This is a genomic window from Endozoicomonas sp. GU-1, assembly GCF_027366395.1.
Lineage (GTDB): Bacteria > Pseudomonadota > Gammaproteobacteria > Pseudomonadales > Endozoicomonadaceae > Endozoicomonas.
Genome location: NZ_CP114771.1, coordinates 5,476,892 through 5,592,234, shown reverse-complemented (window position 1 = coordinate 5,592,234; position 115,343 = coordinate 5,476,892). Strand labels below are relative to the sequence as shown.

Here is a 115,343-nt window from a genome sequence, read left to right as displayed (position 1 = left end):
ATGAACAGGAGCCTATCGACCTGTCAGATATTGAGATTGACCTGGTATTCGAAGTGGGGCGGCAGCAGTTCACCGCACAGGAAGTCCAGTCTCTTCAGCCTGGCCATGTGTTTGAGCTGGATCGTCCCATCGAACAACCGGTTAAGGTTCGTGCCGGCGGCAAATTGATTGCCGAGTGCCAGCTGGTGCAAATAAATAATCGACTGGGTGCACGTATTACCAGAATTGTCGACTGACTGACCACCTAAACAATAACGTCTCTTGTTCATACTCTGAGACTGGAAAAGGCGACTATGGAAAGCGGCGCAATTACTCTCACCAGTCCATTTTATCTGATGATCCCACTGGCGCTGATGGCGCTGGTGCCCTTTCTTGCGGTGATGGGTACATCCTTCCTGAAACTGGTGGTGGTATTTTCCATTCTCAGAAACGCTACCGGTCTGCAGCAGATTCCTCCCAATATTGCCATGAATGCCCTGGCCATTATCCTGACGCTTTACATCATGGCACCGGTAGGTTTTGAGGCATGGGATATCGCGCAAGAGGAGAACATCAGCTTTCAGGGTGAAGACAGTAGAGAGCTGATGAATAACATCGAACTGCTGATAGCCCCCTATCGGGACTTCCTGAAAAAAAATACCACGGAGCGGGAAAGAAACTTCTTTCTGAAAACCGCAAGAATATTGTGGCCAAAGGCGTACCAGGCACAACTGAGCGCAGATGACCTGGTGGTTCTGATGCCGTCCTACTGTATCACGGAACTGACCAAGGCGTTCGAGATTGGCTTTCTGCTCTATTTGCCGTTTATCGTTATTGACCTGATCGTCTCTAACATCCTTCTCGCCATGGGTATGATGATGGTGTCACCCATGACCATATCCCTGCCCTTCAAGCTCTTGCTGTTCGTACTGCTGGATGGCTGGACCCGGCTAATCCACGGACTGGTGCTAAGTTATGCATGACCCGCATATACTGACACTCACAGCCCAGGCACTCTGGCTGACACTGTTACTGTCCATGCCTCCTATCATCGCGGCATCGGCGGTTGGCCTGCTGATCAGTTTGATTCAGGCACTGACCCAGATTCAGGAACAGACACTGCCATTTGCCTTCAAACTGGTCGCGGTCATTATCAGTATCTTCCTGACATCCCGCTGGATGGGCATCGAGGTCTATAACTTCTCAGTGGCCGTGATGGATATGTTCGAAAGGCTCTGACCATGATCCTGCCCATTGATGATCTGAAAGAGTGGTTTTACATCCTGTCAATGGGGATGCCTCGCATCGTTGCCATGTTTACCGTTCTGCCCATGCTGCACAAACGGAACCTTGGTGGGTCCATGATTCGCAACGGCATCTGCATGAGCCTGGTACTGTTCATGCACCCCATGCTGTCTGAGACCAAACCCGACGAAACACTGACAATCTACGACACCGGTGGCATCGTGATCAAAGAAGTGTTTATCGGTGCCATCATGGGTTTCGTCCTGGCGATCCCATTCTGGGCAATGGAAGCTGCCGGTTTTTTTATTGATAACCAGCGGGGTGCTTCCATGGCCAGTACCCTCAACCCGTTTTCCGGCGCAGAAACCTCCCCGATGGGCATCCTGTTCAGCCAGGCCTTTATTGCCATGATCATGACCAGTGGGCTGTTTCTATTGATGCTGGAAAGCATGATGCTCACCTATCAGGTCTGGCCGGTTTTCAGCTACTTCCCAAATATCAATCAGGACGCGGTGACGTTTTTCCTTGGCCAGTTTGACCTGATTATCAAACTGGCCATGTGGCTCTCTGCGCCGGTCATCATCTGCATGTTCATCACCGAATTCGGCATTGCCCTGATCAGCCGGGCGGCTCCCCAGCTGAACGTGTTCATCCTGGCCATGCCTATTAAGTCTGGTGTTGCCCTTGCTATTCTGGTGGTTTACATGGGAACCATTCTGGAATTATCCCAAAAGCACATGATGGGAATCCCCGAGATGTTTGAATCGTTGGGAGTGATCTGGAAATGAGTGCAGAAAAAACCGAACAGCCCACCCCCAAAAAACTCCGTGATGCACGGCAAAAAGGCCAGGTCGCCAAAAGTAAGGAAGTGTCCGGCACCTTTAACCTTATCGCGGTACTGGCAACGCTCTGGTACATGAGTGACACCTTTATTGACAAGATCAAGCAGATGGTGGTGTTTCCCACGTTGAGCTATAACGAACCCTTTGAAGTCTCTTTCAAAATTGTTACCCACGGTATTCTTGGTTTAACCATGGACCTGCTGATTCCGCTGGTTGCGGTCTCCATGTTTTCCGCCATTATCGGCAACGTCATGCAGTTTGGCCTGCTGTTTGCGCCTGAAGGCATTAAACCGGATATTAGCAAAATCAGCCCGGTTGGCGGGTTGAAAAAGATTTTCGCCATGAAAAACCTGATGGAGTTTTTCAAGTCGGTGATCAAAATCCTGTTTCTGTCATTTGTTGTGTATTACGTCATTTACAGCAGTGTGGGCGACATGGTTGACATGCCCTATTGCGGCACTTCATGCATATTACCGGTCGCTGCCCATCTGATAAAAAAGCTGCTGCTCTACGCCATGGTTGCTTTCGTGATTATTGCCGTCCTCGACTATATGTTTGAGCGCTACAACTTTATGAAACAGAACCGGATGAGCAAGGATGAGGTCAAACGGGAGCATAAAGAGAGTGAAGGCAGCCCGGAGATCAAAGGTAAGCGGAAGGAAATTCATCAGGAAATACTCAACCAGGCGGAAAACACCGGCAAATCAGACGTGGTTATTAAAAACCCGACCCATCTGGCCATTGGTTTGCAGTACCGCCAGGGTAAGACGCCACTGCCTATTGTCACGGTAAAAGGTCGTGGTGGTCATGCCCGGTTTATTATCAAAATTGCTGAAAAAGAAGGCATTCCTGTTCTTGAAAACGTACCACTGGCGCATGCCCTGTTTCATTTAAACATTGCCGATTTTATTCCCGGCGAGCTGATTGAGCCCGTTGCCGAAGTATTCCGCTGGGTACAGGAAATTAAAGAGCAGGAAAATGAGGGTGAGTCGCCCGGCGAGTAGCTGACCGAATGAAATCGTATTTTATCCTATCCCCTCCCGTATCAAGACTTTGATCAGCAGTTCGACAACCTCCCACTGCCTGTTCTGTGCTGCCAACATCAGGGCAGTGACGCCATTGTCGGTACTGGCATTGAGCTCAGCGCCCTTGTCGAGCAACAGCCTGACAGTCTCCACGTGTCCATTCCGGGATGCAAACATCAGGGCAGTGGCACCATTTCCCATGCGGATATTGACCTTGACGCCACTGTCGATCAACAGCCCGGCAACATCCCGATAGCCTCTCTCGCATGCCGACATCAAGGCAGTAAAACCGTCGTTCCTGGCAACATTGACCTCAGTGCCGATGTTGATCAGCAGCTCGACGACCTGACGACGCCCGTGCAGGCACCCCAACATAAGGGCTGTGGTACCATTTTTTAACACAACATCGACCTCAGCCCCCCTGTCGATCAACAGCCTGACAATCTCCTCGTGTCCATTCTGAGATGCAAACATCAGGGCAGTGAGGCCAGTGTGCATAACGGTATTGACGTCAGCGCCCCGGTCAATCAGCAACCTGGCAACCTCCCGGTGTCCTTTCTCGCAGGCAAACATCAGGGCAGTGGAACCATCATCCATGGCAACATCGATCTCAGAGTTGTTATCAACCAGCAGCCGGGCAACCTTCAGGTGCCCATTCCGGGATGCCAACATCAGAGAAGTAAAACCGTCGGACATACAGACATTGACAGACGCGCCCTTGTCGATCAGCAACCTGACAATATCACTGTGGCCGCTCCGGGCCGCAATCATCAGGGCTGTTAAGCCATCGTCGTTACTGGCGTTGACTTCGGCACCACTGCTGATCAGCAGTTCAGTGGTGCCCAACAGCCCTTTCATGACTGCCAACATCAAGGCATTGATGCCATCAGTCATCCTGGCATTGACCTCAGCTCCCCTGACAATCAACAGCCTGGCGACCTCCCGCTGCCCGTTCTCCGATGCCGACATCAGGGCAGTCAAGCCATTGTCAGTTACGGCATCGACCTCAGCGCCTCTTTCGATCAACAACTCCGCGACCTCACTCCACCCGCTCTCTGCTGCCAACATCAAAGCAGTGGAACCATCTGTCATAGTGGCATTGACATCAGCACCATTGCCGATCAACAGCACGCCGACATCCCGGTGTCCACTCTGGGATGCCGACATCAGGGCAGTCAAGCCATTATCCACCCTGGCACTGACATCTGCACCTTTGTGGATCAGCAGCGCGGCGACCTCCTGCTGTCCGCGCCAGGATGCTGACATCAGGACAGTCAAACCATTGTCCATACTGTCGTTGACCTCAGCACCGCTGTTGACCAGCAGTTTAACGATCTCCCAATGTTCGTTCCTGGCTGCAAATATCACGGCACTGGCACCATCATCCATCCTGGCTTTAACATCAGCGAACTTGCTGATCAGCAGCCGGGCAATCTCCAGATGCCCATTCCGGGATGCCAACATCAGGGCAGTCAAGCCATCTTCACTGACAGCATTGACATCAGCATCGTGGTCAATCAGCAGTTCAGCGACCTCACGCTTCCCATACATGGATGCCGACATCAGGACAGTCAAGCCATTGTCTGCACAGGCATTGACGTCTGCGCCGTTGCCAATCAGCAGCCTGGCAACCTTACGGTACCCGTTATTGGCTGCCAGCTTCAGGGCTGTTGAGCCATCATCCATAACGGCATTGACCTCGGAACCATTGTCGATCAGCAACTCAGCGGTCTCGCAATGCCCGTTTCCGGATGCCAACATCAGGGCTGTGGAGCCATTTTCCATAACGGCATTAACCTTAGCCCCCCTATTGATCATTAGCCTGGCAGCCTCCACGTGCCCGTTATCGGATGCCGACATCAGGGCTGTCCAGCCATTGAGATTGTCGGCATTGCTCCGGCAGACATGGAGGTCAGCTCCCCTGTCCATCAGCAGTACGATGATCTCCCGGTGCCCCCTGCTGGCTGCCAGCATCAGGGCAGTGGTGCCTTTGTTGGAAACGGCATTGATGTCAGCGCTGTTGTTGATCAGCAGGTTGGCGATCTCCCGGCACCCGATCAGGGATGCCGACATCAGGGCTGTGATGCCTTTGTCCGTAACGGCATTGACGTCAGCACCGCTGCCGATCAGCAGCCTTGCAATCTCAAGGTGCCCGTTCTGGGATGCCCATATCAGGGCGGTTAAGTCATGCTCCATAGGAACATTAACATTAACCCCCTGGAGCAACCGGGAACGAATCAAAGACTGATCCCCACGAATACAGGCGTAAAAAAATATCGGATCAGGGAAGTGTTCGTCCCGGTAATATTCACCGGTATGCTCATTGACCAGAGGCATCGGATTATTCTGACAAGCCGCGCACTTACGGGTACCGGCCAGTTCTTTGGCAAAATCCCTGGAAACACGATCCAGATCAAAGCGGTGTCCGCACCGGGTATTTACGAACACGGGTACTGCGTCACGGCCATGAAAAGCCCCATGTCCAGTGGAACCAGAAACCTCATCCGACGACCCGGAGACCTCCATGGGAACGGAGGATGAATAATCGGAAGTGACATCCATTGAGCAAACACCCGCATGTGTCAATCAGTGACAGGGTTAGATGAACAATAAACAAAAAAATTCAATGCAATAACAACTGTTTAAAGGCGTTGGGAACACAGGCTGGCTTGCTGCTGCCTCAGTCTTCCTTCCTGGCCAGGGCAGCGCTCAGGGCTTGCAGGCAGGCGATATTATTGCTCCCTGCAGCGATGGACAGTGCGGTAGCACCATCCGTAGTCCGGGCGTTGAGATCTGCCCCTGCCGCAATCAGGGCTTGCAGGCAGTCGATGTTATTGGTCTCGGCAGCGACCATCAGTGGAGTACTCCCATCATCCGTGCAGGCAATGTTGGGATCCGCCCCGGCTGAGATCAGGGCTTGCAGGCAGGCGGTGTTATTGCTCTGGACAGCGACGTAAAGTGGGGTGGCACCATCATCCGTACAGGCAATGTTGGGATCCGCCCCGGCAATGAGCAGGACTAGCAGGCAGTTGATGTTATTGTGCTGGGCAGCAATGTACACCGGGGTAGCACCATCTAAATTTCGGCCGGTGTTAAGCTTTGCCCCGGCAGTGATCAGGGCTCTCAGACAGGCGAGGTGATTGTCCTGGGCAGCGATGAACAGCGGGGTGGAGCCTGAATTCAAGGCGGCGTTGAAATCTGCCCCGGCAGTGATCAGGGCTTGCAGGCAGGTGATGTTATTTTTCTGGACAGCAATGAACAGCGGGGTGGCACCCGAAGTCCGGGCGGCATTGAGATCCGCCCCGGCAAGGATCAGGGCTTGCAGGCAGGAGATATGATTGTTCTCGGCCGCGATAAACAGCGGAGTGGTATTATTCGAAGTCCGGGCGGCGTTGAGATCAGCCCCGGCAGAGATCAGGGCTTGCAGGCAGGCAATGTAATTATTCTGGGCCGCGGTGAATAGCGCGGTGGCACCCGAAGTCATGGCGGCATTGAGCTTTGCCCCTGCAACGATCAGGGCTCTCAGGCAGGCGACGCTATTCTGCTGGGTAGCAATCAGCAACGGGGTGATACCATCCGAAGTTCTGGCGACATCAAGCTCTGCCCCGGCAGTGAGCAGAGCTTGCAGGCAGGCGATGTGATTCTTCTGGGCAGCGATGAACAGCGGGGTAACACCTGTATTCAGGGCAGCGTTGAGCTTCGCCCCGGCAGTGATCAGGGCTTGCAGGCAGGCGAGGCTATTGTTCTGGGCAGCAATGTACAGCGGGGTGGCACCCTCCGGACCCTGAGTGGCATTGAGTTTCGCCCCGGCAGCGATCAGGAGACGCAGGCAAGCGGTGCTATTGTGACAGGCAGCGATGAACAGTGGTGTGACACCCGAAGCCAAGGTGGCATTGAGATCCGCCCCGGCATCCAACAGGACTTGCAGGCAGGCGGTGTTATCGTTCTGGGCAGCGATTAACAGAGGGGTGGCACCATCTGCAGACCGGACCGTGTTGGGATCTGCCCCGGCAGCCATCAAGGCTTGCAGGCAGTCGGCGTTATTGTTCTGGGCAGCGACGATCATTAGATCAACCTGCTGCCCAGTAACTGCAGACCTGAACGTTTTCCGGGCCGTGCCAGGGTCCAACCTCAAAAGCGCGGTTAATTTCTCGACATCACCAGTACGACAGGCTTGCAGTGGTAGGGCTTCGCAGAAGGGTGAGTCCTCATAAACACAGGCACCGGCCTCCCGTACCAGCGGTAACACTGCCTGGCGACAAATGCAACAGGTCCCTTGCCCGTATCCGGAACCGAGCCATCTCGAAATACAGTCCAGATCAAACCTGTGCCCGCATTTGGTTTTGACGACAACGGGTACCACACTACGGCCATGGAAATCCTCTTTGCAAATGGAACACTCATCATCACTGAATGACCCTGAAGTATCAGTGGATACAGGATAAGAGTAACAGCCAACGGCATTCATAAGACAGTCGTATTGGTAAATGGTGGAAAAAGCCTGGGGAAAAAGAATAAACAATAATTCAATATAAATAGCTGTTGCTGGTAAAGAAAAATTCAGAGAGCTTTTTTACGACGAAAGTATTATAAATTTAATGACCGGAATGATCAGAAACAAACGACGTTGATCTGTCATGGTAAGATTCAAGCTGTTATTTCCCAGATTATTAATCCGATGTCGTTTATTATCTGAACAGACGAGTGGCCCTTCTGAGCGTGATGAAAATATTCAGTGAAGAGTCAGGCATTAAAGCTGGTGTGCTTTCAGCCATTTGCTGGAGTGGCACCGGACGTCCCAATAATGCCACTGTAAAAATCAGTGAGCACCTGTCTGGTTTCCTCCATCGGATATAATGTTTGCGGGTCCGATGCGATGATGGGTGACAGCAGCTGATGCGTTTCTTTATCAAAGTACCGTCCCGGCCTGCAACTCTCTGTCCAGTAAACTTGATCCGAGAGAGTGCCTGAACCAAATCGACGGTTATCCTTATCAATATACTGCACAATATCACTCAGAAAACGCAGGGTCATGATGGTATCCGGAATCAACTTTGACTCTACCCAATAGCAGATACTCAGTTGCTGTGTCAGATCTGCTCCCCATGTAACAGGGCATGTCTTCAGCTTACTTTCCTGATCAGATAACGCATAATGGATCAACCGCCGGGAAACAAAACTATAGTTCTCATTCCATCTACGGGGGTGCGTTGCCAGCAGAAATGATAAAACGGACAACCCTTCATATTTCATTGAATAGCCACACGCCAACTGGTCATCCAGTGCTTGTATGTAGTTGTTGTAGCTGCCGAAGCGATGGCTGTTGCGGTTTATCCGATCCGTAAATGACACCATCAAATGACTGACTCTTTCCATGGTTCCGGTATTGCGGGTATGTATTGCGTCAAGCCAGATTTCCCTCACCAGACGGAAAAAGACCGGATAATCCAGGTACGCGTTGCGACTGATTACCGGAAAATCTGCCGGCAGATTTCTAATCAGGGCCTGATACTTTGGGGCACTCTCTTTGAAAGCACGTCGAAAGTCATCATCAGAATAATCCTTGAAGTCCCCGGGATCAAAACATCCCCAAAAATCAGGGTGAACCTTTGGATGAAGCCCCTCGTATTGATCGTCAGGACTGTTGCAAACCTGCATGGCAGACCTGAAATCACACAAAATATCAACACCTCTGCCAACTTTCAAAACTGGCCACCCATAGCGGATATAGATTGCTGACTCCTTCAGTGACTCTGGCCACTGGCTGACCATCTCAGCTACTTTTTGCCGGTCTGGCCACGCAGCGGAGAAATGTTGGTTAAATTCGCAGTCCACACGTTTTTTAAGTGACTGGGCGAAATTCATAACCTGACCTGCCAGACGGAGCTTGGCATTAGTGCCGGGAGTGTTGTCGACTGCCGCATCAAGGCTGTTCAGTGTGGAGGTTATATCAACACGTCTGTCAGTCAGCTCCTGAAGAATGCGATCTACCGTCAGTGGTTCGGTTGACCGTTGCTGCAATGTTTTTTCTGCGGCGCAGATATCCTGGTCAGAATACCCCTGATACTTCAATTGCAGACGCTCAGATAATGCAAGGGTGGCGTGCCGTGCGTCGAAGCTGGCTACGTCTGCAGAACAGGCGACTAGCTGATCTGGCGGCAACGATAATTGATTTGCTGTGGCAACAGGTTGTGAAGTGGATGGTAATGGTGACCAGTTGGGATACGTCATAAATAAACACCAGGTAATTAAACTTTTGGTTTACGTTCAGGACTGCCAGGAGTGAACGTTATCTTTGGCAGCTCAGACGTTTTCAGGCCTATATCACGTTCCCCCAGTGAAGTCTGCCTCACTGATAAAAATTCTTTCTGTCGTTTATCAAAAATTTTATTACTGCTAAGACTACGCCTCAGATTGACGTGGGATTTAAATTTAGTCACCACACTCATCATGCCCTTTGTCAGCGGGCTTTTATGTTTTTCTGCCAGAAAAATCTGGTCAAAAATACTTCTCACGGATGGTGATTCAGTTATCCACCATATCCGTGAAGTCTCCAGCACTTCAGCAAACTCTTTCAGCAGTTTTTTTTCCTTCATTGTCAGAGGCTCAATTATTTATGAAGTGGCCCAATGACTCCTGAACCCCCATCTGAGAAGGTTCAGGCCGCCCCGGGAGATTCCTTGCGGTTAACCCGGATATTTCACTGCCCACAGTCAGGCTCCAACAAAGTCAAAAAACTCCTGTAAATTAGCGGGCAAGATGCCTGATGGTCGGCGTAATACCCCGAGCTCTTCATTAAACAACGAAATGTATGCCGTGATTTGCAGAACCGGTAGCTTAAAAACCAGCTGGTTCAGTTCTTCAACCGATTTTGGTTCGGGTATGGGACCCTCATGACCCTCACGATATTTTTCCCAGAAGTAATAGACCGCAAGCCGGAACACCCGGTTATCTTCAAACACGTCACCGAAAGCTTTGTTATCCTCCAATAGTTTGGCACCATAACTGAGCAGCAGAACCAACCGTGATAATTTGTCGGTCTCCCGTAAACTGTAATCACCATTGCTCTTGGAGGTAAAACTGGGACGAACCCGAAATAAATTCGGGTCCGCCCCAAGTTTCAGTAACAGCAAAACGGTTTCCAGAGAACCGAAATTCAGGGCATAAAATAACGGTGGCTCATCGCAGCTATCGATCTGGTCCAGGTTAAACCCCTGACCAATCAGTTCGACAATTTTGTCATTCGACCCATTGTCAATCCATCTGTAGATATCGTCTCTCTCCTCGAATGGATCCTCAGGATATCGATACCACCAAATTATCTGTCCAGTGTCGCTTGCATTTCCCGAAGCATCACGTCTTACTGATTCCGAATGTTCTGAGCATTCAACGTTTCGCTCTCTCAAAGTGCTACCGGCAAACTGCTGCTGGTACTGCTGAGTGCTCAACAGAGAACTAACCGCAGCCTCACTTGGCGATGTTTCAGAGGTTTCTGATAGCGACCGGGGGAGATCTGGCCTGACAGCCAAGTGGTTATTGATCATGCTTGAATACTCTGAATTGGCCAGCGTTTGTTTTGTGCGACATTTTCGACAATATTAATAACCGAAAAGTTCTTGAAAACAATTCCGGGACTTGACTACCTTTCGGCTACCGACACGACTTTCCATAATATTTTCTGGCAATCACATCTCTACCTGCAGAAACCGGAATTACTGGCTATCTTATGTTCATATGGTTAGCTACTTAACTGGTTTGTCAGGAGGTTCAAGTGTCCAGAGTCATTCAATTATGTCTTATTGGCATGATTGCCATCTTCGTCACTGTCCAGTCATGCCTTGGTGGGGCAGAAACCAACGACAAAAGCAAACCGGTCCTTGCAGAAATAACTTCACCAATGCCGCACGGGGATTCGTCGCTATCTGAAGCAGATAAAGAAGAGCTTAAATCTACTGTCCTTGAGATGGTTCGAAACCTGAACACGTTTGACTTTGACGAATTCGCCAGTTTCTTTGCTGCAGACGCATTAAAACTGTTGAAGCATCAGGTGCAACGCTATCACTCAAGTCATTTGTTTCAAATTATTTTTCCTGAAGGACGGGCAAAAGCCAATGAACTGAGTCCAGAGGATTTTTATGTGCGAATTATTTCCAAATCAAAATTTAATGTGGGTATTTCCCGGGCCTACGAAATTCATGTGCCCCCCGGGTTTCGTATGCAGGCAGATGATGATGGAGAGATTGTAACCGTACTAACTATCTTCCCGGAGTCATACTCCGGCTATCAGACCAGAAGCGAAGTGTTCACCTTCAGGAAAGCGGGGAACCAATGGGTTCCGGAGATTCCGGACTTTATTCTCAGCGACTTTAAATATGACCTGACCCGAAACTTTGCCAGCCCGCGCACGTTCTACCCGCTCTATCCGGTCATGGATACTTTCAATATTATGATGGGTTCCTTCAAGCCTTCGAGTTAACCCGGAAGACGAGATTCACGGAAATATTGTTCCCCGTCTCTGTAATCGCAATTCCTTCCGTGTGGCCTCGGGCAAAGGCAAAACTCTCGGATCACGTCCATTGAGATGTTTCCCAATAGCACGTAAGCTGGCACCTTTGAGCGACAGCGGTGTGGTTTTCGGGTTTATCTTATATTTACGGATAACCTTCCTGACCAAATTTCTGGTCAGCTTTTTATCCGCACGAGCGCCACACCTGAGCAGTTCAAAGGCAATATCAACCCGCTTTTTCCAGGCAGCTAACTCAAGGGGGGCTATCCTGTCGCCATCGACGCTATTAACATCCGCATGATAATCCAACAGCAAGTTCACACTCCTTAAACCTCCGGTGTGCACCGCAATAGCCAGAGGGGTGGTCAAGCCGGTTGACTTGCCATTAACGTCCGCACCGGACTCCAGCAACAGCTTCGCGATCTTGATATCCCCCAATCTCACCGCTTTGTATAGTGGCGTTTCGTAGCCCGAGCTTCTGCTATTAGTGTCTGCCCCATGCTGCAGAAGTAGCTTTACGGCATTGATATGCCTATGGTAGACAGCCCAAAACAACGGGGTGTAGCGCCCCTTGGTCTTGGCGTCAGGATTCGCACCGTGTTTTAGCAATACCTTCATGACCTTAATACTGATAGGCTTTTCTTTAAGGATAGAGTTCAACGGCGTTTTGACACCGACGGCATGATCGTCAGGGTTTGCCCCATGCTCCAGCAGCAATTCCAGAATCTTGATACGACGATGGTTCACAGCCGTTTTCAACGGGGAATCCTGATATTTCAAATAGTATTGTTTGCGAATGTTCACGCCCTTATGCAGTAGCCGTTCAACTTCATTGCGGCGTCCGGATCTGACAGCCATGACCAGGTCCAGCTTGTCCCGAACCGTAATTTTACGTTTCCCATGTACGGTCAGTGTCTGGTAATGGGGACTGGTCTCTTGTTGTTTGCTGGCCTGGTCAACAGTGCCGGAGAGGGGGGATTGGCTTGCCGGTGGTTCAATCCTGAGTGCTGGCGTATTGCTGATACTGTTCATGATGTCTGCTCTTCATCAGGGACATCATTAAAATATAGGGCTTACGCATTGATCTGATACACCATTTGCATGAAAACTGTATATAGGATCTGTTGACGTTTAGTTACGAGCTGAGTAACAAAACGTCAACAGTCTCCCGGGAAAAGTGATGACTGCCAGAACAAACTTTAGCCAGAAGAACGATCACTGTGGCCCGGAACCGGTTCAATCACCAGGCTGCCTTCGCGGATATCAAATTGAATCTGCCCATCAGCATTATGTCTGGTAAGTGATTCGATGGTGGCCGCCAGTTCCGGTGTTTTGACCAACGAGATCAATGGCATCCCGGCCAGCTCTTTCAGCAATGCTTTCTGAAAGCTGTCCACGATCATGGTTTTGAACAATGCCACTTCCAGGTCAATCCGGGCTTCCATAAACGCTATATCAGTAAAATAAATGGCCTCATCTTCCCTGGAATATCTCAGCTGGGTGAAGCCGGTAATCTGCACCGGCAGTTTTTCCGTAACCATCCCCCCAAAGATATCCGCATCCACCTTGCCATCGATATGGAACATCAGGGGCTTGCCATCCCCCTGAAGAAAAATCTGCGGCGTGTCCAGATAGAGCTGCACCGTCATCATCGGCAGCATATCCAGATGGCGAATCTGTGGTGACAGAAAGCCTTTATCCACCAGCTGCTGAAACTGCTGCTGGCTGTAAACCTCCCGGTCATTTCCTGCACAGCCCCCCAGGAGAATAACTGCCAGAGCGCAGAAAACGTTAGCGAGCCAGAATCTGGTTGGCCCTGGCAACCGCCTGCCCCCGGTTGGAAGCCAGTGCATCTGCCCAACGGGTGGTTTCCGGCAACCGGAAGCGGGTAAGACATGATTCAACATAATGCACCGCCGTGTTCAACGATATTCTATGGCCAATACTGATGTACAGTGGGCGGGTTGCGCTTCGGGTGCGCAGCACACTGCCAATCACTTCATTATTATCCCGCAGTTCAACCCTGGCCCCTTTCTGCTCTGGCAGGGTATCACTGTTTCCACACAGTCGGCTCTTGGCAACCCCAATGGCGGGCAGCCCGGTGAGCACACCAACGTGACAGGCAACGCCAAAGCGCCGTGGATGAGCCACTCCCTGACCATCACACAGCAACAGATCAGGCGTTATCCGCAACTGGCCAAGTGCTGCCAGAATCGCCGGGCATTCCCTGAACGACAGCAACCCGGGAATATAGGGCATCCGGGTCGGTACTTTAGCAATGGTGTAATCCAGCAGTTGCAGAGAGGGAAAAGCCAGAACCGCAACGGCAGCACGGGTTACCCGCCCGTTATCCTCAAAGCCCACATCAACACCGGCAACACGGGTAATTTCAGGCAGGTCATCCCGTTGGATCACCTGACTGGCCAGTGTCGTTTGCATGGATATGGCTTCGGCCAATGACAGGTCCCAGCGCAGGTCAGCAAACTCAGACACTCAACCCATTCCTTAACGGAAGACGAAGGGTCACTTCAAGACCCGGGTGGGCATTGCGGGCAGCAATGGAGCCGTTATGTTGCGATACTGCGGTACTTGCAATCGCCATGCCAAGACCCGTTCCATCATTTTCCTTACCCCGGGTTTCATCTACCCGGAAGAAGGGTTCAAACAGATCGCCAAGGGTCTCTTCAGGCACCCCCGGCCCATAATCACGAATACGAATCAGCGCCACATCGTTCTCACGAAACAGCCGTACCTCAACTTCCGAACCTTCCGGAGTGAAACGGATCGCATTCCTGATGATGTTTTCCACCGCACTGGAAAGAAACTCTCGTACAGCCACCAGCTCAATTTTAGCGGTCTCTTTCAATACCACGGCCTTGTCACGGGCCTGGGCTTCAAAGTTGCCATCGTCCACCAGCTTTTTCAGCATACCTTCGAGAGCCAGTTTCTCGCAGACCATGTTGGCCATATTTTGCTGAATACGGGAAAAGTGGATGATCTGTCCGATCAACTGATCCAGGCGTTCTATCTCCCGCTCGATGCGCGCATGCTCTGCCTCGGCATCCGGCGTTTTTCGTCTGGCCAGCGCCAGAGAGATCTGCAACCGGGTTAACGGCGACCTTAACTCATGGGAGACATCCCGCAGCAACCGTTCTTTACTGAACACCAGAGACCCGACCTGCTCCGCCATATGGTCAAAATCCCTGGCCAACTCACCCAGTTCATCCCGGCGTCCGGCAACCTTGCCGCCCACCCGGGCACTCAGGTCGCCACGGGCCAGCTTTCTGGAGGCCCGCTGCAAGTTCCGAATCGGCCCCACCAGGTAGCGGGCCAGAACCACACAGAGAAAGAAGCTGACACCCAACGCCAGAATAATAAGATGCCACTGACGTGCAATAACCTGCTGCACCCGCCAGTGCACCAGCATTGGCATCTCCTTGGTGAGGTACAGTTCGTAGGGGGCATCATTCAGGGTAATGCGCTGTGGGCCGACCACCACCACCCCTCGGCGAAAGGTAATGGTCGGATCGCTGAGATTCCGGGTTTTATTGTAGGCAGAAATCAACTCTTCAGAGATCGACGCACTGCCCAGAATATTGCCCTCGGTATCGAACAGGTAGTAACCACTGCCGGGGAACCGGGGAATGGGTAAATGCACGGAAGTACGGGAGAGCAGCTCCATTTTACGGGCCGCTATTTCCAGCTCACGAAACAGCGCCCGCCGCTCGGACAGAAAGTCCGAAGGATCGACGGTGATGGCAAAGGCCAGAAACAGCGTCACCAGCATGGCAATCATGGTCAGCCAGAACCACAGAAAAATCTTCCAGAAGACACTGTGCCATGGCCAGACCACCAGCCCGGGGATTTTAACTCGCACTGGCAACCCCATCAGCCCGGAAGAATATAAAAGTAACCAGACCCACGCACGGTTTTGATCCTTGGATTGCCGTCAGGCCGGGTACCAATCTTTTTGCGCACATTACTCACATGCATATCAATGGCCCGGTCATACAGTGTCAACTTACGGTTAAGGGCGATCTGGGTCAGGTCATCCCGGGAGATCAGTTCACCGGCCTTTTCAATCAGCGATTTCAGCACCAGAAATTCAGTGGCCGTCAACTCCAGTGGTTCGCCGGCAATGGCGGCCTCACGGTTGGCCAGGTTCAGGGCAATATCATCAATCTGCAGGGTTCGACTGGTCCCTTCCGGAATCAATGGTGTACGGCCACGGCGCAGAATGGCCTTGATTCTGGCCACCAGCTCACGATGGTTGTAGGGCTTGGGCAAATAATCATCCGCGCCAATTTCCAGACCGATAATCCGATCCACATCATCGCCACGGGCAGTCAGCATCAGAACCGGGATGTCCGACTGCTGGCGTATCTGCTTCAGGGCATCAAAACCGTTCAGCTTCGGCAAGGTGACATCCAGCAGCACCAGGTCATGCATCCCGGACAGAGCGGCATCAACCCCGGCTTCACCATCATGAACCGCAGAGATCGTAAACCCTTCTGTGGCCAGATATTCCACCAGCAATTCACAGAGCTCGATATCATCATCAATCAGCAACAGCCTGGCACTGGTTTTGCCTGTACTTATAGAGTGACTCATAGCATGTGCTCCATAAAAAAATACCCCGCCTTGGGGGAAAGCGGGGTTAAAGGTACAGCTCGTAAAGTAACTGATGGTACGGCCAGTCTGCCCCCGCCCGGGTTTTCTGGCTGCCTCTGCTCATTGATTTAATTAAGAGGCTTGCCCAAAGCGCGGGACATCATATCATTCATCAAACAGGAATGCTTAGTTAAACAGCGGCAAGACAACACATCAACCCCAAACAGTAACGACTTTGATCACTGTTTCTGAATCTCGAATTCAGTGTATTGACTTGCATCTCAATCGGGTCAATAGATCCGGTAAAAGCAGTGTAAAGCCCTGGCTTATTCCATTTTAAACAGTAAAGGATTCGCCAATAGTGGTTTTCCACATGGCTCTGAATGGATGAACCTCATACTATCCGTCACAGTACATAACCCTGTATACTCTCCGGCGCTTTGCACGGGGCATTTCCCGCCAAAGACGCCCTTCCCCTGAAGTCATACAGGGTAATACTTAAGACCGCCAATACCTTCTCCCCTAACAGGTTATGACGTTTGCAAAAACAAATAAGTGGTAGGTATTTTGCTGAATGCAAACAGTACGGAGCTGTCAATGATCGCTAACATCACTGATCGTAAACTCGGAAAATGGCTTCCGATAGGCGCTTTAGCCACCTCTATTTTCCTTCTGGCCGGTTGCTCGGAGGAGCAGCAGCCGCAACATCAAATGCCGCCACCCGGTGTATCGGTTGTCAGTGTAATCGATCAGGAAGTCGGCGACTATTATGAATACATTGGCCGTTCAGAAGCGATCAATGAGGTAGACATCCGTGCTCGTGTAGAAGGCTTTCTGGTCAAAAGAAACTTTACCGAAGGAGGTATGGTTGAACAGGGCCAGCTGCTTTACGAAATTGACCGGGCACCATTTGCAGCCGCCCTCAAAGGTGCCGAGGCTCAGCTGGCAAGCAGCAAAGCTTCCCTTATTAACGCCCGGAAAAACCTTGAGCGTAGCCGGGATCTGGTAAAACGGGGGGCGATCAGTCAGGCTGACTACGATAATAAAACCAGCTCGGAAGCTCAGGCAGTGGCTGCGGTGGAAGCTGCAGAAGCCAGTCTGGAAACAGCCCGGCTGAATCTTGGCTACACGCAAATTTCCGCACCCTTCACGGGGGAAATTGGCAAATCAACCTACAGTGTTGGCAATCTGGTGGGACCCACCAGCCAGCCTCTGGCGACGCTGACCAGCATGGATCCAATCTATGTTACTTTTCAGGTGGATGAACGACAGCTGATCAGCCATCTGGCGGAACACCCCGGAGCCAGAACGGCGCAGGAAGCCAGCGTTGAGGCCGAAGAAAAAGGCAGGTTCAAGCTCTCTCTCAGACTGCCCAATGGCACTGAATACGACCAGCCAGGCACCTTCAGTTTTGCCGACACCCAGATCGATGAAACCATGGGTACCCTGACCCTGCGAGCCACCTTCCCGAACCCTCAGGGTATTATTCTGCCGGGCCTCTACGTCACGCTGCAGGCAGAAAGCCATCAGAAAACGCCCATGCCCCTGATTCCTCAGGCCGCCGTTCAGCAGGATCAGTCCGGCTATTTTGTCCTGGTTGTCACGCCGGAAAATATCGTTGAAACCCGACAGGTGGAAGTCGGTCGTCGTATCAATGCCATGTGGGCAGTCACCTCCGGCCTTAAGCAAGGTGAACAGATTGTCGTTCAGGGCCTGCAGAAAGTGCGCCCGGGCGGCACCGTATCGCCAACCCTGGTTAATGTAGACCCAACCACCGGTACGCTTTCATCCCCCGCTTCCGCCAAGCCACAGGAGCAGGATATCTGAGATGATCAGCCAGTTTTTTATTAACCGGCCCAAGTTCGCATTCGTCATCTCGATTGTGATCACCATGGTCGGTCTGATCTCGCTGACAACACTGCCAGTGAGTATGTTCCCGGAAATCACGCCGCCCCAGGTAACCATCAACGCCACCTACCCGGGTGCCGATGCAGAAACCCTGGAGTCTGCGGTTATGCGCCCCATTGAAGAGCAGGTAAACGGGGTTGAAGGGATGATTTATATGGACTCCAAAGCCTACAATAATGGCAGTGTGTCCATCACCGTCACCTTTGATTCCGGCACCGACCAGGACATCGCCATGGTCAACGTGCAGAACCGGGTAGCCGCTGCCGAACCGGGTTTGCCTGAACAGGTGCGCCGACTGGGCATTAATGTACGAAAACAGTCGTCCAATATGCTGCTCGGGGTTAACCTGGTGTCGGAATCCGGCAAGTTTGATCAGGTCTATCTGAGCAACTACGCCAGTAACTATCTGATAGACCCAATGACCCGTATCAATGGCGTAGCGCAGGCCCAGGTGATGGGTGCCATGACCTACAGTATGCGCGTCTGGCTGAACCCCAGCCGGATGGCGGCACTGGGTGTCACCACTTCCGACGTCAGTCTTGCCATTAATGAGCAGAATGCCATTGTTCCCGCCGGACAACTGGGACAATCCCCCCAATCAGCCGGATCAACAATTTACCTATACGATTCGCACCCGGGAACAGCTGGAATCCCCTGATGCTTTTAGCAATATCATTATCCGGGCAAACCCGGATGGCTCTTTGTCCGCATTAAAGATATTGCCAAAGTGGAACTTGGTTCCCAGAACTACGAGGGTGATGCACGGCTGAACAAACAACCCACGGCATTCCTGGTGGTTTACCAGCAACCGGATGCCAATGCCATGGACGTGGCCAAAAGCGTAAAAGCCAAGATGGAAGAGCTGAAGAAGAACTTCCCCGCAGGCATGGACTATACCATCAAGTTTGACACCACAGAGTTTATTTCCGAGTCCATCAATGAGGTGGTCAAAACACTGTTTGAAGCGGTACTTCTGGTTATCCTGGTGGTCTTCCTGTTCCTGCAGAACTGGCGCGCAACGCTGATTCCCGCCATCGCTATCCCGGTGTCGTTGATTGGTACCTTTGCGGTCATGCAGGTACTGGGGTTCTCCATCAATACCATCAGCCTGTTTGGCCTGGTGCTGGCCATCGGTGTGGTGGTGGACGATGCCATTGTCGTGATTGAAAACGTTGAACGACTGATCACCAAAGAAGGCATGGCACCGAAAGAGGCCACCCGTCAGGCGATGAAAGAGGTATCCGGCCCCATTGTTGCCACCACCATGGTACTGCTGGCGGTTTTTGTACCCGTGGCATTTATGCCGGGCATTACCGGAGGCCTTTATACCCAGTTTGCCGTGACCATTTCTGTCGCGGTACTGATCTCCTCGGTCAATGCGCTCACCTTAAGCCCCGCACTGTGCTCAGTGTTACTGAAAAAAGGCAGTCTTGACCAGATTGTCTGGCTGAAGCCAGTAGACACCCTGATTCACAAATTGACCGGGGGTTACCAGGGCTGGGTAAAACTTTTATTGCGCCGTTCCATTCTGGGCGTTGGTCTTCTGGCGGTGATGCTGGGCAGTACCGGCTTTATGTTTACCACCACACCCGGCGGCTTCGTCCCCGGTGAAGACCAGGGCTTCTTTGCGGTCAACATTCAGCTTCCGGATGCGGCTTCTCTGAATCGCACCCAGGAATTAATGGGGGAGATCACCGACCAGATTCGCTCTGAAAAAGGGGTGGATAGCGTTATCACCATTTCCGGCTTTAGTATCTTCAGTGGTTCCAGCAGTAATGCGGCCATGGCCATTGTCGTACTGGATGACTGGTCAGAGAGACAGAGCCCTGAGCTGCACCAGGATGCCATTTTGCAAAGAACCCAGGCGAAACTGTGGTCGCTGCAAGAAGCACAGGTCATGGCTTTTGCCTTCCCCCCCATTCCGGGTCTTGGGTCATCCGGTGGCTTTGACTTCCGGCTGCAAGACACCATGGGACGCTCATCCCAAGAGCTAAGCCAGGTCATGAATGGCCTGATTTACCAGGCCAACCAGCAGCCGGAACTGGCCCGGGTGTTCTCAACCTGGCAGGCCAATGTGCCGCAATACCTGCTGGAAGTGGATCGTCAGAAAGCCAAGGCCCAGGATGTATCGTTATCTGAGATTTTCATGACGCTGCAAACCCAGCTGGGCTCACTGTACGTGAATAACTTCACCCTGTTTGGCCAGAACTATCAGGTCAACCTGCAGGCTGAAAGTGCTGACCGGGCGGGACCGGCTGACCTCAGCAAGTTCTATGTCCGTAACAGTCAGGGACAAATGGTGCCATTGACCACGGTTGCTTCCCTGAAACCCGTGCTGGGCCCCAGCAGTATCGGTCATTACAACCTGTATCAATCCGCCAGCATCAGTGGTCAGGCTGCTCCGGGCTACAGCTCCGGTGACGCCATTGCGGCAATGGCCCGTCTGGCTGAGAACCTTCCCCAGGGCTATACCTACTCCTGGTCAGGTCAGTCTTTACAAGAAATCGAAGCAGGCAACCTGGCACCCATCCTGTTTGCGCTGTGCTTCCTGTTTGCCTACCTGTTCCTGGTCGCCCAGTACGAAAGCTGGACCATGCCACTGGCCATCATCAGTGCCGTACCCATTGCTACCTTTGGTGCCTTTGTAGGGATCAATATCATGCGACAGTGGAATCCGGTGCTGGCCAATGACATCTATGCCCAGATCGGGATGGTGCTGTTAATTGGTATCGCGGCAAAAACGGCAATTCTGATCGTGGAATTTGCCATGGTTCAACGTCGGGAAGGCAACAGTATTTTTGACTCAGCCATTAATGCCGCAGGCCTGCGTTTCCGTGCTGTACTGATGACGGCACTGTCTTTTATCCTCGGGGTAATGCCGCTGGTGCTTGCCACTGGCGCTGGTGCCGCCAGCCGACAGATCATCGGTATCACGGTGAGCTCCGGGATGTTGGCGGCCACTATCTTTGGCACTCTGCTGATTCCAGTGTTTTATTTACTGTTGCAAAGGGTGCGTGAGCATTTTGATCCTGACAAGGCAAATAGTTAATTGAATCAGGAGGATGCTGTGTACAATCTCCGTTCACCGGGAGGGTGATTGGCACAGTGTTCAGCGGTTAGAGTTGACGACTTTCAACTACGCTTCAAGACGAACGAAGTCTGGCAGTCTATGACGGAGCCCATCAATTACATTGAAACCATATTCCAGATCGCTGGCTTATTAACTGGTTATTCATAACGGTATTTATAAAGCACTACTGTTATGAGGCATCAGTGGATCGGCCAGCTCATCAACCGTCACGTTCAATGAGTTTTTCGGAATGGCTCCGGGCTTGATGGTTGCTGTGCCATCCTCTCTAATTAGCCATTGCTGCCCACCAGCCCTGACCGACAGAGGTCTGTGCAATGCCTCGGCCATCAATGTCAGTGGATGTCTGTCGGGCAGCGCACTGCCTGGCAACCAGTCCTCCAGAGTAAAGTTTGACCAGCATTCAGGCCCGTAGCAACTGCCTGCTAATTGCGCCCGTTGAACCTCCTCCTGGACAAGCGCAGGTGCCACCTTTGGATCATCATTGGCAGCACGAGAGGAATCATCATCACCGCCAGCCTCCCATTGCTCACAGTCTGCCAGTCTGGAAATACGATGCCTGTCTATATCCTCCCCGGTTTTTTCCAGTGTCATTTTCAACGGGTTTACCTGCCTTTTCAGTTCACCCCAGCCTCTTGCAATTGTGACAGATTGAAGGTGTCCATTTGCGATTGATCTTGTCGATGTTGTACAGGTTTTTTTCGACCTTTTGGCAACTTGTTGTTTCTTTTCAAAAACTGGAACCGTTCACTCCAGATGCTTTTAATCTCATCAAAAGCGGCTTCAATCTCACTAACCAGCCCTACCTCTATCCCGACACGCTCATGCAAAGATGCCAGCTCATCCAGAAATTCCCTGTCCAGCCCATCAGTACGAAGAATTAATCCCGACAAGGTGCTCAGCGCATCATTGACATTATCAAGCCAACCACAAATCTTCGTTATATCAGTAACGTCCTGCATGGCCTTTTTGAATTCCATACCCAAAGTGGGCGACGGCGTCAAACCTGCTCGTATTAACTGCCCATAGGAATAAATAAAGGACGTATGAGTGATAATCCGGTCAAATTCTTTATTCATTTTTCTATCAAGCATATCAGCAAGAGCGAAATAAGACTCAGCCTTAACCATAGGCGTACTCTCGGGATCATCAACCACTGATTGAATCATTGCCTTGACCTCAGCCATTGGTCGATCAGCAATAAACGCCTTTACCGCATCCTGCACCCCCTGTGGCAAAGGTGTTTCCCGTGGTGGGGTTGGTGAGTCTTGTCGGGCTGTCGACTGAGCTGCGGGTACAGGTGCTTTTGGCTGCACCGGTTTCCGGTAACCATAGCCCCTGGTCATTTTTCGTTTAAGCTTCCCCCTGATCTCCGATTTTTTCCTGGCTTTCTCAGATTCTTCTTCACTGATCAGACTGTTTATTTGCATGGCGGATTCTTCTGCTTTCAGGGCATGCATCAGTAAAATATCTCTGCAGGGCCCTTCTATGAATCGTTGAAAACAGTCATCAAGATTTGCACACTCAGCTTTAGACAGGGAAAACGTCTGCTTAAATTTTTCCATCGCGTCTTTAAACGACTTTTTGGTTGTTTCGATATGTATAAGTTTTTGATTGTCAATGTCTGACAAGTTGATGCAAACCAGGCACGCTAATGCCTTCGATGCAAGATAAAACAACCATTCGATATCGTCCAGTTCAGCATTTATGCCATCAATTTTGCCATCAATCAGGTTGCTAAACTTGCTTAACAGCCTGAGTGCTGTGGCAAATTCGCCAATACACAGTGAAGCACTGATCATTTGTATCACTTGGGGAATTTCATAGCACTCGAACAGGTCTGGGTCTTTTTTGTCCGACGCTGAATTTAACCAATTGCTGAAACCTTTAACAGCAGAAGCTGATCCTCGCTTCAGGTCTGCTTTTTCTTTCAAATGTGGATAGTGATTGACAGCATCATCCAGAGTTCTTATCAGAGACAAACCGACAGTGTCACTGACTCTGGAGATCAGGTCAATATACTGATTATGCTTTTCCACATTCTTGCTAAGCAGACTATCAGGATTGATCGGGATCTGGCTATTCAAATCGGCTAGACTGTCACAGACATTCAGAAGCTCCATGGATTGAGACATGAAGACCTGCCAGTGCTGTGACAAACGATCACCATTGAGAGCATTCGACTGAAACAGCTGGACCAATTCATTGATGTTTTGTCCATACTTATTTGCGAGACGTTCGATTTGGTTTACGTCTGGCTCATCACCACAACGCAATGACGACACAAAGTGTAAATCTAACACTGTTTTGGATACAGGTTTGAAACGTCTGTGGCACAGAGCGAAGTATTCTTGTTTCAAAAGAAACAACTGATCTCTAAGCAATTCACGATTTTCTTTTGCCAATGTTCGGTCACTCGATTTTCTACCAACCTTTTTTCTTTCATTCGTCACCATTTCCTCAAAAAGAGCAACATCCTCTCGAAAATGCTCCATAATCTCGAGATCTTTCATTGACTTAGGTGTAAAGCCAGCAAAGTCATAGGAAAACTCCATATTTCGGAAGGTATTGACACAAAAACGAAGTAATTCTTCAAAACTTTTTACTTTGGGTAATTCTTTATGACGGACAACCTTTCTCTTAGGCAGTTTTTTACCACACTTTTTTTCAACAGGGTCTTCCACCGGTATTTTTTTTCTGCTTTCAATAACATTCGGACCGACGGAGTCAATGGTCTTGCTGGCATTATTGTCTTTGGCTGCTGCCGGGAATTGCTTTTCAAAAGTAACCACGCCAGGTACACTGCCAGCAGAAGGCTTTGTATTTTCCATAACCATTACCTTTTATAATCGCGAATATTTCTTAATATTGACAACGTAAAGCCTTTTTTGTTCCCTATCTATGCAACCTGACCCGGGCCAGATCAAAAATGAGGCGTTATCACGGAGAAAATATAAGGACTTAAGTAGCTGGCCATATGGAATCATATATTTCTGGCTACTTATGTATGAGGCGTCAGTGGATTGGCCAGTTCATCAACCGTCAGGTTCAGCGAATTTTTCGGAATGGCTGCAGGCTTGATGGTTGCTGTGCCATCTTCGCCAATTAACCATTGCTGCCCACCAGCCCTGACCGACAGAGGTCTGTGCAATGCCTCGGCGATCAGTGTCAGTGGATGCCTTTCGGGCAGTGCACTGTCTGGCAACCAGTCCTCCAGGGTAAATTTTGACCAGTATTCAGGCCCGTAGTAACTGTCTGCTAATTGCGCCCGTTGCTGCTGACTGACAAGCGCAGAAGGCACCTCTGGGTCATCATTGGCAGCGCGTGAGGAATCATCATCACCGCCAGCCTCCCATTGCTCACAGTCTGCCAGTCTGGAAATACGATGCCTGTCTAAATCCTCCCCGGTTTTTTCCAGTGTTATTTTCAACGGGTTTACCTGCCTTGTCAGTTTACCCCAGATCTCTAGCAATTTTGGCAGATCGAAGGTGGCCATTTGCGATTGATCTTGCCGATCGTGTACAGGTCTTCTTCGACCTTTTGGCAGCTTGTTGTTTCTTTTCAAAAACTGGAACCGGTCACTCCAGATGCTTTTTAACTCATCAAAAGTGGCTTCAATCTCACTAACCAGCCCAACCTCTGCCCTGAGACGCTCATGCAAAGATGCCAGCTCATCCAGAAATTCCCTGTCCAGCCCATCAGTACGAAGAATTAATCCCGACAAGGTGCTCAGCACATCATTGACACTATCAAGCCAACCACAAATCTTCGTTATCTCAGTAACGTCCTGAATGGCCTTTTTGAATGCCACACCCAAAGCGGGCGACGGCATCACACCTGCTCGTATTAACTGCCCATAGGAATAAATGAAGGACGTTTGAGAGATAATCCGGTTGAATTCTCTATTCATTTTTCTGTCAAGCATATCAGCAAGAGCGAAATAAGACTCAGCCTTAACCACAGGCGTACTCTCGGGATCATCAACCACTGATTGAATCATTGCCGTGACCTCAGCCATTGGTCGATCAGCAATAAACGCTCTTACCGCATCCTGCACCCCCTGTGGCAAAGATGTTGCCCTTGGCGGGGTTGGTGAATCTGGCCGGGCTGGCGACTGGGCGGCGGGTACAGGTGCTTTTAACTCCGCCGGTTTCCGGTAACCATAGCCCCTGGCCATTTTTCGTTTCAGCTTCCCCCTGATCTCCCGTTTTTCCCTGGTTTTCCCAGATTCTTCTCCACTGATCAAACGGTTTATTTGCCTGGCAGATTCTTGTCCCCTCAGGGCGTGCATCAATAAAACGTCTCTGCAGGGTCCTTCTACGAATCTTTGAAAACACTCATCGAGTTCTGAGCACTCAGCTGCAGACAGGGAAAACATCTGCTCAGCCTTTTGCATTACCTCTTTTAACAACTTTTTGATGGTTTCGATATTTTTAAGTTCATCATTGCCAATGTCTGGCAATTTGATGCAAACCAGGCACGATAACGCCTTCGAGGCGAGATAAAACAACCATTCGGCATCGTCCAGCTCAGCATTTATGCCATCAATTTTGCCATCAATCAGTTTGATGAACTCGCTTAACAGCTTGCGCGCTGAGACAAATTCGCCAATACACAGTGAAGCACTGATCATTTGTATCACTTGGGGAATTTTATAACACTTGAACAGGTCTGAATGGTTTGATGCTGAATTTAACCATTTGCTCAATCCTGTAACATCAGAACCTAACCCACGATGCAGGTCATTTTTGTCCTCTAGCTGTGCATAGTGATTAACAGCATCGTCCAGGATTATGATCAGAGACAAACTGACAGTTGTACAGAGACGGGATGCTGAGTCGGGAAACCCTTTAAATGTTTCCTGATGATGTTTCGAGAGTTGTTGATGCAAACTGGTCAGATCGGCACAGACATTCAGACACTCCATGGATTGTGACATAAAGACCTGCCAGTGCTGTGCCAGACGATCACTACAGACAGCGTGCCAGTATAACTCCATGTCAAGATCACCGACGCATTGGCAATACTTACTGGTGAGACGTTTGATTAGTTGGTGCATGTCTGGCTCATCACCAAGACGCAATGACGATACCATCTGTAACACTAACACTATCCCGGATACAGGCTTGTAGCGTTCGGAGCACAAAACAAAGTACTCATATTTCAAATTAAACAGCTGCTCTCTGAGGCATTCATAGCTTTGTCTTGCGCTTGTTCGGTCACCGCCCATTTTACGCAGCTTCTGTCTTTCATCGCTCACCATCTTGTCAAAACGAGCAACATCCGCTCGAAAAGACTCCATCATCTTGAGATCTTCCGTTGACTTTGGTGTAAAGCCTGCAAGATCGTAGGAAAACTCCTTATGTTTGAGATTCTCACGGTAAAAAGACATTAATTCCGAATAACTTTTTACCGTGGATGGTTCTTCATCGAAGTTAACTTTTCTTTCAGTCAGGCTTTTCTCCGGTATTTTTTTAGCAGAGTATTCCACCGGAGCATTTTTTCTGCTTTTAACAGTATTCGAACTGCTGGGTATCCCGGCCAAAGAACCGCCAGAGTCAATGCGCTTGCTGGCATGATTGGCTATGGCTGCTGCCGGTAATTGATTTTTACCACTTACCACGCCAGGTACACTGACAACAGAAGGCTGTACACTTTCCATAACCAATACCCCTTTAGAATCGCGGATATCTCTCAATACGGACAACATAAAGCCTTTTTTGTTCCATCTCTGTGCAACCTGACCCGGGCCAGATCGACAACGAGCAGTTATGCACGCCTCAAATCACTGAGAAAAATAAGGGCTTAATTAACCTCCCGGTGACGGCCTTTGTTATCGGCTTTTTTATCAATTGAGAAAAGCAGCCTGTCCCTGTGCACTATCACGTCATACAATGGACCTCATAATAACGTGTATGGAGTTCAACGATGACCACTGCTTATGAGCATCTGGTGAGCCGATTCCAGCAGATGTATCACCTTTCCCATCTGGGAGCTATCGCTGGCTGGGACCAGGCCGCCATGATGCCTGTCGGCGGCAATCAGGCCCGTGGTGCAGCGCTGGCGGAATTGAACACCCTTCTGCATCAGCTGCTGACGGCACCGGAAGTGGCAGCCTGGCTGCAAGAAGCACAGGCTCAGGAAACCAACCCGGACACCATCCGCTCCATTAGAGAAATGGCGGTTGAATGGCAACAGGCCAGTGCCATTCCTGATGATCTGGTGAAAGCCAAAACCATTGCATCCACAAACTGTGAACATGCCTGGCGCAGCCAGCGGCCTGCAAATGACTGGCCGGGTTTTGCCAGGAATCTGCAAGAGGTGGTTAACCTCTCCCGCCAGGAAGCGGCTGTTCGGGCAGAAAAAAACCATGTTTCCCCTTACAACGCCCTGTTGGAGCTTTATGAACCCGGCGTCAATACCCGGGAGCTTGACCAGCTGTTTGGTGACCTGAAAACCTGGCTGCCTGGCTATATTCAGGATGCCCTGGATCGCCAGTCTTCGGTGAGCATCATTCAGCCTGAAGGCCCCTTCCCGATCGACAGGCAAAAGGCGCTGGGACTGGAGGTGATGCAGCTGCTCGGCTTTGATTTTGACCATGGCCGACTGGACGTAAGTACTCACCCATTTTGTGGTGGTGTCAGCGAAGATGTCCGGATGACTACCCGCTACAAAGAAGATAACTTTGTGGAAGCACTGATGGGCATCATCCATGAAACCGGCCATGCCCGCTACCAGCAAAATCTGCCGGAACAGAACCGTGAACTCCCCATTGCCCTCCCCCGCTCCATGGGCATCCATGAAGGACAGAGCCTGTTCTTTGAAATGCAGCTGGGTCGCAGCAGCGAATTCCTGTCGCTGATCCAGCCGTTGATCGTCAAACACCTCTGCGCTGGCACGTCACAGTCGGCCATGGCACTGGATAATCTGGAAAAAATCTACAAACGGGTTCGTCCGGGCTTTATCCGGGTTGATGCGGATGAGATCACCTACCCGGCTCATATTATTTTGCGCTATGAAATCGAGCGAGACCTGATTGAAGGGAACATCGAGGTGGGTGATATCCCCGAACTCTGGCAGCAGAAAATGCAGGATTACCTGGGTCTGGATGTAGCCGGTGATCACAAGAATGGCTGCATGCAGGATATTCACTGGCCCATGGGTTCGTTCGGCTACTTCCCGAGCTACACCCTCGGAGCCATGGTCGCAGCCCAGCTGTTTGCCGCCCGGAAAAAAACCATGCCGGATATTGCAGAGCTGATTCAACAGGGTAACCTTTCACCCATTTTTGACTGGCTGAAAAACAACATCTGGTCACAGGGACGAAAGTATTCCACGGCAGAACTGATGACCAGGGCGACCGGCGAGCCATTAACAGCCAGTCATTTCCAACAACACCTGAAAGAAAGGTATCTTGGCTGACAGGCCCTGATAAATAGCATTTTCATCAATAGCACGCCCGGGTTAACTATGATGAAATCGACTGAATCTCTCCATTATTATCCTCGAGGTTAACCTGATGCGGGGCATCAAAACGACACATGTCCGCCATATATTTCAGGGGCTGGCAGCACTGATTATCATCATAACGGGGATCAAGCTGGGCAGCACACTGGTTATTCCCCTGCTGCTTTCTGCCCTGCTTGCCTTGCTGGCCAATCCTGTGGTTGACTTGCTGGCGCGGTTCAGGGTCCCCCGAATCGTCGGAATCCTGTTCACCTTAACGGCCTTTGTCATCTTCGCCCTGTTATTCCTGGGTAATGTTGCCAGCACGGTTCAGGAGTTTACCGCTGCACTGCCCGGGTATCGTGAACAGCTGACTGAGTCGTTTAACAGGACTCAGGCCTTTTTAGCACAGAAAAATATCCGTGTTGACCTGAAAACCTTTATGGACTCCTTTGACCCATCGGCGCTTGTCAGTCTGCTGACCAATATGATTGGCAAACTCGGCAGCACCATGAGTTTTGCCCTGCTGATTTTAATCGCCGCCATCTTCATGCTGCTGGAAGCTCCGCTGCTGCCGGGCAAGCTGCGCTTGGCACTGTCATCCCCGGACCATGAGTTACAGAGCATGCGTCGTTTTCTCCACTCATTTAACCGTTATGTGGCCCTGAAAACGCTGATCAGTATGATCACTGGCCTGTTGGTTGGCACCATGCTCTGGGCGAAAGGGGTGAACTTTTATGTGCTCTGGGGGCTGGTCGCTTTTCTGTTTAACTTCATCCCTAATGTCGGCTCCATCGTGGCGGCTATTCCCGGCATTCTGCTGACACTGCTGCAGTTTGGCTATGGCGATGCCATGCTGGTTCTGGCGGGCTACCTGGCGATCAACGTGTTTATCGGTAATATCATTGAGCCTAACGTTATGGGACAAGGGCTGGGATTGTCGCCCCTGGTCGTCTTTCTGTCGTTGATCTTCTGGGGCTGGCTGTTAGGGCCTGTAGGGATGATTCTCTCCGTTCCACTGACCATGTTTATTAAAATCATGATGGAATCTTCCAGACAGTGGCGGAACATGGCTATTCTGTTAGGACCTGACGACAGTGCAGAGCAACACCAACAGAAGAACAGCTGATTAATAGGTAAAAGGGAGCCGGTGATGGTTGATAAACCTGACGTTGATCTGAAAAAAAATGACCCGGATAACAATCCATGGATCGACTGGGCAGAAAAGATCCGGGCCATTGCCCAGAACGGGCTCACCTTCTCCAGAGGTGAATTTGACCTTGAGCGATATCACCAATTACAGGCTATTGCCCATGATATGACCGCACTGCTGACCGGAGCCCCCACAGCAAAAGTGAACGACTACTTTCTGCCGGATCATGGTTATGCCACTCCGAAGATTGACCTCCGTGGCGGCGTATTCCTCGATAATAAAATACTGCTGGTCAAAGAGCGGTCTGATGGGCGCTGGGCGCTGCCCGGAGGCTGGGGCGATGTGTGCGAACCTCCCGCTTATGGGGTCGAGCGGGAAATTGTGGAAGAGTCCGGCTATACCGCCAGGGCATTAAAGCTGGTCGCTGTTCGGGATACCCAGCGACACCCCTACCGCCCACGAAGCCCTTATCATATCTACAAATTGATTTTTCTCTGCGAATTGACCGGTGGAGCCCCAAAAGAGAATATTGAAATTTCCGATATTGGCTTTTTTGATATTGACGATCTGCCGGAGCTTTCCGGGGGAAGAACCTTGCCGGAAGATATCCAATTATTACTGGAGCACAAAAATAAACGGGAATTGCCCACCGTTTTTGACTGAAACGATGGGCACAATCCACAGAGAATATTAAGCCGTACCACCCACGGTAATTTCATCAATCTTCAACGTCGGCTGACCAACACCCACCGGAACAGACTGACCATCCTTACCACAGACCCCGACACCGGGGTCCAGTTCCAGGTCATTGCCGACCATGGACACCTTGTTCATCACATCAGGGCCATTACCGATCAGGGTGGCGCCCTTGACTGGCACGGTCTTTTTGCCATTTTCGATCAACCAGGCCTCACTGGTGGAGAACACAAACTTACCGGAGGTAATATCCACCTGACCACCGCCCATGTTTTCCACATAGATGCCTTTTTTAACGGTACTGATAATCTCCTCCGGGTCATGCTTGCCAGCCAGCATATAGGTATTGGTCATCCTTGGCATGGGCAGGTGGGAATACGACTCACGTCGTCCATTTCCGGTTGGTGCAACACCCATTAAACGAGCGTTCAGCTTATCCTGCATATAGCCTTTGAGAATGCCATTTTCAATCAGGACGGTGCTTTCTGTGGGTACGCCCTCATCGTCCATATTCATGGAACCACGACGACCGCCCAGCGTACCGTCATCAACAATGGTACAGTGTGGAGAAGCAACCCGTTCGCCAATCCGGCCAGCATAGGCAGACGACCCTTTACGGTTAAAGTCGCCTTCCAGTCCATGGCCTACCGCTTCGTGCAGCAGCACACCGGACCAGCCAGCGCTTAATACCACCGGCATGGTGCCTGCCGGAGCGGCTACTGCTTCAAGGTTGGTCATTGCCTGACGCACGGCCTTGCGGGCATACTCAAGGCCGGTGTCGTTGAGCAGGAACTGAAGGTAGTCACCCCGACCGCCGCCTCCGGCCGACCCGCGCTCAATACGCCCCTCTTTTTCAGCAATAACACTGACATTCAAACGAACCAACGGGCGAATATCCGCTGCCAGCGTGCCATCGGAGGCGGCTACCAGCACCACCTCATGGACACCGGCCAGACTCACCGTCACCTGCTTGACACTGGGGTCGGCCTTGCGGGCTTCCTGGTCCAGCTTTTTCAGCAGATCAACTTTATCTTCACTGGTTAAAGAATCCAGAGGGTTGGCGGTTCCGTAGAGCGACAGTGGCTGGCTGCGCTGCCATGCCTGAACCTGCTGCTGCTGGCCGACCCGGGCAATACTTCGGGCGGCACCGGCAGCCTGTTCCAGTGCCGGGAGGATAATTTCATTGGAGTAGGCAAAACCGGTTTTCTCGCCACTCATGGCGCGAACACCGACCCCGCTGTCGACATTGAAACTGCCTTCCTTAACGATGCCATCTTCCAGCACCCAGGACTCATGGCGCATGGATTGGAAATAGAGGTCAGCGGCATCCACATTGTGCCCCAGAATGTTGTCCAGAATCCTGCTGAGTTCACTGTCGCCGATATTGGCTGGAGTCAGCAGTTGGTCGCGGGCTGTTGTAATAATATCGGTCATAGATTTTGTCACCACTTTTGTTACCGCTTTGGTCAGCAGCACGTTTTGTCAGCAGCGTGGCTTCACACTGGTTTATTCTTATTGCAAGCCTACTCCCTGAGAACGGGCTAACTCAAGGGAAGTTTACAATTTCTCATAATGCATTTTGTTCAGTTTACCGGCTTCCATGGCCTCCCTGAACCACGGATACCTCTGCCTTTCTACACCGCATACCATCAGCCTTTTCCGGGAGGCTGCCCAATGTGAGTATAAACTGAATAGTCGCCCAGATTCGCAACCAAGCTTATTTCACCCCATGCGGGCAACATCACCTGCATAAATGGCTCGATCAGTTATTGGCCTGCTGATTTAAGGGTTCCAACGGTATTTCAGGTTCCGCTTGTTGCCGTGCCTCGTCCCGACGATGATAGTATTGGCTGAGAGCGCATAGACCAATGCCTGCAACGATGGTGACAGCGGTACCCAGGCTGACACCCACGACAACCCAGGGACTGATGGTTCCAGCCAATGGTGCAGGCATGACGGGCGGTGCCATTGCCGCCGTTGCCAATGGTGTTGTGGGAGTGATCGTGGCATTGATTGACGTTGATGGTACTGTGCTGTTATGAATAGTTAGGCTGCTCCCGGTCCCTATTGTCACGTTTGTCTTTGGCGGCTGAGTCGATGATCCGGGGGTAGTGTTCGTGGCATTGTTGGTCGTTGATGGTGCTGTGCTGTTATCAGTTGTTGGGCTGGTCCCGATCCTGGTTGTCACGGTTGTCTTTGGCGGCTGAGTCGATGATCCGGGGGTAGTGTTCGTGGCATTGCTGGACGATGATGGCGCTGCGTTGGTAGTAGTTACATTGATCGTTTCCGTTCCGGTGGGTCGTGCCGTGGTTGTCAGATTTTGTCTGTGCCTCGAAGTGTTTGTGTTGTCGATTTTCGTATCATTCCGATCCTCGGCACTTCCTGCTATAGGCCGGGCCGCAGCCCCCGCCAGCCGATCCATCGCCATCAGGGTGACGGTTGCCATAGCCGGACCTGATACACGGTTTGTTGTGCCCGAAGCGGTTACCGGCTTGCCCGGCTTTTCATCTTCCTGTTTTTTATCAGTGACCTTTTGCGAAGGGTCTTTTGACACATTTTCTGAACCGATGGTTGACTCTTTACCCGGCTTTCCCGACTTTCCCGAAACAGCCATATCATCCAACCTATTCGCCAGAGAAACGTAAGAACAGATGGTTCCTATCGCATCGCCCACTGCACTGGCATTGGGTACCCAGCAGGAAAGTGCCTTGCTGGCCAGCCCAACCCCCTGGACGACATTATCCGCCAGGCTTGTTTTGTCGTTTTTATGGTCAGCAGACACAGTACTGGCAACCGGGGCCGTTGGCTGGCTGATGTGTCGTTGATGTTCAGGAACATAATTTGGAGAGAGAGATCTGAAGAAGGTGGTAACTCCTGACTGGACGGCAACGGCAAACTTTCCTAATGTGCCAGTGGGGTTGGTTTTTGCTGGTTCGTTAAGGTGGGAATTGCCGGGAGCCCCTGACAAAGGTACATAAGTTGAAGAAAATGGCTGCACAATTTACTCCATAATAGATGTTGTCTCGGTTATACATTGAGAGTGCCATTGTCGTATGAGTAAAATACAAAGGCATACACTGGGAGCCTAGATGGCTTTTTGTCGTTATTTCAGTTTTGGTAAGATTGCTTTGGACTACATAAGGCCATAAGCAATTTCTTTTGCCGTGAAAAACATCCCGCTTTATTCGATTGTTCTCACTTTTTGCGGCGGCTTGTTCAACGTTGGGCTCTGTTATGTACAAACCCTGAACAAGAACGGGGCAAATAAAGCAACACGCACAGTACACTACCAAGTTTACATTTATGACTTGAATTCAGGTAAGCCTCCCGAACACAACTTCAGGAAATAGTTTTCCTCCTACCTTGATCACATCGGATCAGAATTTTTTAGAGACCAGTCACTGGGGCCAGAATAGCATGCCCTGAAACAGACTGATGTAGATATTGGTCATCACGCCAAGATCCGTTTCGTTCAATTTACCGACTTCCATGGCCTCCCTGAACCACGAATACCTCTCCCTTTCTACACCGCATACCATCAGCCTTTTCCGGGGGGCTGCCCAATGACGTGAGTATAAACTGAATAGTCGTCCAGATTCGCTACAAAGATTATTTCACCCCATGCGGGCAGCATCACCTGCATAAATGGCTCGATCAGTTATTGGCCTGCTGATTTAAGGGTTTCAACGGTATTTCAGGGTCCGCTTGTTGCCGTGCCTCGTCCCGACGATGATAGTATTGACTGAGAGCGTATAGACCAACACCTCCAGCGATCGTGACAATAATGACAGCGGTACTCAGGCTGAAACCCAGGACAGACCAGGGACTGTCCCAGTGACTGAAGGTTCCAGCCGATGGTGTTGCGGTAGCGTTCGTGGCATTGATGGACGGTAACGGCATTGAGGTGTTGTTTCCTGTCATGGTTGTACCAGGCAACACAGTAGTTGCGTTGGACGTTGATGCGTCGCTAGTGGTCGTGGATATGTTGGCCGTTTCCGAAGTTGGACCTGAGCTGTGCCCTACTGTTGTATTCTGGGCCGCAGCCCCCGCCAGCCGATCCATCGCCATCAGGGTGACGGTTGCCATGGCCGGACCTGATACACGGTTTGTTGTGCCCAAAGCGGTTACCGGCTTGCCCGGCTTTTCATTTTCCTGTTTTTTATCAGTGACCTTTTGCGAAGGGTCTTTTGACACATTTTCTGAACCGATGGTTGACTCTTTACCCGACTTTCCCGACTTTCCCGAAACAGCCATATCATCCAGCCTATTCACCAGGAAAATGGAAGAACAGATGGTTCCTATCGCATCGCCCACTGCACTGGCATTGGGTACCCAGCAGGACAGTGCCTTGCTGGCCAGCCCAACCCCCTGGACGACATTATCCGCCAGGCTTGTTTTGTCGTTTTTATGGTCAGCAGGCACAGTGCTGGCAACCGGGGCCGTTGGCTGGCTGATGTGTCGTTGATGTTCAGGAACATAATTTGGAGAGAGAGATCTGAAGAAGGTGGAAACTCCTGACTGGACGGCAACGGCAAACTTTCCTAATGTGCCGGTGGGGTTGGTGTTTGCTGGTTCGTTAAGGTGGGAATTGCCGGGAGCCCCTGACAGAGGTACATAAGTTGAAGAAAATGGCTGCACAATTTACTCCATAGATTCTCGGTTAGACATTGAGAGTGCCATTGCCGTATAGGTGCGAGACAAAGACCTAGGATTAGCAAGCCTGTAGCCTAGATGGCTTTTTGTGGTTATTTCAGTTTTGGTAAGATTGCTTTGGACTATATAAGGCCATCAGCAATTTCTTTTGCCGTGAAAAATATTCCGCTTTATTCGATTGTTCTCACTTTTTACGTCGGATTGTTCAACGTTGAGCGCTACTATGTACAAACCCTGAACAAGAACGGGGCAAATTAAAGCAACACGCAAAATACACTGTGAAGTTTACATTTATCTAACGCGAGCATACTATCAAACCCGAACGTTTACTTCTGAGTTATCAGCCTCCCGAACACAACTTCAGGAAATAATTTTCCTCCTGCCTTGATCACATCGGATCAGAATTTTTTAGAGACCGGTCACTATGCTGACATCCATACAAATCACCAGACGGGCAGCTGCCATTGCCCTGGCATCACTCCTTCTTGGAGGGTGCGGTCAAGAAGACGTTGCTCAAACCAAAACTGTCGTTATTCAACCTGCCCTGACAGAAGTGGTCAGCAGCAGTATCAATGATGAACTCAGTTTTAATGGTGTGGTCCGTGCCGCTGAACGAGCCAACCTTGCCTTTCGTGTAGGTGGACTGATCACCGACATCCGGGTAAAAGAAGGTGATTACATCAAGCAGGGAGATCTGCTGGCCAAACTGGATGCCCGGGATGCCAAAACAGCACTTGCATCGGCGGAACTTGAGCTGCAAAGTGCAGAGGATGACTATAATCGCGCCAAAGCGATTTTTGACAAAAGCCGGGCGATTTCCAAAAGTGACCTGGACGCCATCACCACCCGATTCAATCTGGTCCGGAACCGTGTCGATGAAGCAAAACGACAGTATGAGTACACCGAGCTGAGAGCACCTTTTGACGGCATCATCGGTCGTAAACTGGTGGACAACCATATCCAGATCCAGGCCAATGCGCCAGTGCTGGTACTGCATGACCTGAGTGACCTGGAAGTCGTGATTAACCTTCCCTATCAGATGATGCTTTCCGAACATAATCAGGCGACAGTCAATGCGGAATTATCCGCTGTACCCGGTCAGTTATTCCCACTGGCTTTACGCACCTGGGCAACAGAAGCGGACCCTGTCTCCCAGACTTACCCGGTGGTATTCGGATTTGATGACCTCAAGGGCTTCCGCGTTCTGCCAGGCATGGCTGTTAAAGTCACTGCGTCCAGCACCCGGGCGGAAGGCGCTCTGGCAACCATCACCGTTCCGCTGACGGCAGTGGTTCCGGACAATCAGGGCGGCCAGTTTGTCTGGGTGGTTGGCAGTGACAACCGGGTGAAAAAACGCTTTGTCAAAGTGGGCAACCTGAATAACAACCGTATCGAGATCAGACAACACCTGTCCAACGGTGAACGGGTCATTATCGCCGGTGTTTCCAGCCTTAAAGAGGGCATGGAAGTTCGCCCATATACCGATAGTCCTGGTGAAAAAGCCACGAAAGGCTCTGGCAACACTGATGGCTCTCTTATCAGAAAAGCTGATGGCCCTTTTATCAGAAACGCTGATGGCTCTCTTATCAGAAAAGCTGATGGCTCCACCCAGAAAAGTTCTGGAGTCTGATGCATGGATATTGCACGCTACACCATCGCAAAACGCACCAGTGTCTGGGTGATTATCGCCCTGACCCTGATCGGCGGTTATATCAGCTACCTGAAACTGGGTCGCTTTGAAGATCCTGAATTCGTTATTCGTCAGGCGGTCATTAATACGCCTTATAATGGTGCCACCGCCCAGGAAGTAGCCGATGAAGTCACGGACCTGATCGAAGGTGCGGTTCAGTCCCTGCAGGAGCTCAAGGAAGTAAAATCCGTCTCCAAACAGGGCATGTCCGAAGTGACCGTTGAAATCCAGCTGGAATTTGCCAAAAGCTCCGGGGATTTACAGCAGGTCTGGGACAAACTGCGGCGGAAAATCAGTGATGTTCAACGGCAACTGCCGCCCGGTGCCGGCCCATCCATCGTTAATGATGATTTCGCCGATGTTTATGCCCTCTTCTTTGCCGTAACCGGTGAAGGGTTCAGTGACCGGCAACTGCAGGATTACGTTGACACCCTGCGTCGTGAGCTGGTACTGGTGCCGGGCGTCGCCAAAACAGCCACGCTGGCCGAACAACAGGAAACCATTTTCGTCGAAATATCCAGTGAACGGATGGCCAGCTACGGCCTGTCGGCAGAGAAAGTCCTTCAGGTACTGCAAAAACAGAACCTGGTGGCCGTTGCTGGCAGTCTTGCCACTGATACCATGCGCATTCCAGTGATCCCCTCCGCCAGCGTACACTCCTTTACTGATCTGAAAAATCTGCAGGTCGGCGTTGGTGCAAACAACGCCGTACTCCGCCTGGGCGATATTGCCGATGTGACCCGGGGACACCGGGAACCGGCCTCCATGCTGATGCGCTATAACGGCGAACGGGCCATTGGCTTTGGTATCTCCAATGTTACCGGTGGCAACGTGGTGGATATGGGGGACGCGGTCAAGGCACGGATTGCTGAACTGGAAAACCAGCGACCACTGGGCATCGAGCTGCATGTGATTTCCATGCAATCCGATTCGGTGCGTGCGTCAGTGGCCAACTTTATCGATAACCTGATTGCCGCTGTTGCCATTGTTTTTGTCGTGCTGCTGCTGTTTATGGGGGTTCGCTCCGGCATCATTATCGGTTTTGTCTTACTGCTTACCGTCGCCGGTACGCTGTGCATCATGCTGATTGAAGATATCGCCATGCAGCGTATCTCCCTGGGAGCCCTGATTATCGCGCTGGGCATGCTGGTGGATAACGCCATTGTGGTGACCGACGGTATTCTGGTACGACTGCAGAACAACCCTCAGGAAGACCGCAAGGCCCTGGCTTCCGAGATTGTCAAATCGACCCAGTGGCCATTGCTGGGCGGCACCGTTGTGGGCATCTGTGCCTTCAGTGCCATTGGTCTGTCACCGTCGGATATGGGGGAATACGCCGGTTCACTGTTCTGGGTAATCCTCTACTCCATGCTGCTCAGCTGGGTATTTGCGGTCACAGTCACCCCAATGCTCTGCCATGACTTTATGAAAGTGAATGCCAGCAAGACGGCCCCTAAGCCGGGTCGAATGATCACGGCCTATAAAGCACTGCTGGTATGGGTAATTAACCATCGTCTGGTAAGTTCAGTACTGCTACTGGCCACACTGGCAGTAACCATCTGGGGAGTACAGTTTGTGCCTCCCGGCTTTATGCCTGATTCACAGCGCCCACAGTTTGTGGCGGACGTCTATCTGCCACAGGGTTCCGATATCAAGCGTACCGAAGCAGTGGTTGCTGATATCGAGCAGGATGTAAAGGCTAAAGAAGGCATAAGCAATATCACCAGCTTTATTGGCGGCGGCGGACTGCGCTTTATGCTGACCTATTCGCCAGAGGCGCGGAACCCAAGCTACGGTCAGCTGCTGATTGATATTGATGATTACACCCGAATTGCGCCGTTATTGAGCGAACTGCAAAAAGAACTGGACAGCAAATACCCCGATGCATCGATAAAAGTCTGGAAGTTTATGCTGGGCCGCGGTGGTGGCAAGAAAATCGAAGCCGGTTTCCAGGGTCCGGACAGTCAGGTGTTGCGTCAACTGGCTGAGCAGGCCAAAGCAATCATGCTGAATGAACCTGACCTGATTGCGATTCAGGACGACTGGCGCCAGCAGGTACCTGTCCTGCGTCCGGTATACGCCGCTGAAGAAGCGCAACGTTTCGGCCTGACCACACCGGAGATCAACCAGGCCATTGCCCAGACACTTACTGGCCGAAACGTCGGAGTGTACCGTGAGGGTAATGAGCTGATTCCTATTGTGGTCCGCTCTCCAGAGGATGAACGCAATCATCAACGGGCTATCGAAAATACCGAAGTGTTCAGTCAGGTGGCGCAGCGCTTTATTCCGGTGAGTCAGTTGATCGATTCAGTCGATGTCGTCTATCAGGATGCCATCTTGCGTCGTATCGACCGCGTACCTACCATTCTTGTACAGGGTGACCCGGCACCCGGTATCCTGACGGCGGATGCATTCAACAATATCCGCAGCAAAATCGAAGCGATTGAACTGCCTCCCGGCTATCAGCTGACCTGGTATGGCGAATACAAAGCCTCAAGGGACGCCAATGCAGGACTGGTCATTTCCGCGCCTTATGGTTTTGCCGCCATGATCCTGTCGGTCATCTTTATGTTCAACGCCCTGCGCCAGCCCCTGGTCATCTGGCTGACCGCACCGCTGGCACTGGTGGGCGTCACTATCGGGCTGGTAATCTTCCAGACGCCTTTCGAATTTATGGCGATACTGGGCTTTTTAAGCCTGATCGGCATGATGGTAAAGAATGCGATTGTTCTGGTGGACCAGGCGGATGTGGAAATCAAAGGTGGGAAACCGGCGTATCATGCCATTATTGATGCCGCCCTCAGCCGTGCCCGTCCGGTGTTGCTGGGTGCCCTGACCACCATACTGGGCGTGGCTCCGCTATTGGTTGACCCATTCTTCAAAAGCATGGCAGTGACCATTATGTTTGGTCTGCTGTTTGCCACCATTCTGACCCTGGTGGTTATCCCACTGTTTTATGCCATCTTCTTCAAAGTGACTGTTGAAACGGCATAAAACGGATAACAATATTCGCTCCTGCCGGGAGCGAATATTTTTTCAACTTGCGCTGAAGATTGGCGCGTTATTTGGTTATCGTCGCCTTTTCTCAAGATACAAATTTTCATACTCATCGCGGTCGTTGGAAAACACGACAGATATCGGATTCTGCAGGTCTTTTTTTGCGTTTTTAGCGCTTGGTTATTGGATCTTTTTGGCGTTTACACGGTCTGAGTAACCAACCCAAACACGCAAGGGGTACTTTAGATGAACCGTGTTTCGTCCATTGCAGCAGTCATACCCACTGCCCCCCCCAAACTGCCCGATCTGCCACGGTGATCTCTACCGACCTGAAAATCCCGAGTTTGCGGGCAGGTACGTCGCCACAGCCAGGCCCTGCGGGCATAAATTCCACTTTAAATGCCTTGATCGCTGGAGAAAGGATCATCTTGAGTGCCCTTACGGGCGCAGGGCCATTGAGGATATGGTGTTGGAAAACCGGACCTTGCCCAGGGGCTGGCAGCAGCAGATGACCAATGCGGCAAAACAAGGCGATATCGGGATCATCCGGGTTCTGCTGAACCTGGGTGCGGACGTGGATGCGGGCCAGAGCCCGGGTAAAACACCACTGGCTCTGGCCGCTACCAATAAGCACCTCGATGCTGCCCTGCTACTGGCCGACCGGGGGGGGGGCCGACCCGGTCGGTCTGAAACAACTGGGGCGTTTGTACCGGTTTGGTGGCGAGGGCGTTCCGGTCGATCTGCGCAAAGCGGAGTGCTGGTTCATTAGGGCGGCCGTGCTGGGGGATGCTTCAGCCATGTGCCACCTGGCTCACCTGTATCATCTTGGTGGCGAGGGCTTTGGGGTAGATCTGCGTAAAGCGGAGTACTGGTACCGGGAGGCGGCTGGGAGGGGGGTTGTTGCGGCCATGAGCAATCTGGGTTACCTGTATCAGTATGGTGGCGAGGGCTTTGAGGCAGATCCGGACCGGGGAACGTTCCTGTTATTCAAGGCGGCCGGGCTGGGGAGTGTTGGAGCCATGTACAACCTTGCCAACCTGTATCACCATGGTGGCGTGGGCTTCAAGATAGATCTGCGCAAAGCGGAGCACTGGTATCTGTACGCGATCAAGCGGAGGTGCTCTGCGGCTATGAGCAATTTGGGTCTCCTGTATCTGCGCGGTGGCAAAGACTTTCCGGCAAATCCGCACAAGGGAAAACGCCTGTTGCTCAAGGCGGCCGGGCTGGGTAATGCTGTCGCCATGTACTGCCTGGGCCAACTGTATGAGTATGGTAGAACGGACTTTCCGACAGATCCCGGCAAAGCGCAGAGCTGGTACCAGAAGGCGGCTGAATTGGGGAATGCCCGGGCCATGAAAAAACTGGAAGAACTCTCTAAACCGCAACCCGCTAAAAAACGCGGGTTTGATGAAGCCTTTCCTGATGAACCCGGCCACGCCCATCCATAGGAGCCATGAATCCGGTAACCAATGCTGGCCTGTTAAAGTTCAGGTCTACTTAAACGACAATAAATTTGTATCTCTATACTTCCTGCATCGATAAAATTGTGTACGTTATAACTGTATGACAACTTTTTTCTGATATTTTGACTTGTTCTGTAATTCAATAAATCTATAAAGCTGTTTTTTGATATTTTCAGAACCTGTTACGGGATATTTTTGAGATCAACACAGTCAGAGTAGCAATCCCAAAAACGTAAGGGAGCTACCTGGCGTGAACAGCGTACCCTCCAGTACAGCAGTTGTTGTACCCACCGAACCCCCAACCTGCCCGGTCTGCCATGATGACCTCTACTCACCCAAAAATCGGAAGTTTGTGGGCAGGCACGTCGCCATTGCCAGACCCTGCGGGCATAAGTTTCACTTTAAGTGCCTTTCCCGTTGGACAAAAGACCACGTGACCTGCCCTTACGAGCGGGAAGTCATTAAAAATATGGTGGTGAAAAACCTGCCCCTGCCCCGGGGCTGGGAGAACCAGATGGTCAACGCGGCAGTGGAGGGTGATATCAAGATCATCCAGGCCCTGCTGCAACGGGGAGCAAAGGTGGATGCGGGCCGAACTGCGGGTATAACCCCCCTGGCCCTGGCCGTTGCCAATAAGCATCTCGATGCGGCCCTGCTGCTGGCCGGAAGGGGAGGTTCGGACCCGATCGGTCTGAGCAACCTGGGAAGGCTGTTCCATGATGGTGGTGAGGGCATTCCGGTAGATCTGCACAAAGCGGAGCATTGGTATCTCAAGGCGGCTGAGTTTGGGGATATTGAAGCCATGTGGCATCTGGGCTACCTGTATCAGTTTGGTGGCGAGGGCTTGTCGATAGATCTGCATAAAGCCGTGAGCTGGTACTCTAAGGCGGCTGAGCTGGGGGATATTGAAGCCATGTGCAGCCTGGGCATCGTGTATGAAAATGGTGGCGAGGGCTTTCCAGCCGATCCGCACAAAGCCGAAAGCTGGTACCTTAAGTCGGCTGAGCTGGGGGATACTACAGCCATGAATAACCTGGCCTGCCTGTATCAAGACGGTGGCAAGGACTTCGCGGTAGATCTGGGCAAATCGGAGCACTGGTACCTGAAGGCGGTTGGATTGGGGGATGTCTGCGCCATGAATAACCTGGCCCTACTGTATCTGGATGGCGGCGAGGGCTTACCGGCAGATCATCAGGATCAGGGAAAGTCCCGGTTGTTCAAGGCGGCTGAGTTGGGGGGTGTTGGAGCCATGACCAACCTGGGGTGCCAGTATTTCCACGGTGAGGATGGCTTTGAGAAAGATCTGCACCAGGCGAAATCCTGGTGGCTCAAGGCGGGTGAGCTGGGATATGTTGAAGCGATGCATCACCTGGGTTACCTGTATCTGCATGGTGGCGAGAACTTTCCGGCAGATCTGCATCAGGCGAAAATCTGGTTGCTCAAGGTGGTTGAGCTGGGAAAAGATCCAGCCAATATAGCTTCAGCCATGTACATGCTGGGTCGCCTATATCATTTTGGTGGCGCGGGCTTTGAGGTAGCTCTGCATGAAGCGGAGCGATGGTACCTGAAGGCGGCCGGGCTGGGGGATGTTTTAGCCATGTACAACCTGGGTCGCCTATATCAGTTTGGTGGCGAGGGCTTGAAGATAGATCTGCGTGAAGCGGAGCGCTGGTACCTGAAAGCCATTGAGCTGGGGTCTCCTCTGGCCATGAGTGGCCTGGGTCACCTGTATCTGCGTGGTGGCGAAAAATTTCCGGAACATAAGTGCAAGGGAAAACGCCTGTTGCTCAAGGCTGCTCAATTGAGGAGAGACCTGGCCATCAAAAAACGGGAAAAAGCCTCTAAACCGCAACCCGCTAAAAAACGCGGGCTTGATGAAGCCTTTCCTGATGAAACCGGCCGCGCCCACACAGTGGGCGAATCCACGGCAGCAGACAGTAACGGGTATAAAACGATGGTAGAGCAGACTTCCCGATAGATCCGCCAAATGCCCATGGCAGGTGACAATATTTTGCGTCCCCCGGGAGACTGTCCAGAGTTATTTCCGGGTTATCCCGGGATCATCAAAGGAGCCATGAATCCGGTAACCAATGCTGGTCTGTTAAAGTTCAGGTCAATTTAAACGACAATGAATTTATATCTATATACCTACTGCATCGATAAAATTGTCTATGTTATAACTTTATAACCACTTTTTTCGGATGTTTTGCCCTGTTCTGTAATTCATGAAATCTATAAAGCTGTTTTTTGATATTTTCAGAACCTGTTACGGGATATTTTTGAGATCAACACAGTCAGAGTAGCAATCCCAAAAAGTAAGGGAGTTACCTGGCATGAACAGCATTCCCTCCAGTGCAGCAGTTGTTGTACCCACCGAGCCTCCAATCTGCCCGATCTGCCATGATGGCCTCTACTCATCCACTAATCGGAAGTTTGTGGGCAGGCGTGTCGCTATTGCCAGGCCCTGCGGGCATAAGTTTCACTTTAAGTGCCTTTCCCGCTGGACCAAAGACCATCTGACCTGCCCTTACGGGCGGGAAGTCATTAACAATATGGTGGTGAAAAACCTGCCCCTGCCACGGGGCTGGCGGCGTCAAATGGTCAACGCGGCAAAGGAGGGTGATCTCAAGATCATCCAGGCCCTGCTGCAACGGGGGGCGAAGGTGGATGCGGGCCGGACTTCAGGAAAAACCCCACTGGCCTGGGCCGCTGCCAATAAGCACCTCGATGCTGCCCTGCTGCTGATCAGAAGGGGCGGATCCGACCCGATCGGTCTGAACAACATGGGGAGGCTTTTCCGCGATGGTGGTGAGGGCATTCCGGTAGATCTGCACAAAGCGGAGCACTGGTACATCAAGGCGGCTGAGTTGGGGGATATTGCCGCCATGTGGCATCTGGGTCACCTGTATCAGCATGGTGGCAAGGGCTTTCCGGTAGATCTGCACAAAGCCGAGAGCTGGTACCTTAAGGCGGCTGAGCTGGGGGATATTGCAGCCATGAGCAGCCTGGGCTCCGTCTTTGCAAAGGGTGGCGAGGGCTTTCCAGCCGATCTGCACAAAGCCGAGAGCTGGTACCTTAAAGCGGCTGAGCTGTGGGATATTACAGCCATGAATAACCTGGGCTGCCTGTATCATAATGGTGGCAAGGACTTCGCGGTAGATCTGCGCAAAGCGGAGCACTGGTACCGTGAGGCGGCTGGATTGGGGGATGCCTGCGCCATGACTAACCTGGCCGTACTGTATCTGGATGGCGGCGAGGGCTTACCGGCAGATCATCAGGATCAGGCAAAGTTCCTGTTGTTCAAGGCGGCTGGAATGGGGGATGTTGGAGCCATGACCTGTCTGGGCTGGCAGTATTTCAAGGGTAACAATGGCTTTGAGAAAGATCTGCACCAGGCGAAATCCTGGTGGCTCAAGATGGTTGAGCTGGGAGATGCTCACGCCATGTATAACCTGGGTTACCTGTATCTGCATGGTGGCGAGAGCTTTCCGGCAGATCTGCACCAGGCAAAAATCTGGTTGCTCAAGGCGGTTGAGCTGGGGGAAGAGCCAGACATTATAACTTCAGCCATGAACCATCTGGGCTACCTTCATAACTATGCTGACCAGGACTTTGGGTTAGATCTGCGTGAAGCGGAGCGTTTGTTCCTGAAAGCCATTGAGCTGGGGTCTCCTCTGGCCATGAGTAAACTGGGTAAACTGTATCTGGGTGGTGGCAAGAACTTTCCGGCAGACCGGTACAAGGGAGAACGCCTGTTGCTCAAGGCGGCTGAGCTAGGAAATGCGCCAGCCATGAACACCCTCGGCGACCGTTATGTGCTTGGTGACCTGGGCTTTGAGGCAGATCCGCACAAAGCAAAACATTTTTTCCTCAAGGCCGCTGAGCTGGGATATGTTTCAGCCATGACCAACCTGGGCTGGTTATATCTGTATGGTCGCAAACACTTTCAGGTGGATCTGCAACAGGCGAAGTTCTGGTTGCTCAAGGCGGCTGACCTGGGTAACGCCTGGGCCATGTTCCACCTGAGTCATCTGTATGAGCATGGTGGGGCGGACTTCCCGGTAGATCTGGACCAGGCGAAGGCCTGGTTGCTCAAGGCGGCTGAGTCGGGGAATGACCTGGCCATCAAAAAACTGGAAAAAGTCGCTAAACCACAACCCGCTAAAAAACGCGGGTTTGATGAAGCCTTTCCTGATGAACCCGGCCGCGCCCACCCAGAGGACGAATCCAAGGCAGCAGACTGTAAGGGGCATAAAACGAAGGCTTCCCGATAGATCCGCAAATGCCCATGGCACGTGACAATATTTTGCGCCCCCGGGAGTGAAAAAAAGGTTCAGCAAAATATGTTTCTACTTTCTGCATCCATAAAAGTGTGTGCGATATAACCGTATAACCGCCTTCTTTCCGGATATTTTGATCTGTTCTGGAATTCAGGAAATCCACAAAGCTGTTTTTTTGATATTTTCAGAACCTGTTACGGGATATTTTTGAGATCAACACAGTCAGAGTAGCAATCCCAAAAATGTAAGGGAGTTACCTGGCATGAACAGCATTCCCTCCAGTGCAGCAGTTGTTGTACCCACCGAGCCTCCAATCTGCCCGATCTGCCATGATGGCCTCTACTCATCCACCAATCGGAAGTTTGTGGGCAGGCGCGTCGCTATTGCCAGGCCCTGCGGGCATAAGTTTCACTTTAAGTGCCTTTCCAGCTGGACCAAAGACCATCTGACCTGCCCTTACGGGCGGAAAGTCATTAAAAAAATGGTGGTGAAAAACCTGCCCCTGCCCCGGGGCTGGCGGCGTCAGATGGTCAACGCGGCAAAGGAGGGTGATATCAAGATCATCCAGGCCCTGCTGCAACGGGGGGTGAAAGTGGATGCGGGCCGAGCTGCGGGTAAAACTCCCCTGGCCATGGCCGTTGACAATAAGCACCTCGATGCCGCCCTGCTGCTGGCCAGAAGGAGCCGATCCGACCCGATCGGTCTGAGAAACCTGGGGGGATCTTTTCCAGGATGGTGATGAGGGCATTCCGGTAGATCTGCACAAAGCGGAGCATTGGTATCTCAAGGCGGCTGAGTTGGGGGATATTGACGCCATGTGGAATCTGGGCTACCTGTATCAGTTTGGTGGCGAGGGCTTTTCGATAGATCTGCACAAAGCCGAAAGCTGGTACCTCAAGGCGGCTGAGCTGGGGGATATTGCAGCCATGTGCAGCCTGGGCATCGTCTATGCAGATGGTGGCGAGGGTTTTCCAGTCGATCTGCACAAAGCCGAAAGCTGGTACCTTAAGGCGGCTGGGCTGGGGGATACTGTAGCCATGAATAACCTGGCCTACCGGTATCAGCATGGTGGCAAGGACTTCGCGGTGGATCTGCTTAAAGCGGAACACTGGTACCTGGAGGCAGCTGCATTGGGGGATGCCTGCGCCATGAATAACCTGGCCCTACTGTATCTGGATGGCGGCGAGGGCTTACCGGCAGATCATCAGGATCAGGGAAAGTTCCTGTTGTTCAAGGCGGCTGGGTTGGGGGATGTTGGAGCCATGAGCAGCCTGGGCTACCTGTATTACCAGGGTGAACAAGGCTTTGAGGAAGATCTGCACCAGGCGAAATCCTGGTGGCTCAAGGCGGCTGAGCTGGAACATGTCAGAGCCATGTATCACCTGGGTTACCTGTATCTGTATGGTGGTGAGAGCTTTCCGGCAGATCTGCACCAGGCGAAAACCTGGTTGCTCAAGGTGGTTGAGCTGGGGGAAGGTCCAGCCATTATAGCTTCAGCCACGTACCTGCTGGGCTACCTCCATCACTATGCTGACGAGGGCTTTGGGGTAGATCTGCGTGAAGCTGAACGATGGTACCTGAAAGCGGCCAGGCTGGGTGATGATTCCGCCATGAACAAGCTGGGCAGCCTTTATCTATATGGTGACGAGGGCTTTGAGATAGATCTGGACCAGGCAATCTTCTGGTTGCTCAAGGCGACTGAGCGGGGTAATGCTTCAGCCATGAACAAACTGGGCACACTGTATGAGATCGGTAGAGAGGGCTTTGGGGTAAATCTGCATGAAGCGGAGCGATGGTACCGTAAGGCAGCCAGACTGGGGAATGCCAAGGCTATGAAAAATCTGAGGAACCTCAAAAGCAGTGTGGAGGTAGCTTCCCGATAGATCCGCTAAAAGCCTTTGGGTAAAAGTTCAGAGTACATTCAGGCAGAGGATGAATCAGGAAGATTATATCGGCCGGGTTATTTTTTCGGCTTATTGGAGAACAGCCTGTCCAGGGTCATTTTAGGGTCAGCAAAGGAGCCATGAATCCGGTAACGGATGCTGGCCAGCTGATCCACCTGTTTGCCCACCAGTCTGTCCGCAATGTAAATAATGCCCGCCACCTGGGGAGCAGTGCCCAGCAGTACGCTGAGAATCGGCAGGTTGGATGACACAGGCAGGGTAACCACCAGGCTCAGATCCAGCTGTTCGGTGTTGGTATCGATAGTGCCATCCAGTTTGAAGTCGGAAGACGGTCCTTCGATCACCATGGGTGAATTGAAGGTAATCAGCCCCCGGTTAAAGTTCAGGCTGCCCTTGATTTGATCAAAGCTGATACCGGACGAGTAGAGATCGGAAAAGTCCAGCTTTATCCTTCTGGTCAGAGCTTCGGTATTAAAAATACCAAATAATTTAAGTGCTTCCGACGAGCCATTATCGACTTTGCGCAGCCGCCCCTTCTTCAGCAGCAAATCGATCCGGCCTTTCATGGTGGCAATAGAACCTCCAAGAGGCGATCCATCCCAGTTCAGGCTGGCCTCGAAACGGCTTTCCCTGGCCTCAAGAAAACCTGAAGAGCCCAGGGCTTTCTGCAATGCTGTGATGTCCGTGCCCTTAAGCTCTCCCTGAACCCAGCTGCGCTGTTCACCGTCCATCAGCACCCAGTCTGCCAGACCATTCAGCGACATACCCGACAGCTCACCGGTAATATGATCGATCTTGACACCGTTGGGTCCATGACGAAGTTTAAAACCGATGCTTGCAGGTGTTCGGCCGCCAACCTGAATATGGTTGATGTTCACATCAAGATTGGGCAACGTTGCCGGATTGATGTCCGCCAGGCTGTCCCCGGATTCTGAAGGACTGTCCCCGGAAGCGGTTTCAGCAGCAGGCTCTGGCAGATGTATACGGTCAATATAAAGAGACCAAGGTGCAGTTTGCTGGTCAGGAATCCATAAATCACCTTTCAGTGTCTGTCCATCAACGGCCAGTTTCATGCCTTTTCTGTCAGACTGTGACCTCTGATTCTGAACCGCCTGCTGAAGTGAAACCGATATATCCGGCCAGAGATAATCCCCATACTTCAGTGAACCGAGGTGAACATTGTCAAGGGCCAGGCGTGAGACCAACTGTTGCTCGACAGGACTACCGGGCTGCCCTTCAAAGCGAGCCTTCCAGGGACCGAGATCCAGTTCCGGCAAAGCACCGGTCACCAGAAATTGATTCCCTGAAGGCCAGACGGCAGAGCCTGTACCAGCGTGGGAAGCATCGTCACCCAGAGTCATCAGGGCAGACTCCGGGGAAAACTCTGGCGTCATTCTCATGTCCAGCCGCCCCAGTTCGCCCAGCGTCACCCCCAGCAGCTGGTGACTTGCTTTTTTGGTCAGAGAAAACGTCAGGGGTAGCGGTGTATCGGCTGTTTTACCCACCGGCGCTGGCAGCTCAACATTAACGCCAAGCAGTTCACTGCCGACCCTGAGTTCCGTGTTATTGTCGTCTAATCCCAGGGATAAGCTGGCGCGATAATCCGTTTCTCCCTCCAGCAAACTGAGCCAATCCAGCTTCAGCCAGTCCTGAAGTGAAGACACTGAGGCTCTGCCTGACCAGACAATATCGGTGGATAAGGGTTGTTGATTCTGTACCATTGAACGTATCTGAAATTGAGCCGGCTGATCAAACAGTTGACCAGATAACTGTCGTGCAGTAAGCCCCCGGTCAGTGCTGTAGGAGAGATCACCGGCAATGCCTTTTACGGCAATCCCCACCTCAGGAATCCCGAAGGTAAATGATTCCACAGCACCACGGATGTCCACTTCAGAACGGCCCGGGTCATTAAGGGGAAGTGTCAAATCAAGTCCGGCATCCAGCTGCCCCTGTAACGTCCATTGCTCTGCTGCACCCTTCATCCAGTCATTAATGGGTGTCCGGGTCAGAAAGTGCTGCAGAGTCTCGCCACTGGCATTCAGCTGACTGCTGATCCTGAGTATTGATGTCCCGTCCAGCGGCACTCGCGCGACTATATCATCCAGTTGGCCACCCGCTGACTCTGCCTGTTGGCCCAGTACTTCCACCCGGTCATCGTTAACATAAACCTGCCCGGCCAGGCCGGTAATCACAGGCCAGCCAGACGCGTAGTCCAGCTCGCCATTCTGGAGATCAAAAAACAGTCCCCAGCGGGAATCCTGGGGGCCGATATCTCCACGCTTACCACCAGACAGCGCACCGTTATAAATAAACCCGCCCCCTGAGATATCCGCCTTGCGGATAGCGGTATCCAGCCAGTGCACCAGACCGCTGTTCATGGGCAACAAAGCTGGCAGGTATTTGCCCGTATAACGGGCATCACCATTGCTCATGCCCACCGTCAATGCCATATCCAGGGTGTCACCTTCATGCCATTTCAGCGGGATATCAAGCCTGAGCTTGCCTTTCAGATCACCTTCAGCCCCCACCAGGGCGATGTCATCTGACTTCAAAATATAAAAGTCATCAATAACATCCCAGTAAAGGCGTGCTTTGGCAGTAGCAAACGTCCAGGTCTCCCGGAACAGTTTGGGAAAGCCCAGCTGGAAGTTCCGGCTATCCAGGTCAAGATAGCCCTGCAGCAGGTTCATCCTTAACTGACCACTGACATTGCCCCCGGAAGGAGCGCCATGCCAGGCAGCCACCGACACATTGTCAAGCCGGGCACTCAAGTCGAAATCAAACGGTTGACGGGATGGGTAAAAACGGATGGCCAGATCCTGCAACTGGCCAATGGGATTCAGGGTATTCACCAGATCAGCCACTGGTTCCGGAAGCGCATCGGTATCCAGTAACCATCGTTTCAGCAGATCCAGATCCAGGTTTTCGGTCGCTACGGTTACCGCATATTCTTCAGCACGGCCACCGGCCAGATACCAGCTGTTTTCCCACTGATAAACCGTCCCGTTATGCAGGCGGTTTTCCAGATTGAGGCCATTCAGCCAGATCTGCCAGCTGGATTCTGACAACGGCTCCCGGGACAAAACGCCCTGCATAAATACATGGGTCTGCCCGGAAAGATGGTTCAACGCACCAGCGTTATCCCGATACGTTACATCAGGAGAAGCGATCTCTCCCTGTACTTGCCAGGCCCCATCATCATAAAGCCAGCGGGTCTCCAACTGTACCACTGCGGACAGCACATCATCATAACAACCAGACCACAGGACACAGAGCTGCTCAGCATCAAGATCACTGGCGACGGCCACTCCCTGCCACCGGGAAAACTGACCAGGGCCGGCGATGCCAGAGCCATCGATGGCAAGATAACCAGCACCCGCTTCAAGACGAACCGACAGATTTTTCTGGTCACCATCCGTCACGACCGTCAAATGCTGGCCACGAATATCACTGCTCTCACCATTGGCTTTGCGCATACTCAGGCGGATATCACGAATATCCACCTTCTTTTGCAGGGCAAGCCATTCCAGTGCAGAACTTTGTTGATATTCAGGAGCCTGTAATGATGACCCGGCAACCCGTTGAATACCGGATAGCGCCCACTGGGCACCATCGCCACGGACCAGCGCAACATTGACGCCATTGATTTTGAGGGATGAAAATACCGGCGTCCAGTGTATTAGTGACTCCTTCAGGCTCAGTTCCAAAGCCAGCTGCGAGATACTGAACCCGGCCTGATCTGCCTCTTTACCCTTAAGCGTCAACCCCTGCATGGATAACCATGGCTCGCCATCATTCCATTGCGCCGACATGGACTCAATTTGCAGATCAGCCTGTAAACGGTCGCTGAGAACACCTGAAAGCTGCGGCAGCAGAACCGGTAGGGCACTGAACATCAGTCGCCCGAGTCCTACCAGAATGACCAGAATGGTTAACCCGGTCAGTAGCAGCCGCCAACTCCATTTCATCAAACTATTCAGTAGACGGAGACTGCCAGATGGTGTTTTTTCATCATCTGCCTCATGAATAGACGGAGCACTCCGCCTGAGGCTGTTTACCATCCGCTTCAACAACCGAGTTCCCGCCCTGACAAACCATTGGACAACTGACCATCAGACAGCCGTATAACAAAAGTGACGCTCAACAAAATATCAATCCAGTAACCATTACCAAATACTAAAAAAACACTACCCGCTTCCCGTTAACCGCTCCCCTGAGAAGCGGGATAGCGGTTAACGGGAAGCGGGCAGCGTTCGTTACACCAGAACTACATCAAACTGTTCCTGGGTATAGATCGGCTCTACCTGAAAACGAATAGGCTTCTGGATAAACTCTTCAAGATCGGCCACATTATTGGACTCTTCATCCAGCAGACGGTCTATCACGGTCTCAGCCGCCAACACCGTATAACTGTCGCCATCATAGGCCCGGACCGCCCGGAGAATTTCCCGGAAAATCTCGTAGCATACCGTTTCTGCCGTTTTCAAGGTACCACGGCCTTCACAGGTCGGGCAGGATTCACACAGAACATTTTCCAGTGACTCACGGGTTCGCTTGCGGGTCATCTCCACCAGGCCCAGTTCACTGACGCCGGTAAAATTGGTCTTGGCATGATCGTGTTCCATGGCCTTTTCAAAAGCACGCTGAACCTGCCGCTGATGCTCCGGATCTTCCATATCAATAAAGTCGATAATGATGATCCCCCCCCAGGTTCCGTAAACGGAGCTGGCGGGCAATGGCAACGGCCGCTTCAAGGTTGGTTTTAAAGATAGTCTCTTCCAGATTACGATGACCGACAAAGGCACCGGTGTTGACATCAATGGTGGTCATGGCTTCGGTCTGGTCAATAATCAGATAGCCACCGGACTTCAACTGAACTTTACGGCTAAGCCCCTTGTTGATCTCATCCTCAACGCCAAACAGATCAAAAATCGGGCGTTCGCCGGGGTAATATTCCACCCGGCCATCAATCTCAGGCACCAGCTTCTTGACGAATTTGGACACCTTTTCAAAGGTTTCCCGGGAATCAATGCGGATCTTTTCAATGTTGGGATTGACCAGGTCACGCATGGTTCGCAAGTGCAGCGGCAAGTCTTCATAGACATTGGCCGGTGCCCTGCTCTCCCGGATATTCTCTTCGATGGTGGCCCACAGCCTGCGCAGAAAGAGAATATCCGCACGCACCTCATCTTCGCCAATGCCTTCTGCTGCCGTTCTCAGAATAAAGCCACCGGCACCATCATCACCGCCAAGGCAAGACTCAACCAATTGTCGCAGACGTTCCCGCTCCTCAATATCTTCGATGCGCAGCGAGATCCCCACGTGGTTGTTTTTTGGCATGTGCACCAGATAGCGGGCCGGAATGGAGATATGGGTGGTCAGGCGGGCACCTTTGGTTCCCAGGGGATCTTTGGTTACCTGAACCACCAGCGACTGGCCTTCATGCACCAGTTCATAAATCGGACGTTCCTGGGTCTCTTCCCCGTTTTTTTCATGGCGGCTGTCCTGCCTGGGCGCAATTTCACTGGCATGAATAAACGCCGCCCGTTCAAGGCCAATATCAACAAAAGCGGCCTGCATTCCCGGCAGGACACGAACCACCTTCCCTTTATAAATATTGCCGACAATACCCCGACTTCGGGCACGCTCGACATAGATCTCCTGCAGCACCCCATTTTCAACCAGAGCCACCCGTGATTCCATGGGCGTGATATTCATGAGAATTTCTTCGCTCATCCCAGTCCCTCAATTCCTTTAATGCATTGACCTGTGGTGCCTCTGCAGACGGATGATGAGTCTCGTCTCAGGCATCACAGGTCAATACACTTTCCACCATTCCTTAAGAGGCCGTCTGAGGTTGACGTACTGGTAGAAACAAAATAGATCAGTCGATCATACCAGTAATTTGCATCCGGTTTTTGCTTCCTGACAAACTTTATACCAAAAACCGTTCCATGATGTTGTGAGAGCGTATTCACGCTCTTTTTTGAACTGCAAAAACGCAGAGAAAATGAGACACCTTAGTTGGAAATAAGGACTATCAGCACGCTTGCCAGAATGGCACATTAAAATCTGACAGAAGTCGTGCAGTCTCCATAAGCGGCAACCCGACAACGCCAGAGTAGCTGCCTGACAGGCTCGCTACCAAAACGGCACCGTAGCCTTGAATACCGTAGGCACCTGCTTTATCCATCGGCTCCCCGGAGGCAATATAATCATCAACCAACGAATCAGGCAGGTCATTAAACACCACATCCGTAACAGACAACTCAGTTTTCAGCTGACTGCCATCGGTCACCGCTACTGCGGTCATCACCTGATGAGTCTTGCCGGACAGCATCCTCAACATACGACGAGCATCGTTTGCATTCTGAGGCTTGCCGAGAATTTGATCATTACAGACCACCGTTGTATCTGCTGCCAACATAGGTATTTTGGCAGAATCCCGGGTTACTAATGCCTGCCAGCCTGCCGCTGCCTTTTCCCGGGCCATGCGCAGCACGTACTCTGCTGGAGCCTCAACGTGGAATGGGGTTTCATCAATTTCACAGGCCAGTTGATGAAAGGAAACACCGATTTGCTGTAACAGCTCAGCTCGACGCGGGGATTGAGAAGCCAGATAGATCATATTCAACCTTTTTTGAACGACACAGATTAGAGGGATAGATGCCTGATGCCTAACGTAATGCAGACGGATTATAAAAGAGTTGGAACTTATTCGTTAGTGGTCAAAAACTCCAGAAAAGCTTTAATACCCATACACCCCACTCATCCTGAGCGGAGCCGAAGGATGGGAGCACCGCACTTCACTCAGTGCGAACGGTGTGGGTATCAAAGAATCAACTACTTACAACAATACTCTTAATAAAGAAACACAGGAGGTTTCTATGACAGGCCCCACCGCCGGTAATCCAGCGCTCAATTCCCCCCAGAATGCGCCAAATAGTGAATGGACCTGCGTAAGCTGGTTTAAAAAAATTTCTGATGCTGTTGCCAGTAAAACATCTCGCTTTTTTGGGCGTGTTGTTGCCGCTGTGCTATCTGTAGCCACCTTCATTCCTTCACTGGGCGTTGATCTTGTTTATGCAGCCAAGAGCCTGTATGACAGAAAAATCACCCATCTCCAATCCAGGGTAGAATGGATAAGAGACATTCATGATAACGATGTCAAAACTACGATGGCAAACCACAACCGTTTTCTGGCAAAGAACGTCTTACATCATCCAGAGGCTATCCCGGAAGCAGCTCACCAACAACTGGCTGAGGCCCTGAATGGTGATATTCCAATTGAGTTGATTACTCCAGACCAAAATGCTTTTACAACATTTAAGTTCGGGGAAGAGCTAAGAATTGGTGAATCCAGACGTTACTATGATATTGGCGATGGACAGGCACTGGCAATGAATAATCGACCACACCAATTCTATGATGAATTAATGATGAATAGATACCTGGAAAAATTAGGTGTTCCGACCATTGAAATCAAACCCGCTGTTATTCGTTGGGAATTCGAGGGCGAAAAATACACAATGGCAACCTACATCACAACATCATTTAGCGAATACGCAAAACAAAATGCTTTCTTAATGCATAAAAAATCTACGTCAGAGGAAAATGAACTACTGGATGGTAAGAAATTGTTAGCAGTAGACGAAGACAAAGACGAAGACGAGTATATACGGACTCCTGAGAACTGGGATGAGGTTTTAAAGCCACTGGTTAATGATGTTAGAACCCTGATTGATAATGGTGTTTCTACACGTGCCTGTTACGGAATTGCGGCTACCCACAAAGCCATCGTTGTCGGAAAAGGCAATAAATTCCACTCAGGGGGGCCTGCTGAATATGAGATTCGCGCATTTCCTTATGAATTTGTAGACGAAACGACTCAACTGGATCAACTTCCACCTAAAAAGCAGCTTACAGCCAGGGAGGAGGAAGAAATATTGCAACATTATTTCGAGTTAGCCGCTTTTGTTCAATTTAACCCCAAGGCATGGTTCTTGCCAAAAGAGTGGAAAAAACTTGTTAAAGATCTTGTCGAAAGACATATTCGCCGATGAATCTTCCTGAGAAAAGGCTGCGTTGGTTTTCTACACTTCCGGGAGAATCGCGGTTTGGTGTTTTTGCCAGCAGTTGCCTTTTCCCGGCAGGGGACTCACCGGGAAAAGGGTTTTTATTGAAGGCCAGTTTCTGGCAGGAAACACCAATTTGTTGCAGCAGCCCAGCTCGACGCAGCCATTTGTAAGCCAGATAGATCTTATTCAATCTTAAAAGAATTGAAACTTATTCACTAGATAGTGGTCAAATCTCTAGAAAATTTACTATATCTCCAAAATATTAATTACAACTACATGCTTCAAAGAAAAGCACAGGAGGTTTCAATGTCAGACCCGATTGTTGGTAATCCAGCACTCAATCTCTCGCAAAATGCGCAAAATAATGAATGGACCTGTGTAAGCTGGTTTAAAAAAATTTCTGATGCAGTTGCCAGCAAAACATCTCTTTTTTTTGGGCGTGTTGTTGCCGCTTTGGTAACTGTAGTCACCTTTATTCCTTCACTGGGCGTTGATCTTGTTTATGCGGCCAAGAGCCTGTATGACAGGAAAATCACCAAACTCCAGGCTCCTGCTCCAAATCTTCCGGTTATTCCTGGAGCCAAAGTACAATGGCGAAGATACATTCATGATGACGATGTTAAAGCTACTATGGAACGTTACGATCGTTTTCTGGCAGAAAACCTTACACATCATCCAAATGAGATTCCAAAAGCAGCAGAGCAACAATTGGATAAGGCAGCCAAAGGTAATATTCCCATTGAGTTGATTACTGAAGATGGTGTCAAAACCGTAAAACTCCATAAAGGGCTGGGAGGTGGTGGATCCAAGACTTTCTACGATATCGGCGATGGCCAGGCACTGGCAATGATCAAGACCTCATATCAATTCTATGATGAGTTAATGATGCTTCGATACCTGGAAAAATTAGGTATCCCTACCAATGAAATCAAACCTGCGGTTATTCGTTGGGAATTTGAGAGCACCAAATACACAAAAGCAACCTACATCGCACCATCATTCAGCGAATACCCAAAACAAAATGCTTTCGTAGTGGACCACAAGGACTGTGATAAACTTGCCGGTCAACTGAACGGTAGAAAAGTGTTACCAGCAGGCCAGGATGCATTCAAACTTGAGAACTGGGACGAGGTTTTGAATCCACTGGTTAATGATATTAGAACCCTGATTGATAATGGTATTTCCACTCTGGGTGATGCATGCAATGCCATTCTTGTGGGCAAAGGCAACAAATTCCACTCGGGTGGGCAAGCTGATTTTGAGGCGCGTGCATTTCCATTTGATTTCTCAAGCAAAGCCGAGCAGTACGATCAGCTCCCCGTTATAAAACGGCTTAAAGCAAAAGAGGAGCAAAGAACATTGAAGGCCTATATTGAGCAAGTCGTTTTTGTTCAATATGATGCCAAGGCATGCTTCTTGCCAGAAAAATGGAAAGAGCTTGCTAAGGACCTTACCAAAAGATACCTTCGTCGAAGAAACTTCCTGTAAAAAAGTATCGACAGATTTCTATCCCGGGAGAATCCCGGTTCAGTATTTCTGCCAGCAGTTGCCCTTTCCCGGCGGGAGGTTCACCGGGAAAAGGGTTTTCATTAAAGGCCAGTTTCTGTCAGAAAACACCAATTTGGTGTAACAGCTCAGCTCGACGCAGCCATTGGCAAGCCAGATGGATCATATTAAATCTTAAAAGAATTGAAACTTATTCACTGCATAGTGGTCAAACCAGTAGATAATCAACTATATCTCCAAATTATTTTTTACAACTACATGATCTAACATGACTTAATGTGAAACATAGGAGGTTTCTATGTCAGACCCGATTGTTGGTAATCCGGCACTCAATACCAATCAGACCACAGTAAAGCGTAAATGGACCTGCGCAAGCTGGTTTAACAAAATTTCTGAGGCTGTTGCCAGTAAAACATCTCGCTTTTTTGGGCGTGCTGTTGCTGCTGTGGTGTCTGTAGTAGCTTTTATTCCGTCACTGGCGGTTGATCTTGTTTACGCAGTCAAGAGCCTGTATGACCGAAAAGTTACCAAACCTCAAACTATGACTGAAAACCAGCTGCCAGTGAGCAGAACACAAACTACGGCTCAAAACCCGATACCAGAGATCAGGTCACAAACTACAACTCATAACCCGACACCTGAGACAAGGCCACAATTTACAGCTCAACACCCGACACCTGAGACAAGGCCACAAACTACAGCTCAACACCCGACACCTGAGAGAAGGTCACAAACTTCAGCTCAAAACCCGATACCTGAGAGAAGGCCACAAACTACAGCTCAAAACCCGATACCTGAGAGAAGGCCACAAACTCCAGCTCAAAACCCGATACCTAAGAGAAGGCCACAAACTACAGCTCAAAACCCGACACCAAAGAGCGGGTCACAAACTACAGCTCAAAGCCCGACACCAAAGAGCGGGTCACAAACTACAGCTCAAAGCCCGACACCAAAGAGCGGGTCACAAACTACAGCTCAAAGCCCGACACCAAAGAGCGGGTCACAAACTACAGTTCAAAACCCGACATCAAAGTACAAGCCACAAACTCGGGCTCAACGCCCGATACCAAAGAGCAGTTTTAAAAGTACGGCTCAAAAACGAATGGCAGAGGGTGGTTCAAAAACGCTGGCTTCAAATCTTCAAGTTATTCCCGGAGCCAAAGTACAATGGCAAAGATACATCATTGATGACGATGTCAAAGATGCGATGGAAAAATACAATCGTTTTCTGGCAGTTAACGTTTCACATCATCCTGAGGAAATTCCAAAAGCAGCCTACAGTCAATTGGAGAAAGCAAGAGATGGCGGTATTCCCATTGAGCTGATTACTCAGGATGCGGTTAAAACAGTAAAACTCAAGAAGAGTCTTGGAGCTGGTGCATCAAAGACATTCTATGATACTGGCGATGGCCAGGCACTGGCAATGAATGCGGCCCCACATCAATTCTATGATGAGTTAATGATGCACAGTTACCTGAAAAAATCAGGTATTCCAACCCTTGACATCGAACCCGCTGTTATTCGTTGGGAGTTTCAGGGTACCAAATACTCAATAGCAACCCATATCGCGCCATCATTTAGCGAATACGCCAAAGAAAATGCTTTTGAAGTGATCAGCAAAACCAGTCTTGTGATTTTTAATCATCTGAACGATAAGAAAGTATTATCAGAAGGCCAGAAGCCGTCCATACTTGAAGACTGGGATGCGGCTTTAACTCCACTGGTTAAGGATATTAGAAACCTTATTGATAATGGAGTTTACAACCCGGGTGACGCCTTCAATATGATTCTTGTGGGAAAAGGCGCTAAATTCCACTCAGGAGGTCCTGCTGATTATGAGGTTCGTGCATTCCCAATTGATTTCTCAAGCAAGATTTTTCGCTATGACCGTCTGCCCGTTAAAAATCAGCTGACAGCTGAAGACGAGAAAACAATATTGAAGGCACATATCAAGCAAGCAGCTCTTATTCAATTCGATGCCAATGCACACCAGTTGCCAAAAGATTGGAAGCGTCTTGTTGATAACCTTGCTGAAAGATACCTTCGCAAATGAAGACCTCGGTAAAAAGGCAGTGTGGGTTTTCCAGGAGGCCAATGAAGGAGCCTCCTAGACCACCCGAAAATAGCGCCTCAAAAAACGCAGCCCGGACATAACCCACGGCCAGATAAGCGCACTGGATAATGAAGGCAGCAAATACCAGACAGAGGGAATCGTATTCCCAGCAGCACTGCGAACCCACAGTAGCAGCAGTTGATAAAAACCTACCATCAGGAACACCATGAAGGCCTGTTGCCAGACAGGAAATAACCTGAGCCGCCGATGCAGGCTGAGCACAATAAAAGCAATCATGGTCATCCCCAGGGAGTTCAACCCAAACAGACTTCCCTGAAACACATCCAGCAGCAAACCAGTGATAAAGGCAAACAGCAAACCAAACCGCTCCGGCAATGCCAGAACCCAGTAGATAACCACCAGCGGAACCCATGCCGGGCGAACCAGTGATAACCATTCAGGCAATGGCATAATACTGAACATTGCCCCCACCAGCAGGGTCATCCACACCACCCAGTGGGCATTAGCCTGCTGAACCATTATCGCCGCACCTCATCTGGTTTCTTCTCCGCCCTGGTCTTTGAAACATCCGTCTGGGCAGCGTTGATCGGCTCAATCAGGCCGGAGACTTCCCGAAAAACCAGAAGCACAACCCGGCTTCTATTCACTTCAGCAAGAGGCTTAACTTCAATAGAGGCAAAGGCATCGCCGGAATTATGGATAACCCGGGTAACCACCCCCACCGGGTAGCCCTCGGGATAGATGCCCCCCAGCCCCGAACTGGTCAGCAGATCCCCCTCCTGAAAATCTTCAGTCACCGGGATATGCTGCAATTCAAGGCGATCCGTACGACCGGTCCCCGTAGCAATAGCTCGATATTTGGTTCGGTGATTTTGCACAGGAATGCGGGCCGCCACATCGGTCAGCATCAACACCCGACTGCTGACCGGGCTGACTTCAATGACCTGCCCCATCACGCCATGAGCATCGAGAATGGCCTGCCCTTCGTAAACCTTGTCAATGGCTCCCTTGTTAATGATCACCCGGTGCCGGAAAGGATCAGGGTCAACGCCAACCACCTCGGCAACCAATACCTGCTCATCCACCAGTTCAGAAGAGTTCAGCAACTCCCGCAGACGGATATTCTGGGCGGTTAATGAAGCAAGCTTCTGAACCTTCTGTTCAAGAATCAGGTTTCGTGCCTTGAGACGGGCGTTTTCCTGAAGCAAGTCGTTGTGCGACATCACCACCTGTGAAGCGGTTCCCCAGATACGCCCGGGCAGATCAGCAAGAAACAGGACAGGCGTAGCAGCAACAGTCAGCCACTGGCGAACCTGTGACAGGGCGCGATAGCTATGATCAAAATACAAAATCGCCAATGACAGGATGATCAGCAAAACAAAGCGCGTGACCAGTGACTGGCGTTGACTGAAAATCGGTTTAATAACCTGCTCCTTATACCAATTCCACCTTCTAAATATGAACTGCGCAGCCATTTTGAACAGCTGGATCTTCGTTGGAATTCCTCGCAATAGCCCTGCTATTACTCGTCATTCCGCCTTGCCCAGCTGTCCAAAATGACTTGCTCGATCTCATATTTAGAAGGCGGAATTGGTATTACCAGGCCTCAAATTAATTGCCTTGAAAATGCCATATCAAAAACCTGAAGCACCGTCCTATCGACACCCATGTCTGGCTGACAATTTTCAGTGATCAGCTATTAAAGGTGATGAGTTCAACACTTCCCGGAAAAGCCGCGATTACCGAAATAACACTGACCACCTGAAGAGAACTGCTAACTTTGCCCAGGAGCCTGTCGGACTTAAGCGTCCGTAGCGAGGATTGCGAGAAATTGAGGATAAAAATTTCTGCTTCTGAGGAGAATAGCGGGGCTATTTGACGAAGAAGCAGGAATTTTTAGACCAATTTACTGCCACCGCAGTAGGGCAGTCTATTCTCGGACAGCCTCCTAGTGGCAGACCAAAATAGCAAATCAGCAATACCTCGGGAAGAAATATTGCTGATCATTTTGCAAAACAGGTGTTTGATTAACAGAGCCGTTAATCGGTGGATAACAGATCCATACGGTGCTTATCCATCATCTCGATCGCCCTGCCGCCGCCACGGGCCACACAGGTGAGCGGATCTTCAGCGACCAGAACCGGCAGGCCGGTTTCTTCACTGATCAGTTTATCCAGATCCCGCAGCAATGCACCCCCACCGGTCAGCACCAGGCCACGCTCGGCAATATCCGAAGCCAGTTCCGGCGGTGATTGTTCCAGGGCACTTTTCACGGCCTGAACAATCGCCGTCAGCGATTCCTGCAGCGCTTCCAGAATTTCGCCACTGTTCAGGGTAAAGCTCCGGGGAATACCTTCCGCCAGGTTACGCCCGCGCACATCAATTTCCAGCAGTTCATCACTTGGATAGGCGATGGCAATTTCCTGCTTGATACGCTCAGCAGTAGCATCACCAATCAGGCTGCCGTAGTTGCGGCGGACATACGTCACAATCGCGTCATCAAAACGGTCACCACCAATGCGCACAGATTCAGAGTAGACGACACCGCTAAGGGAGATAATGGCAATCTCCGTGGTACCACCACCGATATCCACAACCATGGAGCCACTGGCTTCTTCAACCGGAAGTCCGGCACCAATAGCGGCCGCCATCGGCTCTTCGATCAAATACACTTCCCGGGCACCCGCGCCCAGTACCGATTCACGGATCGCCCGTTTTTCAACTTTGGTTGATTTGCAGGGCACACAGACCAGCACACGAGGGCTGGGCTGAATAAAACTGTTCTCATGCACTTTGTTAATAAAGTGCTGGAGCATACGCTCGCAGACATCAAAGTCCGCTATCACGCCATCCTTCATTGGACGTATAGCGGTAATGTTGCCGGGGGTTCGCCCCAGCATCCGCTTGGCATCGGCACCAACAGCCACTACGCTTTTCTGAGTACCGAGATTGCGGATAGCAACCACAGAGGGTTCATTTAACACTATGCCCTTTTCGCGGACATAGACCAGTGTGTTGGCTGTTCCAAGATCAATCGAGAGATCGCTGGAAAACAGGCCACGTAACCTTTTCAGCATGTTATGGTGTACCTTGATTCAAGGCTTGGGTAATTCCAGAAACTCTAACAATGCTGCCTCCGGAGGGCAAGCAGCAATTGTGCTCTGTGGCAACTGTGCCTGAATCATTTATCTCAGGAAAAGCATTCAAACAGCGGCCTTAATAGTGGGATTTACCGAAAAACCGGGTGACTGTCCGTGTGTTTTGTTAAACTGCAATACTCTATTTTTACACCAATCAGCCCCCCATTTACCATTCCCGCAGAGATGTTTCCGGTAATCATCCCATAGATCACCCGATAAATCCTTGAGAAATAGGTGGGCAGCCCATACATTAGCTTCTTATTTATTTGCTTGTTATTCATTTATGGAGAACCATTACCAATGGCCATCGACGCCTCTGGAGTCAAAAAGGTTGCAAAACTTGCACGTCTGTCCATTGACGACGATGCAGTGGAAGTAACCGCTGCCACCATCAGCAGCATACTGGAACTGGTCGATAGCATGCAGGCCGTTGATACACAGGACGTGGAACCCCTGGCACACCCTCTGGATGCCATCCAGCGCCTGCGCCCTGACCAGGTCACCGAAGAAAACCAGCGAGAGCAATTACAGGGCTGCGCACCTGCCGTTGAAGAAGGCCTCTTTCTGGTTCCGCGTGTTATTGAGTGACACGTCAGAAAATATTGCAGCAGTGATCGTGGTAGAAACGCCGAAAAGGCATTATTTTCATAATAACTGCTCTGAGTCCGGTAGAAGCTGAGCCTCTTCTATACCATACGTCTTCCAACCGAACGAATCCCATGTACGATAAAACCATTGCAGAACAGAGCCGGGCATTAGCCAGTGGCGAAATATCCAGTGTCGAGTTGACACAAACCTACCTTGACCGAATCAGGCAGTTCGATGGTGACATCAACAGCTTTATTACGGTGACTGAAACGTTAGCCCTGGAACAGGCAGCCGCCGCCGACCAGCGCCGTGCGGCGGGCGATGCCCACGCCATGACCGGCATTCCCGTTGCCCATAAAGACCTGTTCTGCACACAAGGCGTAAAAACCTCCTGTGGTTCAAAAATGCTGGACAACTTTGTTGCCCCTTATGAGTCCACCGTCACCGGCAAATTCAGGGATGCCGGTGCCGTTATGCTGGGCAAAACCAATATGGATGAGTTTGCCATGGGCTCTTCCAATGAAAACAGCCATTATGGCCCGGTCAAAAACCCATGGGACAAATCTGCCATCCCCGGCGGCTCCTCCGGCGGTTCTGCGGCAGCTGTAGCAGCCCAGCTGGCAGCTGGCGCTACCGGCACGGATACCGGCGGGTCCATTCGCCAGCCTGCCTCACACTGCGGCATTACCGGACTGAAGCCAACCTATGGCCGGGTTTCCCGCTGGGGTATGGTGGCCTACGCATCAAGCCTTGATCAGGCTGGCCCGATGACCCGCTCCGCTGAAGATGCCGCCATTATGCTGAACACCATGGCGGGCTTTGATAACCGGGACTCCACCTGTCTTGACCATGAAGTACCGGACTACACGGCAACACTGAATGACTCCCTGGAAGGCCTGACCATTGGGCTGCCAAAAGAGTACTTCGCGGCCGGACTGGACAGTGAAGTGGAACAACAGATCCGCAATGCCATTGCCGAATATGAAAAACTCGGTGCAAACGTCAAGGAGGTCAGCCTGCCTAATGCCAGGCTGTGCATTCCTGCCTACTACGTGATTGCCCCGGCAGAAGCCTCTTCCAACCTGTCCCGCTTTGACGGCGTGCGTTTCGGGCATCGCTGCGAAGATCCAAAAGACTTAATGGATCTCTACATTTCGCAGCCGCAGCGAAGGTTTTGGTGAAGAAGTCAAACGTCGTATTATTGTGGGTACCTATGCCCTCTCGGCTGGCTACTACGACGCCTATTACCGTAAGGCCCAGCAGATCCGTCGCCTGATCCGTGACGACTTCCTCAACGCCTTTAAAGAGTGTGATGTCATCATGGGCCCTAACGCCCCGACATCCGCCTTTGACATTGGCTCCATGAGCAATGATCCGGTCGCCATGTACCTCTCGGATATCTATACACTGTCGGTTAACCTGGCAGGCCTGCCCGGATTATCCGTTCCTGCTGGCATGGCAAACCAGCGCCCGGTCGGCCTGCAGATCATTGGCCAGCACTTTGATGAAGCCCGTCTGTTGAATATTGGCCACCGCTTCCAGCAGGCGACCGACTGGCACCAGAAAGCTCCGGTATTGGTTTAGGTCACAGGTACAGGACACAGTAATATGCAATGGGAAACCGTTATCGGACTGGAGATTCACGTCCAGCTCGCCACCAAAACCAAAATATTCTCCGGTGCATCCACCGCTTTTGGTGCCGCACCCAACACCCAGGCCTGCGCGGTAGACCTTGGCCTGCCCGGCATCCTGCCCTTGGTTAACGAAGAAGCCATCAATATGGCCATCAAGTTTGGCCTGGGCATCGATGCCGACATCAACAAGGTGAATGTTTTCGAGCGTAAAAACTACTTCTACCCGGATCTGCCAAAAGGCTACCAGACCACCCAGCTGGAAAAGCCAATAGTGGGCGCTGGTCATGTGGATATCACATTGGCGGATGGCTCCACCAAGAGTATTCGCATCCACCACGCTCACCTGGAGGAAGATGCGGGCAAAAGTCTTCATGAAGACTTTCATGGTATGTCAGGGATTGACCTGAACCGTGCTGGCACTCCCCTGATTGAGATTGTCACAGAACCTGATATCCGCAATGCCGAGGAAGCCGTGGCCTTTGCCAAAAAGCTGCACTCCATTGTCACTACACTGGGCATCTGCGATGGCGATATGTCCCAGGGTTCCATGCGGTTTGATGTTAACGTCTCCGTGCGCCCTAAAGGACAACAAGCGTTCGGTACCCGCACAGAAACCAAAAACCTGAACTCCTTCAAGTTTATGGAAGCTGCCATCCTCAAAGAGGTAGAGCGCCAGATCGACCTGATTGAAGATGGCGGCACCGTTATCCAGGAGACCCGTCTCTATAACGGTGATACCGGCGAAGCCCGCTCCATGCGCAGCAAAGAAGAAGCGAACGATTACCGTTACTTCCCCTGCCCTGACCTGCTGCCGGTTATCATTGACGACAGTCGTCTTAACAAACTGAAGGCTGAAATGCCTGAAATGCCTGATGCCAAAAAAGCACGTTTTATCGCCGATTTTGGCCTGAGCGATTACGATGCCGAAATACTTTCCGCTGACCAGGGGACGGCAAACTACTTTGAAGCCACCGTCCGTGCCAGTGATGATGCCAAACTGTCTGCCAACTGGATTATGGGAGAACTGTCCAGATCCCTGAATCAGAACAGCATTGCCATCAGCGCAAGCCCGGTGACTGCCGATATGCTCGGCGGCCTGATCAAGCGCATCAAAGACAACACCATCTCCGGCAAAATCGCCAAAGAGGTCTTTGAAGTACTCTGGCAGGGTGAGTGCAGCACGGCCGATGCTGTCATCGAGAAAAAAGGCCTCAAGCAGGTGACCGATACCGGTGCCATTGAAGCCATGATCGATGAAGTGCTGGCCAGCAATGCCCAGCAGGTTGAGAATTATCGTGCGGCTGAGGAAGACAAGCGCGGCAAAATGATCGGCTTCTTTGTGGGTCAGTGCATGAAAGCGTCCAAAGGCAAGGCCAACCCCGGCCTGGTTAACCAGATTCTGAAACAGAAACTGGACGGCTAACCGTAGCTCTCAGGGCAGACATTAGCACCGTGAGAAGTCGCTAATGTCTACCCAGTTAACAAGGCAACATCCATCAAAACAGCCCCTCTCACCTCCGTCTGTAATTGATTACCTGTTAACCAGAATACGACAGATGACAAACATTTTATAAAAAACAGTGGGAATATAAGACCACGTAAAATATATTGATAAAAAACAAAAATAACTATTCTAGCTGTATTGCTTGATTTCAAGCCAATACAGCCAGAAAGGACTTTGGTATGAAACAGGCATTTTCTCTTGCTGTTATTGCCCTGATGCCCACGGTCACCCATGCTGACTGGCAGCCCGATAAAATAACGCTGGCTTTTGGTCAGTTTATAGCGCCCTTTGATGATCGACAGGCTGATATCAATCAATATCGCCTGGCCCTTGCCTGGAACTTTTCAGACTCACTGTGGACATCAGAATCACTGCTGTTACAGAGTTATGCAGAACTGGCTCTGGGCAACTGGAAAAGTACGTTAAACCCAATGAGAAACGACTATCGAGTAGGGGCTGACAGTGTCAAACAGATCAGCCTTAGCCCTGTTTTTCGCTTCACAGGCAATGGTCTGTTAATGGGTAAAACCTCACCGTTTCTTGATCTTGGCGTGGGCGTTAGCTATCAGAGCGAGAAAGATATTGAGCAACAGCACTATTCCGGAATCAATATGGGCAGGCGCTGGCAATTTGAAACCCGGGCCATGGTTGGCCTGACACTGGGCGAGAATAATCCATTTGAAGTCAGCTATGGCTGGATGCACTATTCAAATGCCAACCTGAAAGACGACAATGAAGGGCTGGATTTCCAAACCCTTCAGCTGGCCTACCGTTTTTAACTGACAGTCAGTTTTACGATCAGCTATTAACCAGGAAGTGGGCCCAGATACTGGCCGCATACCCCAGGGCGATGGCCCAACTCCAGCGGAGATGGGTCATAAAGGTGTAGCCACCTTTTGATGTCCCCATCAAGGCAACGCCAGCAGCGGAGCCGATGGATAACAGGCTGCCACCCACACCTGCGGTCAGCGTTATCAATAACCACTGGAAGGCGTCCATTTCAGGATCCATTCCGAGAATGGCAAACATCACCGGAATGTTATCGACAATGGCAGAGATTATACCGGCGATGATATTAGTCCACGTTGCCCCGAGATCGGCATACATGGTTTCCGAGGCAAGGTCGAGGTAACCGAGATAGCGCAGGCCACCCACCGAGAAGATGACACCAAAGAAGAACAGCAGCGTATCCCATTCGGCATGGGCCACTTCCTGAAAGATATCGATTTTATCCTCTTTGGCCCGGGGACGTGCCGTCAACCGGCGGTTACTGGTCAGCCCCTGAATTTGCATGATATAGGTATAGAGCATCAACAGGGCAAGACCGGTCATCATCCCCATAAATGGTGGCAGACCCAGCACTTTCTCAAAACTGACCGCCAGGAAGATGGTCACCAGGAAAAGCAGGCAGATGGTAATACCACCACGCCGAATGGTGCTATCCACTTGCACACCGGCCGGACGCCCTTGCTCAACGAAAAAGCTCATGATGATGGCCGGTACCAGATAATTAACCACCGACGGTATAAAGAGGCTGAAAAAGGTAAAGAACTCAATCTTACCGGCCTGCCACACCATCAGCGTGGTAATATCGCCAAAGGGACTGAAAGCACCACCGGCATTGGCAGCGACCACCACATTAATCATGGCCAGGGTAATAAACGTCGGTTTGCCTTCACCTACGGCCATGATCACCGCGCCCATTAACAGCGCGGTGGTAAGATTGTTGGCCACCGGAGAAATAAAGAACGCCATAGCGCCAGTTATCCAGAAGAGACTTCGGTAATTAAAGCCCTTGCTGATCAGCCAGCTGCGTAACGTGGCAAACACCTGTCGGTCTTCCATGGCATTAATGTAGGTCATGGCCACCAGCAGAAAGAGGAACATCGCCGCATACTCTTCCAGATCATGCATAACGGCCTGTTTGAGTTCTTCGTGGGAAACGCCATTCTGTGTAGCAATAAAAGCAATCAGTGCCCAGATGATTCCCGCCGCCATAATCACCGGTTTGGACTTACGCAGATGAAGCTGCTCTTCGGCCATCACCAGGCAGTAGGCAATTACAAAAATGGCAATGCAGGCCCAGGCCAACGGACTGGATGTTACCCCCAGCACATTATCGCCAGCCAGAGCGGTGGTCGGCAGGCAGACTAGCGCTCCCATTGACAGGCGTCTTTTCATTATTGTCATCATAACTTCGTCCCACAGACTCAATCTGAAGCCAGTGCTAAATTGGTAAATTTAAAGAGCGCGAAGGATACCTATACCGAGAGCAGAGTGCAAAAAAGCAGCAAATAAAAGCAGCATTACGCAGTGGCAGGATAAACAGGCAAGACGATACGAAAGCGAATAGCGGTATGAAAAAAAAGTTATTAATACTTTTTTAGCTTAAAAACCGCTTTATATTGAACAATAATTCAATAGGTTTGCGTATAGACTTTATAGAACAGCTGTTCAATATTTTCGAGAATGATTTTTGAGAGAGTGTCTGATGTCAATCGCTGCAAAACTTCAGGCTTTTTTAGCTCACAACCAGGTCGATTATGAAGTGGTCAGTCACCCTTATTCAGACCGTGCACTCAACACTGCCCATGTCGCCTGCGTTCCCGTTAAACATATGGCTAAAGCCATCGTTCTTCAGGATGAGGAAGGCCACGTAATGGCCATTGTTCCCTCCATGAACAAATTAATGCTGCGCTGGATAAATACCAAACTGAATCGCCATCTTCACCTGGTCAGTGAACAAAGTCTTGAGGAGCTGTTCCCGGACTGTGAGATGGGGGCAGTACCGGCAATGGGCATAGCCTATGGCATGAAAACCTGCTGGGATGATGAACTCAATGCCGTTCAGGATCTTTACCTGCAGGGAGGTAATCACCGGGAACTGGTGCATATTCAAAGGGAACAGTTCAAACAGTTGCTGCAAGGCCAGCCTCATGCTGCCATCAGCTGTGATCCGGATGAAGCGGAGGCTTATGCAACGGACAACTAAGGAATTGAGCCTGAATAATTTCCTTTTTTGCCACAGAGGAAAAGCTTTTTGCTTTTCTCCGTGTCTCTGTGACTCCGTGGCAATCTCTTTTAGCGGATCATCTTCTTCACAAACAAAACAACAAAAAGCGCCAGGGAAAAGCTGCCGGTGAATGCTTCACAGGCAGCAACAATCCGGGACAGCCCCATCGGGGTCAAGTCACCGTAGCCAAGGGTGGTAAACGTGACCACGCTGAAATAAAGACAATCAAGCCAATACCGGAGATTCTGGAACAGATCCTGATTCTGGCTGAACCGGATAACCGTATCACCACCCTGAACCCCGGTGAACAGATAGAGGAAAGAGCAGCACACAATCAAAGCCACAGAAAAAAGCACCACCCGCAGCGGTGATTCACCATAGCCACTGATCCTGTCAACCAGGTAGGACAGTACCCGTTGCCGCGAGAATTTTGGCATCTGCAACCGATGGAAGACCCTTTCCCGATAATAAAAATGACCGGCCTCTCTCATCATGCCGAGGTTTTCACAGTGTCGGCGAATATTTCTGGCAGACTCTTCCGCTTCTTCAAACAACGCCCTGGCATTTTCAGGATTGGCGGCAGCTTCCTGTTCCTGATAAAGCTTATCCCCCCACGTCACATGATCCAGCAGACTATTGTTCAGATTCACACCCAGCAGATTACAGCCTTCAAGATTTGCCCTATGCAGATTGGCATTGGAAAGATTTGCTTTAAACAGTCGGGAACCCGATAAATCCACACGATAAAAATGCCCATTACAGAGGCTGGCCCTGCTCAAATCGCAGTTAACCAATTGATATGGCTTACCACCACCGTGGTTCACCAGGTTAACGTTGTCCAGATTAGCCCTGCGGAGAATAAAGCCTTCCATGGGCTGCCCCGTTTCTGCCCTCTTTTCCAGCCTCGCTTTTACCTCATCTCCGGTTTTATCCACATCAGGATCATGCCAGAAGCAAAGCTGGCTGCCTGATTCCGCCATATCTTTGCAACGACCATATTGTCCGAAAAAAGAGCACTGATGCTCGGTCTTCTGCACCTGATTCAAACCCCGGGCCCTGTATTCTGACGACAGTTTCTGCTGAAAACCATCATCTTCCCTGCTGTGCTGACTATATCGGCCCGCTGATTATGGTATTTACATCGCCGGTGACTTTACAGACAGCGAACTTTTCAACACACTGAACGCTTCTCTGATCAATGTGGGACACTCCATGAAAATTCTGTTTGTACACTCCGCCCACAATAAACCGGGGTCTACGGGTGAAAAAACGTGGAGCCATATATTTCACCACCACCTGCAAGAAGGAACCAACAACAATGAATAAATCCGCGCACTACATCCTGCCTTTACTGTTATTACTTTCCAGCCATTGGCTACACGCTGACGTTCCGGAACTTACCTGCCCTGAAAGCCCGAATTGCGTCAGCAGCCTCGCTTCTGGCAAACAGAATATTGCCGCCCTTTCCTTTGATCAGTCTGATACCCAGGGGATCAAGAAAAAACTGTTAGCCACTTTGCAGAACTGGCCCAATGCAGAGATTCTCAGCAGTAATGACCAGATCATTATTACGGTGTTCACCACCCCCTGGCTGAAGTTCAAGGACGACCTGATAATGATTATTCGTCCGAACGGCACGGTTGATGTGCGCTCATCCTCTCGCGTCGGCTATTACGATTTCGGTACTAATCGCCGTCGTATTGAAAAGTTAAGAGCAGCGCTTGGTGATAAAACCAGCACGGATGCAGAGTCGAAATAAGGCCCGATACACGTTTATAGACCAGCCACCTAGGCAAACACCTCCAGAAGCGTGTAAGCTTTGCTCGTTTTTTGCGGCCATTACTGAGCGTCTCAACCTCAGCTTGTATAACGCATAGCTTGTGGAAGCTCACAACAGGAGGCACGGTGGTCACCCTATACGGCATACCAAACTGCGACACCATAAAGAAAGCACGCCGCTGGCTGGAAGGTGCTGGTATTGAATATCACTTTCATGACTACAGGAAAGACGGCCTGTTGAAAGAAGTGCTCGAACAGTGGGCCAATGAACTGGGCTGGGAGGCCCTGTTAAACCGCCGGGGAACCACCTGGCGGCAGCTTCCGGAAGGAGAAAAAGCCGCCATTAATGCAGAGCGGGCAATCACCCTGATGCTGGAGCAACCCGCCATGATCAAACGCCCGTTACTGGATACGGGCAGCCAGAAGTTGCTGGGCTTTTCCGAAGAACAATACCGCAACTTGCTGGCATAACAAACGTTCTGATTAATTGAAGGAATGAAAATGAGCAAACCGCATTTCAGTCTGGCCATTGGTGTCGGCAGCAAAAACCGGAACGACCAGTGGCTGGAAGTATTTTACCCAAAACCTATTCTCAATCCAGCGCCGGAATTGCTGGAGAGTATTGCCAAACTGGTTGGTTACCAGGGTGGCAATACGTTTATTGAGCTTGACAGCAAAACCCTGCACGCACTGGAAGACCTGTTTGTCGATATCGAACAAACTGAACTGGCTGCCATCACCCGCAGCCTGGAAGAAAGTGTACAACCCCGTGTGATCACTATGCTGGCAACCGATGAAGCACCCACCAGCACCCCCGAGGCTTATCTCAAGTTGCACCTGCTGTCACATCGTCTGGTCAAGCCACATGGCACCGACCTTCAGGGCATTTTCCCACTGCTGCCAAATGTTGCCTGGACCAGTGAAGGCGCAATCGACCTGGAAGAACTGCCAGCCCGTCAGCTGGCGGCCCGGGCAGAAGGCCGGGTTCTGAGTGTCAACTCCGTGGATAAATTCCCGAAAATGACCGACTACGTTGTCCCTGCCGGTGTCCGTATTGCCCACACTGCCCGGGTTCGTCTGGGTGCTTATGTGGGTGAAGGCACCACCGTAATGCATGAAGGCTTTATCAACTTCAACGCCGGTACCGAAGGCAAGAGCATGATTGAAGGTCGTGTTTCTGCCGGTGTCATGGTGGGTGAGGGCTCTGATCTTGGGGGTGGCTGCAGCACCATGGGTACCCTGTCCGGCGGCAATAACATTGTGATCAGTGTCGGTGAAAACTGCCTGATCGGTGCCAATGCCGGCCTGGGCATTCCTCTGGGTGACCGCTGCATTATCGAAGCCGGCCTTTACCTGACGGCAGCCAGCAAGGTGCAGGTCCTTGATGATCAGAAAAAGGTCGTTGAAGTCGTGAAAGCAGGAGACCTCTCAGGCAAGTCCGATCTGCTGTTCCGCAGAAACTCCCTGACCGGAGCTCTGGAATGCCTTACCAACAAATCAGCCATTGAGCTGAATGATGAACTGCACTCCCACAATTAAGCCCGCAATGATTGTGTATTGAAAAAAGCGCGCTGAAGAAAGGGTAGCGCATATTTATAGCCCCGGTGCATAATACTGGGGCTATTTATTAAGATCAGGTTTAAATAATAATAATGCGTCATACGATTTTTGATACGCCTATCGTTAACAGCTGTTTTCGCTTCTTATCCCACCTTGGTCTGAAGCTATTCGGCTGGAAGCTGGAAGGCCAACGCCCCAATGCCCGAAAGTACGTTATTATCGCGGCACCCCATACCAGTAACTGGGACTTTATTCTGATCATTGCCTGTGCCTTCTGCTTTCGCATTAATATCTACTGGATGGGGAAAAACTCTCTGTTCAAGGGGCCCTTTGGCGGCATCATGACCTGGCTTGGGGGAATTCCGGTTGACCGCAGCAAGGCCAATGGTCTGGTTCAGCAAATGGTCGACACCTTCCACAACGCCACAGACCTGGCCGTTGCCATTCCTCCTGAAGGCACACGCAACAAGGTTCGTCAATGGAAAAGTGGTTTTTACCACGTCGCTCACGGTGCTGAAGTCCCCATTGCGCTGAGCTTCCTGGATTATAAAAAGAAGGTTGGCGGTTTTGGCCCTATGTTCTTTACTACAGGGGACTATGCGTCAGACCTGAAAAAAATTCAGGAATTTTATCAACCTATGACGGGCAAGAACCCGGAAAAGTTTGCTTAGGCCATCTATTCATAAGTAGCTGGCCATATGGAATCATATATTTCTGGCTACTTGGGCAGGTGCTATGCGAGGCACAACGGAGGGAGCATAGCCGTAGCTATGTGACCGGAGTTGTAACGAAGCACGACTGCATGGATGCAGGAGCTAGAGCAACGCAGGAGCAGTTGCCGGGAGTGCCTGAACAAGGAGTCAGAAATATATGATTTCATATGGTTAGCTACTTAGCTGCATACTGAAACCAGACAGCATGTGGCTATCACCTTTAGATGTATAACTTTCCGCAAAATTTATAGAACCATGGAACTATTTAATAGTAAGAGCATCTAACCCCTATAAAACCCATATAAAACCCATATAAAAAAACCGGATAACCACTTAATTAAATCATGACCATTCCAGCACTACCAAACTCGACTGCAACAAAACATGCAACCTCTGAAAAAAGTCTATTCGAGATAAAAAAAGAAGAAAAAAAATTTTTACCAACCGCTGAACAACGGCATGTTAGAAAACGTATCGCTTCGTTCAACACTATAGAAAATACCCAAAGTACCAGTAAGTTTTCCGTAGAGGCGTTTTTAACTGACTTACCAGAAGCCCTTAAAGTCGAATTAAACACAATTCAAAGGTTTTGCACCCTCAATAACAATCTCACAGAGATACTTAATGGTCATGGAATTTTTTATAACCGACTAATCATCTTATTGAAAAAAATAGATCTTACTATGACTGAAAATGGCTTTTCTGACCAACAAAAAACAAAGGTAGAGAAAAAAATAAATCTGTTATTGACAGATGGTAAATTAAATTTACTCAGTGATATCGGAAGAGAAATTAATCATCTGGAAGAATATTATGACACCGGAAGCTGGCTGCCTGCCCCTGAAGACATAACCTTTTTTGATCAAGATGTTAAAAACTGTAATGCACAGCATCGTTCAGGTGATTTCTGCCCTGAATGGATGAAAAAAACTGAAATAGACCCTGATATTCCAGCATCAAAAGCAACGCTGGGTTACTGGAACTTCCGACATTCATCCAAAAATACCAAAAGAACTAAACTGACCGACCTTATTGTCAGTAAGATGGATCCCGGACTTTTCCGTTTTATGTGCAAACTTCGAAAATTAAAAGCCGCCTTACACAATCCAGCTGTTGGTACCCCCTGCTCACCACCGGGTTTAACCAGATTTCATATTGATGCCATCGTTGCACGTTTTGAATATGCAGATAAAGTAGCCAACAGACAAGCAAAGACCAATCCTGCCTTCAAGCTTTATTTCTGGGATCATCAAGGCCCTTGCACTGAAGAGCAGGAAAGCATGCAGCCATCAGAAACCGGTGAAGTTGCCGGGCAAACGTTAATCGAATTGTCGAAGACAGCCCTAATACCTCTACCTGCAATGTTGTTAAAGAAGAAGACAACAAGCCTATCCACCAAACCACAGCACGTCCAGTAAGAAAACGCAGACCTCAGCCAAAATACCAGGAATCTGTTGATAATGATCAACTGCTCATTTCGCCAAAAAAGAGTAAGAAAAAGAAAAAAAGTACACTTTCATCGTCCTCTACAGCCAATAAATTCACCAGAATGGATAAGGAAAACTTATTAAAAGAAACAGGCATTCCGGCATTTGAAAAAATCATCAAATCAGTACTTGAGCAGAGAGAGAAAGAATTAATTCCGGATCCAACATCAGCCCCTCTCGAAGAGAGTGTTGAAGCCTGCTATCACAGAGATCGTGCAGAAGTAATAGCCGCCCAGGACGAACTCAGCCGACTATATGACGCGTGCCGACAACACTTTGGAATAAACAAATCACTCTACAGGTTTGACACAAGTAAAAAATCAGAATCAATCAAACCTGTAATAGATAGAACTAATAACCGTCGTGTCGAAGTGAATATCCCGGAGCCGAATAAACCACCATATACAGATAACCCCCCCCCCCCCCCAAATGAGCACTGCTGAAAGAACGCCAGATTTCTCTGAAGCTCAAAATGCCTTCATTAACATGATAGAAAAATCCAAAGAACTATCATTGAAACCTATATTGGAGCCTGAAAGACTTCGAGGTCATTCTGAAGACTTTGAATATGCCCCTAACTGGCAACCCTTATCCACAGTTTTGACATTTCCTATGCCTTTTTTGACAAAGCTCTTGGCAATAGAAGGCAATACAAACCCGGAAGCCACCATAAAATTAAAAGAGAAAGTACCGGAATTAATTAATGACATTAAAACGATCATACGTTTTTACCGGCATAATTCATATGTCTGGTGTCCGGATGTTGCCAGAGAAACGCTAAATCCGGTCATACAAAAAGTACGGAAAGTTCAACACTGTTTCCCACAAATCATCAATGCTTTTGAAAACAGACAGCAAGATCTGCTTAAATCAAGCCATCACACAACAGAAGACATCAACAGCGATGAAAATCAACTGAAAATGATTCAGGAAGCACTGGCAAAAACAGCTATAGTGCTGTCTTCACTTGAAGACTTCAGCGCACATTTAAAAACTGAAAAACAGCAAGAACTCTACCAACGTCTTGTAAAATCCTTAACGGAATGGCGCGCCTGTATAGCAAATACCCCTGAGAGCCTGCTGCCAGCAGTTCGTCAACAGGTCAGTTAATCAGAGTCGTCTCTACCTGCCTCCCACACAGCGCAAGAGATGAGGGTGTGGGTGAGCGCTCTTCTGCACTTCTAACAACATCTGTCATCATCATTACAGCGGCGCATTTTTGCAAATTTTATCAAATCAGACGACACTGTTGACACATAAACCAAGAATTATAAGTAGCAGGAAGTATCAATGGCAGAGTCTAACCAGAAGATCGCCCTCTTTATTGATGCGGATAATGCCCCGGCCAGAAAAATTGAGAAGATCCTCTCTGAAATGGCCAAGTATGGTGTCGTCAGTATCCGAAGAGCCTACGGCAACTGGAAGAGCCACACCATCAAAGGGTGGGAGGAACAACTTCACGAATACGCGATCCAGCCAATCCAGCAGTTTGATTTAACCAAAGGCAAGAACGCCACCGATATGGCCATGACCATCGATGCTATGGATACGCTCTACACCAGGAACATGGACGCCTTTTGCATTGTCTCTTCTGACAGTGACTTTACGCCACTGATCATGCGACTGCTGTCAGCAGGTAAAGTGGTGTACGGCTTTGGTGAACGAAAAGCCCCATCCCCTTTCGTTAATGCCTGCTCCCGCTTTCTCTACCTGGATGAGCCCGGTGATGATCCGGAAAAAGTCGCTGCAAACGATAAGAAAAGCGGCCATGAATTGAAAGCCGATACCAAACTGATGAACCTGATCCGCAATGCCATCGATACAGAGCAGGACGATGATGGCTGGGCGTACCTTGGAAGAATCGGCGCAGTGATCGCTAACCAGGCTTCCTTTGACCCACGAAATTACGGTTATAAAAAACTGGGCGATCTGATCAGGGCTGTCGACCTGTTTGAAACTCAGGTTATGGATAATAATCAGATGAGTGTCCGTGATAAGCGACGTGGTAACCATATCCAGAATGGTGGTCATTAAGCGTGATGTGCAGCCTGAGAGGCTGCTCATCAGCACCGGCCAAGGCACCCTGGTTACCCAAAGGGGACGCTTTGCTATCCATCATCAAAGGGGCTTCGGTAGGGGTTTAGCATAAAAGTGTTTTATGGATTTCCCCTTCACAAACTGTTTCTCCACGGTACCTTCAAACTCAAATCCCAAACCGGTGAGTATCTTGACTGAACCGATATTTTCTGGGGAGACTGTCGCCGTCAGCCACTCCAGAGGCAGAGATTCCTGAGTATCATCTGGCAACGCACAGGCGACTTTAAAGCCCTGCTTTTGATATTCCGGAGCAACACCATTCACCATTGCAGCAGCCGCTTGTTTACCGTAGCCCTCACCCCAGCATTTGTGATCAATCATAAAAGTCATCTCAGAGGATCCAGCAGCTACTGTGCTGCCAACATATGCATTATTGTTCTCTCCTGATTTGAAGCAGATGTTCCCTATAAATCCCTCAGGATCCTGCACCCCACTGACATCACGCTTAAAAATCGAAAACCCACTGAAAGGATTACCCTTTTTCCAATCATCACTCCATCTCTGCACTAGCCTTTCAGAGATGCTCTTTTCCCAAGGTCGGCCAGCACCGTAGTTTTTCATATTCTCAGCACATTTATAAAGCCCAATTAAATCATTAAGATCTGAAATCTCAACAGAACGAAGATGCAAATCATCGGTATAAATGTGGACAACCAGGCCCTGTTTCTCCTTTCCCGGGTCATCGTAAGAAGCCGGGTCAATACTCAGCTCAATAGAGCCACGGTAAGGATTGCCTGATGGGAATGTCATACTGCTGTCCATAATTTAATCTCTCCATATAATTAAGCATTTAGTGATCCAACACCTTTTAGACTTAAAATAGACAGCATAGTTCCCCGGCATAGCCTGACGACCTAAGCTCAGCGAGAATAAGAGCATATTTATACAGAAGCAGAAGTACTTTGCGGGTTGGTCACTTTTCGTCTTCGCGGCCTGCGATGGTTTTCAGCAAACACACGCCCTGACTCCATTCCCCCGGACTTTCTCCTCTCATTACTCTGCCCTGCCTGCCGCTTAGGTGCCTTACCGTTTCCGCCACTCTCCTGTCCGGGCCTGTGAGAAGCCCTGGACTTTTTAGGCTTTTTAGGTTTCGGTGGCTTACCGGACAACTGAGTCACCGGCACCTCATTAACCGGCTCAAACCCGGAGATCACCTCCCTGGGTAACTGCTGATTGATCAACCGTTCAATGTCCCGAAGCTGCTTGCTCTCGTCTGCACAGACCAGCGAGACCGCATGACCATCCGCCCCCGCGCGCCCTGTTCGCCCGATACGATGCACATAATCCTCCGGCACATTGGGCAGGTCGAAGTTCACCACCTGCGGCAACTGGTCAATATCCAGCCCACGGGCAGCGATATCCGTTGCCACCAGGGCCGTAATGTCATTATTTTTGAATTCAGCAAGGGTCCTGGTACGGGCTCCCTGGCTCTTATTGCCATGAATCGCCGCCGCCAGAATGCCTTTACCTTCCAGATGACGGGTTAAGCGGTTGGCACCGTGCTTGGTCCGGGTAAATACCAGCACCTGTTGCCAGTTATGCTCTTTAATCAAACGGGTCAGCAGTGCCGGTTTTTTACTTTTATCCACCGGATACACACACTGCCTGACCGTTCTGGCCGTTGTATTGCGGGGAGAAACGTCAATCTCTACCGGATGGTGCACAATAGTTTTTGCCAGCTGTCGTATGTCATCGGAAAACGTTGCCGAAAACATCAGGTTCTGTCTTTGCTGGGGCAACAGCGCCAGAATACGACGAATATCGTGAATAAACCCCATATCCAGCATCCGGTCTGCTTCATCCAGAACCAGCACTTCCAGGTGTTTGAACTTCACCGCATTCTGGTTGTAAAGATCCAGAAGTCGCCCGGGTGTGGCCACAAGGATATCTGCACCACGTCTCAGATTCATCATTTGCGGGTTGATTTTGACCCCGCCAAAAACCACTGAAGAACGTATTGGCAAATGCCGACCGTAGGTGGCAACACTCTCTGCCACCTGGGCTGCCAGCTCACGGGTCGGCGTCAGGACCAGTGCCCGAACCTGGTTGGGCCTTGCCCGCTCGCCACGACTGAGCAGCTCCAGTATCGGCAGCGTAAAACCGGCTGTTTTACCGGTGCCTGTCTGAGCCGCTGCCATCACATCCTGTCCTGCCAGAACCGCCGGTATGGCTTCTGCCTGAATAGGAGAAGGCTGTTTATAGCCCTGTTCGGTAATGGCTTGCAGGATCGGCAGGGAAAGCCCGAGGTTGGCAAAGGTCATGGAATGTCTCATTAAGGGCCATACAACTAAAATGATTGATATTTCGTCAGTTTACCGCTGTTCTGTTACCACATGAATCATTCTGTGGATTACGCGGGAACTTTTCGTAGGAGAGAAACCTGAGAATAAAGAACTTTTTTCTGAATTCAGAGTCTGATTGATAAGGATACAAGCTATTCAGGTTAATTTCATGCAACCAACAAAACCATTAGATACATCTATGCCAATGCTCCAGCCTCAGGGGGCGGCAGACAATGAAGCGATGGATAATTCACAACAGATATTGTGTCAGCATCAAGTTTTTGGACGAACGGTTTCAATGTCAAAATATACAGCTGTATCTCTGTCTGCAGGTCTACCTGCATGCCTGTCTTTTGTTGTGCCGGGTTTGATCATTCACCCAAGCTTCGCTGTTTTTTGTTTCACTTTGGGCGCAGGTTGTCTTGTTGGTATTCCTGTTGGTAAGGGCGCCGCGGAGTTGTATCGTTGTCTTCAGCATCGGCACACAGCAACCGAGCCCCCATCAGTACAGTTATCCCGGGTTATCACCCATGCCCCAGAACCGACAGAAACACCCGGTGAAGTAGAACCAGACAATTACCCCGCGACGTTTCGACACAACCCGGGACCGCCACCAGTATACACTCCTATATCTATAGAACCGCCACCACCTTACAGTCCTTAGACTGATGGCTTCCCGATCATTAAAGCGATTGTCCGGGACTTCAATTGTTAATATTGATTTTCTGCAATCTCAGTTCCAGTACTGGCTGCAGAGCGAACCCGACGCTGATTCTGCATGGTTCTTTCTGTTTCCTGCCTGCCTTGGCTTTCGTAAAGTTCGGTGAAATGGCACTCAGAATGAAAATCAACATCAGAGCATTTTGTTTGCAGTATAGAAAAAAACAGCTAGTTTTTAGTTGCTGTAACCAAACGAGAGAGACGAGGATGATCAACTTCCACCCATGAATTATCTAAAGGGCTTTGCCGGAGAGTTTATAGGTACGTTTATCCTAGTCTTGTTCGGCTGCGGCTCAGTGGCCGTGACGGTGCTATTTTCTGCCCATGCAGGACTTTTTCAGGTGGCCATGGTCTGGGGGCTGGCAGTCACCCTGGCCATATACGCTACCCGTCGTCTCTCCTGTGCTCACCTTAATCCGGCTGTGAGCATTGCCATGGTAGTCAGTCGCCGGATGTCCATGACATTACTGCCCTGCTATCTGGTTGCCCAGTTTACCGGTGCATTTGTGGCAGCCGCCCTGCTGTACCTGCTCTTCTCCAGCTCAATCATGCAGTATGAACTGACCCATGGCATTGTCCGTGGTACCGAGTCATCCGTAGCCAGTGCCATGATGTTTGGTGAGTATTATCCCAACCCCTTGGCCGGGCAGGTTGCCTCCGTGTCCACCGTCAATGCATTTTTTGCCGAATGTACCGGTACCTTTGCCCTGGTCTTTATGATTCTCGTCCTGACCGAAGGCTGCAACACCGGACGACCGGACCAGGCCCTTGCCCCCCTGTTTATCGGTTTAACCGTCACCGCCATTATCTCGATTATTGCGCCACTGACCCAGGCAGGACTCAACCCGGCCAGAGATTTATCACCCCGATTGCTGGCCTCTCTGTTCGGCTGGGAGCGCGCGGCGTTTCCCGATAAGCATTATGGCTTTTTGACCGTATATGTTGCGGGGCCGATTAGCGGGGGAGTTATCGCCGCCTTATGTTTTCTGGGTATTGTTGAGCCACTGATGAAAAACACGACAGTGGAAGAAGCTGACAAAATTGACAGAACAACAACCCCGGACAAAACAACCCCGAACAAATAGCACCCATGATTCATGTACATTAACCAAGGCGAGAACAATGAATAACCACTCCAGTAATCATCAGGTCCTGAAGGAGTACTACGGCCGTGTTCTTGGCGGTACCACGGATCTCAAAACCAATGCCTGCTGTTCCGATCCCGGCACCATGCCAGCCCGCGTCCGGGAGATCCTGAAGCAGATCGACCCGGCCATTACGGACCGTTTTTATGGCTGCGGATCGCCGATCCCATCGGCCCTGGAAGGGTGCCGGGTACTGGATCTTGGCTGCGGTACCGGCAGGGACAGTTATATTCTTGCCAGCCTGGTAGGAGAACAGGGCCAGGTTATCGGTATCGATATGACCGATGAACAATTAATGGTGGCCACCGGGCATATTTCCTCGATGATGGAGAAGTTTGGCTTTCAGCAACCGAATATCGACTTCAGGCAGGGTTATATTGAAGATCTGCAAACCCCGGGGATAGAAGACAATTCCATGGATGTAGTGATTTCCAACTGCGTGATAAACCTTTCGCCCCACAAGGAAGAGGTGTTCAGGGAGATTTTCCGGGTACTGAAACCCGGTGGCGAACTGCTTTTCAGCGACGTATTTGCCGGTCAGCGAATACCGGCCCCGTTAAAAGACGACCCGGTACTGATGGGAGAATGCCTCAGCGGTGCTCTTTATATTGAAGACTTTCGTCGTCTGTTAACCGAGCTGGGTTACCCGGACTACCGGTTGCTTTCTGCCAGCCCGATCACCATTGCCAACCAGCAAATCGAGGAGAAAATTGGCAATATCGATTTTCAATCCCTGACCGTTCGGGTGTTCAAACTGGATAACCTTGAAGATATCTGTGAAGACTATGGTCAGGTGGCCATTTACAACGGTACCCTGCCGGAACACCCTCACTTTTTCCAACTGGACGACCATCATCGCTTTATCAATGGCAAACCGATGCTGGTCTGTGGCAATACCGCAGCCATGGTGCAGGATACTCGCTATAGCAGCCACTTTACCGTGCATGGCAACCGGAAGACCCATTATGGCCCTTTCAACTGTCTCCCGGCCGTCATTGATAATGGGACTGATTGCACAACTGGCGGTTGCTGTTGAAGCCCTATCCACTGATCCATGAACCTGATAGATTACCAGGCCAGTGAGTTACAGCGCTTTCTTTCCGCTATTAGTAATATTGTTAACCGGTTGCCAAATGCCCATAAAACCATCCAGCGGTTTCTGCATGGTTCTGACCACCTGCCCCAATCAACAGGAAGCCGACATCCATGCCAGGGCCATCATCGAACAGCGCCTGGCAGCCTGTGTTCAGAGCAGTCCAATCCACAGCCATTATCGATGGGATGGTGAAGTCCAGTCGGATCCGGAAGTACTGCTTCGGATTAAAACCACCTGTGAGCGTTATCAGGCACTGGAGCAATACCTGAAAGCTGAACACAGCTATGATGCGCCACAGGTTATTCAGATACCCATTGAAAATGGCCTGCCAGAGTACCTTGACTGGGTAAGGGGAGAAACGGTGGTCATCGGCCAGTAGAGATGGTCGGATAGCATTCTTCAGGAAAAAGGACTTTTGTACTTACTTGATTGTTGAAATTCCTTCCAGAATTGATTTTATACGGCCCTGCCGTATAATAAATGTATGATTTTCATAGAAACCAGCCGCTTTACCAAATTGCTATCCGGATATTTATCAGATGATGAATACCGGGTATTGCAGTGGCACCTTCAACAGAAACCGGATTCTGGCGATCTTATCAGGGGTAGTGGGGGTGTCCGTAAAATACGATGGGCACCGGATGGAAAGGGTAAAAGTGGTAGTATCCGGGTTATTTATTACTGGAAAAAGAGTGATTTTGAAATCTGGATGTTGACCTTATATCGCAAGTCGGAGCGTGAAAGTATTCCTGGTCATATCCTGAAAAAGGTAGCGGAGGCTATAAACGATGAATGAACGAGATATTGGTCAGGAAATCCTCGATGGCCTGAATGAGATCAAGGCATTTAAGGCGGGTAAGGGAAAGCTGAAAACGACCGTCTTATCAGAGCCGTCACCTGCCAAAGAGATCAGGGAAAAGCTCCAGCTGTCCCAGTCGGCTTTTGCTTCTTTTATGGGAGTCAGTGTTCGGACAATCCAGGACTGGGAGCAGGGACGGCGGAATCCTCAGGGGCCTGCAAAAGCTCTGTTGCGAGTTGTCGAACAGCATCCTGAGGTTTTTGAGAATCTCCGTTAATGGGCAGTTTGTATAGGTTGTCAGAGTGTCCAGCAATTGTCTGCAAATCAACCAATAATCATTTCTACCAACCAATCCGAAAATTTTTAATAATAATGAATACAGGTATTTTTATTTATGACCAGGCTGAAGTTCTGGACTTCTCTGGTCCTTTTGAAGTGTTTACCACTGCGGCACGCCTCTCTCCCAACGGAAAAGCCTTCAGGCCTTTTCTGGTCAGTGAATCCGGCAATCTGGTCACTGCCAGGGGAGGTTACCGGGTTCAACCGGACTACGGGTTTCACAACCACCCCTCAATTGACCAGCTGGTGGTTGTCGGTGGTGTGCACAACGCAGAAATGGATAAACCCGGTGTTTTACAATGGATTTACTCTCAGGGACAACAGGCCAGGCTGAACGCTTCAGTTTGTACCGGCGCTTTCCTGATGGCGGCAGCCGGTTTACTGCGCAACCAGCAGAATGTCACCACTCACTGGGAAGATATCCCGGATTTGCAAACACAGTTCCCCGGTCTCAACGTTATCAGCAACGTCCGTTGGGTGGATGAAGGCTCTGTTATCACGTCAGCGGGTATTTCTGCGGGTATTGATATGAGCCTGCATATTGTCAGTCGCTTACACAGTGAGGCGCTGGCAGAAAGACCGCCAGACAAATGGATTTCCACTGGCAAAAGGCGTATCAGCATGAAGGATCGCTTTTGGAAAAGATAAAACAGTAAACGTAACTATGATGCCAAGTGATTACATACCCTGTCGTACAAAGATTTACCAATGTTGAGCAGTCCAGTCAGGCCACCCGTTGCAGAAAAGAAAGCTAGTGATAACGCTGCCGATTGGGCAATATAAACCGCCAAGCTTCGGTTGTGACCCGAATATTCAATGAATTGATTATAATCCGAGATAAATTCATGGGCAGATTGATTCAGTTTTGATTCAATCAGATCGCAGACTTCAACGCTCATTGTTCCCAAAGACATTGAAAAAATGCCTTTACAGCAAACATTGTAAACTGTTGATGATAATGGCGGTGCGACTTGGGTATTTCTAATACTGCTGGCAGGAACATGGGGCATCACAATAGCTAACTCCTGAGTAGGTGTAATAGTTCGTTTCCAATTTGACCAATTGATCTCAAAATAGTTCAACCCTTCTGTAGTAGAGGCGCAGGGAGTTTTTGCCCTGACTTTGTTATCAATATTTAAACGGCTCATTTCTTGCCGGGATCACAGTAACAACCAATCACCTGGATTTCCCAGAGCCGTTTCTTCACCACTGATCTGACACAATCACCTCCTGTTGTTCCAAACAATTTTGCGGGAAAAGTTTACATCAGCCACTTTTTATAATACAAATGATAACTATTCTCATTAAAATAAATGAATCAATACGGGATCCGGACAGTGAACCAGTGGCAACAGAAGCTTCATCAAGGGAATGTTAATTTTCATCAATGCAAATGGCGATCAGCTGAAACAGCTTATCTGGACGCTGCCCGGATGCTGGAACATGATTGGTTCAAGGATCTGGATAACCCTCAGTTAATGATGGCGTGGATTGCTGCCATGCATAATCTGGCAGCCCTTTATGAAAATCAGAAGATCCCCCAGAAGGCCAGTGAATTTCTGGTCTTCCCCTACCGGCGGATTATCACGCTGATAAAGTCAGGAGGATTGTCTGAGGCATTTAAGCCCCCGTTACTCAAGGCTCTGAAGTGTACTGTGATACCACTGCTGGAGTTTTCCACAAAGCATCGTATCTGTAAGTGCTGTCAACATTATCTCGATGAGGCCAAAGAGTGGCTAAGTCTGAGTTGGCCGGATCTGCAATACCTGCACAGAAACCAAAGCCATATTGGTAACCAGTCTTCCCCCAAGGACAGAACAATTCATTGAACCTAAAGGGGGCGTTTTCACCTTGCCTAATGCCTGGTCTCTTGGCGAGAAAACGTCCCAAATGGTTTTCCCGCGTTATCAACATCCATTGCAGGCTAAACCACCTCTTTCAGCCGATACCACAACATCCCCAGGGCCAGTAACGGCGAACGGAAATAGCGCCCACCGGGAAAAGTGATATGACGTATATTGGCAAACACATCAAACCGTTCTGCCTGGCCGGAAATAGCCTCTGCCAGTACCCTCCCCGCCATATGGGTGGCATTGACCCCGTGGCCAGAATAGGCCTGGGCAAAGTAAATGTTTGCCCCTGATCGACCAATCTGTGGCATGCGATTGGCACCAATCCCGATCATGCCGCCCCACTGGTATTCAATAGCGACATTTTCCAGTTGAGGAAAGACCTGCAACATTTTCGGGCGAAGCGATGCGACAATATCTTTTGGATCCCGCCCGGAGTAATTGCACATACCACCAAACAACAGTCGTTTATCCGCAGAAAGGCGGAAGTAATCCAGGGCAAGGCTGACATCACAGATAGCCGTGTCTTGTGGTATCAGATTTTGCCAGACCCTGTCCTCCAGTTGTTCTGTGGCAATGATATAACTGCCCGCAGGTAACACTTTCCCGCCAATCTTTGGTTCCAGGTTCCCCAGGTAGGCATTCCCTGCCAATACCAGGAACTGGCAGGTTACCGCACCTTTCGCCGTTTCAACCCCGGGCAGGTTACCCTTATGGATTTTCACCACCGGCGAATATTCGAACAACTGTACCCCTAATCCCTCAGCTACACGCGCCTCACCCAGACAGAGATTCAATGGGTGCAAATGCCCACTTCCCGAGTCCAGCATGCCGCCAATATACCGGTCAGTATTAACATATTGTTTGATATCATCCTGTGATAGCAGCCGCAGCTTATGGGCATAATGGCGTGCCTTCAGGGACTCATAGTCTTCGGTAATCCCGGCCATCTGTTTTGGCTTGATTGCCGCATCCACATACCCCATTTTCAAGTCACACTGAATGCCGTATTTCCGGACCCGCTCACGCACCAGCTCAACAGCCTCAAACCCCATCCGATGGATTGCCTCGACCCCATCGGTACCGATCTGGTTGCGAAACTGCTCCGGCTCTTCCCCCATCCCCCGAATCAGCTGACCGCCATTGCGCCCGGTTGCCCCCCAACCGATTTTCCGCGCCTCCAGAACCGCAACGCGATAGCCACGCTCGGCCAGTTCCAGGGCTGTAGCGATGCCGGAGAACCCCCCACCAACCACACAGACATCGACGGTCAGGCTACCTTCCAGCACCGGATAATCTGTGGCAAAGTTCAGTGACGCGGCGTAGTAAGACTGCGCATGGGCTTCGGTATGTACAGGTGCCTTGAGTTTCATAAATCATTGCCTGCTCTTATATTTCAACGTTTTCAAGAGGCAGAATTTCAGCGAACCATTCCTCACGAATAATTCCTCACGAACTATTCCCCAGGCCCCCTGATATATCAAGGGAATTTTCAGTCTGTGTCAGAGTCTAACTACCGAGTACTTATGACGAGCTTTTTTATGACGCCCCCCAAGGAACCCGGCAAACAGCATTTATCTTTCAACACAAACCCGCCCCGGGGAGCCGTTGCAGCAACAGCGCGTCCTGCGAAACACAATCAATATTCGGTAAAACCGGATGATGGAGTAGCGATCGCCGGAAAAATTACCGGAGAATCCATTGACCTTCCTCTACCTGCAAAGGCTCCGATCAATAAAAGAGCCAGTCGCCACTACTCCCCACCGATTGAAACCGAACAGGTGATAGTGCAGCTCTTGCGCCTGAAAGAACCGGTGAAAAGCAGAAAAATCAACGAAGGAGGGTCTTCTGTGGTAAAAAAAGTATCGGATGGACAACAAACCATCGCTGTCAAGCTGTTAAAAGATAAAACATTCTCAATAGAGCGAAGACTCATTCAGCAGAAAAACGGAGAGATATCAGGGCTGAATATTCCGGATCATCCGAATATTGTTAAAACTCTGGCGGTTTTAGTACAGCGAGAAGCTAACAATAAATATCGTTTGATCCAACACGGGGATCCTGATTTTTCCCTGGCTCTCTACAGGCCCCTGGCCTGCGTTCTCGAATACGTTGATGCCATTGACCTTTGTGAAAGCCTTGTAAATAAAAAAGTCCAACCCGGTTTAGACCTTGCAGTTGATGTTGGCAGAAAAATCTGTGCCGCATTAATGTGTATTCATGATCAGAATTTGGTGTATCGGGATATTAAGCCCGATAATATACTTTATGCCCCCCCCAAAAGCCCCGGGGGAAGAAAGCATGGTAAAGCTAACCGATATGGGGCTCACCAAACACCTGCAAAAAAACGATTATACCAGAACCCTCTGTGGCACTGTTGACTATGTTGCCCCCGAGGTGTTCTCTGAGAGTAGATATAATCATACCGCAGATGCCTGGTCACTCGGGGTGCTTCTATTTGTTGTATCCACCGGAATACGATTATATGACTCCAAGGATGAGTCCAGGGTTTATAAGGACATCATCCGTTTCAATGAAAAAAGTGAGGTACAAAAAAGGTCATACATGCTGAAGCGATTCAGACTTTTTCATCCTGAAATATTGAACATCATGCTTTCGCTGTTTCGTAAACCGAGCCAGCGAATGGCATTGTCAGAAGCGAAAGCAGCATTAGACCAGTTAGCAGGCTTATAGCAGTGAAATCCAGGTAGATTTCAACTCCGTGTATTTATCAAAGGCATGGAGCGACTTCGTCGTATATTTTATCGATGTCCTCGGCACACCAGCTAATACAGTTGGCACTGCCGGGAATATGATCACCCAGGGCATCGTTGATGGGCTTACCCATAGTAATCGATTCCAACAGCGCCAGCTCCTCCAGATGCTGTTCAATTTTGCGAGCAAAAGCCTGAAGAATTTTTTTGCAGGCCACCGGAGATTTGCGGCACCAGACGCCAGACTCAAACGTTGAACGGGCAGCAGCAACCGCACGATTGACATCCTTTTCATCACAGCTGGCCACACGGGTCAGAAACTTGCCATCCACAGGAGAGAAACAATCAAAGGTGCCACCACTGGCAGCATCGGTGTATTCACCGTTGATCCAGGCCTGATGGCGGATCTCCAGTCCATCGACCATAGCCTGCCATTGCACGTGCGTTCTGGTCGCCATAACCGCTCCTGTTGTTATTGTTTGAGGGCATGTATTGATAAAAGCACATTAACGAAATGCAGTACTTGATTCAATACAGATTGTTTGAAATATTGTACACACTGTTTGAAATCATGTGCGCCAGTGATACCACGTCAGCAAACCAGGGCTCAATAATAACAAAGGTAAGGGACGTCAGGAGATATCTGACGCTGTCGCCCGTCAGGTGGCAAAAATGGACTACGCGCCACCCTTTCAAATGGGGCACCCACTGGCATTCGAGTTTGCAGAACGTCTGGCGGACATTGCCCCCGGCAACCTGAACCACGTGTTCTTTACCAACTCAGGCTCAGAGTCTGTAGAGACTGCCCTGAAAATTGCCCTGGGCTACCATCGCATCAGGGGTGAAGGTACACGACAGAGACTGGTTGGTCGTGAGCGTGGTTACCACAGTGTGAATTTTGGCGGCATTTCTGTCGGGGGGATCGGCAATAATCGCACAATGTTCGGTAAACTAACTGAAAAAGCGTGTAATCAGAAACTGAAAGCAGACATGTCCCAGATAAACACCCACGATCCCGGTAACGCCGGACAGTACAGGAGGGGCAGGGATCGGCAAGCGGAAGTAGCTGAAGAGCATACCTACGGCAAAACCAGTGGCTGTAGCAATAAGGGCTTCGTTCATCAGGTGACACCAGAAGAAACTGCAGGAAAATCTTATATTAGTCCATGAAAACAGCCCCTGAAGTCTGATTCAGGGAAACGAAGCTTAAACAACATAATAAGGTGAATTATGAAAACCGATACCCGGCCACTGATCGGTGTCACAGCAGACACGGCAATGGATGGTCTGCACCGTGTACATCAGGCTGGAGAAAAGTATCTTACCTCTGTTGTTCATGCTGCCAATGCCCTCCCTGTTATCATCCCTTCTTTGCCTGTTCCCCTGGATAGTCAAGACACTCTTTCCCAGCTTGACGGCCTGCTGGTTACTGGTGCTTATTCGAATACTGAACCCCGGCGCTATGGTAGTGCACCGGCTAACTCCGATGTTTCAAAAGAAAGCGCACACCATGATAGCCAGAGAGATAACACAACTCTGCAACTTATCCCTGATGCCATAGCCCTGGGTATTCCTTTATTAGGCATTTGCCGAAACCTGTCGTACAAGGCATTACCAGCGATTACCTCGTCATCACTAAGAACATAACCATAAGCAAAAAATACTATGAAAAAGCTGGCCAGCTGGTTAAAAGCGCAGAGAGTCACCGAGGTCGAAGCGGTCATATCCGACTTTACCGGTATCGCCCGTGGCAAGATTATGCCCAGCAGCAAGTTTATTGCCGAAAAAGGCATACGACTGCCGGAAAGTTTGCTGATTCAGGGGGTGACCGGAGATTACGTCGATGATGAAATCTACTATGAGCTGATGAATGCCGCTGAAATCGATATGATTCTCAAACCCGATGAGTCCGCTGTCCATAAGGTACCCTGGGCACTGGAGCCAACGGCGCTGGTTATCCATGACTGTTACGATAAGCAGGGCAACCTGATCAGCATGGCACCAAGGGCAGTACTGAAAAACGTTCTGGCGCTTTATGAAGCCAAAGGCTGGAAGCCGGTCGTGGCACCTGAACTGGAATTTTATCTGACCAAACGCACCGCTAATCCGGACCACCCGTTGCAGCCGCCGGTTGGCCGATCCGGGCGTCCTGAGTCTGGCCGCCAATCCTATAGCATTGACGCTGCCAATGAATATGACCCTCTCTTTGAAGATGTTTACGACTGGTGTGAACAGCAGGGGCTGGATGTAGACACCCTGATTCACGAAGAAGGTGCAGCCCAGATGGAAATCAACTTCCGTCACGGTGATGCGCTGTCCCTGGCAGACCAGGTATTTATATTTAAACGCACGGTACGGGAAGCGGCATTAAAACATGAAATTAATGCCACTTTTATGGCCAAGCCCATCAGTGGTGAACCGGGCAGCTCCATGCACCTGCACCAGAGTATTCTGGATCAACAGGGAAACAACATTTTCAGCAACGAAGATGGCTCCCCCAGCAAGATGATTTACCACTATATTGGCGGGCTTCAGCAGTATGTTTCGGAAGCCATGCCACTTTTTGCGCCGAACGTAAACTCTTACCGTCGTTTTCTCAGGGATACCTCTGCACCGGTGAATCTGGCCTGGGGTATTGATAACCGGACTGTCAGCCTGAGAATTCCTGACTCATCGCCTGCCAACCGCCGTGTTGAAAACAGACTGGCAGGGGCTGACGCCAACCCATACCTCGCCTTTGCGGCATCACTGCTTTGTGGTTACCTTGGCATGGTTAATGCGGCAGAACCAACACAAGCCGTCACCGGAAATGCCTCTGATGATTCTAACGACAAAAGACTTCCACTTAATCTTGAGGAAGCCCTTGAGCTGATGGAACAGAGTGAAATTCTCAAAAAGACCCTGGGAAGACGCTTTGTTCGTTCCTATGTTGAAGTGAAGCGCACTGAATACCAGAACTTCAAAGAGATTATCAGCTCCTGGGAGCGTGAATATCTGCAAATGACTGTTTAAAAAAATGCCTCGCCAAGAAGCACTCTCCGGGATAATCATGGACAAGATACAGATCAAAATCATTGGTCAGCATAAGGTGAACCTTGCCATGGCCTTCATGGATGAATGTTACCCTCCGGGTTCCGATACCGGTGATAAGATGCTATGCCATGCCATGAAGGTGAAGAAGCCGACATCATCATTGAAGGCCAGCTTGAGCTTACCGTGGGTAAAGATGTCTATCTGCTGAACCCCGGCGACAGCTATTATTTCGACAGCAACCGCCCTCACCGCTTCTGCAATCCGAGTAATGACAAAAAGTGTCGTTTGATCAGCTGTACAACTCCCGGTAATTTTTAATGCCTTCCGGTGCAGGCTATCCGGCCAGGCCCTTGCTTTAAAAAAATAACTATATTGCTTTCCAGAGAGATCGGTAAACCTGTGGAGCCCATGCCATGGGCATACGTGCATGGATGTATTGGATATATCCTCTGAGGTCATCAAATGCAAATTGCAACATCTACCTTGCCAAATGTCTTCCCTTCCCAGGTCACTTCTTCACACTCCCGGGAAACAACAAAAGCATCAGGTATCGCTGTCAGCCACGGGCAGACGAGTGCCCGTTGCCGTCATGGCCCAGCTCAAAAGCCTGAGCACAGGGCGATTTCTGACTATAGGGTAAGGCAGCTTGCCGGTAGTGCCTTACAGGCCGGAATGGGACTGATGCGTAGTGTAGCGGGTTATGCATTTAATCAGGTGATGACCTCACCATATATTGATGGTGTTGCACCAGGGCTTAAAACACTGCTCAGCTTTGCTGTTTTTTATCATCAACTGCAACTGGCCGGGGCGACATGTCCTTCTGACGAATTCAGCTGTAACAACAGTCAATGTATTTCTGACAAGGATCAGGTATGCAATGGGGTAGATAATTGTGGTGACAACTCGGATGAGGGTGAGAATCTATGCACTGAGGACACATGCAAAGAGTTAGGTCGTGAATTCCGCTGCCCCAAAAGCAAAGAGTGCATTAATTTCAATAAGGTCTGTGACGGGATTTATTCTGATAAAGAGTATTATCCCTATAATCATTGTCTTGATCGTTCAGATGAGGGGCCGAAAACATGCACTCAGGACAGATGTGAGAAGTTAGAGCGTAGTTTCCTCTGCAAAAACAAAAAGTGCATTGAGCCCAAGTATGTCTGTGACGGAGCAATTGATGGGTATGATAATTGTGGTGATGAGTCCGATGAGGGGGAGAAATTATGCACACAGGCCAAATGTGATGAGCTAGGGCGTAGTATCCTCTGCGGCAACAGAAGCAGACCAATATGTATCTCTCGCAGGATGCAGTGCGATGGGAAAGATCAATGTCGTGATGGTTCTTATGAGGGGGCGAATTTTTGCACAAAGGCCAGATGTGAAGAGTTAGGGCGTAGCTTTCTCTGCGGCAAAAACAAAAAGTGTATTGAGACCAAGTTTGTCTGTAAAAAGGATTTCTGTGACTTGTATAGAGATTATTATAATTATTGTGATGATAATTCCGATGAGGGGGCGGATTTATGCACACAAGCCAAATGTGAAGAGTTAGGGCGTGATTTCCGCTGCGACAGCAGCAAATGCATTCCTCGGGATAAAGTGTGCGACGGGAATTTTGATTGTTGTGATCACTCGGATGAGCAGGCAAATTTATGCAATACTGATGCCCCCCCAGCTTATGGCTGGCTTGCTTTACCCGCTGTTTTGACAATAGCCGCCTATGGAGTCTGTACCTATAAAAGTTATAAGACTCTAAGGCAGGCAAATCCGGACTCATCAACAACACTTTTATTGTTGAACGCACTCAGGCATCCATTGCAATTCCGGCAGCCCCATCATCAACCCGCAGTTCCAGCGCAGCCGCCGACAGGTTCCGGGAGAGTTTTGGGGCGACAAAACGTTTAATGGCATAGATCAGGTGTCCATCCATCTGTGGCTGATTAGCCGCAGTGGACGGTAAATGACAAAGGTCAGATTCATTCCCGGAAGCGGTGCCGTAAAGCGATATTCTCTGAAAGTAAGTAGTCATGCAAATGAAATTCGGTATTCTTGACCGAATGAATTGAAAACTCGTTTTACTTCATGCTCGAACTCCTTAAAGTTCATAATTGACAGCAGATTGAGCCATTCATATTTCACTTTTTTCCAAAGAATCTCAATCAAGTTCAGCTCTGGAGAATAGGTTGGTAAGTAACAGACAATCAACTTCTTCTCAATCATCCAGTCTGCTATTTTTTCTTTGAATTTGTGACTGGTATGAATGCTGGCATTATCAACCATTAAGTAGTTAACCAAATGAAATCATATATTTCTGGCTAAGTGGGCAGTCACTCTGCGGCGTTGCAACTCCGGTCACATAGCTACGGCTATGCTCACTACGTTGCGCCTTGCATAGTAACTGCCCACTTAGCCAGAAATATACGATTCCATTTGGCCAACTACTTACTGCACTGGAAGGGTCTTCTGAAGAAAAACTGGATGAAATTTTAGCCATCTTCCAACAACAGGGCTCACTGTCCAAAAAAATAGTAGAATATAAAATTTCAACGGTTTGACCAGCTAAGCCTTTACCTTCCTGTAAGTGGAAGAGCGGTTATGCTGCATCAGTCAGTGACAGAATGGCCACAGGAGCATAACCCATGACCGTCATAGAAACCGAACTGCGATTGAGTGGTCTGCGCTGTGCCGGCTGTGTTGGCAAAGTAGAAAAGGCCCTGCTTGCGGTGACCGGCGTTACTGCCGCCAGTGTTAATCTTGCCGACCGCACTGCACGGGTTGCCGGAACCGCCTCTTCAGAAGCGTTAGTGAGCGCAGTGGAAAGTGTTGGCTTTGTCGCTGCGCTTGCTTCAGGCGTTCAAACCTCGGCAATGGTTGCCATCACAGCCATGAATTGTGCCTCCTGCGTTGGCAAAATTGAAAAATCACTGCAGGGCATCGATGGGGTTAAGGGAACCGTTAATCTGGCGGATAAAACCGTTCTGCTGGAAAGTACCGGCGGTACGGATCTTCATATAGAGATCCATACCGTGCTTTCTGCGCTGGAACAGGCGGGGTTTCCCGCCACGGTTGTTAACTTTGCAGAAGGGTCATTCGAGCAACAACAGGCTCAGCGGGAAGCAGAAGACAGGCGACGTTATCGCTATCTGCTGAAACATACCGCCATCGCCCTGGGCCTCGGGATACCACTGATGATCTGGGGCATGGTTACCGGCGAGATGGGCGTCAACAGCCCTCAGGAGCAGATTGCCTGGGGTGCGGTTGGCGTTGTTACCGGACTGATTCTGTATTTCTCCGGAGGACACTTCTTCACAGGGCTATGGCAGTCCCTGAAACATCGCAATGCCAATATGGACACGCTGGTAGCACTGGGCACCGGTGCCGCCTGGCTGTTTTCCATGATTGTTGTACTGTTCCCGGACTGGCTGCCCAACAGCGCCCGGCATGTCTATTTTGAAGCTTCCGCCATGATTATCGGCCTGATCAACCTGGGCCAGGCGCTGGAACTGAGAGCCAGGGGCAAAACCAGTGAAGCGGTAAAACGACTGCTTGGGCTTCAGGCCAGAACAGCACGGGTGATTCGTGCTGGCAAAGAGCTGGATATCCCTGTGCAGCAAGTGCGTAAAGGCGACACACTGCGGGTACGCCCCGGCGAGAAGATTCCGGTGGATGGCAGCATTGTCGATGGCACGAGCTTTGTGGATGAATCCATGCTGACCGGTGAGCCTGTCCCTGTAGAAAAGCAGGCGGGTGATGCCATTAGTGCCGGCACCCTGAATAAAAATGGCTCACTGTTGTTTACTGCTGAAAAAGTGGGCAGTGAAACAGCACTCGCCCAGATTATCGCCCTGGTAAAAAAAGCCCAGAGTGCCAAGATGCCGATCGCCCGGCTGGCCGATAAAATTTCCAGCATCTTTGTTCCTGCCGTTATCCTGATCGCCCTGCTGGCGGCAGCAGTCTGGTTTTTTGCAGGACCTGAGCCCAGGGTTGCCCATACGCTGGTGGTCACCACCACGGTATTGATCATTGCCTGCCCATGCGCTCTGGGCCTTGCCACGCCCATGTCAGTGATGGTGGGAGTGGGTAAAGCTGCGGAGCTGGGCATCTTGATTCGTAAAGGTGACGCATTGCAGCAGGCCAGTAAACTGACGACACTGGTTCTGGATAAAACGGGCACCATCACCGAAGGCCGCCCCACCGTGACTGAGATTATCAGCCTGGAGCCATACACCGAAGTCGAACTGTTAACCCTGGCAGCCAGCCTGGAACAGGGCTCTGAACATCCCCTTGCTGAAGCAGTGGTGGCATCCGCCCAGTCAAGGCAGATACCGCTGAAAACCGTTGAGGGTTTTCAGGCCATTCCCGGTCACGGCGTTTCTGGCAACGTCGATGGTCAGGTATTGCTGCTGGGCAATAAAAAATTGATGACCGACAATGGCTGCAACATCGAAAGCCTGGTCGATCAAGCGGAACAGCTGGCAGAACAGGGGCAAACCCCGATGTTTATGGCGATTAATAACAGTCTGGCAGGGATCATCTCCGTTTCAGACCCTATCCGGGCCGACTCACAGACAGCCATCAAACGGCTTCATAAACTGGGTATTACCGTGGTTATGCTCACCGGAGATAACCGGTTAACAGCACAGGCCATTGCCAGACAGGCTGGCATCGATGAGTTCCATGCCGAAGTTCTGCCTGAAGATAAAGCCGGGCATGTGAAAGAACTGCAGCGTCTTCTATCCGGGAGCGGTCATAAAGTGGCTATGGCAGGTGATGGCATCAACGATGCCCCGGCCCTGGCCCAGTCCGATGTTGGCTTTGCCATTGGCACCGGGACCGATGTTGCCATTGAATCGGCGGATGTGACCCTGATGGGCGCATCTCTTCACGGTGTCGCAGATGCTATTGAACTCTCAAGAGCAACACTGAGCAATATCAAACAGAACCTGTTTGGTGCCTTTGTCTACAATTCCTTAGGCATACCCATTGCCGCAGGCATCCTGTTCCCGTTTACCGGCATGCTGCTCAATCCGGTTATCGCCGGTGGTGCCATGGCACTGTCGTCGGTTACCGTGGTGTCCAATGCCAACCGGTTAAGGTGGTTCAAACCATCAACGAGTAAACATCAATTGTCATAAAATCAGGTGACTGGCAATGTCAAGGTAACCTCCAGCCCGCCTTCCGGATGGTTACGAAGTCTGAGGCTGCCACCATGAATCCGCGCCAGGTGGCGAGCGGTGATCAGCCCAAGACCGTTACCGTCCGGGTTCTTCTGGCAGCCGTAGTCCAGCCGGAAATAAGGTTTGAAAATCGTTTCTTCCATCCCCTCTGGAATACCGGGTCCATGATCACGGACAGTAATGATGACCTGATCGGCTAGCCGCTCAATATAAACATTGGCCGGTGCCCCATAAACAATCGCATTGCCAATCAGGTTCTCCAGACACCGTTTAAGCGCCAGCGGTTTGCCGGTGATGTTATAACGCCCGTCACCCTCAGGATGATTCACGAACGGTGTATGCAGCCAGGCCCTCTGCCCAACTGATTGGGCAGCCAGTGTCATGTCATTCAGCATTCTTTCCAGATCAACCACCCGGGGGCTTTCATGGATATCGGTATTGCTGACCACCTGCAGGGCCGACTTGACCATGATTTCCAGGTGTTCCAGATCATGGATAAACGGCTCCCGCTGGGCGTCATCATCCAGCATTTCGGCTCGCAGGCGCAGTCGGGTAATCGGCGTTTTCAGGTCATGGGAAATCCCTGAGAACAGCTGTTTCCGGTCATTCATATAATGACGGATATTCTGCTGCATCTGGTTAAAAGCCCGGGCCGTTCTTTCATACTCCAGACAGCCCTGTTCAGGAATGGCCACAGGCTCCAGATCCCGCCCAAAATCGTTTGCTGCTTTGGATAACGCCGCAAAAGGGCGAACCATAAAATAGATAGCCATGGTCGCAAATACCAGCAGCACCAGCATCCAGATCAAATAGGAAGTTTGCAAAGGTGCCGGGGAGGAGTCATCAGCCGAGAGAATGGATGAGTCTGGCATCAGGGTTGCCAGGTATAGCCACTCACTGTTTTCAAGCTCAACCTGAATCACCAGAACCGGAAGATCCAGAGGCTCAACCAGTAACGTTTCCCGACCCCGGTTATCGGGCAGATCCTGCAGCAGCGTTTGATTATCAAACACCTTCAGCGTTTCCGGCCGGGAAAAAGCCACCTCGACCCGACCACTGATATGATTGGCGTTTTTAAGTACTGCCTTAAAGACATTCACCACCGTTTGATGGGCCAATGAGTTCTCATAAGGCACCAGTTTAATAAACTCCGGATTCAGGGTGATGAAGTAACGGGCTCCTCCCATGTAACGCAGTTTGTTGATAGCGGCCTTGCGGAGTGAGGCAGGCAATGTCACAAAATATTCAGTGGTAGCCGACATACGCAGCGCCACACTGGTTGCAACTCTGGCAAGCGCTTCCTGCCGGTCACTCTCGGTTTCCCGCTCCCAGAGATGATTCACCAGAAGCTGGGAGGTGAACACCAGGGCAAACATCACCATCAGGAAACGGCCGGCCAGCGTCCTTGGTGAGCACTCATGAAGCTGGTGTTTGAGGATTTGCCAATACTCTTTTATGACGCCGCTCATCCTTACGCTCACGAAAGAACAGGCACGGCAGCATCATGGGAAAATCGAACCTCGGTTGCCATCAGGTATCCGGCACCTCGCACGGTTTTGATGATCGCCGGTGACCTGGCATCATCGCCCAGACACTGGCGGAGTCGGCTGATATGGACATCAATAAAACGGTCAAGTGGATCTGAACCGCGCTTGCGGGTTTCGCCCGCAATATACTCACGACTCAACACCCTGCCGGCATTGTTCACAAAGAGCATCAACAAGTTGTAGTCAGCACCAGAAAGCGGCAGGGGTTCCCCTTCCACATCAGACAATGACCGGGTAACCATATCCAGGCAAAGGCCATGAAAACAGCAAAACCGTGAAGGCGGCGGTGCCTCAGCGGTCTGCTCACTGCGCCGGAAAATGGCTTTAATTCGAGCCAGTAGCTCCCTCGGGTTAAAGGGTTTGGCAAGGTAATCGTCTGCCCCGATTTCCAGACCAACAATACGGTCCATTTCATCGGATACGGCAGTGAGCATGATCACAGGGACTTTGGTAAAGGTTCTCAACTGCCGACAGACATCAAAGCCATCGATACCCGGCATCATGATATCCAGCACCACCAGCGCATTCCGGGTTTCTTCCACGGACAGTGATTGGAACCGTTCCAGAAAAGACTCACCATCCGGTGATGTTTCTACAGCAAAACCATGCTTTGTCAGGTATTCAGCCAGTAACTGCCGAATGCCATCATCATCATCCACCACAAAAATCCGGTGCGATGCCCTCATCGTTCCCCCTAACCATATAATTACCACGTCGTCAGTCAGGATTATCCCAATCAGCGCTGAGCAAAACTATTGATCCCTGACAATATGGACGTCGATCGACGTACCTATTTATGACCGCTGTGTTAAGACTTTGTTACATTTCGTTGAGCTGCCTTACCCTAACAGCAAGCACTATTTGGTACCATCAAAACACACAAAAATTCACCGAAGGACAACCATGAAAAAAGTCACAGCAATGGCTGCCATGATGGCAGCGATGACCATTGGCAGTGCCGCTCAGGCCAGCACGACCCTGGGCGTTACCGTTTACAAATACGACGATAACTTTATGGCAAGCGTTCGCCGGGCTATCGAAGCAGAAGCCGGCAAGGTTGACGGTGTTCGACTGCTGATGAACGACTCGCAGAACGATCAGTCCAAGCAGAATGACCAGGTTGACGTTATGCTGGCCAGAGGGGTGGATGCGCTGGCGATAAATCTGGTGGATCCTGCCGCCGCTCCGGTCATCATTCAAAAAGCCAAGTACGACGATGTTCCCATTGTCTTCTACAATAAAGAGCCCACCCCTGAAGCCCTGGCCAGCTATAAGCATGCTTACTACGTTGGCACTGACTCCAAGGAATCAGGCATTATCCAGGGTGAACTGATTGCTGAGCACTGGGCCAAAAACTCAGCCTGGGATCTGAACGGTGATGGCAAGATCCAGTATGTATTACTGAAAGGTGAGCCCGGCCACCCGGACGCAGAAGCAAGAACGTCTTATGTCATTTCTACCCTGAATGACCGGGGCTACCCGACGGCAGAACTCCACATGGATACCGCCATGTGGGATACCGCCATGGCAAAAGACAAGGTTGATGCCTGGATCTCTGGCCCGAATGCCGACAAAATTGAAGTGGTTATCGCCAACAATGATGCCATGGCCATGGGCGCTATCGAGTCCCTGAAAGCCGCCGGTAAATCCGCCATTCCCGTGTTTGGCGTTGATGCCCTGACAGAAGCACTGGCACTGATTAAAGGCGGGCAGATGCAGGGAACCGTACTGAACGACGCCAATAACCAGGCCAAAGCCGCTTTTCAGTTAGCCAACAACCTGGCCAATGGCAAAGCTGCCGGTGAAGGCACCAACTGGAATATCGAAAATAAAATCGTTCGCGTACCTTACGTGGGTGTCGATAAAGACGACTTGTGACAGGCAGGTTAAGGTCTGACTACCCCCTCGTTCCCACGCAGACGCATGGGAACGAGACGAAACCAGCCTGAATCTTTCAACTCCGTTTCTTATTCAAAAGAGCAGCCTCCCGGGCATTTGTGCTGCCTTGCCGGATGCTCTTTCTCTCTGAAAAGTCAGAATGCTATGGATACCAGCAACCATTTGATTAACGACAGTGAATGGCTTCTGGAAATGACCGACATCAGCAAATCATTTCCCGGAGTAAAAGCCCTGGACCGGGTTAATCTAAAAGTGCGTCCTCACTCCGTCCATGCCCTGATGGGGGAAAATGGTGCCGGTAAATCAACACTCTTAAAATGTCTTTTCGGTATTTATGAAAAAGACGAAGGCAGTATTTATTTTCAAGGCAAGCCCACAGAATTTACCTCATCAAAGGAAGCACTCACTCACGGTGTTTCCATGGTGCATCAGGAGCTGAACCAGGTATTGCAATCCAGCGTGATGGACAATGTCTGGTTGGGGCGTTACCCAAAAAAACATGGTTTTATTGATCACAAAACCATGTACGACGAAACCAAAAGGATCTTTGACGAGCTGGATATTGATGTTGATCCAAAAGATAAGGTGGCGGATCTGTCTGTTTCCAAACGACAGATGGTGGAAATTGCCAAGGCATTTTCCTACAACGCCAAAATTGTCATTATGGATGAACCGACTTCGTCCCTGTCAGAAAAAGAAGTCCGCCACCTGTTTACCATCATTAATAAATTAAAAGAGCGTGGCTGCGGTATTGTCTACATCTCCCATAAGATGGAAGAAATTTTTTCTATCTGCGACGACATTACCATACTTCGGGATGGTCAATGGGTGACTACCCGGCCACTGGCAGGTCTGGATATGGACCAGATCATCAGCCTGATGGTGGGGCGGGAACTGACCCAGCGATTCCCTCAGCGGGATCACCAGCCGAAAGAGGTGATCCTTCAGGTTGAGCATTTGACCGCCAAAAACCAGCCCTCCATACAGGATGTCAGCTTTGAACTCCGTAAAGGGGAAATTCTGGGTATCGCCGGTCTGGTGGGTGCCCGTCGTACCGATGTCGTGGAAACCATTTTTGGTATTCGCGATAAAAGCGCGGGCGTTATCAAGCTGCATGGAAAGACACTGGACAATAAGGATGCATACCAGGCCATCCAGAATGGCTTCTCTCTGGTCACCGAAGAGCGACGTGCGACGGGTATCTACGCCACACTTGATATCACCTTTAACGCTCTGATTGCCAATATTGAAAAGTACAAACAACGTTTTGGCTTATTAAGTAATCAGACCATGGGGGCGGATACTCAGTGGGTCATTGATGCCATGAAGGTAAAAACACCCGGTCATAAAACGCACATCGGCTCACTCTCCGGCGGTAACCAACAGAAAGTGGTCATTGGCCGCTGGCTTCTGACCCAACCGGAAATCCTGATGCTGGATGAACCGACCCGGGGGATTGATGTGGGTGCCAAGTTTGAAATCTATCAGCTGATTCTGGACCTGGCGAAAAAGGATAAAGGCATCATTATGATCTCATCAGAAATGCCTGAGTTGCTGGGTGTCACTGACCGCATCATGGTAATGAGTAATGGTCGGGTTGCCGGCATTGTCAATACCCGGGAAACCACGCAGCACGAAATTCTTGAACTGGCTGCACGCTATCTATAACGCATTTTTTATTTACTAAAACGAACAAGGGGAGAGACTGCCATGAGTGTTGCCAGCAGTCTGACGGCGGGAAAACAGCTGAGTGTTCTGCGCCTGGTAAAAGAAGGTGGTATCTATGCGGTGCTACTGATTCTTCTGGCGGTGATCATTATACAAGAACCGTCGTTTGTAAGTTTAAGAAACCTCAGCAATATCCTGACCCAGTCGTCGGTCAGAATTATTATCGCCCTGGGGGTTGCCAGTCTGATCGTTACCCAGGGAACCAACCTTTCTGCCGGTCGTCAGGTTGGTCTGGCAGCGGTCATCTCGGCAACCCTGTTGCAAGCCCTGGAAAATGTCAACAAAGTCTTCCCGGAGCTGGGGCCACTGCCGATCCCTGCCGTTATCATGATTGTCTGTGCCATTGGTGCATTGATTGGTCTGGTGAACGGGCTGGTGGTCGCCTACCTGAAAGTGACGCCGTTCATCGCCACCATGGGTACGATGATTATCGTCTATGGCGTGAACTCCCTCTACTATGACTATGTGGGCGCTTCGCCAGTGGCCGGTTTTGCCTCTCAGTTCTCCGAATTTACCCAGGGCTTTATCCGACTGGGTGACTTCCGGCTTTCCTACATCACCTTCTATGCGGTTATTGCCATTATTTTCAGCTGGGTACTGTGGAACAAAACCGTCTTTGGCAAAAACATCTTTGCCATCGGTGGTAACCCGGAGGCGGCCAAAGTCTCTGGTGTCAACGTACCACTTACCCTGCTGAAGGTGTATGCGCTTTCCGGTGTGTTTTATGCCTTTGCCGGTCTTCTGGAAGCTGGCCGTATCGGCTCTGCCACCAATAACCTGGGTTTTTTGTATGAACTGGATGCCATTGCCGCCTGTGTGGTTGGCGGAGTGTCTTTTGCCGGTGGCGTCGGCAGTATCATGGGCGTGGTCACCGGCGTATTGATCTTTACCATCATTAACTACGGTATGACTTATATCGGCATCAACCCTTACTGGCAGTTTATTATCAAGGGGGGGATTATTATCTTTGCCGTAGCTCTGGATTCCATGAAATACGCCAATAAAAAATAGTCGATAAAACGACGATGTCGAAGCACTGGCTCAGCAGAAAATTGTAGATCACATGGTCTGATCAAGAAACGCAATCACCTGTTCAGCCAGTGCTTCCGGCATTATCTCCACCGATATTTCCAGGTGTCGATGCAACTCACCTCTACCCAGCAGCCCGGATAACATACCCTGCAAACCCCGTTGCTGACGATCGACTTCAAACCAGAGTTTAAGCTGTTGCTCATCGCGCCAGGCAACAATTTCCAGCTCCCGCCAGCGGCCAAGAAACTTCCCGGAGACCGGGATAAATTCAAACTCCTGAACAAACGGCAGCGCAAAGCCACTGGCGGCTTCACACTCCGCCTGGCGCAACTGCAAACCGGCGTTGGTGAGTCCATCAAACAGACCGGCCAGCAATGCATCCGGCCTTACTACCAGCAAGTCAGTATCCGAAGGATCTATGGCAAACTGGATATCCAGCCCGGTTTCCAGCCATACCTTACCCTCGCCCAGGGTAATGGGTGTGTTATAGGGCAAAATAAAACTGGCATTGAATATTCGTTCTTCACCCGGAGCAATGATAAAGGTTTCCGGTAGTGACCACTGGCTCAAAGAGCAGGTCTGTTTTACCTTTTCAGTCACGGTTCCTTCATCACCGCCCTTACGCTTTTCCAGCTCGGCAAAATATTGGCAGCAGATATTCAGATAGATGTTATCAATCTGTTGTTCAGCGGCACCCCCGTTAACCCGAATGGTGAAATCCACCCGTTTACCCGGAATCAACTCTGGCTGCTCGAGCACGGCATCCACTTTGGCGGCACCTATCGACAACGACGCCATTGCTTTTTTCAGTAGTGACATAGATATACAACAACAAAACAGTAAAATCAGTCTGTGCAGCTGATCATTGATGATCAGAACACAATTCATATTGGCCAAAGTCGCCCATGATAAGCCCCATTTCCTGCCCGTCAAACTCTCTTCACTGACTCAGCCGGGCAGCGAGTCATTCATTATTCTGACCAGGTTCCGGCAGGTTATGTGCAGCTATATGTGCGTCAGTTTCTGCATAGGAGAGTATTTCTCTACAGCCACTCAGCGGACAGTACACAAACAACCTGCCAATCTCATCCATGCTGGAAATATCGTAGTTTTCCAGTTTCTTGTCATCGCCACACCGACGATTGGGACAGCGTTGTTCATTACTGATCCAGCACTGGTTACAAACCCGGTGGCCGCAAACCGTAACTTTGGTACCCTGCAAAAAATAAATATTACACCCTGAGCACGTCGCTCTGGATGACAGCGTCTCCATAAGCTCTTTGTCATCAAGGCTCCTCTTGGCTATGGTCGCCATATTACCTGCTGAAGTCACGACATAATCCAGTTTCATCCCGGGCATACAGTTCACTTGTCAATACTGTGTGATCGCAAAAAACCGGTACCTTCAGTGCGCAGCAAAAACATGTATGCGACGATCTTTTCTTTTTAGTAGACGGTAGTCTGGTATGGTTCTTTGCGATCACCAAGGAGGGTTGGTATTTCTCCATATACTGTACATCATGGGTCATTACCTGAAAGCCTCTTCCACAGGTTTCGGTCAGTTCAGTTCAGCAGCCAATGTCAGGTAATAAGGTACCGATGTACGCACTGTTCGGACAGCACTCAAGATAGTCAGCGAGTTCTGTTTTGAAATCTGGCATTGAAGGATCCCCTGTTTTTTTTAAGAGCAAGTCTCACTTTCAGCCCCATTAGCCTGTCGGACTGAAGACTGTCCTTCCCGGGCAATACTGACTTGCTTTGTTATTTTTTATGCCAATACTGCCCAGTCACTGAGCGATGTTCAATATATTTAACAGGGGTTAATTGACCGGCGGTTACAGGGCTTTATCTGTTATGTCTCCTGAACACAGAGCAAAAAAATCATTCAAAAATATTTTTTAGATGAAAAAACTAATAAAAATTCATATTCAAGATAAAATCCTGTGAAAATTGATGTTAAATATTGTTATATCCCAATTTAATAGGATCATGGAGTTGAATATGCGGATAGGTATTCCCAAGGAAATCAAGAATCACGAGTACCGCGTAGGCCTGACCCCGGCTGCTGTTAAAGAGCTTGTTCACAACGGACACGAGGTGTTTGTTGAAGACCAGGCCGGTAATGGCGTCGGTTTCTTCAATGAGGACTATCTGGCCTCAGGTGCCAAAATCCTGGACACGGCGGAAGCGGTTTTTCAGGCAGCTGAGCTTATCGTGAAAGTAAAAGAGCCCCAGGCTGTTGAGCGCACCAGACTGCAACCCCACCACACACTGTTCACCTATCTGCACCTGGCACCAGATGTGCCTCAGACCACAGACCTGATCAATTCCGGGGCAACCTGTATCGCTTACGAAACCGTAACCGATGCCCGGGGGCGTTTGCCACTCCTGGCCCCCATGTCTGAAGTGGCCGGGCGCATGTCTATCCAGGCCGGTGCACGATGTCTGGAAAAATCCATGGCCGGACGCGGTATGCTGCTTGGCGGGGTTCCCGGCGTTGAACCTGCCAAGGTGGTCATTATCGGTGCCGGGGTTGTTGGCCAGAATGCCACGGCGATGGCAGTCGGCATGGGTGCCGAGGTGGTGGTACTTGACCGTTCAGTGGATGCCCTGCGCTGGCTGGATGCCCAATATGGCAACCGTATTCGTACCGTTTACTCCACCTCCCAGTCTATTGAGCAGCATGTGCTCTCCGCTGACCTGGTCATTGGCAGTGTCCTGCTGCCCGGAGCAGCAGCGCCCAAGCTCATCACCCATGAGCTGGTTAGCAGGATGAAATCAGGCTCTGTTATTGTCGATGTAGCCATTGATCAGGGTGGCTGCGCAGAAACTTCCGTGGCGACTACCCATGCCGAACCGACCTTTATCGTTGATGAAGTGGTGCATTACTGCGTTGCCAACATGCCCGGGGCGGTCGCCCGTACTTCTACCCTGGCCCTGAACAATGCAACACTGCCTTATGTTCTTCAGATTGCCAACAAAGGGACTCGCAAGGCTCTGGAAGATAATCCTCACCTGTTGGCAGGCCTGAATGTTTGCCGGGGTGTTGTTACCTGTGAAAGCGTTGCCCAGGCACAAAATCTGCCTTACAAACCAGCAGCCCTGGTGCTGACTGAGATTTAACCGGCGCTGAAAATCCATATCTGATGGTTGCTGACTCCAGGTGACATCTCCACATCTGTCGAATGCCCCAGGGTGTGGAGGCGTGACCAGGAGACAGCACTTTTACAAGTGGCTCCCTGCGTCCTGCCGCTCATCCCTGAAAACCCGCACACTCTGTCAAAAATCAGTCTTACTGACACCTGCCCAAAAGATTTCCCAACAGGCTCCTGCAACGGGCAAGCACAGCACTATACTCAGTAGAAATTCCCATTAAAGGGAATCAAACATCACTAAACACCATGGATGGAGAATTACCATGATAAGGCAACTCAAAATAACCGCCCTTCTGACAGCAGCCCTTCTGACAACAGCCTGCGGCTTAAAGCAAACCAGCAGTGAAATGGCCGCCAGTGATTACCAATCAACCAATAGCATTTTCGACTGTGATTTTGGCCCCTTCTGTGCTTTTACGGAAAAGCCGCCCAAGGCCATATATTTTGATTTTGGAACTTCGGTTCTTGATATGGAAGATCGCAAGTTACTGGATACGGTGGCAGAACACATGGGTGATTCCAGGCGTATCGAACTCACGGGCTATACCTGCAAAATTGGTTCAAACCGGGCAAACCAGAATCTTTCTGAGAGTCGGGCCCTCGCTGTAAAAGCGTACCTGATGCATAAAGGTATCGAAGAAGAGCGTATTACAACGTCGGGTAAAGGCAAACACAGCCCCGCTACCCTCAACAGCAAAGGAAGTGACCGTTCGCAGAATCGTCGGGTTGAGATGAGGATCTTTCGTTAATCGTTTCTGATTGGATTGGACTACACGGTTAGTCTTCAAAAAGGTACCGGTCAGACGGTACCTTTTTTTATGTACAGGGATGTACAGTATCCTGGAAATGCAGGAGCAATTTCCAGGGAATGTACAGGGATGTACAGTATCCTGGAAATGCAGGAGCAATTTCCAGGGAATGTACAGGGATGTACAGTATCCTGGAAATGCAGGAGCAATACTCCGCAAACACTTAAAGCGTCATCACCTTCAACAAATCCAACGCACTGATTACCCCCTTCAGTGAGCGATCCCTGGTGACCATAACCCGGTGAATACGCCCTTTAACCATCGCTTCAGCGACGTGGATCAGCGGTGTATCCGGAGACACTTCAAACACCATCGGCGTCATAATATCATTGACCAGAACGGACTGATCCACCAGATCATGAAACGAGCGCTGATCTTCCGGTGACAGTGAATCATCGATCATGGTGCTGTAAAAATCATCGTCCCGCCTGGCCAGATCAACCAGACCACTGCCTGCCTGCCGGACAATATCGGAAAATGACACAACGCCAATCAACTGTCCGGCATTATTCACCACCGGCGCACCGGAAATGGCCTTATCCGTCAAAAAGCGCGCCAGCCGATCCACTGACCAGTCAGAGGGAACAGTCATCACCTTCTGACACATGATTTGTTCAGCCGTCATGCTAACTAAGGGGTTGTCATTATTCATATCCCTGGCTCCCGGAAGAAACACCTTCGGGATCAGTATGACCTATTGCGGCAAACCACTATCTTGACCCAGATCAATATTCAGGATGAACAGAGAGTAACCGTCACTGTGCCATCACCCCCGGTTAAGCTGAAGCAGCTTATGGGAATGCCATTCCCCTTCCCACAGGTTTATGACCTGTTTAAAACCAGCGTCTTCTGACCATTGCCGAAACGTCTGCACCTCTTCCGGAAAGTCACAGTCCGTGATATGAGCACTCAATGCCTCCAACTCCTGAACTGACATGGCTGTCCAGTTGGAATGCATATAAGCCAGATAATTTGTAAGGTATCGCTGCCTGGATTCGCCGGGCTGTAAAAATACATCGTAGATAAACATCACCCCATGCTCTCGCAGACAGCGATAAGCCATCTCCAGGCACCGTTTTTTGTCATCAAACGACAGGTGATGGATACAAAACCCGGCGAGAATAATGTCAAACTGACCATCACAGGACGATAAAAAATCCATCATATCCTGACAGTCAAGTTGGAACGCCACATCCCTGCCGTTAAAACGCCGGGTCAAAACCTCAAGAGCCGCAGCAGAACTATCAACGCCCCGATACGCATTGACCGTCAGCTCCGGTAGCAGCTGGAAAAACACCTCGGCATCGCCACAGCCCAGATCAAGAATATCCAAACCTTGCGACAGCGGCTCTATCTGTCTGAGGATATGGTCAGCAATACTGTTGTGCCCCATGTAGCCCTGGTCAACAACGGTTCGATAGGTACGCCACTGCTGGAAGAAATTGTCCATGCTGTTAGTCTTTTTAGATCGGGTGATCAACCAAGCATAGACGAACCCACAGCGGTTACGCCCCATTCAATAAGCGTTACAATCAGGCCAGACGAATAAAGGCATGGAGTGAATGCTTGCATGAAAACACTGGTTGTCTTTGCCCACCCGGTTCCTGAGAGTTACAACGCCAGCATCTTGCAGGTGGTGTCTGATGAGCTGCGGGCAAAATCATTTGAGGTACACACGCTGGATCTCTATCAGGAAAATTTTGAGCCCAGAATGAGCACCGCCGAGCGAAGAACCTATAAGGACAGGAACAACACCGCTACCGTCGAGAACTATGTGCAACAACTGCAATGGGCTGAAGCCCTGATCATGATCTATCCCACCTGGTGGATGGGACCGCCAGCCATCCTGAAGGGCTGGCTGGATCGAGTCTGGCTTCCCTCGGTCGTGGCTGATTTTGGTCCGGATGGGGTAAAGCCAAAGCTAACCAACCTGAAGAAGATTCTGATCATTACCACCCAGGGCGCATCCCGCTGGCGGATGGCCCTGATCGGTAACCCACCCCGCAAAATGATGAAACTGAGCCTGAAGGCCGTCACCCAATGCAGGGATATTGACTGGCTGACCCTGTACCGCATGGATAAGATTGCCAGACCCCGGTTAAGCCAGTTTCTGGACAGAGTCCGCCAGAAAATCAAACACTTTTAGTCATCCACCACTGACAGGGATGGCACGGCCGGGGCCTGCTGATGACGTAACCACAGTTTTGCCGTCATGTGCCTGGCCATATCCCGGTAGATCATGGCGATCTGTGATTCCGGTTCAGAAACAACCGTAGGCGCGCCCTGGTCTGCCTGTTCACGAATCATCATGGAAAGTGGCAGGGAGCCCAAAAGGTCGATTGCAAACTGCTCAGCGATACGGCTTCCCCCACCTTCACCAAACAGATGCTCGGTATGGCCACAGTTTGAGCAGATATGCACCGCCATATTTTCCACCACGCCCAGAACAGGCACACCGACCTTGCGGAACAGCTCCACACCTTTTTGGGCATCAATCAGCGCCAGATCCTGAGGTGTTGTCACCACCACACTGCCGGAAACCGGAATTTTCTGTGCCAGGGTTAACTGAATGTCACCGGTGCCCGGAGGCAGGTCAATCACCAGGTAATCCAGATCATGCCACATCGTCTGAGTCAGCAACTGAATCAGGGCACCACTGACCATGGGGCCACGCCATACCACAGGGGTATCTTCGGTCACGAGAAACGCCATGGACATCACCTGGATACCATGGGCCTCAATGGGCACGAAAAATTTCTCATTCTTCACATCCGGCCGGGTGCCATCGGCAATACCAAACATCTGTCCCATACTCGGGCCATAGATATCGGCATCCAGAATGCCCACCCGCGCACCTTCTGCCGCCAGTGCCAGTGCCAGATTTGCTGCGGTGGTGGATTTACCCACCCCACCTTTACCGGAAGCCACGGCAATGATGTTCTTCACACCGGCCATGGTTTCCAGCTCACCCTGAACCGGTGCCGGATCCACTTGCCAGTTGACCGAAACATCCACCGACGCCACACCATCAACATCTTCGATTTTACTGGCCAGCATCTGGGCCACCCCATGACACAGGCCTTCGGCCGGGTACCCCAGCACCAGTGAAGCGCTGACGTTGCCATGGTCAATGTTCAGGGCTTCAAGACAGCCAGCATCCAGCAAATTGTTTTTCAGGTAAGGATCCTGATAGCTGCGGATCGCCGCTTCAATATCGGCTCGGCTTGGATTCATGGCCACACTCCAGTCGGCGGGAAAATAATATTCGGTTAAATGAGGGTTTGAGAAGAGAAATTCAAGAGGCCAGCTTTACGTACACATTACCGTCGCAGATTTACTGCCAATACTGTTGATTCGCAACGTTCAGAGCTCCCTGCATTGCATCAGGGATGATTCAGTATCAGCCCTGGTCAAACACTGTCCTTAACCGATCCCGGGCTGATGCCCCATTATCCGGATCAATACCTTGGGAAATCATCGTCTCCCGCTGATGCTGTTGCGCTGCCTCTTCTGCCAGGCGGGTGACTTCTTTGCTGCGACTATCTTCAATCCCTTTCAGGATACTGGCCTCAAGATCTTCACCTTCCAGTACCCGGTTGCAGAGTATTTCATAGTTTCGCTCAAATACCGGAAAAGCGATCCGTTGTTCCTCACTGCGCAGCATCATCCAACCGGTTTCACGGGCGGCAAGATAGACCGCAATATGCGACCATGAATAGTCTCTGTGCTGTTGCGGGGCATAACAGGCCTCATAATAAGCCTGTTGGGGCTCTTTTAACCCCACTTCATCGTATCGCAGCTTGCACTGCTCACGGATATCACTGAGATCGGGAAAAAATTTAGCGGTATCAAGCGCCTTTTTTGCCGCCATCAAAATACGACGGGGGCTGAATTCCTGCAGAGAGTTTTTCCAGACCCGCTTGGCACGGATGATATCTTCATGGGTTTGGAAAGCCCGCTTGAACTTCAGGGGATAAGCATCTTCCAGCAGCGTGAAAACCGCATTAATGGCATCAACATGATCGGCCCCGGAACGGGCCTGTTGCGTACCAGGGCCAGACGCTGCCGGATCACAGGCCGCAGGTGCTTGTTGAGCGATGGACCGCTGATCACTCGCCGTCTTCGAACTGGAAGCCGTCGTCCCAGCTCCGGTCTGTAAGCTTTTCAGCTGTTGATCGATGAGATCTTTGCCCTGTTTCACTTTGATTCCGCTTCCACTGGTAAATGACGTGGGATTTGAACTTGTTCTGCCAGGCTTTGCGCGCCTCACCCGTTTCATGCCAGTACAACTTGAAATCAACCAGCTGGGTAGCAATAAATTCCAGGGGTATGCCCTGATGGGCCTGGAGAAACTCCAGAATTCCCCGGGATGGAGCAAAATCTTCCGGCAAAGGCTGCACCCGGGCACCCTCAGGGATGACAGGCTGAGCCTGACCAAACACAGGGTGCTCTTCCTGCTTGCGGGTATCCGGCTCAATTTCCCAGGGTAATGCGCCCGCATTGCGCCGGCGAATATAATGTTTGTTCTCGTCAGTCATGTAATCAACAATACCTGCCTTCCCGTTTCTGGTCTAGCTTGACCAATGATATCACCCTGTTTGCCATACGGTTTCGTCAACGCAGAAAAAGCGACACAGGAATAACCATCGTCAGCCCGGACAGGGAAGTTTGCTGCTGAAGCCATGACATGGCAATGAGTAAAGGACACAAAACCATCAGCACTGGCTCATGACCAGTCAGCGCACTCGAACCAGAGTGCTTGTGAGGCCCGCGGGTCGCCTGATGAATGTAAGCCCATGTCTTGCTGACATTATTTTATCAACGATTGCCTCGAAACATAATTAAAAAATTCATGATACAAAACCATCTTTGTACGGCCGTAGATCACTAATATAATCATCAGTTGCAAAAATTAGCGCCCTGATTTCAAAAGAATTAAAAAATACGAACATTTACTTAGCGAGAAAATAGTCAACCCAGGAAACTTTCAAACGGTCTCAATGATCTGAAGAGGAGGTTTTTTAATCAGGAGAGTGAAAATGGACCTACAATACCCGGGTTCAGGTTACGATCATACAATCCACAGTCCCCGTGAGCAGAACCTTCCCCAATCGGCCACTGCGTCGTCCCGGGAAGAAGCAAAAACGCTTTACCACGGTATGAAGACTGATAAATTCTCGCCTGATTCTGATACTCTGCAACTCTCTTCTCACCTGCATCCCTCAGCAGAGGAACATGCCAAACAGCTTCCGACCAGAAAGCGAAAAATCCCGGATCAACACTATCAGTCAGCTTTCCCCCTGAACACCAACAAGGAGAGCACCAGCCAGTCGTTTTCTGCCCTAATCGCCAGGGCAGAAGAACAGGCTGAACGCTTAAGGATTTTATTAGAAGGACACACAGCGTCGCCGCCACGTTTAACCTCCACTAAACAGGAACATCGGGCTGATCAGCCTCAATCCCCCCTAAGCAGCTACCCGCCCCAACCGGCCAGGGCAACTGAAATTAAACCGATACTCCAACAGAGCCTCGAAACACAAATCACTGAACCGGACATCACTGGGCAGTCATCATCAGAAACATGGGCGGGACTGACCGTTCTGGATGATCCAGCTACTGCCTCACCGTTTGAACAGCCTGATGCCGACACTGCGGAAGCACCATCAGGCTCAACGGACAGCGCTTTGCCAAACCAGCTCTCACAGGACGACCAACTCAGTACCTCCTCATCCGCATCTTCTACAGAAGGTGTCTATGAAATTCAGGAATATCCAGTTGATGTGGAGACAGACCAGGGATCACCAGGAAGTCCCCTGGAGCAGTTTGTAACCGCTCATGAGTTTTTCAATCAAGAACAGTATCAATCAGGGCCTGAAACCAGCGGCAGTGACGATAGTGGTCATCTCGAAGAGGAAGTCATAACCAGAGATTCCGCGAGTTACCTGCCGTCTATGGATATCACAACCGAACCACCAGCAGCAGATCAGAATCCGATTACCCAAACCATAACCCACAGCCTTGAAAGTCAAGTGGGTGAGTTGGACATCAGCGGGGCTGATAAAGAAGATGACGATGCAACCTCAATCGATGCAACAGCAATCAATAACACACCTGAGAAAACGATCACTCCACCGGATAAAGCCTCAGTACTCTCATCGTTGAGTGATTCTGCCACAGCGACAGTCAGTTTGGCTGAAACCAAATTGAGCCCGAAAAATGAGGATGATATTCAGCTAACCTCTGAATCCATGCAAAAAGAAAAGCCTGTCTACAAGAAACTCACAATAAGTGTTGTATCTGTGGCCACCCCCCGTTTTTAAACCAGCAAAAAAAACACCTGAAAGACTGGACACCAATCAAAGCACCATTGCTAAGGATACCATAGTCCCAACCACCAGAAAAAAGTCGGTTAGATGGGCTCCATCGGTGGAACAACATCGCTCCACCTCCGTTCAAACAGAAACACAAAAACCACAGGCAGAGCCATTGAGAACCGGATCCGCATCCATTTCCAGTGCGGCAAAGTCTGTGGCCGGAGCAAAAAAAGCGGCAACCGTGGGTACGCCATCTGAATTATCTGACGGACCTCGCACTCGCAGTATTAAAATCACCTACGAGTACCGAAGGAGACATTACGAAGTTTACAAACAGACGTTTTCACCAAACACGCCCCTGGACGTTATTCAACAGCGAGTGAATGCTGAAATCAGCAAATTTAAAAGCTCGGGGTACAAAAGTCAGTACCCCATACGGGCCGAAATCAGCTCTGTGATAAAAGATCTTCCTGATAGCAAAAGAACGATGTCAGTGGATGTGCCAGGGTCCAGGAACGTAGAACGTCAAGATTCTGCTGCTACTCCAGCCTATGAGCAAAAAACAGCATCACTGCTTGATCAACTGAAAAACGCAGAAGCCGAGTCGGATTTTTACTAAACGTTGTTATTTTCCTGAAATCTGATGTCAAAGGACTGATCAGATATTCAGGAGCACCAATAACTACTTAACCAGCAGGGAGGTAAATGATTATCGTCAACGATGGAACTTTTTCAAGAATAGTGAACTCTAATTCAGGTGGTTCGCATTTAAAAATATCTCCCCAGGAGGCCGTTTGAGAATAGCCTTTCAGGGATATATTTCATTGCGTTCCTTTGCGAAACGGACACGTTGAGCCTTATGTACCGTTTCCATTAATAACAATTATTGATTAAAGGAGTATTTATGATTTCTTCTGGATCACTTTCGAATCCTTCCTCGCAGGTCCAAACATTGGCCCCCTCAGAGGCATCAGGTAAAAGCGGTGGAGATGATGGCCCAGCCCAACCTGGTTCCTTTGCCGGACATAAGGTCTGTGTTGTAGGGATTGACAGGGCGATACTGCTTCAGTGCCTTTACGAATTTGCTACTGGTCGTAATAATCATTTCCCGGAGATAAAAGAACTTATGGATAAAAGTTCAACTTGGGTTTTGAGTGATCAGGAGGCTCTGCAGCTGGCTTCTGATGAGTATCTACCCTCTTACAGATATATCAAAGGAAGGCTTGTCGATGTCTACATAAAGAATAACTATATCAACTTCCGCAGGTATAACGAACTCCATGGCGAGGGTCAATGTCAAGCCGCTGTTAAGGAGGCGATAAGTAGAGATTACGCCCTACAACAGAAATACGATCGTTTGGTACCCGGTCAAGAATGGCCGGAAAATTCTACAGACGATCCTTTACAAACCAGCAAAACCCCTAAAAAAATACCAGAATCTGAAGTTTTACCCGTCAAAAATGAGCAATTACGTCGTTTGCAGTCAACTGAGGGACCTGACTCTCCCGAGCCTCAGCCATCAGAAGGCCCTGAGGAAATGGACTATAAAAACCTGGCAAACGTGTTAAGGATATTAGCTGTTTATGATGTCCAGCCTCGACAGCAGTTGAGTAAACCCTAATACCCATTCTGCCGTTAATTTACCCGAACCGATCTTGCCCCTGGACATGCCATTTTCAGGGGCAGGGGTTATGAGCGAGGTCGAAAACGGTTCGGGATCGGATAGAACGTCTTTGCCTCACTTCTTAGTGCCTCGCCTTCCAATTAATGCCAGGCTAACGCAGGACTGTTCCGAATAGGCTTTCCCCTGGACAGTTTGTATAATGCCGCATACCCGTTTTTTTATCCGACCATCAAGACAGAATCGCATGAGCCAACGCAAAATACTTGTCACCAGTGCCCTGCCCTATGCCAACGGCCCTTTGCATATGGGGCATCTGGTGGAATACATCCAGACTGATATCTGGGTTCGTTTCCAGAAACTGTCTGGCAACCAATGCACCTACGTTTGTGCCGATGATGCCCACGGCACCGCCATCAGCCTCCATGCGGAAAAACAGGGCATTTCACCGGAAGAGTCGGTAGCTCGCATTAACATCGAACGGATTCGCGATTTTGGCGAGTTCCATGTGGCGTTTGATAATTACCACTCCACCCACTCAGAAGAGAACCGCAAGCTCTCAGAAGCAATTTACCTGGCTCTGAAGGAACAGGGCCATATTGTCAGTCGCAATATCATTCAGGCTTATGATCCTGAGAAACAGATGTTTCTGGCCGACCGTTACATCAAGGGTGACTGCCCGAAATGTGGTGCCTCTGGTCAGTATGGCGACAACTGTGAAGCCTGTGGAGCGACTTACTCACCAGCAGAACTGAAAAACGCCCGGTCAGCCATTTCCGGTGCCGCCCCCGTGGACAAAGAGAGTGAGCATTTCTTCTTTAAACTCTCGAATTTTGCTGACTTCCTGAAGCAGTGGACCCGCTCTGGCACCATCTCCGAGGAAATTGCCAACAAACTGGCGGAGTGGCTGGATGCTGGCCTGCAGGACTGGGACATCTCCCGTGATGCGCCTTACTTCGGCTTTGAAATCCCCGGAGAAACCGGTAAATACTTCTATGTATGGCTGGATGCGCCCATTGGTTATATGGCGGCATTTGAAAACCTCTGCCAGCGCCGCGATGACCTGAACTTTGATGAGTACTGGCAGAAAGACAGCCAGTGCGAGGTGCATCACTTTATTGGCAAGGACATTGTCAACTTCCACTGCCTGTTCTGGCCTGCCATGCTCCAAGGTACCAACTATCGCACCCCAACCCGTGTGAATGTGCATGGTTATCTGACCATCAACGGTGAAAAGATGTCCAAGTCCCGTGGTACATTCATCACCGCCCGGACTTACCTGGAACACCTGGACCCTGAGTATCTGCGTTATTACTACGCCGCCAAACTCTCCAACCGTATTGATGACCTTGACCTGAATACCGATGACTTTATCCAACGGGTAAACTCGGATCTGGTGGGCAAGGTGGTCAATATTGCCAGCCGTA

97 protein-coding genes and 5 pseudogenes (2 of these 102 running past the window's edge) are annotated in these 115,343 nt (G+C 50.3%); 60 read left to right on the top strand and 42 right to left on the bottom strand.

The window, feature by feature from the left end; translation table 11 throughout:
- The 5 genes in view from sctQ to sctU are tightly spaced (at most 57 nt apart) and all read left to right on the top strand, a layout consistent with a single transcriptional unit that may run on beyond the window.
- Positions 1 to 236, top strand: the end of a protein-coding gene (gene sctQ, locus O3276_RS23480; RefSeq protein WP_269673473.1) for a type III secretion system cytoplasmic ring protein SctQ. The gene continues 736 nt to the left of window position 1, outside the view; the window shows 236 of its 972 coding nt (coding positions 737-972); its start codon lies off the left edge, out of view; its stop codon occupies positions 234 to 236.
- Between the two features lie 57 nt (positions 237 to 293).
- Complete coding sequence (gene sctR / locus O3276_RS23475; protein ID WP_101748641.1) at positions 294 to 962, top strand: type III secretion system export apparatus subunit SctR; 669 nt, start codon at positions 294 to 296, stop codon at positions 960 to 962.
- Entirely contained in the window at positions 955 to 1,218 is a 264-nt protein-coding gene (gene sctS / locus O3276_RS23470) for a type III secretion system export apparatus subunit SctS (RefSeq protein ID WP_101748640.1), read from the top strand. The genes sctR and sctS overlap by 8 nt, the downstream gene beginning before the upstream one ends.
- A gap of 2 nt (positions 1,219 to 1,220) precedes the next feature.
- Positions 1,221 to 2,012 carry a type III secretion system export apparatus subunit SctT gene (gene sctT, locus O3276_RS23465; protein ID WP_269673472.1) on the top strand — a complete coding sequence of 264 codons (792 nt, stop codon included), beginning with the start codon at positions 1,221 to 1,223 and terminating at the stop codon, positions 2,010 to 2,012.
- Positions 2,009 to 3,070 (top strand): type III secretion system export apparatus subunit SctU, encoded by a 1,062-nt coding sequence (sctU, locus tag O3276_RS23460; protein WP_269673471.1) that lies wholly within the window; start codon positions 2,009 to 2,011, stop codon positions 3,068 to 3,070. The genes sctT and sctU overlap by 4 nt, the downstream gene beginning before the upstream one ends.
- 21 nt (positions 3,071 to 3,091) lie before the next feature.
- Here the strand turns inward: sctU and O3276_RS23455 are convergent, their stop codons facing one another.
- The 6 genes and pseudogenes from O3276_RS23455 to O3276_RS23435 form a co-directional block, all read right to left on the bottom strand.
- A complete protein-coding gene (locus O3276_RS23455) occupies positions 3,092 to 5,653 on the bottom strand; it encodes an ankyrin repeat domain-containing protein (RefSeq protein ID WP_269673470.1) in 2,562 nt (853 codons plus the stop codon).
- Positions 5,654 to 5,771: 118 nt separating this feature from the next.
- Positions 5,772 to 7,340: an ankyrin repeat domain-containing protein gene (locus O3276_RS23450; RefSeq protein WP_269673469.1), complete on the bottom strand. Its 1,569-nt coding sequence runs from the start codon at positions 7,338 to 7,340 to the stop codon at positions 5,772 to 5,774.
- A gap of 18 nt (positions 7,341 to 7,358) precedes the next feature.
- Positions 7,359 to 7,559, bottom strand: a pseudogene (locus O3276_RS25985) (RING finger domain-containing protein); the annotation flags it as partial.
- 299 nt (positions 7,560 to 7,858) lie between these two features.
- Positions 7,859 to 9,322, bottom strand: a complete 1,464-nt coding sequence (locus tag O3276_RS23445; RefSeq protein ID WP_269673468.1) for a hypothetical protein — start codon at positions 9,320 to 9,322, stop codon at positions 7,859 to 7,861.
- 17 nt (positions 9,323 to 9,339) lie between these two features.
- Positions 9,340 to 9,687, bottom strand: a complete 348-nt coding sequence (locus O3276_RS23440) for a hypothetical protein (protein WP_269673467.1) — start codon at positions 9,685 to 9,687, stop codon at positions 9,340 to 9,342.
- Positions 9,688 to 9,804: 117 nt separating this feature from the next.
- A complete protein-coding gene (locus O3276_RS23435) occupies positions 9,805 to 10,635 on the bottom strand; it encodes a hypothetical protein (protein WP_269673466.1) in 831 nt (276 codons plus the stop codon).
- A 227-nt stretch (positions 10,636 to 10,862) separates the two neighbouring features.
- On the opposite strand from O3276_RS23435, the gene O3276_RS23430 reads away from it, so the two are divergent.
- Complete coding sequence (locus O3276_RS23430; protein ID WP_269673465.1) at positions 10,863 to 11,567, top strand: hypothetical protein; 705 nt, start codon at positions 10,863 to 10,865, stop codon at positions 11,565 to 11,567.
- A gap of 15 nt (positions 11,568 to 11,582) precedes the next feature.
- On the opposite strand, the gene O3276_RS23425 is transcribed toward O3276_RS23430, so the two are convergent.
- The 5 genes from O3276_RS23425 to O3276_RS23405 all read right to left on the bottom strand — a co-directional run bounded on the left by O3276_RS23425 (position 11,583) and on the right by O3276_RS23405 (position 16,208).
- On the bottom strand, positions 11,583 to 12,629 hold the full coding sequence (locus O3276_RS23425) for an ankyrin repeat domain-containing protein (protein WP_269673464.1): 1,047 nt from the start codon (positions 12,627 to 12,629) through the stop codon (positions 11,583 to 11,585).
- Between the two features lie 167 nt (positions 12,630 to 12,796).
- Positions 12,797 to 13,420 (bottom strand): hypothetical protein, encoded by a 624-nt coding sequence (locus O3276_RS23420; RefSeq protein ID WP_269673463.1) that lies wholly within the window; start codon positions 13,418 to 13,420, stop codon positions 12,797 to 12,799.
- Positions 13,389 to 14,090, bottom strand: coding sequence for a deoxyribonuclease V (gene nfi, locus O3276_RS23415; RefSeq protein ID WP_269673462.1), 702 nt, complete (start codon positions 14,088 to 14,090; stop codon positions 13,389 to 13,391). The genes O3276_RS23420 and nfi overlap by 32 nt, the downstream gene beginning before the upstream one ends.
- The gene (locus tag O3276_RS23410; protein WP_269673461.1) at positions 14,083 to 15,474 is read right to left on the bottom strand and encodes an ATP-binding protein; all 1,392 of its coding nucleotides are present in this window, start codon (positions 15,472 to 15,474) and stop codon (positions 14,083 to 14,085) included. The genes nfi and O3276_RS23410 overlap by 8 nt, the downstream gene beginning before the upstream one ends.
- Before the next feature lie 11 nt (positions 15,475 to 15,485).
- Positions 15,486 to 16,208: a response regulator gene (locus O3276_RS23405; RefSeq protein ID WP_269673460.1), complete on the bottom strand. Its 723-nt coding sequence runs from the start codon at positions 16,206 to 16,208 to the stop codon at positions 15,486 to 15,488.
- Positions 16,209 to 16,805: 597 nt separating this feature from the next.
- On the opposite strand from O3276_RS23405, the gene O3276_RS23400 reads away from it, so the two are divergent.
- Both O3276_RS23400 and O3276_RS23395 read left to right on the top strand, forming a co-directional pair.
- Positions 16,806 to 18,035: an efflux RND transporter periplasmic adaptor subunit gene (locus O3276_RS23400; RefSeq protein ID WP_269673459.1), complete on the top strand. Its 1,230-nt coding sequence runs from the start codon at positions 16,806 to 16,808 to the stop codon at positions 18,033 to 18,035.
- A gap of 1 nt (position 18,036) precedes the next feature.
- Positions 18,037 to 21,165 (top strand): annotated as a pseudogene (locus tag O3276_RS23395) (efflux RND transporter permease subunit).
- A 195-nt stretch (positions 21,166 to 21,360) separates the two neighbouring features.
- Here O3276_RS23395 and O3276_RS23390 read toward each other — a convergent pair.
- From O3276_RS23390 to O3276_RS23380, 3 genes are all read right to left on the bottom strand, one after another.
- Positions 21,361 to 21,798: a hypothetical protein gene (locus tag O3276_RS23390; protein ID WP_269673458.1), complete on the bottom strand. Its 438-nt coding sequence runs from the start codon at positions 21,796 to 21,798 to the stop codon at positions 21,361 to 21,363.
- Between the two features lie 23 nt (positions 21,799 to 21,821).
- Positions 21,822 to 24,035 carry a hypothetical protein gene (locus O3276_RS23385; protein ID WP_269673457.1) on the bottom strand — a complete coding sequence of 738 codons (2,214 nt, stop codon included), beginning with the start codon at positions 24,033 to 24,035 and terminating at the stop codon, positions 21,822 to 21,824.
- A gap of 170 nt (positions 24,036 to 24,205) precedes the next feature.
- Positions 24,206 to 26,866 (bottom strand): hypothetical protein, encoded by a 2,661-nt coding sequence (locus O3276_RS23380; RefSeq protein WP_269673456.1) that lies wholly within the window; start codon positions 26,864 to 26,866, stop codon positions 24,206 to 24,208.
- Positions 26,867 to 27,132: 266 nt separating this feature from the next.
- Here O3276_RS23380 and O3276_RS23375 point away from each other — a divergent pair, with 266 nt between their 5' ends.
- From O3276_RS23375 to O3276_RS23365, 3 genes are all read left to right on the top strand, one after another.
- Positions 27,133 to 28,626: a carboxypeptidase M32 gene (locus tag O3276_RS23375; RefSeq protein ID WP_269673455.1), complete on the top strand. Its 1,494-nt coding sequence runs from the start codon at positions 27,133 to 27,135 to the stop codon at positions 28,624 to 28,626.
- Between the two features lie 97 nt (positions 28,627 to 28,723).
- The gene (locus O3276_RS23370) at positions 28,724 to 29,779 is read left to right on the top strand and encodes an AI-2E family transporter (RefSeq protein WP_269673454.1); all 1,056 of its coding nucleotides are present in this window, start codon (positions 28,724 to 28,726) and stop codon (positions 29,777 to 29,779) included.
- A 24-nt stretch (positions 29,780 to 29,803) separates the two neighbouring features.
- Positions 29,804 to 30,466 (top strand): NUDIX hydrolase, encoded by a 663-nt coding sequence (locus tag O3276_RS23365; RefSeq protein WP_269673453.1) that lies wholly within the window; start codon positions 29,804 to 29,806, stop codon positions 30,464 to 30,466.
- Between the two features lie 27 nt (positions 30,467 to 30,493).
- Here the strand turns inward: O3276_RS23365 and tldD are convergent, their stop codons facing one another.
- The 4 genes from tldD to O3276_RS23345 form a co-directional block, all read right to left on the bottom strand.
- The gene (gene tldD / locus O3276_RS23360) at positions 30,494 to 31,933 is read right to left on the bottom strand and encodes a metalloprotease TldD (protein ID WP_269673452.1); all 1,440 of its coding nucleotides are present in this window, start codon (positions 31,931 to 31,933) and stop codon (positions 30,494 to 30,496) included.
- A 328-nt stretch (positions 31,934 to 32,261) separates the two neighbouring features.
- Positions 32,262 to 33,497, bottom strand: a complete 1,236-nt coding sequence (locus tag O3276_RS23355; RefSeq protein ID WP_269673451.1) for a hypothetical protein — start codon at positions 33,495 to 33,497, stop codon at positions 32,262 to 32,264.
- Between the two features lie 400 nt (positions 33,498 to 33,897).
- On the bottom strand, positions 33,898 to 34,038 hold the full coding sequence (locus O3276_RS23350; protein ID WP_269673450.1) for a hypothetical protein: 141 nt from the start codon (positions 34,036 to 34,038) through the stop codon (positions 33,898 to 33,900).
- A gap of 115 nt (positions 34,039 to 34,153) precedes the next feature.
- A complete protein-coding gene (locus O3276_RS23345; RefSeq protein WP_269673449.1) occupies positions 34,154 to 35,137 on the bottom strand; it encodes a hypothetical protein in 984 nt (327 codons plus the stop codon).
- 439 nt (positions 35,138 to 35,576) lie between these two features.
- On the opposite strand from O3276_RS23345, the gene O3276_RS23340 reads away from it, so the two are divergent.
- From O3276_RS23340 to O3276_RS23305, 8 genes are all read left to right on the top strand, one after another.
- Positions 35,577 to 36,782 (top strand): efflux RND transporter periplasmic adaptor subunit, encoded by a 1,206-nt coding sequence (locus O3276_RS23340; protein WP_269673448.1) that lies wholly within the window; start codon positions 35,577 to 35,579, stop codon positions 36,780 to 36,782.
- A 3-nt stretch (positions 36,783 to 36,785) separates the two neighbouring features.
- On the top strand, positions 36,786 to 39,836 hold the full coding sequence (locus O3276_RS23335) for an efflux RND transporter permease subunit (protein WP_269673447.1): 3,051 nt from the start codon (positions 36,786 to 36,788) through the stop codon (positions 39,834 to 39,836).
- Positions 39,837 to 40,092: 256 nt separating this feature from the next.
- The gene (locus tag O3276_RS23330; RefSeq protein WP_269673446.1) at positions 40,093 to 40,608 is read left to right on the top strand and encodes an RING finger domain-containing protein; all 516 of its coding nucleotides are present in this window, start codon (positions 40,093 to 40,095) and stop codon (positions 40,606 to 40,608) included.
- On the top strand, positions 40,544 to 41,287 hold the full coding sequence (locus O3276_RS23325) for a tetratricopeptide repeat protein (protein WP_269673445.1): 744 nt from the start codon (positions 40,544 to 40,546) through the stop codon (positions 41,285 to 41,287). The genes O3276_RS23330 and O3276_RS23325 overlap by 65 nt, the downstream gene beginning before the upstream one ends.
- 265 nt (positions 41,288 to 41,552) lie before the next feature.
- Complete coding sequence (locus O3276_RS23320; protein ID WP_269673444.1) at positions 41,553 to 43,280, top strand: RING finger domain-containing protein; 1,728 nt, start codon at positions 41,553 to 41,555, stop codon at positions 43,278 to 43,280.
- Positions 43,281 to 43,635: 355 nt separating this feature from the next.
- Positions 43,636 to 45,576, top strand: coding sequence for an RING finger domain-containing protein (locus O3276_RS23315; protein WP_269673443.1), 1,941 nt, complete (start codon positions 43,636 to 43,638; stop codon positions 45,574 to 45,576).
- Between the two features lie 268 nt (positions 45,577 to 45,844).
- Positions 45,845 to 46,321, top strand: a complete 477-nt coding sequence (locus tag O3276_RS23310) for an RING finger protein (RefSeq protein WP_269673442.1) — start codon at positions 45,845 to 45,847, stop codon at positions 46,319 to 46,321.
- Positions 46,322 to 46,379: 58 nt separating this feature from the next.
- Complete coding sequence (locus O3276_RS23305; protein ID WP_269673441.1) at positions 46,380 to 47,465, top strand: tetratricopeptide repeat protein; 1,086 nt, start codon at positions 46,380 to 46,382, stop codon at positions 47,463 to 47,465.
- A 77-nt stretch (positions 47,466 to 47,542) separates the two neighbouring features.
- Here O3276_RS23305 and O3276_RS23300 read toward each other — a convergent pair whose 3' ends face one another.
- From O3276_RS23300 to O3276_RS23290, 3 genes and pseudogenes are all read right to left on the bottom strand, one after another.
- A complete protein-coding gene (locus O3276_RS23300; RefSeq protein WP_269673440.1) occupies positions 47,543 to 51,454 on the bottom strand; it encodes a YhdP family protein in 3,912 nt (1,303 codons plus the stop codon).
- A gap of 288 nt (positions 51,455 to 51,742) precedes the next feature.
- Positions 51,743 to 53,222: pseudogene (gene rng, locus O3276_RS23295) on the bottom strand (ribonuclease G).
- Positions 53,223 to 53,526: 304 nt separating this feature from the next.
- Positions 53,527 to 54,114: a Maf family protein gene (locus tag O3276_RS23290; RefSeq protein WP_269673439.1), complete on the bottom strand. Its 588-nt coding sequence runs from the start codon at positions 54,112 to 54,114 to the stop codon at positions 53,527 to 53,529.
- 196 nt (positions 54,115 to 54,310) lie between these two features.
- Between O3276_RS23290 and O3276_RS23285 the strand changes: the two genes are divergently transcribed.
- The 3 genes from O3276_RS23285 (at position 54,311) to O3276_RS23275 (ending at position 59,123) form a co-directional block, all read left to right on the top strand.
- Positions 54,311 to 55,549 carry a hypothetical protein gene (locus O3276_RS23285; RefSeq protein ID WP_269673438.1) on the top strand — a complete coding sequence of 413 codons (1,239 nt, stop codon included), beginning with the start codon at positions 54,311 to 54,313 and terminating at the stop codon, positions 55,547 to 55,549.
- A gap of 321 nt (positions 55,550 to 55,870) precedes the next feature.
- Positions 55,871 to 57,052 carry a hypothetical protein gene (locus O3276_RS23280; protein ID WP_269673437.1) on the top strand — a complete coding sequence of 394 codons (1,182 nt, stop codon included), beginning with the start codon at positions 55,871 to 55,873 and terminating at the stop codon, positions 57,050 to 57,052.
- A gap of 316 nt (positions 57,053 to 57,368) precedes the next feature.
- Entirely contained in the window at positions 57,369 to 59,123 is a 1,755-nt protein-coding gene (locus tag O3276_RS23275; protein ID WP_269673436.1) for a hypothetical protein, read from the top strand.
- Positions 59,124 to 59,177: 54 nt separating this feature from the next.
- Here the strand turns inward: O3276_RS23275 and mreD are convergent, their stop codons facing one another.
- The 3 genes from mreD to O3276_RS23260 all read right to left on the bottom strand — a co-directional run bounded on the left by mreD (position 59,178) and on the right by O3276_RS23260 (position 62,221).
- Positions 59,178 to 59,663, bottom strand: coding sequence for a rod shape-determining protein MreD (gene mreD, locus O3276_RS23270; RefSeq protein WP_101746525.1), 486 nt, complete (start codon positions 59,661 to 59,663; stop codon positions 59,178 to 59,180).
- Positions 59,663 to 60,619, bottom strand: coding sequence for a rod shape-determining protein MreC (gene mreC / locus O3276_RS23265; protein WP_269673435.1), 957 nt, complete (start codon positions 60,617 to 60,619; stop codon positions 59,663 to 59,665). Before mreC ends, mreD begins: the two co-directional genes overlap by 1 nt.
- Before the next feature lie 564 nt (positions 60,620 to 61,183).
- The gene (locus O3276_RS23260; RefSeq protein ID WP_020585121.1) at positions 61,184 to 62,221 is read right to left on the bottom strand and encodes a rod shape-determining protein; all 1,038 of its coding nucleotides are present in this window, start codon (positions 62,219 to 62,221) and stop codon (positions 61,184 to 61,186) included.
- A gap of 363 nt (positions 62,222 to 62,584) precedes the next feature.
- Here O3276_RS23260 and gatC point away from each other — a divergent pair, with 363 nt between their 5' ends.
- The 4 genes and pseudogenes from gatC (at position 62,585) to O3276_RS23240 (ending at position 66,789) form a co-directional block, all read left to right on the top strand.
- Complete coding sequence (gene gatC, locus O3276_RS23255) at positions 62,585 to 62,872, top strand: Asp-tRNA(Asn)/Glu-tRNA(Gln) amidotransferase subunit GatC (RefSeq protein WP_269673434.1); 288 nt, start codon at positions 62,585 to 62,587, stop codon at positions 62,870 to 62,872.
- Positions 62,873 to 63,003: 131 nt separating this feature from the next.
- A pseudogene (gene gatA, locus O3276_RS23250) lies at positions 63,004 to 64,456 on the top strand (Asp-tRNA(Asn)/Glu-tRNA(Gln) amidotransferase subunit GatA).
- 24 nt (positions 64,457 to 64,480) lie between these two features.
- Positions 64,481 to 65,929 carry an Asp-tRNA(Asn)/Glu-tRNA(Gln) amidotransferase subunit GatB gene (gene gatB, locus O3276_RS23245; protein WP_269673433.1) on the top strand — a complete coding sequence of 483 codons (1,449 nt, stop codon included), beginning with the start codon at positions 64,481 to 64,483 and terminating at the stop codon, positions 65,927 to 65,929.
- Positions 65,930 to 66,189: 260 nt separating this feature from the next.
- Positions 66,190 to 66,789: an acyloxyacyl hydrolase gene (locus tag O3276_RS23240; protein WP_269673432.1), complete on the top strand. Its 600-nt coding sequence runs from the start codon at positions 66,190 to 66,192 to the stop codon at positions 66,787 to 66,789.
- A 19-nt stretch (positions 66,790 to 66,808) separates the two neighbouring features.
- Here the strand turns inward: O3276_RS23240 and nhaD are convergent, their stop codons facing one another.
- Positions 66,809 to 68,191, bottom strand: a complete 1,383-nt coding sequence (nhaD, locus tag O3276_RS23235) for a sodium:proton antiporter NhaD (protein WP_269673431.1) — start codon at positions 68,189 to 68,191, stop codon at positions 66,809 to 66,811.
- 310 nt (positions 68,192 to 68,501) lie between these two features.
- Between nhaD and O3276_RS23230 the strand changes: the two genes are divergently transcribed.
- Positions 68,502 to 69,002: an aminoacyl-tRNA deacylase gene (locus tag O3276_RS23230; RefSeq protein ID WP_101746521.1), complete on the top strand. Its 501-nt coding sequence runs from the start codon at positions 68,502 to 68,504 to the stop codon at positions 69,000 to 69,002.
- Between the two features lie 89 nt (positions 69,003 to 69,091).
- On the opposite strand, the gene O3276_RS23225 is transcribed toward O3276_RS23230, so the two are convergent.
- Positions 69,092 to 70,060 carry a pentapeptide repeat-containing protein gene (locus tag O3276_RS23225; protein ID WP_269673430.1) on the bottom strand — a complete coding sequence of 323 codons (969 nt, stop codon included), beginning with the start codon at positions 70,058 to 70,060 and terminating at the stop codon, positions 69,092 to 69,094.
- 281 nt (positions 70,061 to 70,341) lie between these two features.
- Here O3276_RS23225 and O3276_RS23220 point away from each other — a divergent pair, with 281 nt between their 5' ends.
- The 8 genes from O3276_RS23220 (at position 70,342) to O3276_RS23185 (ending at position 76,596) form a co-directional block, all read left to right on the top strand.
- Positions 70,342 to 70,782 (top strand): DUF1499 domain-containing protein, encoded by a 441-nt coding sequence (locus O3276_RS23220; protein WP_269673429.1) that lies wholly within the window; start codon positions 70,342 to 70,344, stop codon positions 70,780 to 70,782.
- Positions 70,783 to 70,928: 146 nt separating this feature from the next.
- Positions 70,929 to 71,273 (top strand): ArsC family reductase, encoded by a 345-nt coding sequence (locus O3276_RS23215; RefSeq protein ID WP_269673428.1) that lies wholly within the window; start codon positions 70,929 to 70,931, stop codon positions 71,271 to 71,273.
- Between the two features lie 30 nt (positions 71,274 to 71,303).
- Positions 71,304 to 72,341 (top strand): 2,3,4,5-tetrahydropyridine-2,6-dicarboxylate N-succinyltransferase, encoded by a 1,038-nt coding sequence (gene dapD / locus O3276_RS23210; protein WP_269673427.1) that lies wholly within the window; start codon positions 71,304 to 71,306, stop codon positions 72,339 to 72,341.
- A gap of 113 nt (positions 72,342 to 72,454) precedes the next feature.
- On the top strand, positions 72,455 to 73,033 hold the full coding sequence (locus O3276_RS23205) for a lysophospholipid acyltransferase family protein (RefSeq protein WP_269673426.1): 579 nt from the start codon (positions 72,455 to 72,457) through the stop codon (positions 73,031 to 73,033).
- Between the two features lie 386 nt (positions 73,034 to 73,419).
- Positions 73,420 to 74,493, top strand: a complete 1,074-nt coding sequence (locus O3276_RS23200) for a hypothetical protein (protein WP_269673425.1) — start codon at positions 73,420 to 73,422, stop codon at positions 74,491 to 74,493.
- 131 nt (positions 74,494 to 74,624) lie between these two features.
- Complete coding sequence (locus O3276_RS23195) at positions 74,625 to 75,005, top strand: hypothetical protein (protein ID WP_269673424.1); 381 nt, start codon at positions 74,625 to 74,627, stop codon at positions 75,003 to 75,005.
- Positions 74,992 to 75,672, top strand: a complete 681-nt coding sequence (locus tag O3276_RS23190; protein WP_269673423.1) for a hypothetical protein — start codon at positions 74,992 to 74,994, stop codon at positions 75,670 to 75,672. Before O3276_RS23195 ends, O3276_RS23190 begins: the two co-directional genes overlap by 14 nt.
- Positions 75,673 to 75,852: 180 nt before the next feature.
- Entirely contained in the window at positions 75,853 to 76,596 is a 744-nt protein-coding gene (locus O3276_RS23185; RefSeq protein ID WP_209203323.1) for an NYN domain-containing protein, read from the top strand.
- Between the two features lie 84 nt (positions 76,597 to 76,680).
- On the opposite strand, the gene O3276_RS23180 is transcribed toward O3276_RS23185, so the two are convergent.
- Complete coding sequence (locus O3276_RS23180) at positions 76,681 to 77,421, bottom strand: GNAT family N-acetyltransferase (RefSeq protein ID WP_269673422.1); 741 nt, start codon at positions 77,419 to 77,421, stop codon at positions 76,681 to 76,683.
- A gap of 119 nt (positions 77,422 to 77,540) precedes the next feature.
- Positions 77,541 to 78,920, bottom strand: a complete 1,380-nt coding sequence (locus O3276_RS23175) for a DEAD/DEAH box helicase (protein WP_269673421.1) — start codon at positions 78,918 to 78,920, stop codon at positions 77,541 to 77,543.
- A gap of 965 nt (positions 78,921 to 79,885) precedes the next feature.
- On the opposite strand from O3276_RS23175, the gene O3276_RS23170 reads away from it, so the two are divergent.
- The 6 genes from O3276_RS23170 to O3276_RS23145 all read left to right on the top strand — a co-directional run bounded on the left by O3276_RS23170 (position 79,886) and on the right by O3276_RS23145 (position 83,688).
- Complete coding sequence (locus O3276_RS23170) at positions 79,886 to 80,746, top strand: MIP/aquaporin family protein (RefSeq protein WP_269673420.1); 861 nt, start codon at positions 79,886 to 79,888, stop codon at positions 80,744 to 80,746.
- A gap of 37 nt (positions 80,747 to 80,783) precedes the next feature.
- Complete coding sequence (locus tag O3276_RS23165) at positions 80,784 to 81,842, top strand: methyltransferase domain-containing protein (RefSeq protein WP_269673419.1); 1,059 nt, start codon at positions 80,784 to 80,786, stop codon at positions 81,840 to 81,842.
- Between the two features lie 97 nt (positions 81,843 to 81,939).
- Positions 81,940 to 82,281, top strand: coding sequence for a divalent-cation tolerance protein CutA (gene cutA / locus O3276_RS23160; protein WP_269673418.1), 342 nt, complete (start codon positions 81,940 to 81,942; stop codon positions 82,279 to 82,281).
- Positions 82,282 to 82,386: 105 nt separating this feature from the next.
- Entirely contained in the window at positions 82,387 to 82,698 is a 312-nt protein-coding gene (locus O3276_RS23155) for a type II toxin-antitoxin system RelE/ParE family toxin (RefSeq protein ID WP_269673417.1), read from the top strand.
- Positions 82,691 to 82,978, top strand: a complete 288-nt coding sequence (locus tag O3276_RS23150; protein ID WP_101746508.1) for a type II toxin-antitoxin system RelB family anti-toxin transcriptional regulator — start codon at positions 82,691 to 82,693, stop codon at positions 82,976 to 82,978. Before O3276_RS23155 ends, O3276_RS23150 begins: the two co-directional genes overlap by 8 nt.
- Positions 82,979 to 83,073: 95 nt before the next feature.
- Positions 83,074 to 83,688: a DJ-1/PfpI family protein gene (locus O3276_RS23145; RefSeq protein WP_347710315.1), complete on the top strand. Its 615-nt coding sequence runs from the start codon at positions 83,074 to 83,076 to the stop codon at positions 83,686 to 83,688.
- A gap of 14 nt (positions 83,689 to 83,702) precedes the next feature.
- On the opposite strand, the gene O3276_RS23140 is transcribed toward O3276_RS23145, so the two are convergent.
- Positions 83,703 to 84,188 carry a hypothetical protein gene (locus tag O3276_RS23140; protein ID WP_269673416.1) on the bottom strand — a complete coding sequence of 162 codons (486 nt, stop codon included), beginning with the start codon at positions 84,186 to 84,188 and terminating at the stop codon, positions 83,703 to 83,705.
- A 165-nt stretch (positions 84,189 to 84,353) separates the two neighbouring features.
- Between O3276_RS23140 and O3276_RS23135 the strand changes: the two genes are divergently transcribed.
- Entirely contained in the window at positions 84,354 to 84,869 is a 516-nt protein-coding gene (locus tag O3276_RS23135; RefSeq protein WP_269673415.1) for a DUF2753 family protein, read from the top strand.
- Positions 84,870 to 84,964: 95 nt separating this feature from the next.
- Here O3276_RS23135 and O3276_RS23130 read toward each other — a convergent pair whose 3' ends face one another.
- Positions 84,965 to 86,263, bottom strand: a complete 1,299-nt coding sequence (locus O3276_RS23130; protein ID WP_269673414.1) for an NAD(P)/FAD-dependent oxidoreductase — start codon at positions 86,261 to 86,263, stop codon at positions 84,965 to 84,967.
- A 168-nt stretch (positions 86,264 to 86,431) separates the two neighbouring features.
- Here O3276_RS23130 and O3276_RS23125 point away from each other — a divergent pair, with 168 nt between their 5' ends.
- The gene (locus tag O3276_RS23125) at positions 86,432 to 87,271 is read left to right on the top strand and encodes a protein kinase domain-containing protein (RefSeq protein WP_269673413.1); all 840 of its coding nucleotides are present in this window, start codon (positions 86,432 to 86,434) and stop codon (positions 87,269 to 87,271) included.
- Positions 87,159 to 87,584 (top strand): protein kinase domain-containing protein, encoded by a 426-nt coding sequence (locus O3276_RS25980; RefSeq protein ID WP_442876549.1) that lies wholly within the window; start codon positions 87,159 to 87,161, stop codon positions 87,582 to 87,584. Before O3276_RS23125 ends, O3276_RS25980 begins: the two co-directional genes overlap by 113 nt.
- A gap of 37 nt (positions 87,585 to 87,621) precedes the next feature.
- Here the strand turns inward: O3276_RS25980 and O3276_RS23120 are convergent, their stop codons facing one another.
- A complete protein-coding gene (locus O3276_RS23120; RefSeq protein WP_269673412.1) occupies positions 87,622 to 88,062 on the bottom strand; it encodes an aldehyde dehydrogenase family protein in 441 nt (146 codons plus the stop codon).
- Positions 88,063 to 88,231: 169 nt separating this feature from the next.
- Between O3276_RS23120 and O3276_RS25975 the strand changes: the two are divergent.
- Positions 88,232 to 88,576 (top strand): annotated as a pseudogene (locus O3276_RS25975) (aminotransferase class III-fold pyridoxal phosphate-dependent enzyme); the annotation flags it as partial.
- Here the strand turns inward: O3276_RS25975 and O3276_RS25970 are convergent.
- Complete coding sequence (locus O3276_RS25970) at positions 88,556 to 88,681, bottom strand: XapX domain-containing protein (protein ID WP_432387844.1); 126 nt, start codon at positions 88,679 to 88,681, stop codon at positions 88,556 to 88,558. The pseudogene O3276_RS25975 and the gene O3276_RS25970 overlap by 21 nt on opposite strands.
- A gap of 153 nt (positions 88,682 to 88,834) precedes the next feature.
- Here O3276_RS25970 and O3276_RS23110 point away from each other — a divergent pair, with 153 nt between their 5' ends.
- From O3276_RS23110 to O3276_RS23095, 4 genes are all read left to right on the top strand, one after another.
- Complete coding sequence (locus O3276_RS23110) at positions 88,835 to 89,251, top strand: gamma-glutamyl-gamma-aminobutyrate hydrolase family protein (RefSeq protein ID WP_269673411.1); 417 nt, start codon at positions 88,835 to 88,837, stop codon at positions 89,249 to 89,251.
- Positions 89,252 to 89,269: 18 nt separating this feature from the next.
- Positions 89,270 to 90,616, top strand: coding sequence for a glutamine synthetase family protein (locus O3276_RS23105; RefSeq protein WP_269673410.1), 1,347 nt, complete (start codon positions 89,270 to 89,272; stop codon positions 90,614 to 90,616).
- A gap of 144 nt (positions 90,617 to 90,760) precedes the next feature.
- Entirely contained in the window at positions 90,761 to 90,955 is a 195-nt protein-coding gene (locus tag O3276_RS23100) for a cupin domain-containing protein (RefSeq protein ID WP_269673409.1), read from the top strand.
- Between the two features lie 363 nt (positions 90,956 to 91,318).
- Positions 91,319 to 92,539, top strand: a complete 1,221-nt coding sequence (locus O3276_RS23095) for a hypothetical protein (RefSeq protein ID WP_269673408.1) — start codon at positions 91,319 to 91,321, stop codon at positions 92,537 to 92,539.
- Between the two features lie 120 nt (positions 92,540 to 92,659).
- Here O3276_RS23095 and O3276_RS23090 read toward each other — a convergent pair whose 3' ends face one another.
- Positions 92,660 to 92,914 (bottom strand): transposase, encoded by a 255-nt coding sequence (locus O3276_RS23090; RefSeq protein WP_269673407.1) that lies wholly within the window; start codon positions 92,912 to 92,914, stop codon positions 92,660 to 92,662.
- A gap of 359 nt (positions 92,915 to 93,273) precedes the next feature.
- Between O3276_RS23090 and O3276_RS23085 the strand changes: the two genes are divergently transcribed.
- Positions 93,274 to 95,769, top strand: coding sequence for a heavy metal translocating P-type ATPase (locus tag O3276_RS23085; protein ID WP_269673406.1), 2,496 nt, complete (start codon positions 93,274 to 93,276; stop codon positions 95,767 to 95,769).
- A 2-nt stretch (positions 95,770 to 95,771) separates the two neighbouring features.
- On the opposite strand, the gene O3276_RS23080 is transcribed toward O3276_RS23085, so the two are convergent.
- Positions 95,772 to 97,280: an ATP-binding protein gene (locus tag O3276_RS23080; RefSeq protein WP_269673405.1), complete on the bottom strand. Its 1,509-nt coding sequence runs from the start codon at positions 97,278 to 97,280 to the stop codon at positions 95,772 to 95,774.
- An 8-nt stretch (positions 97,281 to 97,288) separates the two neighbouring features.
- Complete coding sequence (locus O3276_RS23075; protein ID WP_269673404.1) at positions 97,289 to 98,044, bottom strand: response regulator; 756 nt, start codon at positions 98,042 to 98,044, stop codon at positions 97,289 to 97,291.
- Positions 98,045 to 98,261: 217 nt separating this feature from the next.
- Here O3276_RS23075 and mglB point away from each other — a divergent pair, with 217 nt between their 5' ends.
- The 3 genes from mglB to mglC all read left to right on the top strand — a co-directional run bounded on the left by mglB (position 98,262) and on the right by mglC (position 101,996).
- Complete coding sequence (mglB, locus tag O3276_RS23070) at positions 98,262 to 99,236, top strand: galactose/glucose ABC transporter substrate-binding protein MglB (RefSeq protein WP_269673403.1); 975 nt, start codon at positions 98,262 to 98,264, stop codon at positions 99,234 to 99,236.
- 165 nt (positions 99,237 to 99,401) lie between these two features.
- Positions 99,402 to 100,925, top strand: coding sequence for a galactose/methyl galactoside ABC transporter ATP-binding protein MglA (mglA, locus tag O3276_RS23065; protein ID WP_269673402.1), 1,524 nt, complete (start codon positions 99,402 to 99,404; stop codon positions 100,923 to 100,925).
- Positions 100,926 to 100,967: 42 nt separating this feature from the next.
- Positions 100,968 to 101,996 carry a galactose/methyl galactoside ABC transporter permease MglC gene (mglC, locus tag O3276_RS23060; RefSeq protein ID WP_269673401.1) on the top strand — a complete coding sequence of 343 codons (1,029 nt, stop codon included), beginning with the start codon at positions 100,968 to 100,970 and terminating at the stop codon, positions 101,994 to 101,996.
- A 48-nt stretch (positions 101,997 to 102,044) separates the two neighbouring features.
- Here mglC and O3276_RS23055 read toward each other — a convergent pair whose 3' ends face one another.
- Both O3276_RS23055 and O3276_RS23050 read right to left on the bottom strand, forming a co-directional pair.
- The gene (locus O3276_RS23055; protein ID WP_269673400.1) at positions 102,045 to 102,836 is read right to left on the bottom strand and encodes a sporulation protein; all 792 of its coding nucleotides are present in this window, start codon (positions 102,834 to 102,836) and stop codon (positions 102,045 to 102,047) included.
- A gap of 145 nt (positions 102,837 to 102,981) precedes the next feature.
- Positions 102,982 to 103,377: a hypothetical protein gene (locus O3276_RS23050; RefSeq protein ID WP_269673399.1), complete on the bottom strand. Its 396-nt coding sequence runs from the start codon at positions 103,375 to 103,377 to the stop codon at positions 102,982 to 102,984.
- Between the two features lie 641 nt (positions 103,378 to 104,018).
- Between O3276_RS23050 and ald the strand changes: the two genes are divergently transcribed.
- Positions 104,019 to 105,140 carry an alanine dehydrogenase gene (ald, locus tag O3276_RS23045; RefSeq protein ID WP_269673398.1) on the top strand — a complete coding sequence of 374 codons (1,122 nt, stop codon included), beginning with the start codon at positions 104,019 to 104,021 and terminating at the stop codon, positions 105,138 to 105,140.
- 295 nt (positions 105,141 to 105,435) lie between these two features.
- Positions 105,436 to 105,921, top strand: a complete 486-nt coding sequence (locus tag O3276_RS23040) for an OmpA family protein (protein WP_269673397.1) — start codon at positions 105,436 to 105,438, stop codon at positions 105,919 to 105,921.
- Between the two features lie 223 nt (positions 105,922 to 106,144).
- On the opposite strand, the gene O3276_RS23035 is transcribed toward O3276_RS23040, so the two are convergent.
- Both O3276_RS23035 and O3276_RS23030 read right to left on the bottom strand, forming a co-directional pair.
- On the bottom strand, positions 106,145 to 106,633 hold the full coding sequence (locus O3276_RS23035; RefSeq protein ID WP_101744861.1) for a CBS domain-containing protein: 489 nt from the start codon (positions 106,631 to 106,633) through the stop codon (positions 106,145 to 106,147).
- Positions 106,634 to 106,747: 114 nt separating this feature from the next.
- Positions 106,748 to 107,431 (bottom strand): methyltransferase domain-containing protein, encoded by a 684-nt coding sequence (locus O3276_RS23030; RefSeq protein WP_269673396.1) that lies wholly within the window; start codon positions 107,429 to 107,431, stop codon positions 106,748 to 106,750.
- A 120-nt stretch (positions 107,432 to 107,551) separates the two neighbouring features.
- Here O3276_RS23030 and O3276_RS23025 point away from each other — a divergent pair, with 120 nt between their 5' ends.
- On the top strand, positions 107,552 to 108,127 hold the full coding sequence (locus tag O3276_RS23025) for an NAD(P)H-dependent oxidoreductase (RefSeq protein ID WP_269673395.1): 576 nt from the start codon (positions 107,552 to 107,554) through the stop codon (positions 108,125 to 108,127).
- Here the strand turns inward: O3276_RS23025 and apbC are convergent.
- The 3 genes from apbC to O3276_RS23010 form a co-directional block, all read right to left on the bottom strand.
- Entirely contained in the window at positions 108,124 to 109,215 is a 1,092-nt protein-coding gene (gene apbC / locus O3276_RS23020) for an iron-sulfur cluster carrier protein ApbC (RefSeq protein ID WP_269673394.1), read from the bottom strand. The two genes, O3276_RS23025 and apbC, sit on opposite strands and share 4 nt — an antisense overlap.
- A 166-nt stretch (positions 109,216 to 109,381) precedes the next feature.
- Positions 109,382 to 110,182, bottom strand: coding sequence for a replication protein P (locus O3276_RS23015; RefSeq protein ID WP_269673393.1), 801 nt, complete (start codon positions 110,180 to 110,182; stop codon positions 109,382 to 109,384).
- Complete coding sequence (locus tag O3276_RS23010; RefSeq protein ID WP_269673392.1) at positions 110,091 to 110,519, bottom strand: DnaT-like ssDNA-binding domain-containing protein; 429 nt, start codon at positions 110,517 to 110,519, stop codon at positions 110,091 to 110,093. The genes O3276_RS23015 and O3276_RS23010 overlap by 92 nt, the downstream gene beginning before the upstream one ends.
- Before the next feature lie 501 nt (positions 110,520 to 111,020).
- Here O3276_RS23010 and O3276_RS23005 point away from each other — a divergent pair.
- From O3276_RS23005 to metG, 4 genes are all read left to right on the top strand, one after another.
- On the top strand, positions 111,021 to 112,301 hold the full coding sequence (locus O3276_RS23005; RefSeq protein ID WP_269673391.1) for a hypothetical protein: 1,281 nt from the start codon (positions 111,021 to 111,023) through the stop codon (positions 112,299 to 112,301).
- Positions 112,302 to 112,407: 106 nt separating this feature from the next.
- The gene (locus O3276_RS23000) at positions 112,408 to 112,914 is read left to right on the top strand and encodes a hypothetical protein (RefSeq protein WP_269673390.1); all 507 of its coding nucleotides are present in this window, start codon (positions 112,408 to 112,410) and stop codon (positions 112,912 to 112,914) included.
- Positions 112,915 to 113,199: 285 nt separating this feature from the next.
- Positions 113,200 to 113,916, top strand: a complete 717-nt coding sequence (locus O3276_RS22995) for a hypothetical protein (protein WP_269673389.1) — start codon at positions 113,200 to 113,202, stop codon at positions 113,914 to 113,916.
- 247 nt (positions 113,917 to 114,163) lie between these two features.
- Positions 114,164 to 115,343: the 5' portion of a methionine--tRNA ligase gene (gene metG, locus O3276_RS22990; RefSeq protein ID WP_442876548.1), read on the top strand. 887 nt of this gene lie beyond the right edge of the window; 1,180 of the gene's 2,067 nt are visible here — the first part of the coding sequence; the start codon lies at positions 114,164 to 114,166; its stop codon lies beyond the right edge, outside the window.

What these genes read in the sequence shown, in the direction of transcription:
- O3276_RS23400 (WP_269673459.1), top strand. Translation starts at nt 16,806, where the DNA reads ATGATCGCTAACATCACTGATCGTAAACTCGGAAAATGGCTTCCGATA.
- O3276_RS23130 (WP_269673414.1), bottom strand. Translation starts at nt 86,263, where the DNA reads ATGAAACTCAAGGCACCTGTACATACCGAAGCCCATGCGCAGTCTTAC.
- O3276_RS23055 (WP_269673400.1), bottom strand. Translation starts at nt 102,836, where the DNA reads ATGTCACTACTGAAAAAAGCAATGGCGTCGTTGTCGATAGGTGCCGCC.
- O3276_RS23240 (WP_269673432.1), top strand. Translation starts at nt 66,190, where the DNA reads ATGAAACAGGCATTTTCTCTTGCTGTTATTGCCCTGATGCCCACGGTC.
- O3276_RS23125 (WP_269673413.1), top strand. Translation starts at nt 86,432, where the DNA reads ATGACGCCCCCCAAGGAACCCGGCAAACAGCATTTATCTTTCAACACA.
- O3276_RS23050 (WP_269673399.1), bottom strand. Translation starts at nt 103,377, where the DNA reads ATGCCCGGGATGAAACTGGATTATGTCGTGACTTCAGCAGGTAATATG.
- mglC (WP_269673401.1), top strand. Translation starts at nt 100,968, where the DNA reads ATGAGTGTTGCCAGCAGTCTGACGGCGGGAAAACAGCTGAGTGTTCTG.
- mglB (WP_269673403.1), top strand. Translation starts at nt 98,262, where the DNA reads ATGAAAAAAGTCACAGCAATGGCTGCCATGATGGCAGCGATGACCATT.
- O3276_RS23040 (WP_269673397.1), top strand. Translation starts at nt 105,436, where the DNA reads ATGATAAGGCAACTCAAAATAACCGCCCTTCTGACAGCAGCCCTTCTG.
- O3276_RS23340 (WP_269673448.1), top strand. Translation starts at nt 35,577, where the DNA reads ATGCTGACATCCATACAAATCACCAGACGGGCAGCTGCCATTGCCCTG.
- O3276_RS23080 (WP_269673405.1), bottom strand. Translation starts at nt 97,280, where the DNA reads ATGAGCGGCGTCATAAAAGAGTATTGGCAAATCCTCAAACACCAGCTT.
- dapD (WP_269673427.1), top strand. Translation starts at nt 71,304, where the DNA reads ATGAGCAAACCGCATTTCAGTCTGGCCATTGGTGTCGGCAGCAAAAAC.
- O3276_RS23385 (WP_269673457.1), bottom strand. Translation starts at nt 24,035, where the DNA reads ATGGAAAATACAAAGCCTTCTGCTGGCAGTGTACCTGGCGTGGTTACT.
- O3276_RS23445 (WP_269673468.1), bottom strand. Translation starts at nt 9,322, where the DNA reads ATGACGTATCCCAACTGGTCACCATTACCATCCACTTCACAACCTGTT.
- O3276_RS23350 (WP_269673450.1), bottom strand. Translation starts at nt 34,038, where the DNA reads ATGGTATGCGGTGTAGAAAGGGAGAGGTATTCGTGGTTCAGGGAGGCC.
- O3276_RS23140 (WP_269673416.1), bottom strand. Translation starts at nt 84,188, where the DNA reads ATGAGCCGTTTAAATATTGATAACAAAGTCAGGGCAAAAACTCCCTGC.
- sctS (WP_101748640.1), top strand. Translation starts at nt 955, where the DNA reads ATGCATGACCCGCATATACTGACACTCACAGCCCAGGCACTCTGGCTG.
- O3276_RS23170 (WP_269673420.1), top strand. Translation starts at nt 79,886, where the DNA reads ATGAATTATCTAAAGGGCTTTGCCGGAGAGTTTATAGGTACGTTTATC.
- O3276_RS25980 (WP_442876549.1), top strand. Translation starts at nt 87,159, where the DNA reads ATGCCCCCCCCAAAAGCCCCGGGGGAAGAAAGCATGGTAAAGCTAACC.
- O3276_RS25970 (WP_432387844.1), bottom strand. Translation starts at nt 88,681, where the DNA reads ATGCTCTTCAGCTACTTCCGCTTGCCGATCCCTGCCCCTCCTGTACTG.
- O3276_RS23085 (WP_269673406.1), top strand. Translation starts at nt 93,274, where the DNA reads ATGACCGTCATAGAAACCGAACTGCGATTGAGTGGTCTGCGCTGTGCC.
- O3276_RS23200 (WP_269673425.1), top strand. Translation starts at nt 73,420, where the DNA reads ATGACCATTCCAGCACTACCAAACTCGACTGCAACAAAACATGCAACC.
- O3276_RS23455 (WP_269673470.1), bottom strand. Translation starts at nt 5,653, where the DNA reads ATGGATGTCACTTCCGATTATTCATCCTCCGTTCCCATGGAGGTCTCC.
- O3276_RS23390 (WP_269673458.1), bottom strand. Translation starts at nt 21,798, where the DNA reads ATGACACTGGAAAAAACCGGGGAGGATATAGACAGGCATCGTATTTCC.
- O3276_RS23110 (WP_269673411.1), top strand. Translation starts at nt 88,835, where the DNA reads ATGAAAACCGATACCCGGCCACTGATCGGTGTCACAGCAGACACGGCA.
- cutA (WP_269673418.1), top strand. Translation starts at nt 81,940, where the DNA reads ATGCCCATAAAACCATCCAGCGGTTTCTGCATGGTTCTGACCACCTGC.
- O3276_RS23035 (WP_101744861.1), bottom strand. Translation starts at nt 106,633, where the DNA reads ATGAATAATGACAACCCCTTAGTTAGCATGACGGCTGAACAAATCATG.
- O3276_RS23025 (WP_269673395.1), top strand. Translation starts at nt 107,552, where the DNA reads ATGAAAACACTGGTTGTCTTTGCCCACCCGGTTCCTGAGAGTTACAAC.
- O3276_RS23205 (WP_269673426.1), top strand. Translation starts at nt 72,455, where the DNA reads ATGCGTCATACGATTTTTGATACGCCTATCGTTAACAGCTGTTTTCGC.
- O3276_RS23120 (WP_269673412.1), bottom strand. Translation starts at nt 88,062, where the DNA reads ATGGCGACCAGAACGCACGTGCAATGGCAGGCTATGGTCGATGGACTG.
- O3276_RS23095 (WP_269673408.1), top strand. Translation starts at nt 91,319, where the DNA reads ATGCGTAGTGTAGCGGGTTATGCATTTAATCAGGTGATGACCTCACCA.
- O3276_RS23135 (WP_269673415.1), top strand. Translation starts at nt 84,354, where the DNA reads ATGAATCAATACGGGATCCGGACAGTGAACCAGTGGCAACAGAAGCTT.
- O3276_RS23310 (WP_269673442.1), top strand. Translation starts at nt 45,845, where the DNA reads ATGAACAGCATTCCCTCCAGTGCAGCAGTTGTTGTACCCACCGAGCCT.
- O3276_RS23370 (WP_269673454.1), top strand. Translation starts at nt 28,724, where the DNA reads ATGCGGGGCATCAAAACGACACATGTCCGCCATATATTTCAGGGGCTG.
- O3276_RS23365 (WP_269673453.1), top strand. Translation starts at nt 29,804, where the DNA reads ATGGTTGATAAACCTGACGTTGATCTGAAAAAAAATGACCCGGATAAC.
- O3276_RS23010 (WP_269673392.1), bottom strand. Translation starts at nt 110,519, where the DNA reads ATGACTGACGAGAACAAACATTATATTCGCCGGCGCAATGCGGGCGCA.
- O3276_RS23220 (WP_269673429.1), top strand. Translation starts at nt 70,342, where the DNA reads ATGAATAAATCCGCGCACTACATCCTGCCTTTACTGTTATTACTTTCC.
- O3276_RS23425 (WP_269673464.1), bottom strand. Translation starts at nt 12,629, where the DNA reads ATGAACAGTATCAGCAATACGCCAGCACTCAGGATTGAACCACCGGCA.
- mreD (WP_101746525.1), bottom strand. Translation starts at nt 59,663, where the DNA reads ATGGTTCAGCAGGCTAATGCCCACTGGGTGGTGTGGATGACCCTGCTG.
- sctR (WP_101748641.1), top strand. Translation starts at nt 294, where the DNA reads ATGGAAAGCGGCGCAATTACTCTCACCAGTCCATTTTATCTGATGATC.
- O3276_RS23090 (WP_269673407.1), bottom strand. Translation starts at nt 92,914, where the DNA reads ATGGTTGATAATGCCAGCATTCATACCAGTCACAAATTCAAAGAAAAA.
- O3276_RS23405 (WP_269673460.1), bottom strand. Translation starts at nt 16,208, where the DNA reads ATGAGTCACTCTATAAGTACAGGCAAAACCAGTGCCAGGCTGTTGCTG.
- apbC (WP_269673394.1), bottom strand. Translation starts at nt 109,215, where the DNA reads ATGAATCCAAGCCGAGCCGATATTGAAGCGGCGATCCGCAGCTATCAG.
- gatC (WP_269673434.1), top strand. Translation starts at nt 62,585, where the DNA reads ATGGCCATCGACGCCTCTGGAGTCAAAAAGGTTGCAAAACTTGCACGT.
- O3276_RS23030 (WP_269673396.1), bottom strand. Translation starts at nt 107,431, where the DNA reads ATGGACAATTTCTTCCAGCAGTGGCGTACCTATCGAACCGTTGTTGAC.
- O3276_RS23275 (WP_269673436.1), top strand. Translation starts at nt 57,369, where the DNA reads ATGTCAGACCCGATTGTTGGTAATCCGGCACTCAATACCAATCAGACC.
- O3276_RS23185 (WP_209203323.1), top strand. Translation starts at nt 75,853, where the DNA reads ATGGCAGAGTCTAACCAGAAGATCGCCCTCTTTATTGATGCGGATAAT.
- O3276_RS23100 (WP_269673409.1), top strand. Translation starts at nt 90,761, where the DNA reads ATGCCATGCCATGAAGGTGAAGAAGCCGACATCATCATTGAAGGCCAG.
- O3276_RS23150 (WP_101746508.1), top strand. Translation starts at nt 82,691, where the DNA reads ATGAATGAACGAGATATTGGTCAGGAAATCCTCGATGGCCTGAATGAG.
- O3276_RS23315 (WP_269673443.1), top strand. Translation starts at nt 43,636, where the DNA reads ATGAACAGCATTCCCTCCAGTGCAGCAGTTGTTGTACCCACCGAGCCT.
- O3276_RS23280 (WP_269673437.1), top strand. Translation starts at nt 55,871, where the DNA reads ATGTCAGACCCGATTGTTGGTAATCCAGCACTCAATCTCTCGCAAAAT.
- O3276_RS23435 (WP_269673466.1), bottom strand. Translation starts at nt 10,635, where the DNA reads ATGATCAATAACCACTTGGCTGTCAGGCCAGATCTCCCCCGGTCGCTA.
- ald (WP_269673398.1), top strand. Translation starts at nt 104,019, where the DNA reads ATGCGGATAGGTATTCCCAAGGAAATCAAGAATCACGAGTACCGCGTA.
- O3276_RS23290 (WP_269673439.1), bottom strand. Translation starts at nt 54,114, where the DNA reads ATGATCTATCTGGCTTCTCAATCCCCGCGTCGAGCTGAGCTGTTACAG.
- sctU (WP_269673471.1), top strand. Translation starts at nt 2,009, where the DNA reads ATGAGTGCAGAAAAAACCGAACAGCCCACCCCCAAAAAACTCCGTGAT.
- mreC (WP_269673435.1), bottom strand. Translation starts at nt 60,619, where the DNA reads ATGGCTGCGCAGTTCATATTTAGAAGGTGGAATTGGTATAAGGAGCAG.
- tldD (WP_269673452.1), bottom strand. Translation starts at nt 31,933, where the DNA reads ATGACCGATATTATTACAACAGCCCGCGACCAACTGCTGACTCCAGCC.
- O3276_RS23155 (WP_269673417.1), top strand. Translation starts at nt 82,387, where the DNA reads ATGATTTTCATAGAAACCAGCCGCTTTACCAAATTGCTATCCGGATAT.
- O3276_RS23175 (WP_269673421.1), bottom strand. Translation starts at nt 78,920, where the DNA reads ATGACCTTTGCCAACCTCGGGCTTTCCCTGCCGATCCTGCAAGCCATT.
- O3276_RS22995 (WP_269673389.1), top strand. Translation starts at nt 113,200, where the DNA reads ATGATTTCTTCTGGATCACTTTCGAATCCTTCCTCGCAGGTCCAAACA.
- O3276_RS23380 (WP_269673456.1), bottom strand. Translation starts at nt 26,866, where the DNA reads ATGGAAAGTGTACAGCCTTCTGTTGTCAGTGTACCTGGCGTGGTAAGT.
- nhaD (WP_269673431.1), bottom strand. Translation starts at nt 68,191, where the DNA reads ATGAAAAGACGCCTGTCAATGGGAGCGCTAGTCTGCCTGCCGACCACC.
- O3276_RS23180 (WP_269673422.1), bottom strand. Translation starts at nt 77,421, where the DNA reads ATGGACAGCAGTATGACATTCCCATCAGGCAATCCTTACCGTGGCTCT.
- O3276_RS23145 (WP_347710315.1), top strand. Translation starts at nt 83,074, where the DNA reads ATGAATACAGGTATTTTTATTTATGACCAGGCTGAAGTTCTGGACTTC.
- O3276_RS23260 (WP_020585121.1), bottom strand. Translation starts at nt 62,221, where the DNA reads ATGCTGAAAAGGTTACGTGGCCTGTTTTCCAGCGATCTCTCGATTGAT.
- O3276_RS23375 (WP_269673455.1), top strand. Translation starts at nt 27,133, where the DNA reads ATGACCACTGCTTATGAGCATCTGGTGAGCCGATTCCAGCAGATGTAT.
- O3276_RS23190 (WP_269673423.1), top strand. Translation starts at nt 74,992, where the DNA reads ATGAGCACTGCTGAAAGAACGCCAGATTTCTCTGAAGCTCAAAATGCC.
- O3276_RS23300 (WP_269673440.1), bottom strand. Translation starts at nt 51,454, where the DNA reads ATGAAATGGAGTTGGCGGCTGCTACTGACCGGGTTAACCATTCTGGTC.
- mglA (WP_269673402.1), top strand. Translation starts at nt 99,402, where the DNA reads ATGGATACCAGCAACCATTTGATTAACGACAGTGAATGGCTTCTGGAA.
- O3276_RS23165 (WP_269673419.1), top strand. Translation starts at nt 80,784, where the DNA reads ATGAATAACCACTCCAGTAATCATCAGGTCCTGAAGGAGTACTACGGC.
- gatB (WP_269673433.1), top strand. Translation starts at nt 64,481, where the DNA reads ATGCAATGGGAAACCGTTATCGGACTGGAGATTCACGTCCAGCTCGCC.
- O3276_RS23105 (WP_269673410.1), top strand. Translation starts at nt 89,270, where the DNA reads ATGAAAAAGCTGGCCAGCTGGTTAAAAGCGCAGAGAGTCACCGAGGTC.
- O3276_RS23195 (WP_269673424.1), top strand. Translation starts at nt 74,625, where the DNA reads ATGGATAAGGAAAACTTATTAAAAGAAACAGGCATTCCGGCATTTGAA.
- O3276_RS23335 (WP_269673447.1), top strand. Translation starts at nt 36,786, where the DNA reads ATGGATATTGCACGCTACACCATCGCAAAACGCACCAGTGTCTGGGTG.
- O3276_RS23230 (WP_101746521.1), top strand. Translation starts at nt 68,502, where the DNA reads ATGTCAATCGCTGCAAAACTTCAGGCTTTTTTAGCTCACAACCAGGTC.
- O3276_RS23440 (WP_269673467.1), bottom strand. Translation starts at nt 9,687, where the DNA reads ATGAAGGAAAAAAAACTGCTGAAAGAGTTTGCTGAAGTGCTGGAGACT.
- O3276_RS23075 (WP_269673404.1), bottom strand. Translation starts at nt 98,044, where the DNA reads ATGAGGGCATCGCACCGGATTTTTGTGGTGGATGATGATGATGGCATT.
- O3276_RS23005 (WP_269673391.1), top strand. Translation starts at nt 111,021, where the DNA reads ATGGACCTACAATACCCGGGTTCAGGTTACGATCATACAATCCACAGT.
- sctT (WP_269673472.1), top strand. Translation starts at nt 1,221, where the DNA reads ATGATCCTGCCCATTGATGATCTGAAAGAGTGGTTTTACATCCTGTCA.